The organism is Shewanella sp. 30m-14 (genome assembly GCF_052977125.1).
The window spans coordinates 1-115,343 of record NZ_JBRILW010000008.1 but is presented as its reverse complement, the minus strand read 5'-3'; the positions used below and the strand labels follow the sequence as shown (position 1 = coordinate 115,343).

The 115,343-nt window shown below is 45.7% G+C and carries 102 protein-coding genes (1 of these 102 running past the window's edge); 50 read left to right on the top strand and 52 right to left on the bottom strand.

Annotation, left to right across the window (positions count from 1 at the left end; all coding sequences use genetic code 11):
• Together ACVBIU_RS08270 and ACVBIU_RS08265 are read right to left on the bottom strand one after the other, a co-directional pair.
• Positions 1–290: the beginning of a TetR/AcrR family transcriptional regulator gene (locus ACVBIU_RS08270; RefSeq protein WP_447159132.1), read on the bottom strand. 313 nt of this gene lie to the left of the window's left edge; 290 of the gene's 603 nt are visible here — the first part of the coding sequence; the start codon lies at positions 288–290; its stop codon lies off the left edge, out of view.
• Between the two features lie 87 nt (positions 291–377).
• A complete protein-coding gene (locus ACVBIU_RS08265) occupies positions 378–830 on the bottom strand; it encodes an Lrp/AsnC family transcriptional regulator (protein ID WP_447158906.1) in 453 nt (150 codons plus the stop codon).
• 183 nt (positions 831–1,013) lie between these two features.
• On the opposite strand from ACVBIU_RS08265, the gene ACVBIU_RS08260 reads away from it, so the two are divergent.
• Positions 1,014–2,189: a PrnB family protein gene (locus ACVBIU_RS08260; RefSeq protein WP_447163497.1), complete on the top strand. Its 1,176-nt coding sequence runs from the start codon at positions 1,014–1,016 to the stop codon at positions 2,187–2,189.
• Between the two features lies 1 nt (position 2,190).
• On the top strand, positions 2,191–3,306 hold the full coding sequence (locus ACVBIU_RS08255; RefSeq protein WP_447163496.1) for an aminotransferase class V-fold PLP-dependent enzyme: 1,116 nt from the start codon (positions 2,191–2,193) through the stop codon (positions 3,304–3,306).
• Between the two features lie 47 nt (positions 3,307–3,353).
• Here the strand turns inward: ACVBIU_RS08255 and ACVBIU_RS08250 are convergent, their stop codons facing one another.
• The gene (locus ACVBIU_RS08250; protein WP_447158903.1) at positions 3,354–3,659 is read right to left on the bottom strand and encodes a hypothetical protein; all 306 of its coding nucleotides are present in this window, start codon (positions 3,657–3,659) and stop codon (positions 3,354–3,356) included.
• Between the two features lie 243 nt (positions 3,660–3,902).
• On the opposite strand from ACVBIU_RS08250, the gene ACVBIU_RS08245 reads away from it, so the two are divergent.
• On the top strand, positions 3,903–4,910 hold the full coding sequence (locus ACVBIU_RS08245) for a WD40/YVTN/BNR-like repeat-containing protein (protein ID WP_447163495.1): 1,008 nt from the start codon (positions 3,903–3,905) through the stop codon (positions 4,908–4,910).
• 100 nt (positions 4,911–5,010) lie between these two features.
• On the opposite strand, the gene glnA is transcribed toward ACVBIU_RS08245, so the two are convergent.
• The gene (gene glnA / locus ACVBIU_RS08240) at positions 5,011–6,420 is read right to left on the bottom strand and encodes a glutamate--ammonia ligase (protein WP_447158901.1); all 1,410 of its coding nucleotides are present in this window, start codon (positions 6,418–6,420) and stop codon (positions 5,011–5,013) included.
• Between the two features lie 713 nt (positions 6,421–7,133).
• Between glnA and typA the strand changes: the two genes are divergently transcribed.
• From typA to pdxY, 3 genes are all read left to right on the top strand, one after another.
• Positions 7,134–8,945 (top strand): translational GTPase TypA, encoded by a 1,812-nt coding sequence (typA, locus tag ACVBIU_RS08235; protein ID WP_447158900.1) that lies wholly within the window; start codon positions 7,134–7,136, stop codon positions 8,943–8,945.
• A 651-nt stretch (positions 8,946–9,596) separates the two neighbouring features.
• Positions 9,597–11,051: a disulfide bond formation protein B gene (locus ACVBIU_RS08230; protein ID WP_447163494.1), complete on the top strand. Its 1,455-nt coding sequence runs from the start codon at positions 9,597–9,599 to the stop codon at positions 11,049–11,051.
• A gap of 288 nt (positions 11,052–11,339) precedes the next feature.
• Positions 11,340–12,203, top strand: coding sequence for a pyridoxal kinase PdxY (gene pdxY / locus ACVBIU_RS08225; protein ID WP_447158898.1), 864 nt, complete (start codon positions 11,340–11,342; stop codon positions 12,201–12,203).
• 257 nt (positions 12,204–12,460) lie between these two features.
• Here the strand turns inward: pdxY and ACVBIU_RS08220 are convergent, their stop codons facing one another.
• The 4 genes from ACVBIU_RS08220 to ACVBIU_RS08205 form a co-directional block, all read right to left on the bottom strand.
• The gene (locus ACVBIU_RS08220; RefSeq protein ID WP_447163493.1) at positions 12,461–13,657 is read right to left on the bottom strand and encodes a DUF418 domain-containing protein; all 1,197 of its coding nucleotides are present in this window, start codon (positions 13,655–13,657) and stop codon (positions 12,461–12,463) included.
• A 636-nt stretch (positions 13,658–14,293) separates the two neighbouring features.
• On the bottom strand, positions 14,294–15,508 hold the full coding sequence (locus ACVBIU_RS08215; protein ID WP_447158896.1) for a 4Fe-4S binding protein: 1,215 nt from the start codon (positions 15,506–15,508) through the stop codon (positions 14,294–14,296).
• Between the two features lie 183 nt (positions 15,509–15,691).
• Complete coding sequence (locus ACVBIU_RS08210; protein WP_447158895.1) at positions 15,692–16,339, bottom strand: DUF2959 domain-containing protein; 648 nt, start codon at positions 16,337–16,339, stop codon at positions 15,692–15,694.
• 26 nt (positions 16,340–16,365) lie between these two features.
• Complete coding sequence (locus tag ACVBIU_RS08205; protein ID WP_447158894.1) at positions 16,366–16,587, bottom strand: hypothetical protein; 222 nt, start codon at positions 16,585–16,587, stop codon at positions 16,366–16,368.
• Positions 16,588–16,708: 121 nt separating this feature from the next.
• Between ACVBIU_RS08205 and ACVBIU_RS08200 the strand changes: the two genes are divergently transcribed.
• The 4 genes from ACVBIU_RS08200 (at position 16,709) to dtd (ending at position 20,163) form a co-directional block, all read left to right on the top strand.
• On the top strand, positions 16,709–17,686 hold the full coding sequence (locus ACVBIU_RS08200; protein WP_447163492.1) for a virulence factor BrkB family protein: 978 nt from the start codon (positions 16,709–16,711) through the stop codon (positions 17,684–17,686).
• Entirely contained in the window at positions 17,686–18,621 is a 936-nt protein-coding gene (locus ACVBIU_RS08195) for an alpha/beta fold hydrolase (RefSeq protein ID WP_447163491.1), read from the top strand. Before ACVBIU_RS08200 ends, ACVBIU_RS08195 begins: the two co-directional genes overlap by 1 nt.
• Before the next feature lie 18 nt (positions 18,622–18,639).
• Positions 18,640–19,221 (top strand): hypothetical protein, encoded by a 582-nt coding sequence (locus ACVBIU_RS08190; RefSeq protein ID WP_447163490.1) that lies wholly within the window; start codon positions 18,640–18,642, stop codon positions 19,219–19,221.
• Positions 19,222–19,725: 504 nt separating this feature from the next.
• Positions 19,726–20,163, top strand: a complete 438-nt coding sequence (gene dtd / locus ACVBIU_RS08185; RefSeq protein WP_447161796.1) for a D-aminoacyl-tRNA deacylase — start codon at positions 19,726–19,728, stop codon at positions 20,161–20,163.
• On the opposite strand, the gene ACVBIU_RS08180 is transcribed toward dtd, so the two are convergent.
• The 28 genes from ACVBIU_RS08180 to gmk all read right to left on the bottom strand — a co-directional run bounded on the left by ACVBIU_RS08180 (position 20,160) and on the right by gmk (position 48,999).
• On the bottom strand, positions 20,160–20,486 hold the full coding sequence (locus ACVBIU_RS08180; protein ID WP_447161795.1) for a rhodanese-like domain-containing protein: 327 nt from the start codon (positions 20,484–20,486) through the stop codon (positions 20,160–20,162). The two genes, dtd and ACVBIU_RS08180, sit on opposite strands and share 4 nt — an antisense overlap.
• Positions 20,487–20,950: 464 nt before the next feature.
• Positions 20,951–22,198, bottom strand: a complete 1,248-nt coding sequence (locus ACVBIU_RS08175) for a beta-ketoacyl-ACP synthase (protein ID WP_447163489.1) — start codon at positions 22,196–22,198, stop codon at positions 20,951–20,953.
• Positions 22,195–22,920 carry a 3-ketoacyl-ACP reductase FabG2 gene (locus ACVBIU_RS08170; protein WP_447163488.1) on the bottom strand — a complete coding sequence of 242 codons (726 nt, stop codon included), beginning with the start codon at positions 22,918–22,920 and terminating at the stop codon, positions 22,195–22,197. Before ACVBIU_RS08170 ends, ACVBIU_RS08175 begins: the two co-directional genes overlap by 4 nt.
• 138 nt (positions 22,921–23,058) lie before the next feature.
• On the bottom strand, positions 23,059–23,535 hold the full coding sequence (locus ACVBIU_RS08165; protein WP_447161792.1) for an ApeP family dehydratase: 477 nt from the start codon (positions 23,533–23,535) through the stop codon (positions 23,059–23,061).
• Positions 23,528–24,820, bottom strand: a complete 1,293-nt coding sequence (locus ACVBIU_RS08160; protein ID WP_447163524.1) for a beta-ketoacyl-[acyl-carrier-protein] synthase family protein — start codon at positions 24,818–24,820, stop codon at positions 23,528–23,530. The genes ACVBIU_RS08165 and ACVBIU_RS08160 overlap by 8 nt, the downstream gene beginning before the upstream one ends.
• 34 nt (positions 24,821–24,854) lie before the next feature.
• Entirely contained in the window at positions 24,855–25,517 is a 663-nt protein-coding gene (locus ACVBIU_RS08155; RefSeq protein WP_447163487.1) for a DUF3261 domain-containing protein, read from the bottom strand.
• Positions 25,505–26,815 carry an NAD(P)/FAD-dependent oxidoreductase gene (locus ACVBIU_RS08150; RefSeq protein ID WP_447163486.1) on the bottom strand — a complete coding sequence of 437 codons (1,311 nt, stop codon included), beginning with the start codon at positions 26,813–26,815 and terminating at the stop codon, positions 25,505–25,507. The genes ACVBIU_RS08155 and ACVBIU_RS08150 overlap by 13 nt, the downstream gene beginning before the upstream one ends.
• Entirely contained in the window at positions 26,805–29,228 is a 2,424-nt protein-coding gene (locus ACVBIU_RS08145; RefSeq protein WP_447163485.1) for an MMPL family transporter, read from the bottom strand. Before ACVBIU_RS08145 ends, ACVBIU_RS08150 begins: the two co-directional genes overlap by 11 nt.
• Entirely contained in the window at positions 29,228–29,962 is a 735-nt protein-coding gene (locus tag ACVBIU_RS08140; RefSeq protein ID WP_447163484.1) for an outer membrane lipoprotein carrier protein LolA, read from the bottom strand. Before ACVBIU_RS08140 ends, ACVBIU_RS08145 begins: the two co-directional genes overlap by 1 nt.
• Positions 29,959–30,411, bottom strand: coding sequence for an acyl-CoA thioesterase (locus ACVBIU_RS08135; RefSeq protein ID WP_447163483.1), 453 nt, complete (start codon positions 30,409–30,411; stop codon positions 29,959–29,961). Before ACVBIU_RS08135 ends, ACVBIU_RS08140 begins: the two co-directional genes overlap by 4 nt.
• A 14-nt stretch (positions 30,412–30,425) precedes the next feature.
• The gene (locus tag ACVBIU_RS08130) at positions 30,426–31,985 is read right to left on the bottom strand and encodes an HAL/PAL/TAL family ammonia-lyase (RefSeq protein WP_447163482.1); all 1,560 of its coding nucleotides are present in this window, start codon (positions 31,983–31,985) and stop codon (positions 30,426–30,428) included.
• Complete coding sequence (locus ACVBIU_RS08125; protein ID WP_447163481.1) at positions 31,982–33,742, bottom strand: glycosyltransferase family 2 protein; 1,761 nt, start codon at positions 33,740–33,742, stop codon at positions 31,982–31,984. Before ACVBIU_RS08125 ends, ACVBIU_RS08130 begins: the two co-directional genes overlap by 4 nt.
• Positions 33,742–34,128, bottom strand: a complete 387-nt coding sequence (locus tag ACVBIU_RS08120; protein WP_447161784.1) for an ApeI family dehydratase — start codon at positions 34,126–34,128, stop codon at positions 33,742–33,744. The genes ACVBIU_RS08125 and ACVBIU_RS08120 overlap by 1 nt, the downstream gene beginning before the upstream one ends.
• A complete protein-coding gene (locus tag ACVBIU_RS08115; RefSeq protein WP_447163480.1) occupies positions 34,125–35,504 on the bottom strand; it encodes an AMP-binding protein in 1,380 nt (459 codons plus the stop codon). Before ACVBIU_RS08115 ends, ACVBIU_RS08120 begins: the two co-directional genes overlap by 4 nt.
• Positions 35,501–36,049, bottom strand: coding sequence for a hypothetical protein (locus ACVBIU_RS08110; protein WP_447163479.1), 549 nt, complete (start codon positions 36,047–36,049; stop codon positions 35,501–35,503). The genes ACVBIU_RS08115 and ACVBIU_RS08110 overlap by 4 nt, the downstream gene beginning before the upstream one ends.
• Positions 36,049–36,297: an acyl carrier protein gene (locus tag ACVBIU_RS08105; protein ID WP_447161781.1), complete on the bottom strand. Its 249-nt coding sequence runs from the start codon at positions 36,295–36,297 to the stop codon at positions 36,049–36,051. Before ACVBIU_RS08105 ends, ACVBIU_RS08110 begins: the two co-directional genes overlap by 1 nt.
• 8 nt (positions 36,298–36,305) lie before the next feature.
• A complete protein-coding gene (locus tag ACVBIU_RS08100) occupies positions 36,306–36,560 on the bottom strand; it encodes a phosphopantetheine-binding protein (RefSeq protein ID WP_447161780.1) in 255 nt (84 codons plus the stop codon).
• Positions 36,557–37,330 carry a lysophospholipid acyltransferase family protein gene (locus ACVBIU_RS08095; protein WP_447163523.1) on the bottom strand — a complete coding sequence of 258 codons (774 nt, stop codon included), beginning with the start codon at positions 37,328–37,330 and terminating at the stop codon, positions 36,557–36,559. Before ACVBIU_RS08095 ends, ACVBIU_RS08100 begins: the two co-directional genes overlap by 4 nt.
• A 67-nt stretch (positions 37,331–37,397) precedes the next feature.
• The gene (locus ACVBIU_RS08090) at positions 37,398–38,129 is read right to left on the bottom strand and encodes a beta-ketoacyl synthase chain length factor (RefSeq protein WP_447163478.1); all 732 of its coding nucleotides are present in this window, start codon (positions 38,127–38,129) and stop codon (positions 37,398–37,400) included.
• A gap of 260 nt (positions 38,130–38,389) precedes the next feature.
• On the bottom strand, positions 38,390–39,253 hold the full coding sequence (locus ACVBIU_RS08085; RefSeq protein ID WP_447163477.1) for a DUF3014 domain-containing protein: 864 nt from the start codon (positions 39,251–39,253) through the stop codon (positions 38,390–38,392).
• Positions 39,254–39,394: 141 nt separating this feature from the next.
• Positions 39,395–41,470, bottom strand: coding sequence for an ATP-dependent DNA helicase RecG (gene recG / locus ACVBIU_RS08080; protein ID WP_447163476.1), 2,076 nt, complete (start codon positions 41,468–41,470; stop codon positions 39,395–39,397).
• A 170-nt stretch (positions 41,471–41,640) separates the two neighbouring features.
• On the bottom strand, positions 41,641–42,567 hold the full coding sequence (locus ACVBIU_RS08075) for a calcium/sodium antiporter (RefSeq protein ID WP_447161776.1): 927 nt from the start codon (positions 42,565–42,567) through the stop codon (positions 41,641–41,643).
• Positions 42,568–42,748: 181 nt separating this feature from the next.
• Positions 42,749–44,404: an AMP-binding protein gene (locus ACVBIU_RS08070; protein ID WP_447163475.1), complete on the bottom strand. Its 1,656-nt coding sequence runs from the start codon at positions 44,402–44,404 to the stop codon at positions 42,749–42,751.
• A gap of 305 nt (positions 44,405–44,709) precedes the next feature.
• Complete coding sequence (trmH, locus tag ACVBIU_RS08065; protein WP_447161774.1) at positions 44,710–45,396, bottom strand: tRNA (guanosine(18)-2'-O)-methyltransferase TrmH; 687 nt, start codon at positions 45,394–45,396, stop codon at positions 44,710–44,712.
• Between the two features lie 91 nt (positions 45,397–45,487).
• Entirely contained in the window at positions 45,488–45,871 is a 384-nt protein-coding gene (locus tag ACVBIU_RS08060) for a RidA family protein (protein WP_447161773.1), read from the bottom strand.
• A 39-nt stretch (positions 45,872–45,910) separates the two neighbouring features.
• On the bottom strand, positions 45,911–48,016 hold the full coding sequence (spoT, locus tag ACVBIU_RS08055; protein ID WP_447161772.1) for a bifunctional GTP diphosphokinase/guanosine-3',5'-bis pyrophosphate 3'-pyrophosphohydrolase: 2,106 nt from the start codon (positions 48,014–48,016) through the stop codon (positions 45,911–45,913).
• Between the two features lie 13 nt (positions 48,017–48,029).
• Entirely contained in the window at positions 48,030–48,314 is a 285-nt protein-coding gene (gene rpoZ / locus ACVBIU_RS08050; RefSeq protein WP_447161771.1) for a DNA-directed RNA polymerase subunit omega, read from the bottom strand.
• 61 nt (positions 48,315–48,375) lie between these two features.
• Positions 48,376–48,999, bottom strand: a complete 624-nt coding sequence (gmk, locus tag ACVBIU_RS08045) for a guanylate kinase (protein ID WP_447161770.1) — start codon at positions 48,997–48,999, stop codon at positions 48,376–48,378.
• A 338-nt stretch (positions 49,000–49,337) separates the two neighbouring features.
• On the opposite strand from gmk, the gene ACVBIU_RS08040 reads away from it, so the two are divergent.
• The 3 genes from ACVBIU_RS08040 to ACVBIU_RS08030 all read left to right on the top strand — a co-directional run bounded on the left by ACVBIU_RS08040 (position 49,338) and on the right by ACVBIU_RS08030 (position 52,730).
• Positions 49,338–50,474: a DUF805 domain-containing protein gene (locus ACVBIU_RS08040; protein WP_447163474.1), complete on the top strand. Its 1,137-nt coding sequence runs from the start codon at positions 49,338–49,340 to the stop codon at positions 50,472–50,474.
• A 190-nt stretch (positions 50,475–50,664) separates the two neighbouring features.
• On the top strand, positions 50,665–51,570 hold the full coding sequence (locus tag ACVBIU_RS08035; RefSeq protein WP_447163473.1) for an NTP transferase domain-containing protein: 906 nt from the start codon (positions 50,665–50,667) through the stop codon (positions 51,568–51,570).
• A 92-nt stretch (positions 51,571–51,662) separates the two neighbouring features.
• A complete protein-coding gene (locus ACVBIU_RS08030) occupies positions 51,663–52,730 on the top strand; it encodes a phosphotransferase enzyme family protein (protein WP_447163472.1) in 1,068 nt (355 codons plus the stop codon).
• 56 nt (positions 52,731–52,786) lie between these two features.
• Here ACVBIU_RS08030 and ACVBIU_RS08025 read toward each other — a convergent pair whose 3' ends face one another.
• The 3 genes from ACVBIU_RS08025 to ACVBIU_RS08015 all read right to left on the bottom strand — a co-directional run bounded on the left by ACVBIU_RS08025 (position 52,787) and on the right by ACVBIU_RS08015 (position 56,428).
• A complete protein-coding gene (locus tag ACVBIU_RS08025; protein WP_447163471.1) occupies positions 52,787–53,485 on the bottom strand; it encodes an SOS response-associated peptidase family protein in 699 nt (232 codons plus the stop codon).
• A 225-nt stretch (positions 53,486–53,710) separates the two neighbouring features.
• Positions 53,711–54,832 (bottom strand): mandelate racemase/muconate lactonizing enzyme family protein, encoded by a 1,122-nt coding sequence (locus ACVBIU_RS08020; protein WP_447163470.1) that lies wholly within the window; start codon positions 54,830–54,832, stop codon positions 53,711–53,713.
• A 3-nt stretch (positions 54,833–54,835) separates the two neighbouring features.
• Entirely contained in the window at positions 54,836–56,428 is a 1,593-nt protein-coding gene (locus tag ACVBIU_RS08015) for a BCCT family transporter (protein ID WP_447161764.1), read from the bottom strand.
• 520 nt (positions 56,429–56,948) lie between these two features.
• On the opposite strand from ACVBIU_RS08015, the gene ACVBIU_RS08010 reads away from it, so the two are divergent.
• From ACVBIU_RS08010 to ACVBIU_RS07995, 4 genes are all read left to right on the top strand, one after another.
• On the top strand, positions 56,949–57,284 hold the full coding sequence (locus ACVBIU_RS08010) for a carbohydrate kinase (RefSeq protein WP_447163469.1): 336 nt from the start codon (positions 56,949–56,951) through the stop codon (positions 57,282–57,284).
• Positions 57,281–58,462: a UxaA family hydrolase gene (locus ACVBIU_RS08005; protein ID WP_447163468.1), complete on the top strand. Its 1,182-nt coding sequence runs from the start codon at positions 57,281–57,283 to the stop codon at positions 58,460–58,462. The genes ACVBIU_RS08010 and ACVBIU_RS08005 overlap by 4 nt, the downstream gene beginning before the upstream one ends.
• A gap of 79 nt (positions 58,463–58,541) precedes the next feature.
• Positions 58,542–59,444, top strand: a complete 903-nt coding sequence (locus tag ACVBIU_RS08000) for a LysR substrate-binding domain-containing protein (RefSeq protein WP_447163467.1) — start codon at positions 58,542–58,544, stop codon at positions 59,442–59,444.
• A gap of 63 nt (positions 59,445–59,507) precedes the next feature.
• Positions 59,508–60,158, top strand: a complete 651-nt coding sequence (locus ACVBIU_RS07995; RefSeq protein ID WP_447163466.1) for a GntR family transcriptional regulator — start codon at positions 59,508–59,510, stop codon at positions 60,156–60,158.
• A gap of 148 nt (positions 60,159–60,306) precedes the next feature.
• Here ACVBIU_RS07995 and ACVBIU_RS07990 read toward each other — a convergent pair whose 3' ends face one another.
• The 3 genes from ACVBIU_RS07990 to ACVBIU_RS07980 all read right to left on the bottom strand — a co-directional run bounded on the left by ACVBIU_RS07990 (position 60,307) and on the right by ACVBIU_RS07980 (position 66,142).
• Positions 60,307–61,575 (bottom strand): NupC/NupG family nucleoside CNT transporter, encoded by a 1,269-nt coding sequence (locus ACVBIU_RS07990; RefSeq protein ID WP_447163465.1) that lies wholly within the window; start codon positions 61,573–61,575, stop codon positions 60,307–60,309.
• A 172-nt stretch (positions 61,576–61,747) separates the two neighbouring features.
• Complete coding sequence (locus tag ACVBIU_RS07985) at positions 61,748–62,587, bottom strand: 5'-methylthioadenosine/S-adenosylhomocysteine nucleosidase (protein WP_447163464.1); 840 nt, start codon at positions 62,585–62,587, stop codon at positions 61,748–61,750.
• Between the two features lie 354 nt (positions 62,588–62,941).
• Positions 62,942–66,142, bottom strand: a complete 3,201-nt coding sequence (locus ACVBIU_RS07980; RefSeq protein WP_447163463.1) for a DUF3427 domain-containing protein — start codon at positions 66,140–66,142, stop codon at positions 62,942–62,944.
• Between the two features lie 374 nt (positions 66,143–66,516).
• On the opposite strand from ACVBIU_RS07980, the gene ACVBIU_RS07975 reads away from it, so the two are divergent.
• Both ACVBIU_RS07975 and ACVBIU_RS07970 read left to right on the top strand, forming a co-directional pair.
• A complete protein-coding gene (locus tag ACVBIU_RS07975) occupies positions 66,517–66,828 on the top strand; it encodes a helix-turn-helix domain-containing protein (protein WP_447163462.1) in 312 nt (103 codons plus the stop codon).
• Positions 66,825–68,081, top strand: a complete 1,257-nt coding sequence (locus tag ACVBIU_RS07970) for a type II toxin-antitoxin system HipA family toxin (RefSeq protein WP_447163461.1) — start codon at positions 66,825–66,827, stop codon at positions 68,079–68,081. Before ACVBIU_RS07975 ends, ACVBIU_RS07970 begins: the two co-directional genes overlap by 4 nt.
• 152 nt (positions 68,082–68,233) lie before the next feature.
• On the opposite strand, the gene ACVBIU_RS07965 is transcribed toward ACVBIU_RS07970, so the two are convergent.
• Positions 68,234–69,097 (bottom strand): YicC/YloC family endoribonuclease, encoded by an 864-nt coding sequence (locus ACVBIU_RS07965; RefSeq protein WP_447163460.1) that lies wholly within the window; start codon positions 69,095–69,097, stop codon positions 68,234–68,236.
• A gap of 273 nt (positions 69,098–69,370) precedes the next feature.
• On the opposite strand from ACVBIU_RS07965, the gene rph reads away from it, so the two are divergent.
• Together rph and pyrE are read left to right on the top strand one after the other, a co-directional pair.
• Positions 69,371–70,084, top strand: a complete 714-nt coding sequence (rph, locus tag ACVBIU_RS07960) for a ribonuclease PH (RefSeq protein WP_012157036.1) — start codon at positions 69,371–69,373, stop codon at positions 70,082–70,084.
• Positions 70,085–70,204: 120 nt separating this feature from the next.
• Positions 70,205–70,846 carry an orotate phosphoribosyltransferase gene (gene pyrE / locus ACVBIU_RS07955; protein ID WP_447161734.1) on the top strand — a complete coding sequence of 214 codons (642 nt, stop codon included), beginning with the start codon at positions 70,205–70,207 and terminating at the stop codon, positions 70,844–70,846.
• Positions 70,847–71,211: 365 nt separating this feature from the next.
• Here the strand turns inward: pyrE and folE are convergent, their stop codons facing one another.
• The 4 genes from folE to coaBC all read right to left on the bottom strand — a co-directional run bounded on the left by folE (position 71,212) and on the right by coaBC (position 74,506).
• Positions 71,212–71,871, bottom strand: a complete 660-nt coding sequence (gene folE / locus ACVBIU_RS07950; RefSeq protein ID WP_447162698.1) for a GTP cyclohydrolase I FolE — start codon at positions 71,869–71,871, stop codon at positions 71,212–71,214.
• Between the two features lie 290 nt (positions 71,872–72,161).
• The gene (gene slmA / locus ACVBIU_RS07945) at positions 72,162–72,755 is read right to left on the bottom strand and encodes a nucleoid occlusion factor SlmA (RefSeq protein WP_220760941.1); all 594 of its coding nucleotides are present in this window, start codon (positions 72,753–72,755) and stop codon (positions 72,162–72,164) included.
• Positions 72,756–72,854: 99 nt separating this feature from the next.
• Complete coding sequence (dut, locus tag ACVBIU_RS07940; protein ID WP_447162697.1) at positions 72,855–73,313, bottom strand: dUTP diphosphatase; 459 nt, start codon at positions 73,311–73,313, stop codon at positions 72,855–72,857.
• Positions 73,313–74,506, bottom strand: coding sequence for a bifunctional phosphopantothenoylcysteine decarboxylase/phosphopantothenate--cysteine ligase CoaBC (gene coaBC / locus ACVBIU_RS07935; RefSeq protein WP_447162696.1), 1,194 nt, complete (start codon positions 74,504–74,506; stop codon positions 73,313–73,315). Before coaBC ends, dut begins: the two co-directional genes overlap by 1 nt.
• Positions 74,507–74,655: 149 nt before the next feature.
• Between coaBC and radC the strand changes: the two genes are divergently transcribed.
• From radC to argA, 4 genes are all read left to right on the top strand, one after another.
• Positions 74,656–75,333, top strand: coding sequence for a RadC family protein (gene radC, locus ACVBIU_RS07930; protein WP_447163459.1), 678 nt, complete (start codon positions 74,656–74,658; stop codon positions 75,331–75,333).
• Between the two features lie 128 nt (positions 75,334–75,461).
• Positions 75,462–75,698, top strand: a complete 237-nt coding sequence (gene rpmB, locus ACVBIU_RS07925; RefSeq protein WP_012157028.1) for a 50S ribosomal protein L28 — start codon at positions 75,462–75,464, stop codon at positions 75,696–75,698.
• Positions 75,699–75,704: 6 nt separating this feature from the next.
• On the top strand, positions 75,705–75,878 hold the full coding sequence (gene rpmG / locus ACVBIU_RS07920; protein WP_012275560.1) for a 50S ribosomal protein L33: 174 nt from the start codon (positions 75,705–75,707) through the stop codon (positions 75,876–75,878).
• A 336-nt stretch (positions 75,879–76,214) separates the two neighbouring features.
• A complete protein-coding gene (gene argA, locus ACVBIU_RS07915; protein WP_447162694.1) occupies positions 76,215–77,534 on the top strand; it encodes an amino-acid N-acetyltransferase in 1,320 nt (439 codons plus the stop codon).
• Between the two features lie 134 nt (positions 77,535–77,668).
• On the opposite strand, the gene rarD is transcribed toward argA, so the two are convergent.
• Positions 77,669–78,556 (bottom strand): EamA family transporter RarD, encoded by an 888-nt coding sequence (gene rarD / locus ACVBIU_RS07910; RefSeq protein ID WP_447162384.1) that lies wholly within the window; start codon positions 78,554–78,556, stop codon positions 77,669–77,671.
• A 179-nt stretch (positions 78,557–78,735) separates the two neighbouring features.
• Positions 78,736–79,200 carry a thioesterase family protein gene (locus ACVBIU_RS07905; RefSeq protein ID WP_447162385.1) on the bottom strand — a complete coding sequence of 155 codons (465 nt, stop codon included), beginning with the start codon at positions 79,198–79,200 and terminating at the stop codon, positions 78,736–78,738.
• Between the two features lie 173 nt (positions 79,201–79,373).
• Between ACVBIU_RS07905 and recQ the strand changes: the two genes are divergently transcribed.
• A complete protein-coding gene (gene recQ, locus ACVBIU_RS07900) occupies positions 79,374–81,197 on the top strand; it encodes a DNA helicase RecQ (RefSeq protein WP_447163458.1) in 1,824 nt (607 codons plus the stop codon).
• Between the two features lie 54 nt (positions 81,198–81,251).
• Here the strand turns inward: recQ and ACVBIU_RS07895 are convergent, their stop codons facing one another.
• Positions 81,252–83,012, bottom strand: coding sequence for a tetratricopeptide repeat protein (locus ACVBIU_RS07895; protein WP_447163457.1), 1,761 nt, complete (start codon positions 83,010–83,012; stop codon positions 81,252–81,254).
• Positions 83,013–83,580: 568 nt separating this feature from the next.
• On the opposite strand from ACVBIU_RS07895, the gene leuA reads away from it, so the two are divergent.
• From leuA to glpK, 7 genes are all read left to right on the top strand, one after another.
• On the top strand, positions 83,581–85,152 hold the full coding sequence (gene leuA, locus ACVBIU_RS07890) for a 2-isopropylmalate synthase (protein ID WP_447162388.1): 1,572 nt from the start codon (positions 83,581–83,583) through the stop codon (positions 85,150–85,152).
• 86 nt (positions 85,153–85,238) lie between these two features.
• Entirely contained in the window at positions 85,239–86,333 is a 1,095-nt protein-coding gene (gene leuB / locus ACVBIU_RS07885; protein WP_447162389.1) for a 3-isopropylmalate dehydrogenase, read from the top strand.
• A 2-nt stretch (positions 86,334–86,335) separates the two neighbouring features.
• Complete coding sequence (gene leuC, locus ACVBIU_RS07880) at positions 86,336–87,736, top strand: 3-isopropylmalate dehydratase large subunit (protein ID WP_447163456.1); 1,401 nt, start codon at positions 86,336–86,338, stop codon at positions 87,734–87,736.
• A gap of 9 nt (positions 87,737–87,745) precedes the next feature.
• Positions 87,746–88,351 (top strand): 3-isopropylmalate dehydratase small subunit, encoded by a 606-nt coding sequence (leuD, locus tag ACVBIU_RS07875; protein WP_447163455.1) that lies wholly within the window; start codon positions 87,746–87,748, stop codon positions 88,349–88,351.
• Between the two features lie 514 nt (positions 88,352–88,865).
• A complete protein-coding gene (locus ACVBIU_RS07870; RefSeq protein ID WP_447162392.1) occupies positions 88,866–90,152 on the top strand; it encodes an outer membrane protein transport protein in 1,287 nt (428 codons plus the stop codon).
• A 401-nt stretch (positions 90,153–90,553) separates the two neighbouring features.
• Entirely contained in the window at positions 90,554–91,090 is a 537-nt protein-coding gene (locus ACVBIU_RS07865; RefSeq protein ID WP_447163454.1) for a nuclear transport factor 2 family protein, read from the top strand.
• Between the two features lie 11 nt (positions 91,091–91,101).
• Complete coding sequence (glpK, locus tag ACVBIU_RS07860; protein WP_447163453.1) at positions 91,102–92,583, top strand: glycerol kinase GlpK; 1,482 nt, start codon at positions 91,102–91,104, stop codon at positions 92,581–92,583.
• Positions 92,584–92,605: 22 nt separating this feature from the next.
• Here the strand turns inward: glpK and ACVBIU_RS07855 are convergent, their stop codons facing one another.
• Entirely contained in the window at positions 92,606–93,034 is a 429-nt protein-coding gene (locus tag ACVBIU_RS07855; protein ID WP_447162395.1) for a hypothetical protein, read from the bottom strand.
• Positions 93,035–93,534: 500 nt separating this feature from the next.
• Here ACVBIU_RS07855 and mraZ point away from each other — a divergent pair, with 500 nt between their 5' ends.
• The 15 genes from mraZ (at position 93,535) to lpxC (ending at position 110,556) form a co-directional block, all read left to right on the top strand.
• Positions 93,535–93,993, top strand: coding sequence for a division/cell wall cluster transcriptional repressor MraZ (mraZ, locus tag ACVBIU_RS07850; protein WP_447162396.1), 459 nt, complete (start codon positions 93,535–93,537; stop codon positions 93,991–93,993).
• Positions 93,994–94,022: 29 nt separating this feature from the next.
• Positions 94,023–94,970, top strand: a complete 948-nt coding sequence (rsmH, locus tag ACVBIU_RS07845; protein ID WP_447162397.1) for a 16S rRNA (cytosine(1402)-N(4))-methyltransferase RsmH — start codon at positions 94,023–94,025, stop codon at positions 94,968–94,970.
• A 17-nt stretch (positions 94,971–94,987) separates the two neighbouring features.
• On the top strand, positions 94,988–95,302 hold the full coding sequence (gene ftsL, locus ACVBIU_RS07840) for a cell division protein FtsL (RefSeq protein ID WP_447162398.1): 315 nt from the start codon (positions 94,988–94,990) through the stop codon (positions 95,300–95,302).
• Positions 95,299–97,035 carry a peptidoglycan D,D-transpeptidase FtsI family protein gene (locus ACVBIU_RS07835; protein WP_447162399.1) on the top strand — a complete coding sequence of 579 codons (1,737 nt, stop codon included), beginning with the start codon at positions 95,299–95,301 and terminating at the stop codon, positions 97,033–97,035. The genes ftsL and ACVBIU_RS07835 overlap by 4 nt, the downstream gene beginning before the upstream one ends.
• Positions 97,035–98,501 (top strand): UDP-N-acetylmuramoyl-L-alanyl-D-glutamate--2,6-diaminopimelate ligase, encoded by a 1,467-nt coding sequence (murE, locus tag ACVBIU_RS07830; RefSeq protein WP_447162400.1) that lies wholly within the window; start codon positions 97,035–97,037, stop codon positions 98,499–98,501. Before ACVBIU_RS07835 ends, murE begins: the two co-directional genes overlap by 1 nt.
• On the top strand, positions 98,498–99,877 hold the full coding sequence (locus ACVBIU_RS07825) for a UDP-N-acetylmuramoyl-tripeptide--D-alanyl-D-alanine ligase (protein WP_447162401.1): 1,380 nt from the start codon (positions 98,498–98,500) through the stop codon (positions 99,875–99,877). Before murE ends, ACVBIU_RS07825 begins: the two co-directional genes overlap by 4 nt.
• Entirely contained in the window at positions 99,877–100,959 is a 1,083-nt protein-coding gene (gene mraY / locus ACVBIU_RS07820) for a phospho-N-acetylmuramoyl-pentapeptide-transferase (protein WP_447162402.1), read from the top strand. The genes ACVBIU_RS07825 and mraY overlap by 1 nt, the downstream gene beginning before the upstream one ends.
• A gap of 65 nt (positions 100,960–101,024) precedes the next feature.
• On the top strand, positions 101,025–102,344 hold the full coding sequence (gene murD / locus ACVBIU_RS07815; RefSeq protein ID WP_447163452.1) for a UDP-N-acetylmuramoyl-L-alanine--D-glutamate ligase: 1,320 nt from the start codon (positions 101,025–101,027) through the stop codon (positions 102,342–102,344).
• A complete protein-coding gene (gene ftsW, locus ACVBIU_RS07810; RefSeq protein ID WP_447162404.1) occupies positions 102,334–103,554 on the top strand; it encodes a cell division protein FtsW in 1,221 nt (406 codons plus the stop codon). The genes murD and ftsW overlap by 11 nt, the downstream gene beginning before the upstream one ends.
• An 8-nt stretch (positions 103,555–103,562) precedes the next feature.
• Positions 103,563–104,660, top strand: coding sequence for an undecaprenyldiphospho-muramoylpentapeptide beta-N-acetylglucosaminyltransferase (gene murG / locus ACVBIU_RS07805; protein WP_447163522.1), 1,098 nt, complete (start codon positions 103,563–103,565; stop codon positions 104,658–104,660).
• 1 nt (position 104,661) lies between these two features.
• Positions 104,662–106,131: a UDP-N-acetylmuramate--L-alanine ligase gene (gene murC, locus ACVBIU_RS07800; protein WP_447162405.1), complete on the top strand. Its 1,470-nt coding sequence runs from the start codon at positions 104,662–104,664 to the stop codon at positions 106,129–106,131.
• Between the two features lie 104 nt (positions 106,132–106,235).
• A complete protein-coding gene (locus ACVBIU_RS07795; protein ID WP_447163451.1) occupies positions 106,236–107,000 on the top strand; it encodes a cell division protein FtsQ/DivIB in 765 nt (254 codons plus the stop codon).
• Positions 107,001–107,003: 3 nt separating this feature from the next.
• The gene (gene ftsA, locus ACVBIU_RS07790; RefSeq protein ID WP_012157000.1) at positions 107,004–108,239 is read left to right on the top strand and encodes a cell division protein FtsA; all 1,236 of its coding nucleotides are present in this window, start codon (positions 107,004–107,006) and stop codon (positions 108,237–108,239) included.
• Positions 108,240–108,270: 31 nt separating this feature from the next.
• A complete protein-coding gene (gene ftsZ, locus ACVBIU_RS07785) occupies positions 108,271–109,458 on the top strand; it encodes a cell division protein FtsZ (protein ID WP_447162407.1) in 1,188 nt (395 codons plus the stop codon).
• Between the two features lie 177 nt (positions 109,459–109,635).
• Positions 109,636–110,556 (top strand): UDP-3-O-acyl-N-acetylglucosamine deacetylase, encoded by a 921-nt coding sequence (lpxC, locus tag ACVBIU_RS07780; RefSeq protein WP_447162408.1) that lies wholly within the window; start codon positions 109,636–109,638, stop codon positions 110,554–110,556.
• 7 nt (positions 110,557–110,563) lie between these two features.
• On the opposite strand, the gene ACVBIU_RS07775 is transcribed toward lpxC, so the two are convergent.
• On the bottom strand, positions 110,564–111,016 hold the full coding sequence (locus tag ACVBIU_RS07775; RefSeq protein WP_447162409.1) for a DUF721 domain-containing protein: 453 nt from the start codon (positions 111,014–111,016) through the stop codon (positions 110,564–110,566).
• A 27-nt stretch (positions 111,017–111,043) separates the two neighbouring features.
• Here ACVBIU_RS07775 and ACVBIU_RS07770 point away from each other — a divergent pair, with 27 nt between their 5' ends.
• Positions 111,044–111,943: a M23 family metallopeptidase gene (locus tag ACVBIU_RS07770; RefSeq protein WP_447162410.1), complete on the top strand. Its 900-nt coding sequence runs from the start codon at positions 111,044–111,046 to the stop codon at positions 111,941–111,943.
• 60 nt (positions 111,944–112,003) lie between these two features.
• Positions 112,004–114,727 (top strand): preprotein translocase subunit SecA, encoded by a 2,724-nt coding sequence (gene secA, locus ACVBIU_RS07765; protein ID WP_447163450.1) that lies wholly within the window; start codon positions 112,004–112,006, stop codon positions 114,725–114,727.
• Positions 114,728–115,343: the final 616 nt, after the last annotated feature.

The window sequence follows — 115,343 nt, the reverse complement described above, 5'->3', positions numbered from 1 at the left end:
CTTTGGGTGCTTTGCCAGCGTAACCAGTAGCTCATCAATCTCTCTAAGCCTGAGCCATTCTCTGGCGCAAATAGGCTGTCGATACTGCTTAAGTAAGTTTTAAAGTAACTGTTAATCACCTCTTCACCGAACTGCTCTTTGGATTTGAAGTAGTGGTAAAAAGAACCTTTAGGCACATCGGCAAATTTTAAGATCTGCGATAGACCGACATTGGAAAAGCCTTTGCTCGAAATCAGGCTGTATCCTGAGTCGATAATATGCTGACGTGTTTGCTGAGGATCTGTTTTGATACTTGTTTTCATAGTAAACAGACTAACACAATTAGACCGGTCGTCTAGTGTTTTTTTTATCAGTTATTTTTAGGGGCGTGAATGCCGCTATAGCGGCAATGTATTGCGCGAGAAGTTTTGCTTTAACACGACGGTAGATTCGATCCCGGCGATACAGCTTAAGCTGCCAAGCGACTTTTTTACGAAGCTTTCATAACTGAGCAGGTCGCTAGCAACGATTTTTAGCAGGTAATCGTGGGCACCGGTGACCACTGAACATTCCATGACTTGCTCGAGATTTTCCATGCTTTCTTCGAACACAATTGCATGTTGATCTGAATTTTCTTTGAGGCGTACAAAAGCATACACCACTACGTTAAGCCCAACTTCTTTAGGATCGATTTGCGCCGCATAACCGCTAATCACACCCGTTTGCTCTAGCTTTCTCACGCGGCGAAGGCAGGGGGTATCCGACATATTTAATTTGGCAGCGAGCTCGCTAATCGCGATACGGCCTTGACGTTGTAATATGGCGAGTATGTTGCGGTCCTTGTTATCCATTGGAGGCCTTTTTATTTTTTGTGGTGAAAATCGGTATCAATTAACCATTTTATAGGGGATCTCGACCTTAAATGGAAGTTATTCGCGCCAGTTTATCGATTTACACCATAGGGATCCTGCTAGGCTAAGTGACTATAGATTACTGCACAGTCTCATCGAAAAAATAAAAATAAGGACTAACAGATGACGCAAAATACTCAGGCATTCGATCATTGGAGCCGCACTCGTTTTGTTGAACTCAATAGTGAGCTTGAATCGCTTTACGCTGAGCAGAGCGACAGGGCTAATGTTGAAGGTGTTGGCGAGCACTTAAAGCTGCAACTTGAATCTGAAGGGCGCCAGCTGATAGCCAGTTTGCTGGCTGAGGGAAATACTGACGAAGGCTTTGATCATGCTTTTGATCTGCTTGGTAATGTTGGCCTGTATATGGCGGCATGCCGTAGGCACGAAATTACCGAGCCTTCACGAGAAACCGTATCACCACTGACAGAGGCGTCTACCCTTGCTATGCATATTGGCGCCTCTATTGGTGTGACCCCAAGATTTGCCACGGCGCACCTTACTACCCATAACCGTGCACACCAGGGGGTGTATAAACGCTTTACTGATTTAGCTGCCGAGAAGCTGTTTGTTGATTATAACACCAAAGGCATTTTGGCTTATAAGCGTGCCGCCGATGCACTGTTAAAAATTCAGCCGTTAGGCATAGATCATCCCATTGCCTCTGATCTGCTGAACGTTGCTAAGCAAGCCTTACAAGATGTGATTGAATCAAACCGAGTCTTGTTTTTGCAGCTTGATGCCGATGACTTCTTCTATTGCGTGAGACCCTATTACAAACCTTATCGTGTAGGTAGCCAAGTTTATCGCGGCGCTAATGCGGGGGATTTTGCCGGGATCAACGTTATCGATATGCTGCTGGGCTTATGCGCTGCAAACGAGCCGGGTTACTCGCAGATGCTGGTGGATAAGTTTTTATACATGATGCCTGAAGATCAACGCATTTTACGTGACTGTATGCGCCGAACCAGCTTTATGGATGCGTTACTGGGCATGAGTCATTTACGTCACGAGCAATGGTACCAGCAAAATCTTCAGTTGTTTTTGGAGGTATGTGAATTACACGGGCAAACGGCGATTCAGCATCATAATGAGCTGGTATCTAAGTATATTGCTCAGCCTTCAAAAAATATGCAGCAGCAACATATGTCAAAAGTCACCGCCAGTGGCCCACCATTACCGGTATTACTTAATTCGCTAGAAAAATTACGCGATAGAAGAGCTGCTGCTAAACGTAGTGATATCCGAACTCGTTTTGATGATATTTGCACGCTAAAAGCGAGTTTGGAGGCAGAGTAATATGCAGTCTTTTAAAGATGATTTTAGTTTAGCGCCAGGGAGCTACCTGCTTAACCATTCGGTGGGTCGGCCATTGAAAGATGCCGAGCAAGCGTTCTCAAAACAGTTTTTTGCGCCTTGGCAAACATCGGGAAAAGAGCCCTGGCATGATTGGTTGCAGGTGATTGAACAATTTAGTCAGGGGCTGGCTAAGTTGTTTAATGCGCGCGTCGAGGAGTTTTGTCCTCAGGTTAATCTCTCTAGCGCGCTGACTAAGTTGGTGATGTCGTTAGAGCGGCTTAATCAGCAGCATGCAGTCGTTCTGATGAGTGAAATTGACTTCCCAAGTATGGGGTTTGCGCTTAAAAAAGCCCTGCCACAGGGCTGTGAGTTGCGCTTTATTCCTAAGTCTTTAGATATTACCGATGCCGAGGTCTGGCAGTCACATATTAGTGCCGATATCGATTTAGTGTTTGTCAGCCATGTGTATTCCAACACGGGGCAGCAAGCCCCTGTCGAAGAAATTGTTAATGCTGCAAAATCTAAAAATGTATTAACCCTACTCGATGTGGCGCAATCGGCAGGTATCGTGCCGTTAGACTTACAGGCTCTGCAGCCTGACTTCTTAATCGGCTCAAGTGTTAAGTGGTTATGTGGTGGTCCGGGCGCAGCTTATTTATGGATAAACGCAATGCATATTGAGCACTGCCAGCCAAAAGATGTGGGCTGGTTTAGCCATGAAAATCCGTTTGAGTTTGATATTCACGATTTTCGTTATCACCAAAGCGCACTTAAGTTTTGGGGCGGTACACCTTCGATTGCTCCCTATGCGATAGCGGCGCATAGCATAGGTTACTTTGCCAATATAGGTTCTCATAAGCTTCGTGAGCATAACCAATGGTTAATCGATGTGGTTGCAGAACAGTTTGAGCAGGAGTTTGTATCTCCAAGGCTTGAGGCAAAGCGCAGTGGTACGTTGATTTTAGATTTTGGCGCTAAGCAACAACAGGTGTTAGCAGCATTGCAACAGGCGAATGTGAGCGTGGATCTGCGGAGCCAAGGTATTCGTGTGTCACCGCATATTTATAATGATATGGCCGATATTGAGCGGCTTCTGTCTGTGATAAAAAGCGTATAAAAAGAAAAACAGGCCTTAATGTTAAGGCCTGACATGTCACTGTTAACTTATGGTTTTACCGCTCTTAAATGTACTTTGCGGTAATTGAATTCTTGATTGAGCTGACTTAGCTCACCAACTGAAAGCTTGGTCAGTAATGCGCTGCCTTGGTCATCGGTGACAAACTTTTTGGCGGTGCGATTCACAAAATCAACCACGAAAACACTGTCGCTTTGTTGTGATTCTGCGGCTTTTAGTGCTGCTTGGCTTGAGCAATCGTTACATTCTGCAATCGGGCTCATCGCGGCTAGGCTTGTGGTGGAAAGTAGTAGTCCTGCACTTAATAGTGTTACTCGAGTGGCTGTTTTTCTCATAGTAGGTTCCTTATTACTTAAACGGTGATCTTCGTCACACTTTTAATTTAGGCTATCGTGTGGCCAGTGTCCAGCAATACTTGTTATTAACTTGTTGTTTAATCATGCTTTATTTAGCTTAGGCTAATAAGCTGGTGTTTATGTGAGTGAGCAATAATGGGCTAAATGCTTGCCACCTTTAGGCTTGCCTATTACCTATGATTGGCCGATAGTATTTATGGTGCCGTTTTTTAAGGGAATTAAATGAAGATATTCATACTGTTACTTAGCTTATGTTGCTTCAGTACCTCATCCATGGATTGGAATGTGCAAACGCTTGGGGCCAATGCCGCTTTGAGAGGTAGCGCCATACTTGATGGGGTTGCTTGGGTTACGGGAACAGATAACCGTGTTTATATCTCCAAAGATCAAGGTAACACCTGGTTAGATGTGTCGGTAAAAGATCAGCCTTTGACTGACTTTCGCGATATTGAAGTATTCGATGCCAACACTGCCATTGTTATGGGCGCGGGTGAAGGGGGCTTATCTAAGCTGTATATCACCGAAAATCAGGGTTTAAGTTGGCAATTAATATTTGATAATCCAGATGAACTCGGCTTTTTTAATTCAATCGCCTTTTGGGATCGTAATAACGGCTTATTGCTGGGTGATCCGGTTGGTGGTTGCTATGTGATTTTGCGTACAACCGATGGCGGAAAATCTTGGCAGCGAGTGGCGAAAGGTGGGTTACCCAAAATGCTTGATAAAGAGGTCGCGTTTGCCGCTAGCGGTAACACCTTAGTTGTTGGCAAGAGAGGCCGCGCCTGGTTTACTACCGGAGGATATAGTAGCTCAGTCTACCTTACCGCCGATTCAGGCACGCATTGGCGTCGGCATCCAATCGCACTTTATGATGATACTCAAACTGCCGGTGGTTATGCGCTGGCATTTAATCATCTAGATGATCTATTTGTACTGGGAGGCGATTATCAGCAGCGTGATAAGCATGCTGCCAATATGGTGTATAAAAAGGGCTATGTGTGGCATAAAGCCCCCGGCACAACCCCAGGTTTGCGCAGCGCTATGGTGTGCTACGAAGAAACCTGTATTGCCACCGGTAAGCTATCAACCGATATTTCTCATGATCATGGTTATAGTTGGCAGCCACTGCTGATTAACGGTGAGTCTCAGGGATTTTTTACTTTGGCTATCGAGGGCAATACACTAGTTGCTGCAGGGCATAATGGCCGTGTTGCGGTGTATCAGTTTTAAAGATTAGTCATTTACCTGCTAAATAAAAAAGCCCCAAACATGACTGTTTAGGGCTTTAAAGACTAATCACTTACGAGTGGTTAGCGGGTCACTCAGAGGATTACAAGCTGTAGTAAAGCTCGAATTCTACTGGGTGAGTTGTTTGGTTGATGCGCTCAACATCAGCAGACTTAAGGGCGATGTAAGAGTCGATAAAGTCGTTAGTGAATACGTCGCCACGAGTTAGGAACTCACGGTCAGCGTCTAGACACTCAAGTGCGTTTTCTAGTGAAGTGGCAACTGTTGGGATTTCTGCTGCTTCTTCAGCTGGAAGATCGTATAGATCTTTATCCATTGCTTCACCTGGGTGGATCTTATTCTGGATACCGTCAAGGCCAGCCATTAGCATTGCAGAGAACGCTAAGTATGGGTTAGCCACTGGGTCACCAAAACGGATTTCGATACGACGACCTTTTGCACTTGGTACCACTGGGATACGGATAGAAGCAGAGCGGTTAGCTGCTGAGTAAGCAAGCATAACAGGCGCTTCGAAGTGTGGTACAAGACGCTTGTATGAGTTTGTCGATGGGTTAGCAAATGCGTTAATTGCACGCGCATGCTTAATCACACCACCGATGTAGAATAGAGCTGTTTCGCTCAATCCACCGTACTTGTCACCTGCGAACAAGTTAACGCCATCTTTCGCAAGAGACTGATGCACGTGCATACCGCTACCGTTGTCGCCAACGATTGGCTTAGGCATAAATGTCGCTGTCTTGTTGTAAGCGTGGGCCACGTTGTGAACAACATACTTAAGTACCTGAACTTCATCGGCCTTAAGTGTTAGTGAGTTGAAACGTGTCGCGATCTCGTTTTGGCCCGCTGTAGCAACTTCATGGTGATGCGCTTCAACAACTTGACCCATCTCTTCTAGCACTAAACACATAGCACTACGGATGTCTTGTGAAGAGTCTACTGGTGCTACTGGGAAGTAACCACCTTTCACGCCTGGACGGTGACCCTTGTTGCCACCATCGTAGCTAGTACCTGAGTTCCAAGCTGCTTCTTCAGCATCAACCTTGTAGAAACAACCAGACATGTCAGCGCCGAACTTAACATCGTCAAATAGGAAGAATTCTGGCTCAGGACCTACCAATACGGTGTCAGCAATACCTGTTGAACGTAGGTAGTCTTCTGCTTTTTTAGCAATAGAGCGTGGGTCACGGTTGTAACCGGTCATTGTGCCAGGGTTTAGGATGTCACAACGAATGTTAGCAGTAGTTTCTGCCGTGAAAGGGTCAAGTACAAAACTTGCAGGATCTGGCATCAATACCATGTCTGATTCATTAATGCCTTTCCAACCTTGGATTGAAGAACCGTCAAACATTTTACCGTCTTCAAAAAAGTCAGCATCGACTTGGTGAGTTGGAATGGTTACGTGCTGCTCTTTACCTATCGTATCGGTAAAACGTAAATCAACAAACTTAACTTCTAATTCTTTTAGTTGTTGTAAAACTGATTCTGCTGACATTCTAAAGTCTCCGAGTAGGGTAAAGGGGCGTCCCTTTGTTTTATCTTTAATATTTAGCGCTTAATGCGATTCTGGCATTCTTAAAGCGAGACTTATGCCAAATTTGTAACTCACTGATAATTAAGGGTGATAATATTTTTGTTCTCGATGCTGATATCCTTGTTGCACCGTAATGGTGCGCGGGATGGATCGAGATGGTGCACGCGCTATAACAGTGCAGCCGCTATTTTCCCTGTAATCAACTGTTGGCGTCTCGCTAAAAATCGTTACACAGAATAACTAAGCCATGAGTAATTTTATAGGGGGGAGGTCAAGCAAATAACATTAGATTTTCAATAAGTGTTATTAGGATTAAGGACAGTCATGTTTTTTGTTTTTTTGTGAAGAGAATATCCGTTGTTTTCTAGCGGAATTTGAGGCTTAAAATAGCTTTAAAAGGTGAAAATGATGAATTTAAGGAGGAGTGTTTGTCTAGGATGACCTAATAGTGTCACACAACTAAAGTATAAAAAAGTGTGTAAAAAGCAGACGTTAAGGCAAAAAAAATCAATGCGAAAGAGTTATTTTTAACGATTGGTTAAAAATAATCCTGTGAGATAACGCTGAGCTAGAGTAGAATGTCACGCTTTTTATTGCAACTACTATACTAGATTGGTTTTAGTCGTTGGCAGTAACCCCCCCTATATATTATACCGATGGTAAGAGGTTTAGCCGTGTTAGAGAATTTACGTAACATCGCCATTATTGCACACGTTGACCATGGTAAGACTACCTTGGTTGATAAGTTGCTGGCGCAGTCAGGAACCCTTGAGTCTCGAGGAGAAGCCACTGAGCGGGTGATGGATTCAAATGATCTTGAAAAGGAACGTGGTATCACGATTCTGGCCAAGAACACTGCCATCAAGTGGAACGATTACCGTATCAACATCGTTGATACCCCAGGTCACGCCGATTTCGGTGGTGAGGTAGAGCGTGTTCTATCTATGGTTGACTCAGTATTACTACTAGTTGACGCTGTGGATGGTCCAATGCCACAGACTCGCTTCGTGACTAAGAAAGCTTTTGCTCAAGGTCTTAAGCCAATCGTTGTTATTAACAAGATTGACCGTCCTGGCGCACGTCCTGATTGGGTTATTGACCAAGTATTTGACTTGTTCGACAACCTAGGCGCTACCGATGAGCAGCTAGATTTCCCAATCGTTTATGCTTCTGCACTAAACGGTTTTGCAACATTAGATCCAGACGAAACTAGCGCAGATATGACGCCACTTTTCGAAACGATCGTTGAAAAAGTTTCTTCACCAGATGCTGATGCTGAAGGTGATTTCCAGATGCAAATCTCTCAAATCGACTACAACTCATACGTGGGTGTTATCGGTATTGGTCGTATCAAGCGTGGTAGTGTTAAGACTAACCAACAAGTTACTGTACTTGGCGCTGACGGCAAGAAACGTAACGGTAAAATCGGCCAGGTATTAGGTTACATGGGTCTAGAGCGTCACGAAGTTACAGATGCTAACGCTGGTGACATCGTTGCGATTACTGGTCTTGGCCAGTTACAGATTTCTGACACAATTTGTGCCCCTACTAACGTAGAAGCATTACCTCCATTGTCTGTTGATGAACCAACACTAACAATGACATTCCAGGTAAACACTTCTCCGTTTGCGGGTAAAGAAGGTAAGTACGTAACTTCACGTAACATCCTTGAGCGTCTACAACAAGAGCTAGTACACAACGTAGCATTGCGCGTTGAAGAAACTGACAGCCCAGATCGTTTCCGCGTATCAGGCCGTGGTGAGCTTCACCTTTCAATCTTGATTGAAAACATGCGTCGTGAAGGTTACGAGCTAGCTGTTTCTCGTCCAGAAGTTATCGTTAAAGAGATCGATGGCGAGATGTGTGAGCCGTTCGAAACACTAACTGTTGACGTTGAAGAAGCGCATCAAGGTGCAGTGATCGAGAAGCTTGGTATCCGTAAGGGTGACATGAAGGACATGCAGTTAGACGGTAAGGGTCGTGTACGTATCGACTTCGTTATCCCTAGCCGTGGTCTAATTGGTTTCCAAACTGAGTTCATGACAGCGACTTCTGGTACTGGTCTTATTTACCATTCATTCGACCACTACGGTCCTTTGAAAGGCGGTGATATTGGTCAACGTGCACGTGGTGTATTGATCTCTAACGCTACTGGTAAAGCACTAACATTCGCACTATTCGGTCTACAAGAGCGTGGTCGTCTGTTTATTACTCACGCATCAGAAGTATACGAAGGTCAAGTAGTTGGTCTTCATGCACGCGCTAACGACCTAACAGTTAACTGTTTGAAAGGTAAGCAGCTAACTAACATGCGTGCATCTGGTACTGACGAAGCACAGGTACTAACTCCGCATATCGAAATGACACTAGAGCAAGCGCTTGAGTTCATCGATGATGACGAATTAGTAGAAGTAACTCCGCTGAACATCCGTGTTCGTAAGCGTTACTTGACTGAAAACGAGCGTAAGCGTCATAACCGTAAGTAATGACCGCGTTTAGCTTCAACCTGTAACCAGGTTAAGTATTGAAAGCCCCCAACATGCAAATGTTGGGGGCTTTTTTGTTATCTGCAGTAGCGTGTGTTTAGTGGCATTGCTCACCCTATATCCAGATCTTTGTTTTAAATCCCATTAATTCATACTTTTAGCCTAGGGTCACAACTCGCTTTAGAGTGTGAATCGCCGCTCTCTCATCAATTGTGTGTAAGCGCTAGCGCTCACTAATTTAGTGATAAATGAACCTGCTTAGCAAAAATCAGAACACGCTAATACTCATTTAGAGGTATGGCGGTTGGGGCACATTTTTTTCAGTAGATTTACCGTAATTTAGTCTCAGCTTGAGTAACTTGCACTACAAATTACCAAGTATTACAGCGAATGCTGTCGACATTTTTAGCCGATATTTGGCTTATTACTAAGCGCATTTTTGAATTGAGTTCGAGTGAACTCTATTGGAGAAAGTTGTGGAATTTCTACTTTTTTGCCTAATTTTTATTGCTTGTTTCTTGGTTGCCTTTAAACCTCACAAACAAAAAATGGCGCATATTTTTTTGGCTCTGAGCATTTTAATGAGCATGGGGATTTGGTTGATCGCCACTTGGGGCATGTTAGTGCCTGCCGGTAACTTGTGAGAACACTATGATGAATGAATTAACAGTAAACAGAATTATATCGTTAGCGGCATTAGCGCTAATCGCTTTACCAGTAGGTATCGCTTGTATCATCTTGGGCTTTGCCATGGGTGACACCCCTTGTATTCTTTGTTGGCAAGAGCGCACCGCTATGGTGCTGGTCTCGCTAATCGCGATTTTTATCATGCGTTACGGCTTAAAGCCAAAGTATATTGGTGCACTGATTATTACTGCGGTATACGGCTTGTGGGCAGGTTATCGTCATAGTTCAGCGCATATTCTTCGTGATATTGGCCAAGGTTTTGGCCCAGCGATTTTTGGCGTTCACACCTATGTATGGGTGATTGTGGTCTTTGCGATTATCTTATTGTTTGCTGGCGTATTAATGCTGCTACAAGGCGACAAGCTAGTAGAGAAAAGTGATAGCAGTGAATGGAGCTTACTGAACAAGGTAACGGTTAACGTGTTCCTAGTCATTATTGGCTTCAACATAGTACAAGCCTTTACGCAAACAGGCCCATTCCCGTATATCGGTCAAAGCGACCCAGTGCGCATGACCTTTGATTCAGAGAAAACCATTTGGTCTACAGCTAACTGGCCAACGCTTTCTAAGCTGTCAGCGCGTGGTGCTTACTCAATCGAGAAGCCTGATTTTGCAACCATGACTCAAAATGATGCGACTAAAGTTGCGACAAGCGACGAGCTTCAATTGCTTAAAAGCGTTGAGCTGCCAAGTGACGTCTTTGGCCTAGCAACGGGTATGAGCTACAACCCTCAAAGCAAGCTATATGCAGTAGTGACTAGCAATAATTGGGTTTATTTCTTAGATGACACGCTGACAACTATTTTAGCAAAAGTGCAGATTGATGCTGCTTTCTCTGCTGAGATCTCTAACCTTGCGGGTGTGACTTTCGACGGTGAAACCTCAGTATTAGTAACAGCAGATCACAAGAGTTTCGTACGCGTTGAGTACGACCCAAGTGTGAAGTTTGATGATACTTATGGTCGCTTTATCGAAGGCACTGATGGCGTGCGTGAGCTAAAGCGTAGCCGCTTTGCGACTGTGCGTGCTAAGTACAACTACGTTGCTAACGTGGGTTGGGACGCGAACACTCAAGAGTACTTAATGGTGACTCTGCCTGATACTAAGCGTAATAACTTTGTGGTTTCGCGTTTAAGCGGCAAAGATTACGAGCTTAACAGTGAAGCGATTATTAGCATTGACGCTGAGCAATACCCGAATGTAACCGGTATTAGCGTGGCAGACGATAAAGCTTACTTACTTAGCCATTCTGGTCAGCAAATGTTAACCATGGACTTGACTTCAAATACCGTTGTTACAGCTAGCGATATTGCGGGTCTAAATAACCCACAAGCAATGACAGTTGTTAATGGTGAGTTTGCAGTATTAGATGCGACAGAAGCTAACAACCGAGTTAACTTCTACCAAGTTCAGCACTAATAATTTAACGCAATGTAATAAATTGCTTTAATAATACAAAGCCCTTAATTAATCGTTAAGGGCTTTTTTAATGCTTTAAGCCTACTGGTGGCATGCAAAGGTGATCTATCAGGCTGGTGATTGGCCATCGAGAATACAAATCCTATGCAATAGCTCACAAGCTGATTAAGTTTGAGAATACTAATTTAGCCTAATTGGTATAATTGCTAAAAATCTCTGCTAGTTGTCAATAAACGGCAATAGAGCACCCTCAATTAACATCGCTAATAACATTAAAGGTAGTGACCAATGAAGCGGATTTTATCCATTCAATCCCATGTGGTATTTGGCTGCGCTGGAAACAGCAGTGCTGTATTCCCAATGCGTCGTCTAGGTATGGAGGTTTGGCCAATTAATACGGTGCAGTTCTCTAACCATACGCAGTACGCACAAGGATGGGCTGGAATGATTATGCCAGCGGGTCAGATCACTGAGTTGGTGCAAGGGTTAGATAATATTGGCAAGCTGCAAACCTGCGATGCCTTATTAAGTGGTTATTTGGGCAGTGCAGAGCAAGGCGCTGAAATTGCAGACGCAGTGAAAAAGATGAAAGCACTCAACCCTAATGCTATCTACTTTTGCGATCCGGTAATGGGCCATCCAGAAAAGGGCTGTATTGTGTCGCCGGGCGTGCAGGAGTTTCTTAAAAACCAAGCCTTAGCTGAAGCTGACATCATAGCGCCTAATTTATTAGAATTAGAAACACTCACCGATACAAAGCTGCATAATCTGGATGAAGTGATTGATGCTTGTGAGAGTTTGCTAGCCAAAGGCCTTAAGATGGTGGTGGTTAAGCATCTTGCAAAAGCGGCAACCTGCAAAGAGCAGTTTGAGATGTTGCTGGTGATAAAAGGCGGCAGCTACCTAGTATCGCGTCCTTTGTATGAGTTTGAAAAGCAACCGGTAGGCGTTGGCGACCTAATCAGTGGATTGATGTTGGCTAACTTGCAGGCGGGCTTTAGCCCTGTAGCTGCATTTGAGCGCACTAATGCCTCCGTTGATGCCGTGCTATTGGAGACCTTTAATCAAGGCGCTTATGAGCTGCAATTAATCGCTGCTCAAGATGCGATAGCATCACCGACAATTAAGCAGCAGGCCAAAAAAGTTAGCTAGTGGTTTTATGCTAATTTGTTGCTAAATACATTTTGCGAGTCATGCTGAAAAGCCCTGTCGCTATCATAGCTTCAGGGCTTTTGCTTTTTGATTAATGGCTTTTAGTTGATAGCTGAATGCAAACCACACCTAAGCTTGCCATGAGAGTTACCTGTGTCCAGCCTTCTGTAAGCATTGTTTAAGGATGTAGATACTTAATCAGCCTCTGCATCCTGCAGCCATTTTATACTGATTGGTTTTAAGCGTAAGTGATATTTTTATTGGTTGTTTGTAATAGGGTTGGCAGTTTGCGCAATCGTGCCGCTGCCGGAGAGCTTGCGCCATAACCATTCGAGTGGACCTTGATTAAAATACTTCAGATACACACTAGCAAGGAGCAACTGTATGGCTGAAAAACCAATGGCAATAGCCACATAGCCTGGTCTATCTAAGGTTAATAGTAGCGAAGGTGCGAAGTATCTAAATAATAGAGACATCACAATTGATTGCAGAATGTATAAGCTCAATGCTAAGCGGCCAACATTCTGCAATGGTGTGAGGATAGTTGCTCGGTTTTGGCATATCTTAACCAAAATGTGTATGTAGATTAATGCAGTGGGAAGCGCGCTGATCACGACTATCGCCGGGCTGAAACTTTGCAATAGCGCAGAGTTAGATAAGCTACAAAGACCATCTATGGCAGAAAGCAGTAGTGCAGTAATCATTAAGCGTAACAGCTGCTTGCGGCTAAAGCCTTGCTCAAACATCCCCTCTCGATACAGGTATACACCTAATAACATTAGTCCCGATGCAAACCACATTATTGTTAAAGGTGTTGTGACGGCAATGGCTAAGAATAAAATAACTTGTTCAATTAACTGGCTTAAATAAGGGCCTGTCCATAGTTGGTATTGAAACTCTGCTGCGGCGCTCTCTCGAAGCGGGAAAGGCTCTGAGAGAAATACTGTCATAAGGATTAAACTGATTAAGCCAATGGCCCAAAATAGACCGGCTCTGCGGAGTATTTTTTGCTGTGTCAGTGAAATATAGCAAAGGGTTAATAAGCCACTGACGCCGTAAGTAAACAAAATGTCGCCAAACCAAATGAAAGTGGCATGTAAAGCACCGAATAGTATCAGCCACTTAAGCCGTGACTTCATCTGGTTAGCTTGGTTTGAGTTGAGTTTTTTCTCTGACTGAATGGCTAATCCTGCGCCAAAAAGTATCGCAAATAAACTCAAAAACCGTCCTTCAATAAAAAAGCTATTGAAGATATCAATTGCCGAGTCATACCACGGAGTTATTGGGTGGTTTGAGTAACCAGAATAGCCGTTGCCGAAGGAGTAGATATTGATAAACAAAATACCAAGTACTGCTAGGCCACGAATGGCATCAAGATTGGCGTTACGGGTTGTTGAGCTTGTAGAAGGTGACGCTGACGTGGCTTGAGCGTGTTTTTGTGTCGACAGTTCCATGTTGACCCTTTGAATTTCCTATTTTGCCGAAGTTTATCAACATAAACACATAATTTGAACACAGTAGAAATGAATCTTATTCACTAGCATACTTCGTGTTAAAACAAGTTCCTAGGTCCTAGAACCTTTCTTTGCCTTTCCTACCTTTTCCGTAAGTGACGTAGTCACGTTCCCTAGGCTGTAGCCCGTTCGGCTATTACCGTCTCAGCTTTAAAAGAAGACCCTAGATCCTAGGGCGCTGCGCTTCGAGGACGGGCTGCGCCCTGCTAGGAACAGCAAAAGAAAAAACTGTACCAGCGTCTTTGTTAGCTTTTCGGCTTTCTGTAGGTCGGCATTTATGCCGACAAATTCTTTATAAAAACCAAGCTCGATGGGCTAAAGCCCAACCTACTGAAAAATATACTTTCCCATCTTAGCTTTAAAACAAGGTACGAGGTTCTAGGACGCTGAGCTTCGAGGACGGGCTGCGCCCTACTAGGAACATGTGCTCTTTCTTAGCTTCCCGCTTTCCCTGCTTTAGCCCATCTTTCCGTAAGCGCAGCGTTCCGTAAGTGACGCAGTCACGTTCCCTAGGCCGTAAGCCGTTTGTCTTAGCTCTTTCTAGGGCCTAGGCCCTTCTATTCCTAGAACCTTCTATCAATGCCCAATCCTATCCAGATGCTGAATCAAATACATCCGCGCCTCAACTGGCGTTTCGCTGTGCCAGAACCCGCCTAAATAAGCGATGAGTGGCAATAGAAACATGATGGTGAGTAGCATGATGGATAGACCACGGGCTGACAGCTTCCAGCCATTACGGGTACTAAATTGCAGCGCCTCTTTCTTAGGGCAAGCGGATACGCAGCGCATGCAGGCTTGGCATTCGTCTGAGCGAATATTGATTTGGCTATGCACCGAAATATTAGCAGGGCAAGCGCGGCTACACTTATCGCAACTCATGCCTTTGGTGTCGATTAAGCAATGCTGAGTGTTACGGCGAATTTTAAAGGGACTTAAGAAGCTTAATAGCCCTAATAGTGCGCCATAAGGGCAGATGTAGCGGCAAAAACCTTGTCTACGCCACGCTGCGAGGCCCAGAATAAAGCCGAAACAGATTAAGGTAACGAGCCCTGGTGTGATAAAAAATAGCGCCATCTTGAGATCGGCAATCTTGTGGTAGTTACTGTTTAAGTAGCTCGGAATACTCTGGCTCGGCATGCCAATAATGATATATAACAAGGCCAGCAGCAGCAGGTATTTGACCATGCGTAGTGGCCAATCTATCCAGGCTGGTGGCAATAGCTCCTGCTTAACAAAACGCTTTCTAAGTTTATAGAGGTACTCTCCAGCTAATCCAAGGGGGCAGGCCCAGCCGCAAAAGGCGCGTTTACACAGCAGGCCAGTGAGTAAAACCACTGTGAGCATAACGGCTGCGGCGGGGTGGTTTTGGTCCCAAATACCTAGGCTTAAAATTGCTTTGATTTCGATACCACCGGCAATCGGTAAGAAAGCATCACCCACATCAGGTCGCATTAGCCAAGGCGTGATCCCCGACTTTAACAATGCAGCATTAACGGCAAACTGCGCGCCAACTAGCAACATGGATAAGGCAAGCAGGTGTTGCACGCCTTCTCTTAGGTTGTTGGCCCTGATATGCCCCTTGGCGACCTCAGGCTGGAATTTTGTAACTAAGCCTGTGATAACAACGGCAATGGCCAATGCAGCGATGAGTGGCCAATACAGGCTGGAAATAATGGCTCCTGCCGCTAGCATGCCTGATGCTAGCGCGCCCCACTTCTTGCCACTCCAATAGATAAGACTGACGCTGTAGGTTAGTGCTAAGGCAAGGGTTAAGGATTCGATGAAGCTCATAAATAATATCGGCAATAATATGATTGATACTATTGTGAAACTTTTTATAAAGAGAAGTTCTTAATTGGTTTGTAGCTTGTGGGGAAGATCTAAGTTTTGTAAGTAGAGTGTCGAAAAAACCGCACTAGTTCACAAGTTTGGTTCCTAAGTCTTTAGGCTTAGGAACCACACTTTAGTCACAGCTTATTTGCTTTCTAATGAAGCAATAAACTTATTCGACTCGTCGATAGACGTATTCATCTCTTTAATTAAGCCTGAGATATCTGTCTGTAGACTGGCGAACTCACCTTTGATCGCACCAATGGCTTGTGCATTTAGGTTATGCTTTAAATACAACATGTTGTCTTTCATTGCGACCAGCACTGGCTCCATTTTACTTTCGGCGCGGCGCATGCTTTTAACCAGCTGATTATATGAGCGGCGAGTCTCTTTTAACTTTGACTCACTGTTACGTCGCAGACTGGCTTTGCTGATCTCGCCAATCTCGGTTTGCCATTCATCAAATAGCGCCTCAGCAACATCTTCTACCTTGTCGATGCGATTGGTAACATCATCAGCCGCATCTTGAGCAGACTCATATTCGTCTTTAGCCTTATTGTAAGCCCCCTCTAAGTCACCACCGTCATGATTAAGCAGCGCCTGCATCTCTTCGAGTGCAGAGCTAAATTGCTCCTGTGCCTCAACCTGAGACTCTTTGGCATCTTCTACGCGGTCAACCATGATATCGCGCTTGTGATAACCTACTTTCTCCATTGCACCATAATAGGCGCTCTGGCAGCCACCAAGTAGCAAGCTAGTGCTAATAATGGCCGTGGTGATTAGTTTTTTCATCTTGTGTGTTTCCCAAGTTAGGTTAGTTACTCTGAGCGATATCTTGCTGCGTCGATAATGCTCCATAGGTGAGCAATGCCACCAATGATGGCTGGAAAAATTAGCCACCACATGGCATAACCGACAACGGCAACAACACAAAAAATCAGTGCGGCCAAAATACGCCCTTGAACTAACTGTCCAAGACCTGGGAAAAAAAAGCTCGCAATTGCGGCAATAACATTGCCAGCAGATCCTTGTTGAGACATCAATTCAATCCTTATGCTTGTAAAGAGAAGGTTATAAGCTTTATTGTACCAAGATAATGATTCGCAGATCATTTATCCTCTAATAGATTAAGACCAACTTTAACAGAATCAAGAGTAACACGTGAAAAATAAGATAGTGATAAATCAGCTACGTTCTTTTTTACTGAGTATTTGGGCATTTTTTTTGCACCTACTTAGTCGTTTTAAAGAAGACCAGGTCAATATCAAGGCTGGCCATTTGGCCTATGTCACCCTATTGTCATTGGTGCCTATTGTGGCGGTCATGTTTTCTATGTTGTCGGCGTTTCCAGTCTTTTCTGGCATTCGAGAACAGCTAGAAGGTTTTGTTTACGACAACTTTCTGCCAGCAGCAGGCGATACGGTGCAGCTCTATATTAATGAGTTTGTCGACAATGCCTCAAAAGGCACCACAGTGGGCGTGGCCGCCTTAGTGGTAGTAGCATTGTTGTTGATATCGGCGATTGATAAGGCGCTTAATAGTATTTGGCGTACCAAAGAAAAACGCCAAGTCGCAGTGTCTTTTTCTATGTATTGGATGGTGCTGACCTTAGGTCCGGTATTAGTTGGTGCTAGCCTTGTGGCAACTTCCTACATAGTGTCATTAAAAGTATTTAATAGTTCAGAGTTGTCGGGTGTTGTGCCATTGCTGGTAGAACGGTTGCCGATGTTGTTTTCTGTTGCGGCCTTCTTACTCTTGTACATGGTCGTGCCAAACAAGAAGGTGAAGTTTTTACACGCATTACTTGGTGCGCTCGTCGCTGCAATGCTATTTGAGCTAGGCAAGAAAGGCTTCGCATACTACGTGACCCAATTTCCAAGCTATGAGGCGATTTACGGTGCCTTGGCAACGATCCCGATCTTGTTTGTTTGGGTCTACGTCTCTTGGGTGATCGTACTGGTTGGCGCCGAGATCACTGCAGGCCTACCTGAGTATTTACAGGAGTGTAAACTTAGCCGTGAAAAGCTGTTGGCAGAAGCAGAAGCAGAAGCAGAAGCAGAAGAAACAGAAATTGAAAGTCCCACTATAGCCCCAAAATCTGCCAAACATGAGACCCAAGATAAGGAAACCAGGAGTTAATGCTCAATGCGCGACCTAAAGCGCTTAGTCAAACCTGGTTAGATGTCGGTGATGGGCATCAGCTATATGTGGCGCAGTATGGAAATCCCAATGGGCTTGCTGTGTTGTATCTACATGGTGGGCCAGGAGCGGGGTGCGGCACTGAAGATTTAACCTTATTCGATTTATCGATTTACCATGTCATTTTACTCGATCAGCGCGGAGCTGGGCGTTCGCGTCCTCGTGGAGAGCTTCAGCATAATAACTTTCACAAGCTACTGGCCGATATTGAGCAAGTACGTTGTTGGCTCAATATTCAGCAATGGAGGTTGGCTGGCGGATCATTTGGTGCAACCTTAGCCCTGTTATATTCGGCTTGTTATCCCAGTCGAGTGATCTCACAAGTGCTATGGGGGCTGTTTATTCCTAACCCTGCAGGTATTGAATGGCTGTATGGTGACAGTGGTGCGGCGCGATTGTTTAAAGATGATTACCGTGCTTTTACTAAGGGCGTAGACAAGCGGCCAGACTTAAGCGAGTTATTTACTCATTTTAGATCAAGGTTAGAGGATGACTGTGTGGATATTCGCCAAGATGCTGCTCAAGGTTGGCTTAGCTGGGAGATGGCTTTAGCCTATCCCGCCTGTATGGCGAGTGAGATAAATGCCCCCTTCAGTCAGTCTCTAGCAAGCATTGAGCTTTATTATGTAGCTAATGATTACTTTGGCGCATTTGAAAAACTCATCGTTAACTTACCCCTGATCCAGTGCCAAACATATGTCTTGCAAGGTGAAATGGATTGGGTTTGTCCTTTTAAAGTGTTACAAAATTTCTTTAAAGGCAGAACAAGTCAGTTGATTAGCGTGACTGAGATTAAAGGTGGGTATCACGCTTTGGCCGATGTTAAGATGGCAAAAGCAGTCATACACGCGATAAAGGAAATGGCCGAACAATAAAAAGGAAATATAGACTCTATGAAAAAACAGATCCTTACGGGCTTAACCATGAGCTTAATGATGGGCTTAACAGCCTGTGCTTCAACTGAAAAAACTGAAGACGTTGAGGTTGCGGTTAGGGCCCCAGATAGTGTTGAGTTAGGGGGCTTATCAAATGAAGAAGCCACGACTAAATTGCTTGAAGCACTATTAAATAAAAGCTATTTAGCTTCACGAGCAGGCCCAGGTGGAGTCGCAGTTCAATTTGATAATACCCAATTTATTCTGCAGCCTAGTATCAACCCAGACGGTATCGATCGCATCATGATGAACCGTTTTTATGCTATCCACCCTAAATATGTGGGCAGTAAAGAGATGCTGTTGATGATTGGTTCGTTAAACCAAAAACTTAACTTTGCTAAGTTTGTTATTCGTGACCAAGGTGCAGTCATTCAGGTACAAGGCGCGGCAACCTTTGTCGACACCATTTCTATGGAAGAGATCCGTCGTTTCATCCTTTGGATTGATGAAGGGCTACGTCAAGTCGCCGAGTCATTACCTGAAGGGGCGGAAGATGTGATTAAGCCAATCCCTGTGATGCAAAATGTTCAGTCGATTTAAGTAAACAAGGTTCTAGGTTCTAGGAAAAGCAGGGAAAGCTAAGACGATAATAGCCGAACGGCCTGCGGCCTAGGTAACGTGACTACGTCACTTACGGAACGCTGCGCTTACAGAAAAGATGGCAAAGGTTGAGACGGGAAAGCGGAAAAGCATGCTCTCTTCTGTAGGTTGGGCTTTAGCCCATCAATTTTTGTTTTTGCTGTTCCTAGCAGGGCGCAGCCCGTCCTCGCAGCGCAGCGTCCTAGAACCTAGGTCCTTCTTTTAAAGCTAAGACGAACGGCCTGCGGCCTAGGGAACGTGACTACGTCACTTACGGAACGCTGCGCTTACAGAAAAGATGGCAAAGGCTGAGACGGAAAAGCATGTCTCTTTTGTAGGTTGGGCTTTAGCCCATCAATTTTGGTTTTTGCTGTTCCTAGCAGGGCGAAGCCCGTCCTCGCAGCGAAGCGTCCTAGAACCTAGGTCCTTCTTTTAATTTTTAATTTTTTATCGGAGATTGTGTACGTGATTGCCTTAATTCAACGTGTGAGTGAAGCAAAAGTTGTCGTTGATGGCGCGACTATCGGTGAGATAGATAGAGGCCTGTTGGTGTTACTCGGTGTTGAGCGTGAAGATAACATTGAGAAGATGCAAAAGTTGGCCACCAAGGTGATGAGTTACCGTGTGTTCGCCGATGAGAATGGCAAGATGAACCTCAATCTTGAGCAAGCGGGTGGCAGTCTGCTAGTCGTGTCGCAATTCACACTCGCTGCTGATACCGGCCGTGGCTTGCGCCCGAGTTTTTCAGGGGCTGGTACGCCAGATCAAGCCCGAGAACTGTATGAGGCATTTGTCGATTTCTGTAAATCAAAGGGCGTGAATACCCAGACCGGTCAGTTTGCCGCAGACATGAAAGTGTCATTAGTTAACGACGGCCCGGTAACCTTTAACCTGCAGGTCTAGCGCTTTGGCTCACAGCAGAGTAGATCTTTTAATGCCCCGCCGTTAATCACATTCTTTAATTCATTGGCCGTTAAAATATCGCAGCCCTTTTGGGCGCGAATGCCCGCTCCGCAATACAGCACAAACACTTGCTGACGATTTTCAAGCTTGTGCAGCCAAGTCTCTAAAGTATCCAGTGGCACGTTTATCGCCTGTGGCAGATGGCCGCCAGCAAACTCTTGCGGCGAGCGCACATCAATTACTGTTGCGCCGTCTTCAATTAATTGCCAGCATTGGCTGCCAGCGGGTTTGGTCGATAACTTTGAAATTTGAGTGTTTAACATATCCACCTCTCTTTATTATGCTTAAAACTTAAGCTGATATTTAAACCTTTAATTAGATTAATTTCAATAAGTTTTTTCTAATGCTTGATTTGTGATGGTTAACGATTTATGGCTAAAGCAGGGAAACTAACGATGAAAATCAGCTATACAAAGGACCTAGGTTCTAGGATGCTGCGCTTTAAAACAAGGACCTAGGTTCTAAACGCTGCGCTGCGAGGGCGGGCTAAAGCCCTGCTAGGAAAAGCCAAAGCCAAAAGAACCACCTTTGCCATTTCTTAGTTTTAAAACAAGGTACGAGATCCTAGGGCGCTGCGAGGACGGGCTACGCCCTACTAGGAACAGCCAAAGCAAACGTCTTTGTTAGCTTTTCCCATCTTTTTCGCAAGGCCGTAGGCCGTTCGTCTTTGCTTTAAAGACCTTAGAACCTGCTTTCCCTAGGCCCTAGTACCTTCTATTCCTAGAACCTATCCCTTAAAACGCTTAAAGATCAGCGAAGTATTGATGCCACCAAAGGCGAAGTTATTACTCATCACGTAATCTGTTTCAAGATGGCGAATGTCATCTCTAATGTAATCTAGCTCGCCGCACTCAGGGTCGATATCTGTCAGGTTTAGCGTCGGTGCAAACCAGCCCTCGTTCATCATCTCTATGCTCACCCAAGCTTCTAACGCGCCGCAAGCACCCAGTGTATGGCCGGTATAACTTTTAAGTGATGAGATAGGCTGCTTCGCGCCAAACACCGCATGAGTGGCTTGTGTTTCAGCAATATCGCCACGATCGGTAGCGGTGCCGTGAGCATTGACATAACCAATGCTCTCAGCTTCGATGGCGGCATCTTTAAGCGCTAAACGGATAGCCGTTTCCATGGTGCCAGCATTAGGCTGAGTCACGTGCAATCCATCAGAGTTGGTGCCAAAGCCCACGATTTCGGCGTAGATTTTTGCGCCGCGAGCCTTAGCATGCTCAAGCTCTTCAAGCACTAAAGTACAGGCGCCTTCGCCTATTACAAGGCCGTCTCGTCCTTTATCGAACGGTCGCGGCGTCTCGGTTGGAGTTTCATTTTTTGTACTGGTTGCAAATAGCGTGTCGAAGACGACGGCTTCTGTCGGGCAAAGCTCTTCACCGCCGCCAGCAAGCATCAGATCTTGTTGGCCATATTTAATCGCTTCATAGGCATAACCAATACCTTGGCTGCCAGAGGTACAGGCGCTGCTGGTGGTGTGCACGCGGCCTTTGAGGCCAAAGAATACGCCGACGTTTACCGCTGTTGTGTGTGCCATCATGCGGATATAGCTAGTGGCCGTTACGCCAGACATATCGCCATCTTTTAGCATATCTCCGAACGCGATGATTGGATCGGTACTGCCCGTCGATGAACCATAAGCGATGCCCATAGCGCCAGAGATAATGACAGGATCATTAAGTAAGTTTGCATCAATCAGTGCAAGTTCACTGGCGCGAGTGGCCATTATCGATACCCGTCCCATAGAGCGGATCATTTTACGCTTGTAGTGGCTTGGCACTTCAAAGTCAGTGATCGGTGCGGCCAAGCGGGTATGCAGATCTTCAAATCTGTCCCATTCGTCCATACGTACCACACAATTTTTCTGCGCTTTTAAGCTCATGGCAATACTCGGCCAGTCATGGCCTAGCGCCGAAATGCCGCCAATACCTGTGATCACGACGCGGCGTGGAAAAGCTGGCCGGCTCATATCATGCCTCCGTTGACCGAAATCACCTGGCGAGTCACGTAGGCCGCCTCATCAGACATTAAATAGTTCGCAAGCCCTGCAATCTCTGCAGGTTTTCCCATACGGCGCATCGGTACTAGGTTGTTGACCATCTCTTTTGGAATGTCGCTGACCATGTCAGTTTCGATTAAACCGGGAGCGATGCAGTTGACGGTAATTTTTCGTTTAGCGAGCTCGAGTGACAACGCTTTAGTTGCGCCGATAATGCCCGCTTTTGAGGCGCTATAGTTTACCTGGCCGCGATTGCCCGCAATGCCAGATACTGACGCTAGGGTGATGATACGTCCGCCTTGACGGCTTTGTACCATCGGCATCACCGTTGGATGAATAACATTGTAGAACCCATCGAGATTGGTATGCACTACGCTGTCCCACTCCGATTCTGTCATTGCAGGAAAAGCGGTGTCGGCATTAATGCCTGCATTGAGGATTACGCCATAATAAGCACCGTGCTGCTCGATATCTTGCTCGATAGCCTGCTTAACCGCGGCTCTGTCGGCGATATCAAACTGCAAACAGCTGACCTTAATGCCCTGTTGTTCAAGCTCAGACTTGGTGGTCTCGGCTGCTGCTTGGTTGCTGTGAAAATGCATCGCGATATCAAAGCCTGAGCGGGCAAGTCTTAGGGCGATCGCTTTACCTATTCCGCGGCTTGAACCTGTGATTAATACTCGTTTTGTCATCTTGCTACTCCCTGCGCCGTCGTCTTATTGTGTGTCACATACTTAATGTGTGGGCGAACAGCGGCTGTACTTTGTATTTAGTGTCGGTGTCGTATTTACTGTCATATTCAGTGTTGTATTGACTCAGCCACATGAGGTTCAGTGCGTCGACTCGGCAATATAAGCCTGAGTATCCTGAGGTTGAAACACGTTGACGTTGGCTTCTGCGACAACCACTTGCTTATGTAAGATTTGGCAATCAAAAACCGCTAGTCCTGACTCTTCTTGATATAGACGAGTAACACGTGTTTGGTAACTTTGCCCCGCATCAAACTGAGAGATATGCATCTTAAGCTTACGGCTACCGAGCAGGAATCCTACGCGAATGATGTCGTCACGCAGATGGGCCTCAACCCCCGCTAAAGCGGCAATACTTTGGGCCATATACTCAATGCCGACATAGTTGGGCACGCCATTCAAGTGGCTATCGAAATAGGGACTATTTGCTGAAATATCCGTTTGTGTTAACAAGCTATCATGGCTGTGATTCAGCAGCTGGTTGATTAAGATCATCGGCTGACGATGGGGGATGAACTCCGCGACATCGAGATCTGCAAGTTTTGTAGCATCAAACATCTTGATTTATCTCTGTTGAATCTTTGCCTAATGAGCCTGTATTTAATGGCTCGGGTGCCTGGCCCGCGAGTGAGTGGCTTGGTGCCACACGACTGAAGATCAGGCTGGCATTACTGCCACCAAAGGCAAATGAATTACTCATTACATGGCTTATATTGCTCTGCATACCTTTGCTTACCAGAGGTAGCGCTGGATCATTTGGATCTTGTTGCTTATCCCACACCTGTGGCGGTAAATATTGCTGCTTATTGTAATCACTGAGCAGCAGATAACAAAATGCGGCTTCAATTGCGCCCGCCGCCCCTAAGGTGTGTCCTGTAAGGGGCTTGGTAGAGCTTGCTGCAGGCAAGGCTTGGCCAAAGACCTGATGCACAGCACGGCTTTCCATGGCGTCATTTTTCGGCGTTGCGGTGCCATGTAAGTTGAGGTAATTAATCTGTTCTGGCCCAAGGCTTGCCATGATTAATGCCGCTTGCATCGCAGCTATTGCACCGCGGCCTTCAGGATGTGGCGCCGAGATATGGTGAGCATCGCTAGACTCGCCAATGCCGCTGACTATGATAGCCGTATTGTCTTGTGATATTTTTTCTAGCGTTGCCTTCTCTAGCGTAAAGAGCGCTCCGCCTTCACCGATATTAATACCATCGCGATTAGCGCTAAAAGGTTGGCAGTGTCCGCTAGAAATAGACTCCAGTGAATAAAATCCATTAAGTGTGAGCTTACAAAGGGTATCGATACCGCCGACAATGACCATGTCGCAAACATCGGCGTCGATAAGACGCTTAGCGCTGGCAAAAACCTTAGCGCTAGAAGAGCAGGCGGTAGAAACGGTAAAGCAGGGACCCGTCAACTCAAAGTAGGCTTGTAGAAATTGACTGGTATCACCTAATTCTTGCTTAGCGTAATCATAATCTTTAGGAAACTCGCCAGCACTATGGTGTTCAGCAAGGGCTGACTCGCCGGTGGCTATTCCCGATGTGCTTGTACCGATAACGATACCGATGCGCTGCCGACCATATTGTGCTTTAGCTTGGCTAACGGCTGCTTCTATCTGCCGTGCAATCAATAAGGTGAGTTGATTATTGCGAGTATCAAATCGGCGTAACTCGTCGGGGAGTTCGGGGAGCTTAATACTGACCTGGCCAACGAGCACGGGGCGCTCAAACAAGAGGTCATCTCGCCACTGCATGCCGCTGGTATTGCCAGCAACCAGGTTGTCGAGCACAGCCTGAGGTGTTTGCCCTAGAGGGGTGCATAAACCTAAATGGGTTATTGCTATTGGCATTGCTGAATTCACTTAAATTCCCACTAAATTTGGTTTATATCGGGCTGATGGCGAGCGTAAAGTTAGCCGCATCAATGCTGAGCTGAACCTGGGCCTGCCACTTGTCTTCGCTGCCCTGACTGAAATCACTATAGCGGATAGCGATTATCGGCAGTTCGGCATTAGGCGTCTGTTTAGTTTCATTTCCAGCTTCATTTTTAGCAAAAAACAGTCCACGACACAAAGCGACGTCACAGGCATAGGGGCGAATTTGGGCTCCCTGTAAATGGCGGTTTACGCTGCTGTCTGGCCAGTAAATAAGTTGCATGATGGCCAGTAGGTATTCAGCGTTAAATTGATCGCCGAGTAGCTGGCTTTGCTCACTCATAAGAGTGTAGTCATCATAGGTCAGTGTAAAAAGCGCTTGCCCTAGTGGCGCCAGACCAACCAGAGTTAATTGCTGTTGATCGAGCTCTAACTGACTTAACAGTTCATGTTGGCTAGCTTGAGTCTTGATAGTGACCTTTTGGGCAACGCTAATTGCGGGTTGAGTCGCTGTTTGCTCTGAGAGCATCCTTTGCTCAGCAACTGGCGCAAGGCAATAATTCACATCTTGCGCCAGTTCGACACAAGTTTGTCGCTGTAACGTTTGACTGCAAGCTGTGAGTAGTACAGAGCCCAGGGCGAGCAAGATGATGTGTTGGCTTAATCTCGACATAGTTCGACAACCATATTTAACCGACGTTTAGACTCGCTAACGAATGGGTTTTTTTCATCCCAAGCGTAACCAGCAAGAATAGAGCAGATCATCTGCTTGATTTTAGGATCTGGACTGTCGAAGAAGATCGCATCTTGAAAACTACAGTCATACCAAGCTTCGACATAGGTTCTAAAGGTATCGACCCCTTTCATTAACGGTTTGGCATACTCTTGCTGCCAGTCGACGTGCTCGCCATCGAGTTGTTTGCACAGGGTTGCAGCTGCCATGGAAGCTGATTGCATGGCGATCGTAACTCCAGATGAAAATACCGGATCGAGAAACTCGCCTGCATTACCGAGTAGGGCGAATTGGTCGGTAGCCAGTGTTTTCACGTTAGCCGAGTAGCCTTTGAGCAGGCCTGAATCATTGATGAGTTCGGCATTTTGTAGCAGCTTTTTCAGTCCCGGCTCTTGAGCTATCATGGTGTTAAGAACGGTATCTAAGTTGCCGCCAATACTGTTATTACTGCTGTTAATACTGTCATCAGCAAAGCCGCCAAGAGCAGCAATCAGTTGGGGCTCACCCACTACGCCCACAGAGCAACGACCATCGCTAAAAGGAATGAGCCAGTACCAGATATCCTGGTTGTCTGGATGGACACTAATAAGGATCTTATTTCGATCGAAATTCGGATCAGTAATATTGTCTCTAACATGATTAAACACAGCACTGCGGGTGGGTAAACTAGATGGTTTCTCTAAGTCCAGCAACCTGGGTAGTACTCGGCCAAAGCCGCTGGCATCGAGTACAAATTTTGCTTTGATGGTTTGTATTTGGCCTTTACCGTTGCTCACTTCAAGGCTGGGCTCAGCGCTTAAATCTATCGACTCGACCGTGTGGCCGAAACGGATAGTAACGCCCTGTTTAACCGCTTCATCAGCGAGTAACTTATCGAATGTGGCACGTTCAACCTGGAACGTGGTGCCCGGGCCTTGAGTAAACTTATCGGTAAAGTCAAACGTGGTGTATTTGTGTTGATGTCTAAAGGCGGCACCATTTTTAAATTGAAACCCTGCCTGATTAACGGCTTCGAGCATATTAGCTTGCTCGATAACCTGCATGCAGCACGGCAGTAAGCTTTCACCGATAGAGAAACGTGGAAAGTGCTGCTTCTCAAGCACGAGTACTTTTTTACCTTGGGCGTGTAATAGGCTCGCAGCAATGCTACCAGATGGCCCGGCGCCAATAATGGCGACATCGACCGTTTGGGTTTCGCATCGAACCCACTCATCCTGAACTACTTTATCAGTCGACATTAACGGTCTTCCTTGTGAAATTTTGAATAAAAGGCGAAAGCAAAAAGGTAAAACTAATCCCCAGTAACAGGGTTAAGCCAAACGCGTTTATCGCTGGTGTTTGACTAAAGGCGAGCAGACCAAAGGCCAGTAAGGTTGATACCGCTGACATTAATACGGCCATCATCACGCCGCGAGTTTGCTGTTTAGACTCAGCAAAAAATAGGCTGTAATCAACACCAATACCAAAGACTAAGATCAGAGCCAGAGCATGAAACAGGCTCAGCGGATTTTGCAGCATGCCTAAGCAGGCTAGGGTTAAAAGCGCAGACAAGGCTGGTACGGCGACCACCACAGCGGCGAGTTTTCGGCCAAACCTAAAGGTGAATATGATGCCCGCCGCGATTAAGGCGATGAGCAGTAACATTAAGGTGAGCTGACGGTAATGCCCCATCACGGTCGATATGTCGCCAACCTTATCGATCAGCTGTACATGGTGCAGCTCATTAAATAACGCGGCAAATGTATCGAGCTGCTTGATGCCACCGAGTAACACGATAGCCCCGTAGCCAGTTTCGTCTAAATGATTTTTTGGTGATAACCAAAGCGGTTTAAAGCTGGCACCCGCTTGATGGCTCAAGAAATTATCGGCGCTGATAACGTCTGTTTTGGCCGTTTGGTAGGCTTTAATCAGCGCCGGTTTAATCTGGGGTTCTAAGCCTAAGCTCGCAATAATCTCATCTAAGTGTTCAAGGTAGACTTGCCCTTGCAGACGATAGTTAAGCGCTTGTTCTGCTTGGCTTGGCAAGAATTTACTTAGGCTTAAATGGTTACCGATTAACTTATCTTTCTCGGCCTGTTTTAAGACGGGCTCAAGTTTCGCCAGCTGTTGTTTTACCTGCTCTTCGGTTTTGCCTGAGACTAATAGGAATTGGTTATCGGTACCGCCACTTAGTAAGGTACGAAGTTTATTTTCCTCTGCCTGAATATCACTCGGGGTGTGCTGTAACTGACGGATATCGTCATTGCTAGTTAGCTGCAATAGACCCACTAAGATAAAGGCTGTCGTGCCAAGCGTTAGCAGTAATTGCGACTTAAGGCTTTTAGGTGTGAATCGTGCCAGCATAAAGTGTTGATAGCGACTGGCCACATCGAGTGCTTGGCTGGCATCTTTTAATGGCTGAGCGGCGAGAGTTGGGTAGGCGAGCACTAAGGTTAAATAAGCGCCAGTCAGCCCCGCTGCGCAGAAAACGGCGACCTGTTGCATACCGGGAAAAGGTGCTAGCCCCATGGCGCCGTAGGCGATAACACTGGTTAGCAAGGCAAGCGTGATAGCCGCAAAGATTTTTTTGATGACCTTCTCGCTACTGTCATTGGGATGGTTTAAGCGCTCGCAATAATAGTGAAAGCAATAGTCGATAGAGATGCCAATTAGACTGGTGCCAAACACTAATGTGAGTAGGTGCAGTTCACCAAACATGAGTGCTGTGGTGACCACGGCAAACAGTAAGCTGGTACTCACAGTAACCACCGCAATAGAGAGTGGCATGAAAGAGCGAAATGCTAACCACACTAGGCTTACGACCCCGATAAGCGATAACAAGCCGATGCTTGAAACCTCTTGTTTAGCATTGTCGGTCGCTGCAGCAGCATGAAATAAAGCGCCAGCCTTAATGATGTCTACATCTACAAAATGCGATGTAACGGCATTAAAGGCGAGGTTAAGATCGCTAAGTTGTAGCTGTTGAGCGTTAGGATTAAAGGCGCTGTCCTTACCTTTAGCCATCACGATGGCGGCAAAACGAGGTCGTGGAACACTCGCCGATGGCGCTATAGTGGCAACCAATACCCCCTGTTTCACGGTTAACTGTTGTGAAGGAGCAAGAGCAAGCAAAGAATCTGGATACAGGAGCAAAGGATCGCGGCTAAGCAGTTCGCTATTGGCATAGCTAAACGCATTGTATAGCTTTTCTAGTGCAGCCTGGCTCAGTTGTTGCCATTGACCTTGCTGTAAGCTTTGTTGCTGCTTGTCGGTTAATAGCTGGAATCTGTGCTTAAAATAATACTGATTAAGGGCGTCAATCTGGGCCATATCGGCACTACTGATATCAATAAATGCAGCTTGGTTTGGGCTCGTTTGTTTAAGCGTTTGCATCGCTAGCTTTGCCGCTGCGATGGCGGTGTGTTCATTATCGCTGATAAGCCCCAAATAGACGCGGTTAGCCAGCTGCTGCTCAACTTGTGTCATTGCTCTTTGGGTCATCGGGCTTTCGTTGACTTTAGGCAGCATGGCCAAAATATCACTTTGTACGCGAGCGCCGCTTTGCCAAAGGGTAAAGCCAGTTACTACGGAGACTAGGATTAATGCCAGCCACAGTATAAATCGTAACTTGGCGGTCTTTTGGCTTAATAAGGCGTTAAGGCTTGGTTTCATTATGGCTGAGCACTCTTAGACTCAGGCTCGAAACGCGATTTGTCTTGCTGACTTAGTGGGCTTTCATCCAGTGATGAAAACTCGATCTGGCTGCGATCGCCATTAGCGCTATATAGCACTAACGTTTGGATCTGTTGCTTACCAGCGAGCACCATTTTAGGCATGGCTTTGGCAAGTAAAGGATCAAGCGGCTTAAGCCCTAACTGCCACTGCGGGTTTAGCTCATGACTAGTAGCAGTTGCTGTAGTTGCACGTTTTAGGCTTAATTCAAAGTGCTGCTCAAGAGCATTAATGTCACCACTTAACAGGGAATTGAGTAGTGTCGGCATGATATCACTCATACCTCCACCCGCTTGCTGCGGGTTATTAACGCTAATATTCCCTTGGCTGTCTATCTGAATCAGCTGCTTATCTTTTAAGATCAATGTGCTAGCAAAAGGACTGTTTTGCTGCCAAATCACCCCAAGGCTTTTAGAGAAAACAAATTCGCCTTGGCTTACCAAAGGTTTTTTTAGCACCTTTAAATAACGGTATTGAGTGAACTTCCCTTTAGCGTGCTCGCTAGGAGATAGTTGTTTACTCAAGCTGAGCAAATCCGCCTTGTTTGCGGGAAATTGAAATAGCTCTGTATAGCTAGATTGGCTGTTATCAGGCTCGGCGTAGCTAGTGCTACTCACTAATGATGAGAGTAGTAAGAGGAACAGAGTGCATACTAAGCGCAATAAGTACTTCATTGGCGCAGCTCTATTTTGTTACTGGTTTCTGCTGCAATTAAATGCGCTATTTTCTGCTGAAAGACTTCTGGTGTGACAAAGCATAACTCTTGGGTCTGCATATCGACGGCGGCCTGAATGGTGTAGCCCTTAGTGATGCGCTTACCTGTTATAGCATCAAGCACTTGATAGTTGATCTTAATGCGGTTTTCCCATTCAACCAGCGCAGCTTTGACGATGACCGTCTGCTCAAACGTACTCGATTGCACGTACTTTATCTGCACATCAACAATTGGCCAGCTAAACCCAGAGTCTTGCATAGCGCGGTAGCCGTAACCGATTTTATCCAGTAGCTTGCAGCGTACTAGCTCAAAGTAACGCAGGTAGTTACCATGCCAGGTGATCCCCATCGAGTCCACGTCGTGAAACGGGATTTCGACTTCCATCTCTGCGTGTAAAATGCCCTTCATTAGCGCTCTTCTCACTAGCATACTTCCCAGTAGCCACTTTGGATCTTATCGACGGTTGAACGCAGTGTCTGCTCTAGTGGTCTGTCTTCGGTCAGTAGCTCAAAATCGGCTTCGACTTGCGCTAAGGTCTTGCCCAGTGACGGGGTAATTGAGCTGGGCACCAATTCTTCCTGCGCTATTCGCAGACGAATGCCCTGAGACATGGCTAATAGCGCAGCAGCAGCTACTTGCTCGGTTAGCTGTAATATGCGCATACAGTCACGGGCTGAGATAGTGCCCATGCTGACCTTGTCTTGGTTATGACATTCGGTGGAGCGAGAGAATACACTGGCTGGCATGGTGTTTTTAAGCGCTTCAGCCGTCCAGGCCGATACGCCAATCTGTACCGCTTTAAAGCCGTGGTTAATCGCTTTACGTTTGCCTTTAGCGCCTGAAAGATTTGCAGGTAGACCATTGTTGAACTTTTGATCCATCACCAGCGCCATCTGGCGGTCGATAAGATCGGCAATGTTAGCCACTGCGTTTTTCATCGCATCCATGGCAAAGGCAATATGCCCGCCGTAGAAGTGCCCACCATGTAGAATATGCTCACCTTCACCGTCGACAATTGGGTTGTCGTTAGCGCTGTTAAGCTCGGTTTCAATAAACTGGCGCATAAACGGCAGCGCGTCTTGCAGTACTCCAATCACGTGCGGTGCACAGCGGATCGAATACCTGTCTTGCAGTCTGTCAGAGTTGCGAGGGTGAATGTGATGGTTTAAGTCTTCACGGATCCAAGCGGCAATCTGGTTTTGCCCTGGATGAGGCTTTGCGGCAAATAAAATTTCGTCGAAGTGGTTCGAGTTACCTTTAAGTGTCAGCGACGCCATAGCAGTAATACGACTGGCAAGGCGCGCCATGTACTGCGCTCGGTCGTAAGCTAAACAAGCAAGGGCGGTCATAACCGCAGTACCGTTCATCAGTGCTAAGCCCTCTTTAGGGCGTAGCGTGAGCGGCACGATATTAAGTTCTTTATATACGTCACTGGTTGGACGTCGCTCACCCTGGTAAATCACATCACGCTCACCTACAAGTACTGCCGCAAGGTAAGACAGTGGCGTTAAGTCGCCGCTCGCGCCCACTGAGCCTTCTTCAGGGATCACCGGGGTGATATTGAGGTTAAGCAGGGTTTCTATACGCTTAAGCAGCTCATAAGTGACGCCTGACTTGCCTACAGCGAGTGAGCTTAGGCGGCACGCCATTACTGCGCGAGCCTGCATAGGAGACAGAATATCGCCCATACCGCAGCCGTGAAAACGGGTCAGATGCAGTGGGAGTTCGTGGACTAAATCGAGCCCAACGGTCACGGTACAAGAGTCGCCATAGCCTGTGGTTACCCCATATACGACGCCTTCTTCTTTCAGTAGGCTATCGATAAACCGCGCGCCTTTTTGAATATAGGCCTGATACTCAGCGGTTTGGTTAAGCTTAGCTTGTGCCCCTTTGGCAATAGCAACCACATCTTCAAGTGCCAGACTATTGTAGCCAAATTCAACTGTTTGCTTGCTAGGGTTATAAGTGGTTTGTTGGGTCATTTGCTTTGCTTGTCCTTTATATCGCAACTATTGCTCTGCTTGCTCTGCTTGCATTGCACATTGGCTCGTTGGAACTCTTCGTCCTTGCGCCAAAAATCATAAAAATTAAACCATTGCAGTGGCTCTTTAAGCGCAAAATGCGCTAAGCGACGACTAAATTCGTTAACGGCTTGCTCGATTCGCTCACTTCTCCCGGCTCTAGGGCCTTTTAAGGTGTTAGCGAAATGCTCTAAATGCACATGGTAGCGGCCATTTTGCCGTAGGCAGAACATGGTATAAACCGGGCAATCAAGTAGCCCGGCCAAAATGAATGGCCCTTGAGGGAATGCAGCTGGCTCGCCTAAAAAGTCTTGGTAAATCACGCGACCAGCAGTCTGTGACGAGGTTCTATCGCCTGCAATGACAACCAATTCCCCCGCTTCAATTTTTTGTTGTAGCAAAATCGAAGTACTAGGGCCTAATTCGGTGACCTGGATGAGGTTTAGTGAGCTGTCGGGGTTGAGCTGCTTGAGCACCTTATTAAAGTTCTCGGCATTTTGCGTCAGCACCATGACGTTGACTTTGACTTGGCGCTGGTGGATTGATATTGCGCGGCACAGCTCTAAGTTACCTAAGTGCGATACCAGTAATACCGCGCCATTGCCCGCGAGTAATTGATTGGCTAGCATTTCTCGATTAGGAAAATCGACCTGTTCGAGCTTGATGCGATCGCACCAAGCGTCAATTCGGTCTAACGCGGCATTACCAAAGGCGAAAAAGTGCTTCAGGCTGTCGCGCCAGCTCAGTGGCTCACCCAGCTGTGGATGATTGGGTTGCTTAAGCTTCACATGAGTTAAAAATTGCTTAGAAGCGGTTCTTGCCGTGGTGCCGGTAATGAAAAAATAGATGATCACCGGATACATGATAGCGCGGCAAAGCCAGTGCCCCCCTAAGCGGTAGCTTTCTGCAAGTAGCTTAATTCCCCAGTAACTGCCGCGCTCACCCATGCTCGACCAATGCTTATTCTGGCCTGAACTTGTGAGCTTTTGCTGCAGCTTTCGATAAAGCTTTTTCGGTTGACGCAGCAACATGCCAAAGAAGAGTTTGCTGTGCATCAATGAGATACGCACGTTATCTTTAACCCCTTGAAAATGACTCACGCCATCTTCTGGGTAGATCACTCGGGTTGGCAAATGAATCACTGGCACGCCTTGCCAGTAAAGACGCACTAAGACTTCAATATCAAAGTCCATGCGCTCGCCTAAGGCATGGCTTAAAAACAGTTTCTCGGTTGCCTCGAGCGGATAGACACGAAAGCCGCACATGGAGTCTTGAATATCGAAACTTAACGTTTCTATCCATACCCAAAAGTGAGTGATGTAACGGCCGTATAATCGGCCTTTCGGCACGGATTCGTCATATTGCGGCAAGCCAGAAATAAGCGCCTCTGGAGTCGACTCGGCCTGGGCTATCATGGCGGGTATATCGTTTAAATCGTGTTGACCATCGGCATCTACCTGCAGGGCGTGGGTGTAACCCTCTGCATATGCGGTTCGTAGTCCGGTCATTACTGCAGCGCCTTTACCCCGGTTATATGGGTGGTGAAGCAGGGTCACCCAGTCATATTTTTCAGCCAGCTCGATCAGCAAGAAGCGCGTTTCGTCGTCGCTGCCATCGTTAACTAAATAACAAGGTAGATTAAAAGCCGCTAATTGCTCTAGGGTACGTTCAATGGCACCGCGGTGATTATAGTTGGGGATAACCAGAGCGAGCCGCATTAGTTATTGTCCGTACTGTTGATGGCCTGCACTGCTTCGTTACTGAGTGCAATACGCCCCGATGCGAAACGTTTATCGCCATCGCTATAGGTAAATACCAGTTTGGCCTTGGCGGGATTATGGCTAATGGTCAGGTCTACCTGGGAGTTAGGTAGCATCAGTTGTTGAAATTTAAGTACTTCTAGGCTGGCAACATTGACCGGGTAACCAAAATGCGCGCAGCCAAGCTTTATCGCCCAGTCGAGCTGAGTGACACCCGGCAACACGGGTTGCTCTGGAAAGTGGCCATTGAAATACACGAGGTCGGCAGCAATCTCTAGCCGCCAGGTGACAGAGTCATTCTCACTGTTATGGCTGATAATGGTGGGCAATGTAGAGGTAATCATTTGCTCTTAAACTTATCGATATCGAACAGGGCTAACATGTTTGCGTGTACCCGCTTACCTTGCGGATTAAGCGGTAAGGCTTCAGGGTAACGCCAACGCCTTGGTAGCGTGACCCGCTCAAATTGGCTGAGCAAGTGGTTTTTGAGTTGGTTATTTAGCGCGAGTTTACCCTTAGCTTCGAGTTGTTCCATGCCCAGAGGGGAAAGCGTTATAGCGGCGCCGAGTTGCACTCTAGGTTGCTCTAACATCACCAATGCCGCTTGTGCGACATAGGGATGGCTCTCTAATAGTGACTCCATCTGTACCAATGACAGGCGTTTCTCTTCAACTTTAATAATGCGGTCTAAGCGCCCCTGCAGAGAAAAAGTGCCATCGGCTTGCAGATCAATTTTGTCATCACACTTTAGCCATTCATTATCAGGTAGGTAAGGTGATTTTAGCATCAGCGCACCATCACTTTGCGCTTGTTGGATCTCAATTGGCGCGAAAGCTTGCCAGTTTGCATTAGGCTGGTGTTGACGACGGTAGGCGATGCCACCGGTTTCTGTGCTGCCAAATACCTCGATAGGCGCTTGACCGTAACAGTTAGCGACACCTTGTGATGCTTCAAAGCTCAATGGTCCGCCAGAGCTGAACACTAAGCTAGGTGAACGCAGTTGTCGCTCATTATCGAGAGCGTCGGGCAATCGAGACAGCTGGGCAGGACTGCTGATCAAACAGAGGTTTGGAAACAGGTTCGCGTAGTAGCTTAAGGTTTCAGGGTATTCAACCAGATCGCTCAAAAAGGGGCGACTGGCAGCGAGTGGCCAAAGAACTTTGAATAACAAGCCATAAATATGCTGATGAGTCACGGTCGATATTACGCTGCAATGAGGCAGGTGCTGGGCAAAAGTATGCTCAAGCACGCTGACTTCGGCGTCGAGTTGCTCAATGGTTTTGGCTACGCGTTTTGGCCTGCCGCTGCTACCTGAGGTAAAGAGTACCAGTTCGCCCCAATTTTGTGTTTGTGGCCAGTCACTCGCAGTCGGATTGAGATCTTTATCGAGACGTAAAAACGCCTTACCTTCACAAATTGGCATGTTGGCGAGCACGCCATCATACTCGTGAGTGAGTTCACTCAAGGTGCCAGCTTGAGTATTGGCAGGCAGGATTATCTGTTTACCGGCAAGTAACCCGGCGCAGAGTCCGACGGCAAAAAGGTCACTGCTTTCACAGCTAAGTAGCCAGCGTTTGGAATCGGAATCACTTAATTGTCGATGCAATTGTGCGACTTGAGCAGTAAAGGCCGCTCCCGTTACAATATCGTGATGATTGAAGCTAATTAGCTGTTGAGCAGTAGGCCCTTGGCATAGCCAAGATTTAAGTAGATTCGTCATGACTTTTTTAACCAAAATGTTCGATATAACCACTCGCCACCAAGTAGCGACCCTATGAGCAAGTAGGCGATTAGCCCGTTATAAAGCGTCCACGTTTCGATGCTGGTATACAGCGCTGTATAGAGCGCCATCGAGCCATTAAAGATAAATAAGCCGCACCAAATTAAGGTGACGCTATTGAGATAACCGATAGCCTCATCGGGCAGGTCGGGTTCTTTCAGTCTGGCTAGCCTTTCTATCATGCTAGGGCCATGTTTTAGTGAGTAACCAAAAAGACCCAGCATGGTGAGGTTAATCACCACAGGATAAAACAGTAACCAATTATTCTCTTTAGCAACAAAGCTTCCTGCTGTTAAGCCGATGCCAACAAGCAGTGGCAACATCAATGACTTTACTTTTTGCTGTTGTAATACCAGTCGTAAGACTAATATTGCGCATAAGACGAGCGCAATGGTGCCAGCGGGCAAATAGTGCAAACCAAAATAGACCGCAAGTGGATAAGCGATGACCACTAAGCTTGTCACTATTTGCAAAAAGAGTCGCATTACTCTTTGACTAAGCCTTCGATAGCCGACACGACATCGTTAACGGTTCTCACCGCTTTAAACTCTTCAGGTTTAATTTTTTTACCTGTCATTTGCTGTAGTTTGATCACCAAATCTACGGCATCGATGCTGTCTAGATCGAGCTCTTCATACAAAGAGGCTTCTAAGGTGATATCACTCGCGTCAATTTCAAACTCATCGACTAAAATTTGAGTCAGCATTTCAAGGATCTGTTCACGACTTTGCATAATTTCTCCTACGCTCGCTGTGACTCAATAAAGCTGACTAAGCTGGCAACGCTATAGAAGTGTTGTTTGGTTGCATCAGAATTAGCTTCAATTTTCACATCAAACTGCTTTTTAATTGCTAAGCCAAGTTCTAATGCGTCGATAGAATCGAGCCCTAGGCCTTCACCAAATAGTGGGGCGTCAGAGTCGATATCATCAATACTGACGTCTTCTAAATCGAGACAGTCGATGATCAGTTGTTTTATTTCGTTATCTAAGCTCATAAGTATCTATCTAATTGTTGTTTATAATAGTTTTCTAAGTCACGAGTGAGTTGTCGTGCCATCTTTGCGTCGCCACCTGCATCGGCATCATAACGTAAATAGGGCTGGGTTTCGCCTATTTCCACATGCATGCCAATTGTCCGTCTAGGCAACTGGTACCACTTTTGCTGCTTGCTTAGGCCTACAGTATTGGTTTTTAAAAATACAGGCAACAGATCGCTATGGGTACGCACAGTGATATTGGCGGCCCCACGTGCAAAATCATTAATTTTCTCACCTATTTTGGTGCGTGTGCCTTCCGGAAAGATGATGAGGTTAGTGCCGCGTTCAAGCACTGATTTACAGTCTTGCAGAAGTAACTCCGCACCGCGATTAGGAATATAGCCAGCGCAAGAGACAACGCCGCGTAAAAAGGGGTTACGCCATAGCCCCTGTTTAACGATGCAACCAGCATTAGGCATCAAGCTGATTAACACAACCACATCGACTAATGTTGGATGGTTAGCGGTGACAATGACCCCTTTAGCATTGCTGAGGCGGCTTAAGTCTCCGTGAGTAACCTTGATAACGCCGGCCCAAGTGAGCATTTTGACAAAGCCTTTAAACATGATGTGCACGGCTCTTTGTACGCGCTCAATGCGTTGCTGGCGGCTACCAGGCCAAAATCTAAGTATTGGCAATATGGTCAGTGAACTTAGCAATCCACCAAGACCAAAGGCGATGTAGCAAGCGGTGCCGCCAAGCCAGCGTGGGGCGTAAGCTATGCCCATTAGTTTGGGAGCCAGAGGCTGCTTGTCATTGATGGGCTTATTGGCAGCGGACTTATTCATAAAGGGTTCAGTCACAGCTCAGGTCCCAGTGCCAACCAGACAAATTTCCGCTGATATTGTGTTGAGCTGCCAAACTCGATAGCAATAGAGCAAAGCTGAGTTTGTTGTCGAGTTCAGCTTGTTCATCCAAAGGAGTTAACGTTAGTGTGGCCAGTGCATCTTGTGTGTCGTTAGCTGGGGCTAGCATAAAAGCCACTGCTATGGGCCATTCTGGCTCATGGGCAAATTGGCGATAAACTTCAGGCACAGGCTCGTCAGCATAGACTAATAATAATGGCTCTGGATCTGCATGTAGCTGACCATAGGATTCGATAAATGCTTGGGAAAACGTGTTGCTACCCGCAGCTATAGAGGTCGATTGAGCTTGATTGCCAGTTAAAATACTGAAAATACCGCTGGCAGTATTATGTACCGATTGGCTAAACCCTGTTGGCGATAATGGCGATTGCTCAGCGATATCGTTAAGTAAGCCAATGGTGCGATTAATTTCACCGTGTTGGGAGGCAAAAATGCTACGGCATTGCTCAGCAGGGCAGCATTGGTTTACGGCCTCAAGAATAATTTTGGTGAGTTTGCTCAGACGCCTGCGCTGCATAGCTGGCACATGGGCCAATTTGGGGGCGGCACTGAGTTGTATAGCGTCATCGATGACACCGTGTGGCCAGTTGAGCCAATCTGAAGCGTGTTGATAGTGCGGCGACCATGCGCCCCATGAAAGAATGCTGAACTTCAATTGCATCGCCTCAGATACGAATATCCTTTCGTATTGCCCTGACTAATAAAAAGATAGTTTTGACCGAACAGGATACAAGTGCCTGTTGGCGATCAAAATGTAGCGGTTAAGCTGATTATTCTACATCATAAATGGTGGGCGTAATAAGCCCTTTTATGATACAGCTGTCGCTTGGAGGTAGCTATTGGGTGATAAAATGTTGGAATTGAATAAAAGCCCTGTTAATGCAGGGCTTTTTGATAGGATATAGAAGAGAAAACTTGGCGTTAGCTTAATTGCTTCTGGAGCCGGCGCAGTGCCGACTTCACTTTACGCGCGTTTTCAGGGCCCATACGAATCATCAACTTTTGCGCATTAGGCAAGGCTTCTAGCTTGGGGGCAACAAATTGATAGTTGACGCTAACACCATCTAATTCAATCGGTTGCTCGATAATAGGAGCATCCAACATCACCTCGATAGCTTGCAGCATACGGTCATTAAACGAAGTCTTGCTATAGCCTAGCTCGCTAAATGCTTCACTCAGTAGTGGAGTCATCTCTTTATAGGTTTTAGCTAACTCTTGATCATTTAAGCTTGAAAGGAAGTCAGCGTATAGATCATACCTATGGTAACTATCAGGGTTGATATAGGTCTTATTGGCAATTTCAGATACGGTAAAGCTATTGCTTGGGGCTTGCAGTGGGCTCACTTTACGCGCCAATTCGCCTTGAGCTAAGTTATCTACAAAAACCACAAACTGGCGGACGATGTTGTCTTCAATCAATAGTGGCTCAATTGCCATACCATCAGCAATAGCGGTCACTTTCTGGTGTACATAGCCATCACTGTCAGCTAAAGCGGGTAAAGGCTCGACTTCAGCTACAGGATCAACCTCTGGTAGCTGTACCGCTTCAACTTCAACGACTTCAGGCTCTGGCACAGCTTCGGTTTCTAGTGGCTGATCTGGGATTGGGTCGGGGATCACCACAGGGGCAATAACGAGTGGTTCTTCAATTGGAGCATCACCACTGAGGTAATAGTAGCCACCTGCAGATAGCGCTACAACGACAACGATAGCCAAAATAGCCAGGCCATTGGTGCCAGAGGTCTTTTCCTGTGGCGAAATTCTATCTTCTTGACTGAGTTGCATTGTAACTCCTCTGCACTGGGCAGTGATACGACTAATGATAAAAGTATAGCTTCAATCCATTCTGCAAAAATCCAGGAGATTGTCTATAGTCTGAAGCTCTATTAAGGATATTTAATTTATAAAACTGACTGACATAGCAGCTTATGCTTGTACAAATTGCTCACGATCGCCTAACCAGCGTTCAATAATCGGGTCTACGCTAGCAGGGGCTTGTTGCATAACGTGAACAGCGAGTTTTTGTACATGAGGAATAAATGCCTGATCTCGCATTAGATCGGCAATTTTCATATCGGCGATACCCGTTTGTTTTGTGCCTAGTACCTCACCCGGGCCACGGATCTCTAAATCTTGCTGAGCAATAACAAAGCCATCATTACTCTGTCTGAGCACTCCAATCCTTTTGGTTGCAGTAGCCGATAGCGGCGCCTTATAAAGCAACACGCAGTGGCTGGCAACGGCGCCACGGCCAACACGGCCTCTAAGCTGATGCAGCTGTGCTAAACCTAATCGTTCAGGGTTTTCAATAATCATCAAGCTGGCGTTAGGTACGTCAACACCAACCTCAATCACTGTTGTAGCCACTAATAAATTTAGCTCGCCGGCTTTAAAGTCAGCCATGATCTGCTGTTTCTCGGCAGGCTTCATACGACCATGAACTAAGCCAACCTTTAACTCGGGTAGGGCACGTTTAAGTTCTTCTGCTGTGTCTTCTGCCGCTTGGCATTCGAGCACTTCAGACTCTTCGATTAAGGTGCATACCCAGTAAGTTTGACGCTTGTCGTTAATGGCGGCTTGTCTGACTCGGTCTATCACTTCCTCTCGGCGTTGCTCAGAAATTGCGACGGTTGTAACCGGCGTTCTTCCCGGCGGCAGTTCATCGATAATCGAGGTGTCGAGGTCGGCATAGGCGGTCATGGCTAAAGTTCGCGGAATCGGGGTGGCGGTCATGATCAGCTGGTGCGGATGAAAGCCCTGACTAATTCCTTTTTCGCGCAAACCCAAACGTTGATGTACACCAAATCTATGTTGCTCATCGATAATAATCAGCGCCAGCTTATTGAACACCACTTGCTCTTGGAAAATAGCATGGGTACCAATGACGATGTGGGCATCGCCAGATTCAATATCAGCTAACGATTGCGCTCTGGCCTTACCTTTTAGTTTTCCCGCAAGCCAGCCCACTTTTAGGCCTAAAGGTTCAAACCAACTGGCAAAGTTTAGCGCGTGTTGTTCGGCTAATAGCTCAGTCGGTGCCATCATGGCCACTTGGTACCCGCTTTCTATCGCTTGTAATGCCGCTAAGGCTGCCACCAAGGTTTTACCCGAACCCACATCACCTTGAACGAGGCGCATCATAGGCTCATGCTTAGCTAAGTCTTGGGTTATATCTGCAACTACCCGCTGTTGTGCTCCAGTAGGCTTGAAGGGAAGCGAGGCTAAAAAAGGGTTAAGTAACTGACCTGTGGCATGCATGCTGACCGCTTTGTCACGGTTACTACGTTGACGCAGGCGTAGCATGCTCAAGTTATGGGCCAGCAATTCTTCTTGAATGAGGCGTTGCTGCGCCGGATGGGTGCCTTGCTCCAGCTCAAATAACGACACTTGATTATTAGGTCGATGCAGGATCTGTAATGCTTGCTTTAAATCCAAATTATTTGGCTGCAGGTGAGGCGGGAGTAGTTCTTGTAAGCCGCCATTATCCAGCATGGCAAGTGCTTGCTCAGTCAGCTTAATCCAACTTGCTTGTTTTAAGCCTTCAGTTGTGGGGTAAACCGGCGTCAGTGTATCGCTCAGCTGCAGGTCTTCACCGGGAGATATCACTTTATATTCAGGGTGAATAATCTCGACGCCATGCATACTACGGCGAATTTCGCCGTAAGCACGAATGGTCATGCCGATCTGTAGGCCGTTACGCTGCGCAACTGAGAAATTAAAAAAGCGTAGGGTTAAGCTGCCAGTATCATCGCGCACCGTACAGGTCAGCATGCGCTTACGGCCTTGAATAATTTGGCTTGATTGAATGACGGCTTCGATGGTGCCGTAACTGCCCGGGTAAAGCGAGGCAATGGGGTAGACTTGAGTGCGATCCTCATAGCGCAGCGGCAGATGAAACAACAGATCTTGCACTGTTGTTATGCTCAGCTTAGCTAATCTCTCGGCCATCTTTTTAGCGACGCCCTTAAGCTCTGTGATAGGAACAAGATCGAGTCTTTGCAAACGGTTAACACTCAAACACTGTAAATTTATACATATATTATCAGAGATATCGGTTTACGCAAATCTGCGCGTATGAGTGTCGCGATAACAGTGAAAATAACGCAAAAAAAAGCCTAACTTGCAGATTGCACGTTAGGCCTATTTATTTCAGCATTTGCTGGAAGGGCGAATTATATGGCTTGTAATACTATGTAGCCGATATAGGCGAAGTAACCAGCAATTAATAAGCCTGCTTCGCGGCGCCCAATACGTAAACCTGTGTAGGCAAATGGCAGTAATAGCACGGCTAAGGCAATCATAGCAGCCCAATCCAGGTTACTAATTTCACTGCCGATAATAGGGTGAATAAGCGCTGTCACACCTAGAATACCGAGTACGTTGAAGATATTAGAGCCAACAACATTACCAATGGCGATATCACTCTGGCCTTTAAGTGCTGCCACGATTGAGGTGACAAGCTCAGGCATACTGGTACCAATAGCAACGATAGTTAAGCCGATAATCACTTCGCTGATACCAAACGACTTAGCCATAGCCACCGCGCCATCAACGAATAAAATACCGCCGCCAACAAGCATGCTGATACCGATAACAATAAACAGTACTGACAACATTGGATTTTGCTTGGTATCTTCAACGTCATCAGCAGTTTGTTTTTCAGCCGTGAAATAGCTGAAAGTTAAATAAGCGACAAGTAACGCAAATAAAATTGCGCCGTCCCAGAAGCTTAAACCGCCATCGAGTAATAGGCTCCAAAATAATAGCGAGGCGCCAATCATGATAGGAATATCACGGCGCACCATTTGAGACTCAATCTTAATGGGACGAATAAGCGCTGTAATACCTAAAATAAGACCGATGTTAGCGATGTTTGAGCCAATGACATTACCCAATGCAATGCCACTGTTGCCCGCAATAGCTGACTTTACACTTACAGCAAGTTCAGGCGCACTAGTACCAAAAGCTACAATAGTGAGACCGATAATAAGTGGTGTAAGTCCTAATCTGAGTGCAATTTGGCTTGCACCTCGAACTAAGGCTTCAGCGCCTATTGTTAGAATTAAAAAGCCGCCGAGTATCGACAATAAAATAAACATGGTTAACTCTATAATTTGGGTTTCTTTGAAAGGATGGCAAGAATAGTTTCTTTCAAAAATTGCGCAATCAAAAACTGCTTCTTACTCATTAAATTTAGTTAATTGCTGATTGTTTGTCACAAAAACAAAACGACACACCTTAAAGTGTGTCGTTATGGGTTAATTGGACACCCTGAAAGATCTAGATTTCATCTTCCCAGCAGACTTTACCACCGCGTACACCATCTACTTTTTCACTAAATTTCTTTTCAAGTACATGGCGCTTTATTTTGAGTGTCGGTGTTAATACATCATTTTCAACATCCCAAGGTTCACTCACAATTACAATCGCATCAACAGTCTCATGTGATTCAAGATGGGGGTTAACAGAGTCGACGGTGGCTTTTAATGATGCTCTGACTTCTTCTCGAGGTTGCACATTGGCACCTTCTGAAAGTTGCACTAAAGCGACAGGATGAGGTAAGCCTGAGCCGATAACACAGATCATTTCAACATGTGGGTCTTGTGCCAGTTTGCGCTCGATAGGTACAGGCGCGACATATTTACCTTTCGAGGTTTTAAAGTTGTCTTTAACACGGCCTGTAATGCTGACATTGCCTTCATCATCAATGGTGCACAAGTCACCAGTGTGGAAGAAACCATCTTCATCGAAGCAATTAGCGCTCTCTTCTTCCTGTTTATAATAGCCCTGCATTAGGCCAGGACTCTTAACTAGCAGTTCACCGACATCGGAACACTTGGCTTCACAACCTTCAACTGCGCGACCAACAGAGCCGATTTTACTGGCATCGAATGGGTAGTTAATAATGGAATAGGCGCAGTTTTCTGTCATGCCCCAGGCCTCGCTGATATTGAGGCCAATTTTGTGGTACCACTCAACAAGTGATGGTGGGATGGGGGCAGAGCCTGAGCCAAGTAAATGGCAATGCTCTAAACCTAATCCTTGATGGATTTTACGTTTAACGATGCTACTTAGGATGGGTACTTTAAGCAAAAAGTTAAGCTTACTGTAACCAATTTTGTCGATAATGTTCTTTTGAAATAAGCTCCACAGGCGCGGTACCGAGAAGAATACCGTTGGCCTGGCGCGTTGCACGTCGGCCACAAAGCTATCTAGGCTCTCGACAAAGGCAACGCTGCTGCCAGAATAAAAAGATGAGCCTTCAATGGCAACACGCTCGGTAATGTGCGCCAGTGGTAGATAAGATAGCAATCTATCTTCAACACCGGTTTTAAGATCGCGCACAACTGCGGTGCAGGTCCAGGTGTAGCTAGCGAAGTTTTGAATCGCACCTTTAGGCTTACCGGTTGAGCCAGAAGTGTAGATAATGGTCATCACTTGCTCGGCTGTAGGCAAAGGCGCATCAATTAATGGCTGACCTAAGGTAAGCATTTTATCCCAATGGTACTGCGAGGGCATGGTGTCGTACGGCATGGCTATACGCAGAATATCGCCACCAACGCCCGCTTCTTGGTCGGCCCAATAATCTAGCTTACCGATAAAAATTGCTTTGGCTTCACTGTGCTCAAGGGTGTAGCGAATAGTGTCGGCATTCGCCGTGGGGTAAATTGGTACACTGATATAGCCGCCGTGCATTAGGGCAAGATCGGTAATAAACCATTCGGCACAGTTTTTAGAGAGAACAGCGACTTTATCGCCTGGGTTTAGGCCTAAATGTCTAAGGGCACCGGCGATTTGCTGCATCTTGGTTTGCACATCGCGCCAGGTAAACGTCTTGTATTGACCGTCAATAGGCTGCTTTAGATAAACCTGGTCGCCTTGTTTTTCAACCCAATGTTCAAGCATCTCAATTGGGGTTTTCATAGAAGATTCCATCGCATTTCCATATTGATAATTGTTGATTCCAATTCAACCTGTTGCAGTGTTTTTTGTTTTAATCGTTCGTTTAACAGGCTGCTGCAATATTGAGTATGGCGAAAAATGTGATCTAAGACAAACTTTTTCAAACGGGTGTTACAATTTTGTTGTGGTGGGTTGAGAGTGTTATTTGTAGCGGGTGATTTGAACGTGCGGGTGATTGAGTTGTTAGGAAAACAAAATATCAGCACTTAATATTGATTGGTCTAAGTGCTGCTAATTTTGGTTGAGCCCGAGCTTTAACTTTAGCCTTATGCTTAGTTTTAGTCTGAAGGGGCGCGCATTTTTTGCCACCATTCCTCATCCGCGACAATCTGGCCATCTTCATCTATGGCAGGGTAAGGCAGTTTCTTACGGCGGCAGGCTTTGGCATAAATTGGGTGGCCTTCTTCAAATAGCTTTATTTGACAGTAAGCATCATCAAGTTTGCGTGTACCGTACATACCTGCAGCTGTGCGTTGACGCTGGGCTTCATACATAATAAGCGCTGCAGCTACTGACACATTGAGCGATTGCACCATGCCTATCATAGGGATAATGATATGTTGATCGGCGCTAGCGATGCCTTCAGGGCTCACGCCATCACGTTCATTACCCAAAATGATGGCGGTTGGGCGGGTATAATCAATGTCTCTAAAATCGACGGCCGTATCAGAAAAGGTGGTCGCCAGAATTTGCATCTCTTTACCACGAAAATCATCGACTGCTTGCGCCATACTTTGGTGCACTCGGGTCTTAACCCATTGTTGGCTACCCGATGCGGTATTGCCCGATACGCGCATTTCAAGTTCAGACCACACGGCATGCACTTCATGAATACCCGCAGCGTCTGCGGTACGCAAAACGGCGGCAATGTTATTGCCTTTGTGTACGGTGTCTAAGCATACGGTTAAATCAGGTTGGCGGTTATCAAGCATCTGGTTTATGCGGGCGAAACGTTCAGGACTCATGATGGGCTTCTGTAAAATGCTGTTGGCGATGATAGTTAGCGTTAAATCATAAAAGGGCGCCGTAGCGCCCATTTGGAAGAGTAATAGAAGATTAGATCTCCATGACTCCATCCATTTCAACAAGTGAATCTTTCGGTAATTGCTTAACACCGATTGCGGCACGTGCTGGGTAAGGTTGCTCAAAGTAGCGACCCATAATTTCGTTTACAGTGGCAAAGTTGCTCAAGTCTGTCATAAAGATATTTAGCTTCACGATATCATTGAGCGAACCACCGGCAGCCTCGCAAACAGCAATTAGGTTGTCAAATACTTGAACAACTTGCGCTTCAAACTCACTGCTAACAATTTGCATTGTCTCAGGATTTAGTGGGATCTGGCCTGATAAATAAACCGTGCTACCAACTTTAACTGCTTGAGAGTAAGTGCCAATTGCTTGAGGCGCTTTGTCGGTTGCTATGATGATCTTCTCTGCCATTATCTGTCCTTGTCTTTATTGAGTGCGATGCAGCGTTAATTAACGGTTTCGAGATGTACGTAATACTTCAGGAAGTACTCTAATTCTACGCATAACGTTAGCTAAATGAATACGGTCACGCACAGAAATACGTAAGTTGATGAGGAAAACACGCCCATCACGCTCTTCTGTGGTTAAGTGATGAATATTTGAGCCTTCGGCAGCGACAATCGAAGTGATCTTAGCTAACGCACCTTGGTGGTTAACGATTTCTACACGCAAGTTAGCCTGGTATTCAACACCATCGGCGCTATCCCACTGCACAGGAATGTACTTATCAGGTTCACCTTGATAACCACGAATGTTAGCGCAGCTTTCCATATGAACCACAAGGCCTTTGCCTGGGCTCACGTGGGCAATAACCGCATCACCCGGAATGGGGCGACAACAATTTGCAAACGTGACCAACATGCCATCAGCACCACGAATAGGCATGGTGTGAGCTTCTTTTTGCTCTTCGGTATCAACTCGGTCGCCGCGAAGACGCTGAGCGATAACAATGCTCATGGCATTACCTAACCCAATATCGGCTAGCAATGCATCGAGTGTGTCATGCTTGGTATCTTTAACGACTTTTTCAATTTGCTCTGCTGATAAGCTATCGAGCTTAGTTTCACCTAGCGCATGATTGAGTAAGCGCTTGCCCAGTAAAATAGCATCGTCTTCTTTTAAGCTTTTCAGTAATTGACGGATTTTAGCGCGTGCTTTACCGGTAACCACAAAGTTAAGCCAGGCCGCATTCGGGCGTGCGCCGTTAGCGGTAATTATCTCAACAGTTTGACCGGAGATAAGTGGCTGACTTAATGGGTAAGCCTGGCGGTTTACTTTAGCACCGACACAGGTATTACCTACGTCAGTGTGAACTTCGTAAGCAAAATCGACCGGTGTTGCGCCCACTGGAAGCTCTAAAATACGGCCTTCAGGGGTAAAGACATAAATCTCTTCAGGAAAGAGTTCTGTTTTAAAGTTCTCAACAAATTCAAACGAGGTGCTGGCGCTTTGCTGCAGTTCTAGCAAGCTTTGCATCCACTTACGGGCACGCACTTGAGTGGTCGTGCCTTGCTCTGCTGAACTGCCTTTCTTATACAGCCAGTGAGCCGCGACCCCTTTATCAGCCATTTGGTCCATATCTTCGGTACGAATTTGGATCTCAACTGGCACGCCGTGAGGACCAAAAAGTGAAGTATGTAGCGACTGATAGCCGTTAGCTTTAGGGATAGCGATATAATCTTTGAAGCGACCAGGATGCGGCTTATAAAGGCCGTGCATGGCACCCATCACGCGATAACACGTATCGATTGAGTCTACGATGACTCTAAAGGCATAGATATCCATGACTTCTTGGAATTGCAGCTCTTTATTGCTCATCTTGTTATAGATGGAATAAAGATTTTTTTCGCGACCTTTTACCGCACCTTCAAGACCTGTGTCTTCGAGGCGAGTTTCGATTGCAGCTTCGATACTTTGAATAAGCTCTTTACGGTTACCGCGAGCGGCTTTCACCACCTCTTTGAGTACACGATATCGCATTGGATAGTAGGCTTGGAAACCTAAATCTTCTAACTCACTCTTAATATTATGAATACCAAGACGGTTAGCGATAGGAGCGTAAATTTCGAGAGTTTCTCGGGCAATGCGACGGCGCTTATCAGGCCGTAGTGCACCTAAGGTGCGCATATTGTGGGTTCTATCGGCAAGCTTGATTAAGATGACTCGAATATCTTGGGTCATCGCCATCATCATTTTGCGGAAGTTTTCAGCCTGGGCTTCTTTCTTATCGCGAAACTTTAGCTTATCTAGCTTAGAGACGCCTTCAACCAATTCGGCAATCGACTCACTGAATAGTTCAGCCAGTTCTTCTTTGGTTACCGGGGTGTCTTCGATAGTGTCGTGCAAGAGGGCAGCCATAAGCGTCTCATGATCGAGACGCATATCGGCCAGGATGCGGGCAACCGCAACCGGGTGGGTAATATAAGGTTCGCCACTCGTGCGCATCTGACCTTCATGGGCATCACGCGCCACCTGATAGGCCTGCTTGAGTAATTCTACCTGCTCAGGTTCTAAATAACCTGACGCAGACTCCTTGAGACCTTCAAACAGATACAAGTGACTCTACTCCTTATATGACGTTGTTGCGGCCTTCAGCGATGGCAGCAACAGCAGCAATTTCAGCTGCTTCACGTTCACGAACTGTTTGGCGCTCATCGGCATCCAAAGTATCAGCTGTGACTAAACCTAGCTCGATTTCGCGCAGGGCGATAACCGTTGGCTTGTCGTTCTCTTCATCAACCATAGGGTCTTTACCCTGCACAGCGATTTGGCGAGCACGACGCGCTGCAACCAGAATCATATCAAAACGGTTGCCGATTTGGTTTACGGCATCTTCTACAGTTACGCGAGCCATGTTTGGAAACTCCAGTGTTTAATCGATTGAAAAAATGACGCAAAATTGTACATGATGACAGTTAGTCTGCCAACAGATCTTTAATCATACCATTTTGCGTATGAATTTGGCTAGCAGAGGTTAGTCTTTGACTGCGAATGATCGCTAAAAGATCGGCCAATGCTTTGTCGAAATCGTCATTGACTAAAACGAAGTCGTATTCATTGTAGTGTGACATCTCTGAAACTGCTTGTGCCATACGGCCTGCAATCACTTCTTCACTGTCTTGTCCACGGCCAGTTAGGCGACGCTCTAGCTCAGTTTTTGACGGTGGTAGAATAAAAATACCAATAGATTCAGGCATCAGTTGTTTAACTTGCTGAGCCCCCTGCCAGTCGATATCAAGAAATACATCAATACCTTGCGCGAGTGTCTGCTCAATCGTGACACGAGAGGTGCCATAATAGTTGCCGAACACTTCAGCCCACTCAAAAAAAGCGCCATCGGCAATTAAGCCCTTGAACTCATCTTGATTGACGAAATGATAGTGCTGACCGTTCTCTTCACCAGGACGAGGTTGTCTTGTGGTGTGCGAAACTGAAACTTGCATATCTACAGGCTGGTCTCGTAACAGGGCTGAAATAAGCGATGATTTACCTGCGCCGCTTGGCGCCGAGACGATAAATAGGTTTCCGCGAGCGGTCATGAGCTGCATATCCGATGTTGGCACTATTGGAGCTAGGTTAGCCCAAATAGGTCGAGTAAAAGATTAAGCGAGCCATTATACAGCCTAGGGTGATATTTACGCTAGTCGCAGATGCATGAATTAGTATGGTAATTGATATTCTGCTCATGGTGAGTTGACGGCTTTATTATTGGCACAAATTGACAATATTGCCCGAAAACACTGACATTGAGAGCTAAATTGGGTAGGCTACTTCATTACGTTTTATGCTTTCGCCTGGGCATAGAAATAGGGTGTGCTGTAACTACATAAATTGTGGAGCAGCCGAATTAAAGAATATTGTTAAGGTCGGTACCAATATGCAGCTTAAGTCGTTTTTTTGTGTCAATGGTTTAGATAATGGTCAGCGTTTTGCTGCAATTAGTGGTCTGATTTACTTCATTTTATTGCTAGCGGTTGTGGTTTTTAGTCCTTCGCTGGCTTTGTACTTTGTCGGGCTATTACTTACGCCGGTATTAGCATTTACGAGCATACGTAGATTACGAGACTGCGCTAAGCCACAACAGTTTACGCTGTTAACGTTAGTGCCGTTTTGGCTTGTGTTGCTCACCTTGGTGCATATTCACAGCATGATGCTATTGCTGTCGCTACTAGTTGCAGCAGGCCTTGCTATTGGTTATTTAGCGGTATTACCTGCCGTTTCAAGAGTCGATTATGTGCAAGGCTATTCGGGGCCTGTGGATATGACGAGCAACAAAAGCTCAGCCCGAATGGCAGGTAGCCGCGTTCGAGTTGAGCCCACTCTAGGTGGTGCTGAGACAGCAGAGGCGATAGCGGTTAGTCATACCGAGGAGGTATATCCCCGCGCTGAAGTGCAGCAAGGCCCAGAAACTGTCAGAGACGATGTGCAGCGTTCTCGCAGAAGTAAAAAGCAAGTAACGTTTAATTTGGCGCAGCTGCAAGGCCTATTGCAAACCAATAAAAAGTTAGTCTTTATTGCTGCAGGCTCTGTAGTGGGGCTGATGCTAATAGTGAGCCTAGTGTCACTCATTCCTGTATCAGAGGCTGACAGTGAAAGTGCTAGCGATAGCGATAGCAGCTCGCAAGTGGTTGATGACACGGCTGGGCTCGCGCCAGTTAATCGTATTTCGACATCGATGCCAGATGGATTTAGCTTAGCGCTCGAAGAGGATGTATTGATTATACGCTGGCTGGGTGAAACGGGGGCTGCGAGTAACTTGTGGTCTCTAGCTACTGCTAAAGGTGATAAAACATGTTCACGACTGCGTTTTAATAATGGTACCGAATATAGGCCATTAGTTGTCGATTTACTGGCAGATACTGGCACTGAAGCACGATTTTCGCCACTCGATACCGAAGCGATTATTGTTGATATGGCAAGGCGCGGTAATGTCAGCCTGTGTGGTTATAACTTTAGTTTAAAGGGCAGCCAAGCAGCATTGGGCAAGGTCGCCGCTTTCCGTACTTATTTATAACTCTTATTATAAGCTTGGATCTGCATAGGTATTTAAGGCAATAGCGCTGGAAATTAAGCTATAGACTCATTAAACTGCTCCGCCTTATCACACGGCGGCACTTTAATCGTTTGAGAGCGCGCCGTTGTTTAGAGTGCGCTGTTGTTTAAGTGTCATTGTTTAAGAGAGTGACATTGTTTGAGAGAGAGAAATGGGTAATAACAAGCAGGATTTAACCTTAGTGATCCTTGCCGCAGGGTTAGGCAGCCGCTTTGGTGGTGACAAGCAGTTAGCGCAGCTTGGACCAAAGGGTGAAACCATGTTGGAGCTATCGTTACTAAGCGCCTATAAAGCAGGCTTCACTCGTGCGGTATTGGTGATCCGTCCAGAGTTAGCCAGCATGCTAGATCAAGCCTTAGCGGGTAAGTTGAGTGATGATTTTACCTGCCAATACTGCGTTCAGTCGTTAGACGATTTACCTGCAAAGGCACGTGAGTTTGCCGATGTTGCAAAGCGCCAGAAGCCTTGGGGTACAGCGCATGCGCTCTGGAGTGCAAGGAACCATGTCCATGGACCTATGGCTGTGATCAATGCTGATGATTTTTATGGCGACAGCGCTTTTAGCCTGCTTGCAGAAGGTTTATCCACTGTTAATGATGACTGGATGATGGTCGCTTACCCAATCGGCTTAACCCTCTCTGACAATGGCGGCGTTAACCGAGGTTTATGCCAGGTTGAGGCGGGTAAGCTTGTCGATGTGGCCGAATGGCTTGATATTCGCTGTGATACAGCGGGTTTAACTGGTACGTTAGACGGGCAACGTAAGACACTTGACGATGATGCCGTGGTTTCGATGACCTGTTGGGGCTTTAAGCCAGATATCTTTGATGTTATTGAGCAGCAGTTTAGCGCCTTTATTAAAGAGAATGGCCATCAGCCAAAAACGGAATGTTATCTTCCAACAGTGGTACAAGCACGTTTAGACCAGCAGCAAAACGGTGTGTCTAATCGGGTAGTTAATGTCCGTGTCGCTAAGGAATCTTGGTACGGGGTGACTTACCCTGAAGACGTGCAATGGGTAAGGCAGAAATTACAGCAAACTCTTTGCTCAAATTAGTTCTAAGCGCATTTAAGTAATCAATTTGCACGGAAAGTCTGGAGAAAAGCCCAGATAGCAAAAGAGATCTAAAAGAATAACTGGAGTGTTGGGTGATCGATTTTATAAGACAAAATATTTTGTCCCATTTTGGCATTGATGCAGAAAGTGCCAAAGTGTCTCCATTGGGGAATGGCCATATTAACCATACTTTTTTGGTGCGTGGCGTTGATAGCGAATTTGTACTGCAAAAAATTAATACCGAAGTCTTCAAAACGCCGTCTGCATTGGTGAACAATGCGGCTAAAATTAGTCAGCACTTAAAAATGAAAGTGGCTGCGGGCGAGTACCAATTAAAAGTGGTGTCACCTGAGCTAACTGCCAGCGATGAGCTTTGTGTCGATCTCGGTGAGAAAGGTTTCTGGCGTGCTATTAATTATCTACCATTTAGCCACAGCATCGATGTGGTTGGTAGCAGTGCGGATGCAGAAATGGCGGCTAAGGCATTTGGCCATTTCTCTAGTGCATTAACAGAACTTGATGCAGAGCAGATAGAAGATGTTATTGCTAATTTTCATCACCTGCCTGGGCGAATTGAATTACTCAAGCAGGCGATTAGCGCTGACAGTCATGGCCGGGTAAGTGAGTGTCAAACCTGGATTGATTTCGTATTGTCGCAGCAAGATCTGCTACACGAACTGGCACAAGTTGAAGCAACGCTTCCTCGTCGTATTTGCCATAACGACACCAAAATCAACAATATGCTGTTTGATAAGCGTGACATGACAAGCCTTGCCATTATTGATTTAGATACCTGTATGAAAGGCTATCTGATGTATGACTTTGGCGACATGGTGCGTACTTTCTGTAGTCCTGAAGAGGAAGATTCTACCGCGCTTGATAAAGTGCAGGTGAGGGAGTCTATCTTCGGAGCTATCTGTAAAGGCTATTTGAGTGAGCTAGGTGACGTACTTTCAGATGATGAACGCAAGAGCCTATGGCTAGGCGCTAGAGTGATGTGCTTGATGATCGGCGTGAGATTCTTAACCGATCATTTAAACGGTGATGTCTATTTTCAAATTCATCATGCAGGGCATAACGTAGAACGCGCAGCCAATCAGTTTACCTTGTACCAAAGCTTATTGAGCCAGCAAGACACGTTAAGCGCTTATCTTAATTAAGCCTTTTTAGTCGCGACAGCGTGATGTTCAATGCTAGCGGTTAGACATAGTTGTCGTTAGGAATAATAGTCGTTAGGAATAAGCCGAGTAGTTTGACCGATAGGTTGATACTGACTCGGCTTATTTATTTGTTGCACAGTAAAGTCATGTCTCAATGTTGGCTTGAGCAGATCATCAAACATCTCCACCTGCTGGTTCGCAGGATTTAACCACGCATCGAGCACCTCATCATTTTGCGGCAAAATCATCGGGCTAGCCTTGCTATGAAACGGCATAAGATCAGGATGGGGCGGATTGGTAATGATGGAGCATGATGTGGTTATTTCCCCTGTTTTAGGGTGTTGCCACTCGCGAAACAAGCCACCAAATGCCATCGCCGAATTCTCGGCAATAAAGTCATGATAGTAAGTCTCTTTACCCCTTTTATCGGTTTCACCAAAACCGCTAGCGACAATCACACAGCGACTCTCTCTAAATGCGTTAAAGCCTGCGCTGTTGGGTGTATTTAACTTATCAAATCGAGTATTAAAAGAAGTGTAACGGCTGGGTTTAAAGCCCTCATAACAAGTTTCAAGCAGTAACCACCAAGTGGCGGTCTGTAAGCGGCGCTCGCCATCAATTTCACGCACGATACTAATGTCGTTGGTGGGTATCTTGAAGCGCCCAAACAGCATCTCCTCAGCGTTCTTTACCTGCAAGTCTTGCATCAGCGCTTGTACAAACATGTCATCAATAATATTTAGCCGACCACACATTAAGCTATCCAAAAATCTAATGTATCTAGGCTAGAGTATGTCTCTTGCTGATAAAAAACACTAGCAAAGCTACCAGATTTGCTAGCAACAAAGTGTGTAGTGGTAAGTGAGGTTATTAATGACTAAGGGGCATAAAAAAATGCCAGTAAGCTGTCACTTACTGGCATTGTTGTTTAGCGGATAAAGTTAACGCTATTAGTTCGCGCGATACTAATTTACGCGATGCTAATTTACGCGGTACTTGGCAATCAACTCTTCATCTAGCTCGATACCTAAACCTGGCTTATCACATACAGCTACATAGCCGTTGTCGAACTGCAGTTGGTTTTTCACTAAGCTGGTGAATAACGGGCTGCTGCTTTGAGAGAACTCCATCAAGGTGCCTTGCTCACAAGCGGCTAAGAAGTGCACTGAAGCATGCAACAAAATGCCGGTGCTGAAGCCATGCGGGATCAGCTGAGTACCGTTCATCTGCGCGATGTCGTAAATCTTCTTCATTTCAGTGATACCACCACAACGGGTGATGTCTGGCTGAACGATATCGGCGTTAGACTTAGTGATGAACTCTTGGAACTCATAACGCGTCGTTAAAGACTCACCGCCAGCAATCTTTTGTGACACTTGGCGAGACAGCTTTTCATAGCTGATAAGACTATCTGCCAAAACCGGCTCTTCAATCCAGTTCAGGTTAAACTCTTCAAGACGTTTCGCCATCATGGCTGAATGACCACAAGTGTGCCACTTAGACGCTAAGTCAATCTGCACTTCCATCTCTGGACCTGCTGCTTCGCGCACTGCTTTAACAATCGCGTAGTCAGTGTCTGGGTCATCGCCCATCACGCCGCCGCCAAACTTAATGCTAGTAAAGCCCTGGTCTTTCAAGCCCTGCACAATCGCCACGTTGTCTTCAGGCTTATCAGCCGGAATAAAGGTACCGTAACAACGGATCTTCTCGCGGTATTTACCACCTAGAAGCGTGTGTACTGGTACGCCGTAGAACTGACCGGCGATATCCCACAGAGCAATATCGATGGCGCTAATAGCGTGGATGCCGGCACCGCGACGACCCATGTAGTTAGAACCCCAGTACATCTTGTTCCACAGACGCTCAATTTCTAGCGCGTTTTCACCGATCAACAGACGCTTTAGGCCGTTACAGTAGAAGTTAGTTTGTGGCGCTTCGATACAAGCTTGAACCACTAGTGGACTAGAGTCAGCTTCACCAATACCCACGATACCTTTATCTGTGTGCACTTTAACAATGACGGCGTCTTCGCCCCATTCACACTCGGCATCCATCGAAGGTACGCGTAGGTGGATGACTTCAATATCGGTAATTTTCAACATGATTTATTTCTCTGCAACGTCATCAAACTTGTGGTTTGACAGGAATTTCTTTAGGCCAAACATACACAGCATCAGTACGATTACAAATGGTGCCGCAGTTAGGGTTACCGCTGTTTTCAATGTATCCAGTGAAGCATTGATATACAGCATTGCTAGTGGTAATAGACTTAGCATCACACACCAGAACACGCGTAGACCACGAGTTGGATCTTGACCTTGCTTTAGGTTCTTGGTGCTTACTGCAGCTACGGTGAACGCGGTAGCATCTAAGTGAGAAGCTAGGAACAACATCATTAGCACGAAGTAGAATACCGACAAGATGGTACCAAATGGCAGGTTAGCAATTAGCTGAGCCACTGCGATGTCGCCATTAGCGCTGTTTAGTAGAGCGGGTGCATTCACTATGCCATCTACCATTGCATCAACTGAGTAGCCAGTTAGCGCGCCGAAGAAGAACCAACAACCACCACAACCACCCGCCATTAGACCTAAAACAACCTGGCGAATCGTACGACCTTTAGAGATACGGGTAACGAAAATTGCTACCGCTGGCGTGTAAGTGAACCAGTATAACCAGTAGAACACAGTCCAATCTTTGTTGAAGGTGCCGCCATTTGTCGCATCAGTAAATAGGCTCATCTCAACAAAGTTAGTTAGTGTCAGACCTAGCGAGTTAACAAAGAAATCAACGATAAAGCCTGTGTCGCCCAGTACTAGTACTATCACAGCAAACACAAAGCACATACCACAAGCAGCATGAGCGATTTTTTGTAGACCTTCAGCAATACCGATGTAAGAGCTTAGGGTAAAGGTCAGGGTGATCAGTGCCAGTAAAATAGCCTTGATCGCAAAGGTATTTTCCATGCCAAACAGTTCAGAGAAGCCGGTTGAAACCGTATTTACCGTTACTGTTGTCGTTAAGATTAGGCCGCCAAACGTCGCGAATAAGAAGATCAGATCCAGAGAACGTCCCATTACACGGCTAGCTGTGCTGTCTTCTTTCATACCTAGAATAGACACCATAAGCGATGACAGGTTTAGGCCTTTAGCGCGGTTAACGTGGAAATGGTACGCCATAGTGATAGACGCTAGGCCATAGATAGCCCAAGGCGTAATACCCCAGTGGAACATCACGTAAGACAAGCTAGTACGCAGCGCTTCGTTGCTCTGGCCTTCAATGTTCAGACCAATACCGTTGTAGTAGTAAGCCCATTCCATGAACGCCCAGTACATGGTCGCTGAACCTAAACCGGCACAGATAAACATGAATAACCAGCTCATGTTGCTGTATTCAGGCTCGCCTTCGCCCAGTTTAATGGTGCCGTAGCGGCTTACCGCGATGTACAGCATGGTACACACAGCAGCAAAGGCAAACAGCTGGATGAAAGAACCAAAGGTATTGGTTAATGCAGCAAAAGCCGATTTACCAGCAGCTTGTACTTGATCTGGGTTAAAGATCAGCATCATGACGACAGCAAATACAACAGCCAAACTCACTGAGATCAGTAGTTTGTCGTTTTGAACTTTATCATTTTGAACGGGGGATTGCTGAGTAACAGTTTCATCTGTCACTGGTGCCGTTGTTAAATCAGTCACGACTACATCCTTACAAAAGTAATAGTGCGATTTACGTTATAGGGTAAACCGCACAGGGAATTTTTATTCGGGCGGATTTTGAGCGAAGAAGGCGCTGAGTGACAACAATAAAAGCTTATTCAGTCATTACAAAATGTAATAGTGGGAGATGGCTCACCAAGGGCGTTTTAATACTGTGATTGCTGAATCATTCGATAAATGTAGTTATATTTGGGGTGAGGTTGAGCTTGTGTGAGTACTGTTACTATCTTGTGTTGCTTAGCGTCCCTTAGTGTCGGCGGTATCGCCTTTTTAAAGCAGATAACCACATTTGCGGGTGGCGACATACACTGACTACTTGTAGGTAAAATGACTAATTACGTTTTGTTATTAGCAAAAGAGATATCTCTTAAAGTGGATGTTGCATCACATTTCATATAACTGGCCGCTATTTTAGGGCTCAATATCGATATTTGTGGATTGATAAATAGCAAAAAACAATTAAATTGTAGGATTGTCTGACAATCTAGCGCTAAACAGAATGAAAAAAGCCATTCAGCTCGACCCAAGCGACAACGTCGCCACGCTACTCGTAGATGCCACTAAAGGCGATGAGATAGCCATTATCTCAACCAATAACCAAGTCATAGATGTTGTGACCTGCCTGCAAGCCATTACCTTTGGTAATAAAGTGGCGTTAACCGATATTGCCAACCTGCAGCTTATTACTAAAGCGAGTTACCCCGTTGGCGTAGCCATTATGGCCATACCTCGTGGTCAATTGGCACATGTGCAAAATGTGCGTAGCCAACGTCTAGACATTCCCGACAACATTATTCAAGAAATCATTAAACAGATGGGGATTGAGCAAGCATGATGAGCACATTTATGGGTTTTGGCCGCAGCGATGGCAGCGTGGGTATTCGTAATCATGTACTGATTATGGCAGTTGATGAATGTTGTGACGGCATCGCTCGCGCTATTGCCGACAGTATCGATAACGGTATTGTGGTCACTAACTACAACACCTGTATGTATGGTGGTAACGAAGAGATGATCAACACCATGATACATACGGGCAATAATCCGAATGTGGCTGGTGTACTGGTACTCGCGATGGGCTGTGGCAGTATTGATCCTGAAATCGTGGCTGCGCCAATTCGCGCTAGCGGCCGCCCTGCTTTTTCATTGGTGTGCATCAAGCAGCAAGGCACGCGCTCAACCATTACTCAAGGTAAGACGTTAGCACAAGAGTTACAGCAAGCTGCTAATGCAGCGCCGCGAGTCGAAACGCCGATATCAGAGCTAGTTATCGGGGTTAAATGTGGTGGTTCAGATACCAGTTCAGGTATTGCCTCTAATCCAAGTGTTGGCCGTGCGGTAGACACCTTAGTTGATATCGGTGCAACCGCCATTGCCGGTGAATTGATTGAACTCGTTGGTTGTGAAGCGATTCTACGTCAGCGCGCAGTATCGCCAGAGGTCGCCGATAAACTAGAGCGCCTTATTCAGCAAGAAGAAGCGCGTTGGCATGTAGATGGCGCAGAAGTGGAAACCATGAGTATTGGTAACAGTGTGGGCGGCTTAACCACACTAGAAGAAAAGTCTTTTGGTGCGCTGAGTAAAACCGGTACACGCCCAATCCAAGATGTATTGCAGATTAATCACCTCGTACATGAAAAACCCACCACGCGAGGTTTTTATCTATCGGAAGCCACGCACCTATGTGGCAGCGCGGGAATGCACTTTGCGGCACTGGGCGCGCATCTGATTTTATGGACAACCGGCGGCGCAGGCTTTAATAATCCTATCGTGCCAGTGATCCGTGTGAGCGGTAACCAATATTTGCTAAATGAAGATATAGATATTGACGCATCTGGTATCATGCGCGCCGAAGAAGGTGTAGAAAGTGTTGCTGAGCGCATCGTTGCCAAAGTTGGCACTGTCGCTCAAGGCCAGCAGACCAATATTGAAGAGATTGGTTATAGCTATTGTAGCCTGTACCAGAAAGACCAACGTTTAGAGACGGTGTTGCGCTTTAAGCCAGGCTGCTAAGCTTTTTCAAAGTAAAGCCGCTAATCAAGCAACGCCCTTATACTCATGTTTGTATAGGGGCTTACTATCGCAGGATGTTATGAATACAACTCAAGCTAGTTCAAGTGCCCGTTTACCGCAGTTATCTTGGTTTATGGCATTTAAAGCGGTGGCAGATAAACAAAGCTTTACCGAGGCTAGCCGTGAGCTATGCCTGACTCAGTCAGCCATTAGCCAGCAAGTTGCCAAGCTTGAAGCGGTGCTGCGTACAAAGCTGTTTTATCGCGGCGGCAGACAAGTGCAGTTAACCGAAGATGGTCAGCGATTACTGTTACAGGTCAATCAGCCGATCCAGGAGTTAATGGGCGTAGTTGATGGCTTTCATAATAATGCTGAGCATTACACTTTACATATTGAGATGGAACCGGTTTTTAGTCGACAGGTTGTCAGCAAATTATTACCTAAGTTTTTAGCTCAGTACCCTACGTTATTGGTCGGGCAGATGCTGACGACTAATCATTTTGATTTTTTACCGCAAACTGAATTGGCGATAAAGTGGGGCGATGGTGACTGGGAAGGCTTTGATTCGCAGTTTTTGTGTAGTCTTGATTATGTACCCGTTTGCTCGCCTGAATACCTCAAGCGTAAACCTTTGACGGTGCCTGCAGACTTAGCTGATGCCAACATTATTCATGACCGCGATAACTTCGATTGGAAGTACTGGCTAAATTATTATCCAGTCGCTCGACTAGAGCTACAAAAGTGCCATTATGCCAGTGAAAGCCAGGTAGTAATGTCGCTAGCAATGAGTGGCTTAGGCGTAGCCGTTTGTGCCTATCAGCAGATCCAAGAGGAGTTAGCTGATGGTCGCTTAGTGATGCCATTTCCAGAGCTAAAAGTGCGTCATCAGCGCGCTTACTATATTTTAACCCGCAAGAATAAGTCGTTATCGCCACAAGCTCATAGTTTTATGCAGTTTGTCCGAGAAGCCATGCTGAGCTAAAAAGTTGAGCTAAAAAGTTGAGCTATAAAGTTAACCTAAATAGTTGAGTCATCAGTAAACGATATGAAAATCACGAAAGAAAGTTTGGAGTCTCAAGCCATCCGTTATCTGCGAACGCATATATTGGAGGGTCACATCAAGTTAGGCGAAAAGCTGGTGGAGAGCGCGCTAGCCAAGCAGTTAGAGCTATCGCGTAGCACAGTGCGTATGGCGCTGAACTCGTTAGTGAATGAGGGCTTAGTGATCCAAAAGCCCTATTCAGGCTGGCAAGTGGTTGAGATTAACGAGCAAGATTTGTGGGAGCTATACCATTTGCGTGTTGCGCTAGAAGGCGAAGCGGCTGCAATGGCTGCCAAGTGGGCCAGCAGTGATGATAAAGCGCGCTTAGCCGATTTTTTCCAAGAATACCAACTGCTTTGCTTGCAACACAGCACTGATACTCGCCGTATTAGCGAAATGGATTGGCAATTACACCAGCTGATTATTGAGATCTGCGGCAGTGAACGCATGAAGAATCAATATAAGCAGATCTTATATCCACTGCAGGCGTACATTGCGCTGACGCACCAAGATTATGACCTGTCAGACAGTGCGTCTAGCCATCAGGCATTGGTACAAGCGATTTGCGCCGGCGACGCCGAAACCGCAGTCCAGCAAGCCAGAGCCAATATCACCCCAATGACGCGTGGTGATGATTTAGTGAAAAGCGATTGATTATCAAAAGATTTTGTTAACGTCCAGACTCTTTCACTCTATAGCGTGTCAATCAGGTTTTAACGGTTGTCGCGTGTAAAGCAAACAGGCCCATATGACATTACGCCATATGGGCCTGTTGGCTAATTAGCGGATGAAAATGGGCTGATTAAACAAAGCTCATAAATAAACCGGCAATCGTTGCTGCCATTAGGTTAGACAAGATACCAGCAAACAACGCTTTTAAGCCTAGTGATGCAATTTCAGAGCGACGCTCTGGCACTAAGCCACCAATACCGGCAATTGCAATCGCAACAGTACCAAGGTTAGCAAAGCCACACAGTGCAAACGATAGAATCACTTGGGTGCGCTCAGACATAGGCATGCCTGTTGCTGCAACAATCGCATCACCGCTTAGGTATGGGGCTAAGTTGATATAAGCAAAGAACTCGTTAATCACAATCTTCTGGCCGATAAAAGAACCTGCTAATAGCGCTTCATCCCACGCCACACCCATCAACCAAGCAACAGGGGCAAACAGGTAGCCTAAAATTAGCTGCAAGCTTAGGCCGTCAAAGCCAAACCAATTACCAATGCCACCTAGCATGCCATTCATTAGCGCCACTAAGCTGACAAAGGCAAACAGCATTGCGCCCACAGCCATGGCTAACGACAGGCCGTTCATGGTGCCAGTGGTGGCTGCATCAATAATGTTAGCAGGTGGATTTTCTTCAACAACGGTTAGGTCTTGATCGTTTACTTTCTCAGTTTGCGGGATTAATAACTTAGCAAACAGTAAGCCACCCGGAGCCGCCATAAACGAAGCCGCTAACAGATATTCCATCTTAATCCCAAGCTGGGCATAACCCGCTAGCATGGTGCCGGCAATCGAGGCTAAACCACCACACATTACCGCAAACAATTCTGCACGGCTCATCTTAGGAATATAAGGCTTAATCAGCAGTGGCGCCTCAGTGACACCTAAGAAGATATTGGCACTGGCAGACATAGATTCTGCCTTGCTGGTATTAAGGATTTTTTGCAGTGCGCCACCCACAATGCGAACCACCCATTGCATGATTCCGAGATAGTACAGCACCGCCGAAATTGCCGAGAAAAACACGATAATCGGTAGCACTTTAAAGGCGATAACAAAACCACCCGGGCCAAACAGTTCATACATCTTATCGCTAACAAGGCCGCCAAACATAAATGACATGCCTTCACTGCTGTAGCCAATCACGGTTGAAACCACTTCTGCCATATTAAAAATCACCGCCTGACCGAACGATGAGTAGATGACAAACGCACCCATGATTAACTGCAGTAAAAATGCCAAACCAACCGTGCGGTAGTTAATGGCTTTACGATTTTCAGACGCCAGAAAAGCCACTGAAAGTAGGGCAATGATGCCAACAATACTGATTAAAATTTGCATTTGTTTTGTCTATTACTCTCTAAGTTAAAGAAAGGGATTAGCTAACGCTCAGGCTCATATTTGCGCGATTGAGCGTTAAATTACCGTTTTAAAAGCGAGCGAAAGCAGGCGGGAATACCATTGTTATTCCCGTCACTCATCTTGTTGATTAGATGCTTTTTTTAAACTGGCTTTAAAAGGTCTTAATTAATGCCTTGATGACATCAAGCACATACACCTGACAATCAATCGCCGTTTGCGGCTCAAAGTCTTGCTTATGTTGGTCGGTATTAGACAGCACACGAATACTCACAAAAGGTAGCTTGTAAGCTTCGGCAACTTGCGCAGCCGCTGAGGTTTCCATCTCTTCAACTGAGGTACCCATGGTCTCGTGGAACCAGTTAATACGGTCAACTTCACGGTTCCATTCGTCACAGCTACCAATTCTACCCAGTACCACTTTACCTTGGGTGTAGCTGCTTGCTTGCGAAAGGGCGATTTCAACTAGCGCTGGGTCGGCTTTAAAATGATTGTGCTCAACTACAACACCGTTTTCACGTAGGTACATTGGCATATCGAAGTTCTGCCAAGTGGTTGGGTGTATGCCTTGGCCTTTTTCAACGAACTCAATTTTGTAAGCGCCCATATTAAAGCTGGTTGCACCAATCACGATGTCAGAGCGAAATAGCTTTGGATCGTGGCCACCAGAGGTGCCCTGATTGATGATAACTTTTGGCTGGTAGTGCGCAATGCCCAAAGTGGTAGATGCGGCAGCGTTAGCCAAACCAATCTCGGTACGCGACACCACAACTGGGTAGCCATCTAATAGACCTTGCCAGAACGTCCACGCACCATATGTCTTTTGTTTTACATCGTTTAGAGCGGCAACAAGCGTCTCGACTTCAACGTCCATCGCGCCTTGAACTAAGATAGGATTTAGCATTTTTGAGGGTAACTTTTCATTGTGTGGCTGTTCAGAGTTTACGTGTTCAGGGTCTAACTTTTCAGCTTTTGGCTGCTCGCAAGTTGGCATGACAAATAACTTCAAATGGAAAGTGCGCGGATGGTAGCAATGGGATTTAGCCTAAACAACGAAATGAAAAGTAAAATACTTGTTGCGGTTTAGCTGGCCTATAAAACGCACAATTTCTGGCTTGAGCAGCTAATTTCTTGGTGTTGTAACCACTTATTTTGTAAGGATATTTCAAAAGGTGTTTATTTGTTGAACGCGTCGCGTTTGGCAATGACTTTAAATTAGAAAACAGTGTTTAAGAAAACAGGCTAGTTAGTGGGGGCGGTTGAGGTTGCTTAAATGAGCGAGTGGCGTAAAGCCACTCGTTTTGTGATGTCGAAATAGGCTGGTGGATCGGTTTAGCAAAGTAATCTATTAGCCAACAGCTAGCTTAGCTGTGTCATGCCACATATATGCAGGCATAGCTTGTTTTAGCTTCCACGTAATATTCATTGGTTGAGAGCCTTCATGCTTAACAAAGTCTACTGGACCAAAATTGACAAATCCCATGGTTTTTCCGTATTCATCTTTAGCTTGTTCTCTAACAAATAAGATGAATGTCTTGTTGTTTTCTTGCTGCTTTATATAGCTTAATCCTCTACCTGAGGTTGGCTTGGCGCTGTTCTGGGTTTGCCAATGAAATAGCGTAGGGCTGATCGCGTAGTCATGGTACATGGTCGTTGCTGAAAACTGCTTTTCGCATTTATCTAAGGTAACAAACAGAAGTTCGGTATTGGCATCTGCAATATTGAGTACACCTTCTCTACTCGATGATTTCTTATCAAATGTACTATCGCCAAACGCGACTAATATATGTTCCTTGGGATAACGTACATGCATCTTCAATGGCGAGTTATCCACTACTGTATTGCCTACGGCAGACATCTTAAATTCTTGTGTCGCTAAGCGTTCAATGAGCTGCGAAATCACGTCACTAAGCTCGTCTTGCAGTTTCTTATGTTTGAGTGCAAACAAACTATGCTCAATAGTATCAAATCCAGCTTGCTTGCCTGTTTTATCCCAAAAGTCATAATGGCACATGGTTGAGAAAAGCTGATTGTGTTGCTCATCTTTCGGCTCAACACCAGCTTGGGTTGGTAGTGAAAAATCACTTTCACACAAGGCTTTGATGAACAGTAAATAAGAGATCGAAGTACAACTTAATAAACGATTGTTGATTGCACGATAGTAAGCGGCATAAATGTCTAGTTCGTTCTGCTGTATCTCTTCTCCACTGCTTGTTTCTACAAGTGCTCGCCAACCACCAAACTTACCCACTTTTACTTTATAGATATCCTCTAATGACAAGTCAGGATAGATATGTAGAAAGTTTGCTAGCGTGAGGGGTAAATCTGTCGCGTTAGCGTAGTTTGAAATTAAGCTAAGCAGTCTATTTTTGTTTAAGGTTGCTAGCGATATGTTCTTTAAGATCATTTGCTGTGTTTTTTCTTGCAGCTCTATTCGACATCCTAAAGGTAAATGTGGAAACCCTTGTTTGATCTCTTTTGAAATAGATTGGTTTGTTTTGCCGATAAGCGCTCTAAACTTATGGGAAAAATCATACTCAGGGCGAGAGTTACCAACAAAATCAATGACAGTGCAGCACTCTTTATCTTTAGTTAGTCTTAACCCACGTCCTAGCTGCTGAAGAAATATGGTTAAGCTTTCTGTAGGTCTTAAAAACAGTAATGTATCCAGCTCTGGAATATCGACACCTTCGTTGAATATATCAACCACAAACAAAACGTTAATGTCTTTCGATTTTAAACGTTGCAGCTGAATGTCTCGTTCTTTTGAATTGTCACTTGTTAGTACGCCGCAAGGAATATTGCTTAAAGTGAACTTTTGCGCCATGAAGTTAGCGTGATCTTTGCTTACGCAAAACGCCAATGCGCGCATCTGCGATATGTCTGTGACAATTTCTTCTAAGCTTTGCAGTATTCGAAAGACCCTTTGGTCATTGTAAGTGTAGAGCTTGGTCAGTTCAGCGACATCATAGCGGCCTTTAGCCCATGAAATATTTGTGAGATCGGTATTATCATCAACAGCGAAGTATTGGAACGGTGATAAATGACGTTGATTAATGGCTTCTGGTAATCTGATTTCAGCAGCAATGACATTGCAGAAATCTTTAAGAATATCGGCGCCATCATGGCGCTCTGGTGTGGCTGTTAAACCGAGTAATATTTGTGGCTTAAAGTGTTCCAGAATCGCACGGTAACTGTTTGCAGCTATGTGATGGACTTCATCGATAACAATGTAATCAAAGTAATCTTCGGTTAATTGAATGGTCGCGAGTTGATTGTTTAAGCTTTGGATTGATGCGAATAACTGATTAAACTTTTGTGGTTTATTTTGCCCAACGAGTAGCTCACCAAATTGGCTACTTTTTAAAACGCCGCGATATGCACTTCTCGCTTGCTTTAAAATTTCCTCTCTATGAGCTAGAAATAGAAACTTAGCTTGAGGATTAGCCTCATAAAATTCAGCGAAATCAAATGCTGAAATGATGGTTTTTCCTGTTCCAGTAGCCGCGACAACGAGGTTTCGATACCTACCGTGTAATTCCCGTTCAACTTTTAGTTTGTCTAAGATGGCTCGCTGATGGGAATGGGGTTTGATATCAAAATAAAAGCTTTGTGAGGATGTATCGTAGGTGCCTCTGGCTTCTTGCAACGCGTTAACTAAGCGCTCTTTGCTTTGGGTCTTACCATCAAAATATTCGAAATCAGGTGATTCCCAGTAGGTTTCAAATGTACTGAGAGACTTTTCAATAATATGCGGGATCTCTTGCGAGGTGATCTTTAAGTTCCACTCTAATCCACTGGTTAAAGCTGAGTGTGACAGGTTGGATGAACCGATATAACCAGTATGAAAGCTCGAGTTACGCATAAATAGATAGGACTTTGCGTGTAAGCGTTCTCTGTTGGTGTTGTAGCTCAGCTTTACTTCCGTATTTGGCAAAGATGCTAAAAATTCAACGGCCTTAGCGTCAGTCGCTCCCATATAGGAGGTAGTGATAACTTTTAACTGCTTACCATAGCGAGTAAATTCTTCTAGTTCCTTTTTAAAGATCCTGATCCCAGCCCATTTAATAAATGAGACTAACCAATAGATTTTATCGGATGACTGAATTTCACGCTTTATTTCTGTTTCAAGAGATACGCCAGCATTACTTCCGCAAAACAGTTCGCTTTGAGTGAGTCCTGTTAGCGGCATGATACCTTCAATGTACTTTGGAAAATCTGATGATATTGGGTTTTGCTTATCGAGCAATGCTGTCAGAATTTTGCCTTGGCTATCAATGAGATTTTCGGTAATCAGCTCACTATCGGCAATATTAGAACTAAGCCATTCGATGACTTTATTGGCTAAACTGATTTGCTCAAAAACGCGATCATTGCCATTAGGTACAGAGTCTATTGCTATTTCGATAATTCGAGTCAAAAAGCGTGATAACCAAGAAGCTGCTTCGCCATTTTCTAATGAACGTTCGCCAACATAGAAAGCTTTGCGATCTAATTTCTGTTCGACCAATTGAGTTATCAGTTGCTCGTATATGCCGGTTTGGTTCATGAAAAATGCTTTTATCATTTGAAGTTAGCTAAGAGTAACCGAATTGATTAATAGAAATAAGTAGTGGTGCTCAAACTTATCAACGGAATTAGTAATACTGATTTTCCGGCAACAAAAAGCCCAGCATTTAGCTGGGCTCTACTCATATTTTACTGCTTGTCTTTTATAACGATTTTCACAAGCTCAGAAGCAGTTACTCTACGTTCTGGATCTGTTTGTAGAGCTCTGACTATCGATCCTTTAAAGTATATTTACAACTATTAAGTTGTATTGATGGCTTAATACATCAGATAAGTTGTTTATAGCTAGCTTTACAACTAATATGTTGTTTATATGTTTGTGTACAACTTTTCTATTGTTTGAGGTTGGGTGTGATGACGATTGAGCAAATTTCCAAACTACTTTCATCTCGACGTAAACAGCTCCAGATGGAACAAAAAGATATGTATATGCGTATCGGTATGAAGCAGCAGCAATATCAGCGTATCGAAGCGGGTAGCGATATGAAGTTGTCTACTCTATTACGTGTTCTAGATGGCTTAAATATGGAATTATCTATTACCCCTAAGGGAAGCAATATTGATCAACCTAGATTAGAAGTCGCTTCAAGTGATGCCAGTGTTGAATCGCTAGAAGATGATTCGGATGATTTAGGGTTTTGGTTTGGATCTGAGGATCAGAAATGAGCAAACAAACAGAGCAAGTAGAAGGATTGAATATTCAGCTACACGGTGTCGATATTGGCGTTGTTGCTCATTATGCTGGCGGAAAGAACATACTTAGTTTTAACCCTGAATATATTGCAATGCCCAAGCATGAAAGACCCGTGCTTACACTTAGACAGCTTCAAGATCCTAGTTATTTTTCTAAGCCTCAAATCCGCAGTGAAAAAATACCACCTGTATTATCTAATTTATTACCAGAAGGGATCTTAAGAGATATAGTGGCGAAAGCGCTTCAATGTCACGTAAATAACGAGTTCTCGATTTTGGCCTATTTGGGGACTAATTTGCCTGGTGCATTGGTGGCGACGCCTATCAGGGCAGGTAAAATGCCAATTTGGGCATTAGAACAACGTTTAGTGACCGAACCACAGCAGATTAACGTTAAACATGCAGATACTAAATTCTCGCTTGCTGGTGTACAGATGAAATTCTCATCTTCTCATGTAGATGGTCGCTATCACATTGATCAGGAAATCTCTGAAGATATGTGGATTATTAAAACGCCTTCAACGGTGCATAAAGGTGTGTCTGTCAATGAATATACCTGTATGAAGTTAGCCGAAGCTGCAGGCGCAAAAATCCCAGATATACGCTTAATCAAACTCAATGAGTTAGAGGGATTACCAAATATCAGACTCCCCGATGAAACATACGCTTATGGTATAAAACGTTTTGATCGTACTGATGAAGGGCGAGTGCATACAGAAGACTTTGCTCAAATTTTTGGCCTATATCCTACAGATAAATATCAGAAAGTTAACTATGAACAATTAGGGCAGGTACTATTCCGTACAAGTAATGATCGCTTGGGTGATATACAGCAAATGGCGAGAAGATTACTGATTAATATACTGTTAGGTAATGGTGATGCTCACCTTAAGAATTGGACCATCATCTACCAAGATCAACGTTCTCCTCGTTTGTCACCGCTCTATGATGTGGTATTCACAGCTCCTTACATACAAGATGACAGCCTAGCTTTGAATATGGCCAAGTCAAAACAGTGGTATGAAATGACGTTGCAGCATTTTGAGAAATGGTCAAATACGGTAGGTGTTCCATGGGTTGCAATTAAACCACATCTTCTCGATACGATAGAGAAGGCTCGCTCTATGTGGCCAGAGATGCTCGAAGCACTGCCTATGCTAGATGAGCATAAAGACGCTTTGCAAGCTCATTGGCAAACGTTATCAGCAGACTTTAAGGTTCGTTAGTTTTATGTCGTTAAAATCAGGTTTTATCGACATATGCTGAGCTGACATCCCATAACGACAGACTAAAGGCAAACAAAAGCCCAGCGGTAAACTGGGCTCTACTTATATTTTGCTGCTTGGCTTTTTAAGCGACTTCTATAAACGCAAAAAGCTTACTCTACGTTCTGGATCTGCTCACGCATCTGCTCGATAAGCACTTTAAGCTCTACTGCTGCTGCAGTCACATCTGCGCTGATTGACTTAGACGCTAGGGTGTTTGACTCACGGTTGAACTCTTGCATCATAAAGTCTAGACGGCGACCTTGTGCGCCACCTTTCTTAAGAATACGGCGAGTTTCTGCTACGTGGGCGTCAAGACGGTCCATCTCTTCGGCAACATCCATCTTTTGCGCGAGTAGTACCATCTCTTGCTCTAAACGAGCAGGGTCTAGTTCACCGGTGATTTCGGCTAAACGGTTAGTTAGCTTGTCACGCTGCCATTGCATAACTGTTGGCATGTGACCGCGGACAACGGCGACTTGCTCAACGATTTGGTCAAGACGGGTTTGCAGCATGGTGTTGATGGCATCACCTTCACGGCCACGGGCTTCGATAAATTGATCGATTGCCGAATCAAAAGCCACTAACAACTCTTTAGCTAAGGCATCCATGTCTTGCTCAGAGCCTGACATCACACCTGGCCAGCGCAGTACATCAACCACGTTAAGCTCGCCTTGGCCAGCTTCGTTTTTAACCCAGTTAGCGGCGTTGATAATTTGCTTGGCTAGATCTTGGTTAAGTTGTAGTTCGCTGTCGCTCTTTTCGTTTAGGTCATAGCGAAGGTTGACTTCGACTTTACCGCGGTTAAGGCGTTTACGTAGACGATCTCTAAGAACAGGCTCCAAGCTGCGGAAATGTTCTGGTAGGCGTAAATAGGTTTCTAAGTAACGCTGATTAACTGAACGGATTTCCCAAGAGGCGGTGCCCCAATCTGCTTTGTGCTCAATGCGAGCGTAGGCTGTCATGCTTTGGATCATGGATGATTTCCAGTGTAGTTCGTCTAAGTGAGTAGTGATTATATACTCAAATAAATTGCAGGTGCAGGTATTAGTGTTAATTTTACGCGTGCAAACTCGATGAGATTGGGTGTTCGCGAGCATTTTAGGCCGCGGTAAGTAATAGGCTTAGGCAATGTGATTGAGCTTAGGTTTTTTGGGTCTCTGTTTTATGATTCAGATAGCATAGTGGCTAACATGTCCCTATAATATGCAGCCAAATTACCCCAATGCCCTTATATACAGGAATTCATCATGCGCCCAAGCAACAGAACTCCAGCACAGTCTCGCCCTGTGACTATTACTCGTCAGTTTACTGCTCACGCCGAAGGTTCGGTTTTAGTTGAGTTCGGTGATACTAAAGTGCTGTGTACCGCTAGTTTTGAAGAAGGCGTACCGCGTTTCCTTAAAGGCCAAGGTCAAGGTTGGGTAACGGCTGAATATGGCATGTTGCCACGTTCAACGCATAGCCGTATGCAGCGCGAAGCCGCTCGCGGTAAGCAGTCTGGTCGTACTCAAGAAATTCAACGTCTAATTGGTCGTTCACTACGCGCTGCGGTAGACATGAAGCTACTAGGCGAAAACACCATTGTTATCGATTGTGATGTGATTCAAGCTGACGGTGGTACACGTACCGCTGCGATAACTGGCGCATGTGTTGCACTAGTTGACGCGCTTAACTGGGCTCGTGGTAAAGGTATCTTAAAGACTAACCCGCTTAAGTTCCTTATTGCTGCGGTCAGTGTTGGTATTTATAAAGGCGAGCCAATCTGCGATTTAGAATATATCGAAGATAGCGCTGCTGAAACTGACATGAACGTGGTAATGACTGAAACTGGTAAGATCATCGAGATCCAGGGAACAGCTGAAGGTGAGCCATTTAGCCATGAAGAGCTATTAAGTTTACTTGATTTGGCTAAGCACGGTATTCGCGAAATCGTTGATATCCAGAAAGCGTCATTGAGCTAATCATCGTTTTTGTTATTAGGGCCCTTCGGGGTCCTTTTTGTAAGTAAAAAAAATCAACTAATACTAAATACTACTAAATAATACATAGAGTATTACCCCCTACATTTTTAAGGAGAGATTGTGAAAGCCTATCAACGTGAGTTTATTGAATTTGCCCTAGAGCGTCAGGTACTTCGATTTGGCGAATTTACGTTAAAGTCAGGCCGCACTAGCCCTTATTTCTTTAACGCTGGCCTGTTTAACACTGGCCGTGATTTAGCGCGTCTAGGTCGTTTCTACGCGGCGGCATTGGTTGATTCGGGTATTGAGTATGACTTGCTATTTGGCCCTGCCTACAAAGGTATTCCAATCGCAACCACGACTGCGGTAGCGCTGTGTGATCATCACGATATCGATATGCCTTACTGCTTTAACCGTAAAGAGAAGAAAGAGCACGGCGAAGGTGGCAGCTTGGTGGGTAGCGAGCTTCAAGGACGCGTAATGTTGGTTGATGACGTGATTACTGCTGGTACGGCTATTCGTGAGTCTATGGAGATCATCCAGGCGCATAAGGCATCACTTGCGGGCGTACTGATTGCCCTTGACCGCCAAGAGAAGGGTAAGGGCGAGCTTTCTGCGATTCAAGAAGTTGAGCGCGACTTTGGCTGTGACATCGTGTCTATCATTAAGCTCGAAGACTTGATTAACTACCTGTCAGAAAACACGGGTATGGAAGCGCAGCTTGCATCAGTAAGCGCTTACCGCGACCAGTATGGGATTTAAAGCGTAGAACGCCTTCGGCTACAGAACGCTGCGCTTACGGATAACGGAACGCTGCGCTTACGGAAAAGATAAATGCCGCGACTACAGTTAAATGTAATCGCGGCATTTTTTATGCTGTTTTACCGTAAGCTAGGAGCGTTCTGTAAGTGAGTCTACGAACGTTCCGCCTACTGTAGCGAAGCGTTCGTATCTGCTTTTAATTTCGGTAAGGCCGAAGGCCGTTCTGTTATCCGTGAACGAGTCTACGAGTGTTCCGTTTTCGGCTTTGCTTTTCCTAGCAGGCCGAAGGCCGTCCTCGAAGCGAAGCGTCCTAGAACCTAGAACCTTCTTTTACCTTAATTACTTAGCTCTTAGTTGCTAAACTCTTAGTTACTTAAGAATTCAGCCCTTGTCGCTGGGTTTGACTTAAATTTGCCGCCTAGCGCTGTGGTGGTGGTTGAGCTGGTTGAGTCCATCACGCCACGAGATTTGACGCAGTAATGCACCGCATCCATCTTAACCGCTACATCTTGAGTGCCTAATAACGCCTGTAGCGCCACTAGAACCTGTTGTGTCAGACGCTCTTGCACCTGAGGGCGCTGAGCAAAGAAACGCACGATACGGTTAATTTTAGACAGACCGATAATGTTCTCACGTGGTAGGTAAGCCACGGTTGCCACACCGTCGATGGTGACTAAGTGATGTTCACAAGTACTGGTTAAGCTGATGTCGTTAACCTTAACCATTTCATCAAAGCCCATCTTGTTTTCGATGACGGTGATCTTTGGAAAGTTGGCGTAGTCTAGGCCTGAGAATATTTCATCGACATACATTTTGGCGATACGACGTGGTGTATCCGCTAAGCTGTCATCGCTTAAATCCAGTGACATTAAGGTCAAGATCTCACGCATATGATGCTCAATCTTGTCTTTGCGTACTTCAGCGGTTAGCTCGCTAGGTAGCATCGGCGTTTCTAAGCCGCGCTCCATTAATGCAGCTTTTACTATTTGAGCAGATTCACTGAGGATTGCTTCTCTTGATGTCATAAGTTCCTCCTTCACCATAAACAATGAGTGGTGATTTTCGTATCCAGTGTACTAGGGCCGTCAGTCTTATTGAGACTAAGTTATCTCAAAAAAATAAGTTATCTCATGAAAAAATGAATAGTTTGAGTGGCAACTATTTGCATTGTATTTAGAGAGGACGGGAGAATAGCGCTATTTGCTGTAAATATACACCGAAAACCGCATTGGAGATAAGAAAAACCGACTAATTTAGTCGGTTTTTCTATTTGAGACATTGTAATGCTAGATCCGCAGTGGCTTTTTAAGCTGCGTTAGCTTTGAAGCAGTTGCTGTTGGATGAAAGTCCACTGTTCATTAAAGTGCTTGGTCGGCTTGAGCTTAAACTCACTACGCACAAACTGAGCGATGCGGCCTTCGGCTACAGCAAGCAGTAAGTTAGCTAACACGGCTTCATCGAGCTCAAAGCCTTTACCTTCACGTAGACTCTTCTCGCGTAAAATTTGCTTTAAATGCGTTTCAATCTTCGAGAATAACTGGCTAATACGGCTACGCAGGCGTTCGTTTTCACCCAGTAGTGCATCACCGTTTAATACTCGCGAGATCCCTGGGTTGCGCTCGGCAAACACCAACAATAGTTGCAAGAGTTGCTGGCAACGTTTCATGGTGTCTTTTTCTTCGTCCATGATCAGGTTGATACGAGAGAGTAGCGATTCTTCGATAAACTCAATGAGTCCTTCAAACATACGCGCCTTGCTAGGAAAGTGACGGTAGAGCGCCGCTTCTGATACGCCAACTTCTGCGGCTAATTTAGCTGTGGTGATCCGTTGTCCTGGGCTCGTTTCTAGCATTGTCGCTAAGCATTGGAGGATATGCTCACGACGATTTATCTTAGGGCTTGCAGCCATTTATCTGTCCTTCACTCGATTACTACTGAGCGAGACGGCAAGGAAACTTTGCTCCATGCTATCCATTTAAATTGATTACGCGAGGTTCGCTGAAATCTGTTATTTGGTTCCTGAGTGGCCAAATCCACCTGCGCCGCGATCAGACTGATCAAACTCATCGACAAGTTTAAATTCAGCCTGTACAACCGGTACAAATACCAGCTGCGCGAGTCTATCACCAATTTCGATTGTAAAAGGCTCACTGCCACGATTCCAGCAAGAGACCATTAATGGTCCTTGGTAGTCAGAATCGATAAGTCCAACAAGATTACCCAATACGATACCGTGCTTATGGCCAAGGCCTGAGCGAGGTAAAATCACCGCAGCTAAACTAGGGTCTGCCACGTGAATAGCAATGCCTGTCGGGATAAGTACGGTTTCACCCGGCTGTATTGTTAGCTGGGTGTCGGTGATGGCGCGAAGATCCATGCCTGCACTGCCTGGTGTGGCGTAAGCGGGTAGCGGAAATTCTGTGCCGATCCGTGAATCGAGGATTTTTAATTCGATTGGTGTCTTCATTAGTTTTTTATTTTATTCGCTATTAGGGTGAGCAATTGCTTGGCTAGCGTGTCTTTATCAACAGCGGGTAGCTCTTGACTACCATCGCTCCAAAACACGCTCAATGCATTCGCGTCGCTATTAAAACCAATGTCGCTATTAGATACATCGTTAGCGGCAATCATATCGAGCTTTTTACGGCTTAACTTACCACGAGCATATTGCTCTACATCATTGGTTTCAGCTGCAAATCCGACGGTAAATGGTCGGTTAGCATGGCTGGCAACGCTGGCTAAGATATCAGGATTTCGCACTAGCGCAAGCTGCATCTGCTCAGCTGATTTTTTAATTTTATTTTCTGCGACTTCAGCGATTCGGTAATCGGCAACGGCTGCGCAGCCGATAAAGATTTGATGCTGTTCAACCTGCGGCATCACCGCGTCTAACATCTCTTGAGCCGACTCAACATTAATGCGAGTCACGCCTGCTGGCGTCGCTAAATTGACAGGGCCTGCGACCAGAGTCACCTCTGCGCCCATCTGCGCTGCCGCTTTAGCCAGTGCAAAGCCCATCTTGCCTGAGCTATGGTTGGAAATATAACGCACAGGATCAATCGCTTCACGGGTAGGACCCGCTGTGAGTAGCAGTGACATACCTTGCAGTAATTTAGGGCCAAAAAAATCAACGGCCTTGTCGGCAATAGCGACAGGTTCAAGCATTCTGCCAGGACCGACTTCACCGCAAGCTTGTGAGCCTGAATCTGGCCCCCAAATCTGTAAACCTCGCTGCGCCACTTGCGTTAAGTTGGCTTGGGTTGCGCTGTTGCGGTACATCTGTTGGTTCATTGCCGGGCAAAGTACCACAGGTGCCTCGGTGGCTAAGCAGGTCGTTGTAATTAACTCGTCTGCCATGCCAGCGTTTATGCGTGCGATAAGGTTTGCTGTCGCTGGGGCAATAATGACTAAGTCGGCCCAGCGTGCTAATTCGATATGCCCCATGGACGCTTCGGCCGTGGGATCAAGCAGATCGGTTGCTACCGGATAGCCTGAAAGTGCCTGCAAAGTGAGCGGAGTAATAAATTCCTGCGCACTTTGACTCATAACCACGCGGACGTCTGCGCCGCGCTCTTTTAATTTCCGTACTAGGTCAGCAGATTTGTATGCGGCTATGCCGCCGCCGATGCCCAGCAGTACTTTTTTGTTATTGAGACCCATACTTAACTCTTTCCATAATCACTTTGGCGATAAATGTTTCATCACGCTGCAGATGTTGCGGCCTAAGATATCACAAACCGCTAAATGGTGATGAACAACTTCCAAAAATCTAGACCATACTCATAGAAGAAAACAACAGGGAGGTTGTGATGGCGATTAAGGATTGGCCCGAAGGGGAAGCACCGCGAGAAAAATTATTAAATAACGGGGTGAAGCAGTTATCGGATGCTGAATTATTGGCGGTATTGCTTAGGATTGGCGTAAAAGGCTTAAGTGCTGTTGAGCTGGCAAGAACTATGCTAAATGAGTTTGGGGGGCTTAGAGGCCTGCTTAGCGCGTCTCAAATGCAAGTTTGTAGGCAAGATGGAATAGGTCCGGTAAAATTTGCGCAAATACAGGCTGCAGTGGAATTAGGTACGCGAATTTCGCAAGAAAAACTACAAAGAGGAAATTTTTTATCTGATCCTGATTTAACTCGGGACTATTTAATGAGACAATTGTCTGATCGTGCTTACGAAGTGTTCGCTATTTTATTGTTAGATAGTCAACATAGGGTGATTCAATTCGTTGAATTATTTAGGGGCACAATCAATTCAGCATCGGTTTATCCACGTGAAGTGGTGAGCCTAGTGCTTGAAAAAAACGCTGCGGCTGTAATCGTGTGTCACAATCACCCCTCAGGGATTGCAGAACTAAGTTCAGCCGATAGACGAATTACTGAGCGATTGAAACAAGCCTTACAAACCATCGATGTTTCCTTGTTGGACCATATGGTTGTGGGCGATCGAGAGATAGTTTCTTTCGCTGAACGGGGATGGATAGATTAATCTATCCCTTGATCTTTGATTTTAGATCCTGTATAAAATGCGCCCTCTGTTGTGTGCCTCAGGCGACGGCCGTGTTCGAGGTGCATTAATGCTCGAGCGTTAAATATATTGTTTTGGAGAAGATTGACATGTCAAGAGTATGCCAAGTAACTGGCAAGCGACCAATGGTTGGTAACAACCGTTCGCACGCGAAGAATTCAACGCGTCGTCGTTTTTTACCTAACCTACAGAACCACCGTTTCTGGTTAGAAAACGAAAAGCGTTTCGTACAGCTACGTATATCTACTAAAGGTATGCGTATCATCGATAAAAAAGGTATTGAAGTTGTTATTGCTGAACTTCGTGCCCGCGGCGAGAAGGTGTAATAAACCATGGCTAAAGCTAAAGGTAATCGTGAGAAGATCAAGCTAGTTTCTAGCGCTAACACTGGTCACTTCTACACGACTGAAAAAAACAAACGTAACATGCCTGAAAAAATGGAAATCAAGAAATTTGATCCAGTTGTTCGTCAGCACGTTATGTACAAAGAAGCTAAAATCAAGTAATTACTTGTTTAAGCATCTTGGAAAAAGCCTCTATTTATAGGGGCTTTTTTTTGCCTAAAATTTGGCATTACTCTGCAATATCATTGTTTTCTATCCCGCTCATTCGTCATTGGTGACTTCATTTTTCACCTAAATCCTCGCGCGGCTTTACTTAATAGCCTTAGCACAAATAACACCAATTTATGCCTGCCAGACGTACTTTACCCTAATGTAAAAATAAACAGTTAAATTGAAAATAAATGCTTTTTAAATGAATATAAATGCAATACTATCTCTTGAAGTTACTAAATTCTGTTATTCAGATGAATGTATATTTACTCTTGAGGTGATTCTAGCGTGCGTACCACTGAACTTGTTGATGGATTTCGTCATTCCGCTTCCTATGTTAATGCCCATAGGGGCAAAACCTTTGTTGTGATGCTGGGCGGTGAAGCCTTAGCTCAGAAACAGTTTCGCGCCATTATCAACGATATTGCATTGCTGCATAGCCTAGGGATCAAAATCGTCTTGGTGCATGGTGCTAGGCCTCAAATTGATGAAGCCCTCGCGCAATACAGTCTGCCTGCCGAATATTACAATGGTGTAAGAGTTACGGAAGAAGATGCTCTTAAGGTGATTAAGCAGGTTGTTGGTGGCTTACATCTCGACATTACCGCGCGCTTGTCGATGAGTTTAAGTAACACGCCTATGCAAGGTGCGCAGATCAATGTTGTTAGTGGCAACTTTGTTATTGCACAACCGCTAGGAGTTGAAGATGGCGTCGATTATTGCCTCAGCGGTAAAGTGCGCCGAATTGACAGTCAAGGCTTGAAACGTCAGCTTGATAATGGCGGTATCGTATTGCTTGGGCCTGTCGCCGCCTCTGTGACGGGGGAGAGTTTTAATCTTACAGCTGAAGAGGTTGCTACCCAGATAGCCATCAAGCTTCAAGCGGATAAGATGATAGGTTTTAGCTCGCAGAAAGGTATCTTAGATGAGACCGGTCAGGTCATCGCCGAATTGATGCCGACAGATGCGCAAACTATTTTAAATAACCTGTCACAAGTCACGCCACTGTGCGTGGGAACAAAAGCTTTTTTGCAGGCAAGCATTGATGCGTGTCGTAATGGCGTGAGCCGCTGCCACTTTGTTAGCTACCTCGATGACGGAGCCTTGCTACAAGAGCTTTTCTCTCGCGATGGCATTGGTACTCAGATTGTGACTGAAAGTGCCGAACGCTTGCGTAGAGCGTCGATTAGCGATATCGGTGGTGTGTTAGATCTCATTCGTCCATTAGAGCAAAAAGGAGTTTTGGTCAGACGTTCACGTGAGCAGCTTGAAATGGAGATAGAGCAATTTATGCTGATTGAGCGCGATAGCTTAGTGATCGGTTGCGCTGCGTTTTATCCATTCGAGGAGGATAATGCGGGGGAGTTTGCTTGTTTGGTGGTGCACCCTGATTACCGTGATGCCGATAGAGGCAGCTTGTTGCTACAAAATATTATTGGTCAGGCAAGAGTGAGAGGCTATTCGCGCTTGTTTGCCTTAACGACTCGCAGTATTCATTGGTTCTTAGAGCATGGCTTTAATATCGTTGAGGTTGATGAGTTACCTGAGAAGAAAAAGCAGCTGTATAACTACCAACGAAAATCGAAAATCCTGGCTTTGGAGTTGTGAGTCCACTCTTAGAACGTGACCCTTTGATTTTGAGCTTAAAAGAGCCTGATATGTTGCTTTATCGATAATCAATGGCCCCACTAAACAAAAAAGCGAACCTCAGGTTCGCTTTTTTGTTTAAGATTCAAGACGGCTTATTTCTTAGCTTTTCTTTTATAAAACATATCAGTAGTAAACAATATCAATGCTGCCCAAATGAACGCGAAAGTAATGCCTTTTTCGGCATCGAATGGTTCATTGAATAAGCTGATTGCTAGCACAAACATGATACTTGGACCTATGTATTGAAAAAATCCTAGCATTGAAAAGGGGATCCTCACCGCCGCGGAGGCAAAGCACAATAGAGGAATCGTGGTGACGATACCGGCTGCCACTAGCAGTAGATTCAAATGCCAGTCGTTAGTGAGCAGATGAGTTAATGAATCGCCCATATTGGTAAACAGGAAAATTAGCGCGATTGGCATCAAAATAGCGGTTTCTACCAATAAGCCAGTCTTGGCGTCGACATTCACTTTTTTACGCAGTAAACCGTAAAATGCAAACGAGCAAGCTAAACCAAGTGATACCAATGGAATTGAGCCAAATGAGATCAGCTGGATCATCACGCCAGTTGCCGCAAGAGCAACAGCGGCCCACTGGAGTTTACGTAGGCGCTCACCGAGAAATATCATCGCTAAGCTAACGTTCACTAACGGGTTAATGAAGTAACCTAGGCTGGCATCGAGCATATGGTCGTTATTGACCGCCCAAATAAACAGTAACCAGTTACCGGCAATCAGTACTGATGTGACACAAAGTACCGCGAGTTGCTTTGGCTGTTTAAGTAAGTGACGCAGGCGGGCAAAACCACCGAACAGTGCAATTAATATTGTCACAAAGAAAAATGACCAGATCACTCGGTGCAGCAAGATCTCAGATGCAGGAACATCGCCGAGTAACTTAAAATAGATCGGGGCAAACCCCCAAAGGGTATAGGCGCAAATGGCGTACAGTATGCCTTTACGGTATTCAGTTTCTTGCATTGGAATGTACTAAATAGGAAAGTAGCCGCTGATTGTAGTCTTGCTAAGCAATAGACTCAAGCGGGTGGGCGGCTTTATTGGAGTGGCTTGCTGTTGTGTGAATTTGACAGCTAGGAAACTTTAGCTGCCACTTAAAGCTAAGCGAGTGATTTGTTTTTATTTAATGTCTGGTTTAACGTCTAGCCAACCATATAAGTGCCTGTGCCAAAAGCAATATGGTCGCCTTTTTCGTTATGCAGTTCCATTCTTGAAACTGATACACGATTACCTGCGCGGATCACTGTGCCTGTCCCTGTAAATATTTCACCACGGCCAGGTCGAAGGTAGTCAATTCTAAGATCGATTGTGCCTAACGTTTTAATACGATGTGCTAACTCTTCAATGCTCCAGTCGTCACGGCTTGCTACTAACCCTGAAAACGCTGTGAGGCCGCCGACGACATCAAGGACTGTAGCCGTAACCCCGCCATGAAGGATCTGCTGATGAATATTGCCAATCAGCTCAGGTTTCATGGTCACCTGGATCTCTACACCGTCCATATCATATCGCTTGATATCCATACCAAGCAGGTTATGAAAGGGCACGTGCTTGTCAAAAATCTCAGCGACTCTTCGTAGTGTCTCTTGTTGAATAAGCTGACTCATCTTGCATCCTTGTTTGCTGATTGGAAATCTTATTGGCCACTTTAGAGTATTTAATCTATCGCTAATGGATGGGGTGATGCAAGCTCAAATTTTATTCATTAGCGAGAATCGAGAGAGACAATGTCGCTCGCCTCAATTAGAATAGTCGACCCTATTTTTAATACAGGTTTACTATGGATCCGGTTGCGCTCGATAATTCGGTCGATCAATTATCTTCCACCCTTCAGTCGGTATTTGGTTACCGTACTTTTAGAGAGGGGCAGCGAGAGGTTATTGAACAGATCTGCGCGGGACAAGATTGCTTAGTTATCATGCCTACTGGCGGTGGTAAAAGCCTGTGTTATCAATTACCAGCATTAATCATGCCTGGTCTGACAGTTGTTGTCTCCCCCCTGATCTCCTTAATGAAAGATCAGGTTGATAGCCTTATTCAAACGGGTGTATCTGCAGCTTACTTAAACTCCTCTCAACCAAGAGAAGAGAGTCTGCAAGTTTTGCAGAAGATGCGTTATGGCGAGCTGAAGTTATTGTACGTATCGCCAGAGCGTTTACTGCAGGCAAGTTTTATCGACAGATTGCATGAGCTTAATGTATCGCTATTTGCTATCGATGAAGCGCACTGTATCTCGCAGTGGGGCCATGACTTTAGACCTGAATATGCCGCGTTAGGCCGATTACGTCAGCAGTTTCCGCAAGTCCCCATCATGGCGCTGACTGCGACAGCCGATAAAGCGACTCGAGCCGATATTTGTGAGCGGTTAACCATAACGCCACATTCACTGTTAACCAGTTTTGATCGACCTAACATTCGCTATACCGTGGCTGAAAAGCTCAATGCAGCAAATCAGTTGCGTCAGTTTGTTGATGCACAAAACGGCACCAGTGGCATTGTGTACTGTAGTAGCCGTCGCCGGGTTGATGAGGTCGCTGAGCGCTTGCGTCTGCAAGGGCATCAAGCCGAAGCTTACCATGCGGGTAAAACGCAAGAAGAGCGAGCAGATGTACAAGATAGATTTCTAAAAGATCAGTTAGACATAGTGGTTGCAACTGTGGCATTTGGCATGGGGATCAACAAATCTAACGTGCGCTATGTGGTGCATTACGATATTCCCAAGAGTGTAGAAGCTTATTATCAAGAAACCGGACGAGCAGGGCGTGATGGGCTGGACTCTGAAGCATTAATGCTGTTTGACCCTGCCGATATTGGCCGGGTGCGGCACTTAATCGAGCAGTCAGAGCCTGGTCCGCAGCAGCAAGTCGAGTTTCATAAGCTTAATACCATGGCAGCCTTTGCCGAGGCGCAGACTTGTCGTCGCCAGGTGCTACTGCATTACTTCGATGAAAGTGCGCAAAAGGCCTGTGGTAACTGCGATATCTGCTTAGATCCGCCCAAAAAATACAATGGCATTCAAGATGCTCAAAAAGTGTTGTCTTGTATCTACCGTATTGGGCAACGCTTTGGTATTAATCATCTTATTGACGTGCTGCGTGGTTCAAAGTCGGCGAATGTGATTGAACGTGGACATGACAAGTTATCTACGTGGGGCATTGGTAAAGAGAAAAGCCACGAGCATTGGCTCAGTGTGATAAGGCAGCTGATCCATTTAGGGCTGGCGAATCAAGATATCACCCGAGGCTCTTCTGTTACCCTAAACCCATCTGCACGCGCAGTGCTTAAAGGTGAAGTGGAGCTATTACTTGCTGAGCCTAGAATTGTTATTCAAACCACTAAGCGCCGCAGTAATAACTCCCGTGCGCCGCTGAATTACGACCGCAAGTTATTTGCAAGGTTGAAACTACTGCGCCGTACCCTAGCCGAAGAGTTAGATGTACCGCCCTATTTGGTGTTTAACGATGCAACTCTGGCTGAGATGGCGGCGATATTACCAACCAGTCCTGGAGAAATGTTGGCGGTAAACGGTGTTGGTGAGCGTAAACTTGAACGGTTTGGTGGCGAGTTCTTAGATGAAATAGCGGATTATCTTGCCGAAGGCTAATCAGCCTTTGAGCTTATCTAGGACAATTTATTGCAATGTTTGAAGGGTTGAAGTCTAGCGGCTGTTAGTGACAGGAATGAGTCGTCTAAGTTGGCTAACATTGGCGCGCTTTATCATAGATTGTAAGTTATCAAACTGCTGCATGCTGGCAAGACCAATGTTGACCTTGCTGTTGTTTTGCCATACCGCCATGGTGCCGGAGAGCTGCTCGATGACGTTAATCGCGGCAGCCTCTGAAGTATGGGGTAACATGATTAACAGCTGCTGCTCAGATTGTAAAAACAGCTGATCTTGCTCTCTTAACTTCGTCTTTAGTTGTTCAATCATAATCGGCATATCACTGTTTAACACGCCACTAGGGTCGAGCACTAACAATGACAGTGGATAATGTGCGTGTTTACTGACACTCAGTAAATCTTCCATTTTTTGCTTGCCGGTCGCATTAGGCTTTATCGGCGTCGGCTCTTTAGAGGTTGGCGATGTTTTTGGTGTTTGTTTGTGATACCAGGCGATAAAGATGATTAAGCTGAAAAGAATAAATACAATTGGTAAGAATTGACCTGAAATTAATTGGCTGGGTACGACTGCTGCGTTGATACTTTGCTGATGTTCGGAGGCCTGTTGTTGGCGGCTTAAGTCTGATTTTAAATGAGATAACCAAACATTTTGGATAAATAGAGTTTCATTCTCGGTAGCTTGGAACTGCTTAAGCTGGTAATCGTAGGCTAAAGCAAAATCTTTCTTCTCGGCAAAGTATTTAGCTAACACGGCATAACAAAATTTTAGATCAGTATATAGATTTTTTTGTTGAGCAATCGCTATGGCTTCATTCATCTGCTCTAAGCCTAACTCCTCTTGACCTTGAGCCAAATTAACCTGAGCTAATAGGTGTAAAGCGCTAATGGTTGCGCTCGCGTTAGACTCTTTCTTAAACGTGTTAATGCTTAATTGAAGCAGTTGTTCGGCACTACTATATTTACCGCTACTAAAATCAATAAAGGCAATTTGCATATAGGCCTTGGCTAGTTCAAAAGGGCTACCAAGTTCTGCGAGCTTGCTGCGTGCTACCTGAACGTAATGATCCCTTAACTTAGCTTGATGATTAGATTGGGCTAGGTTAGCGGCATCAATTGCCAGGTTAAGCGCTATTTTTCCTGCTGAATTAACATCTTTGAGCGCCTTGTCTAAAAAGGCCTTTGCTTCTTTGGGTTCATTTTCTTCTATCAGTAACTTAGCCATGGATGCATTTAAGTAGGCGATAGGCGTGAGTAGCCACTGCTGATCTTGCTGTTTAACTTGTGGATAAAGGTCTAACGCTAGACGTAAGTCTTCAATAGCGGTGTCGTTATGCTGAACCTTAGCGTCAAGCTGACTTCTGAGCCATAAGCCATTAATCAAGGCCTGGGGTTGTTTTAGGCGACGAGACATGGTGATAGATGAATGAATTAACGGCAGGGCTTGTTGGTAATTACCATAGTGAACGTATGCTTGGGCCATACAGTTGAGAAAGTAAGGTCTTGCTTCATCTAGCTTCAGGCGTTTTGCTTTGGCTTCGTTAAATCGCGCTAAGTTAATTGCGGCTGCATTTTCCCCTAACTGCAGATAGGTTTCACACTTAAATGCGCTCATTCGCAGCTGTAAAACTTGGGGGTCTAAATAGGCGTGGAGTTGTTGTTCGATGTCGTGGATGGTATTTAATGCTTTGCTGGGATACTGATAGACAGTGGTATTAAGCTGATCTAGCTGCTCTAGGGTTAATGAATACGCAGGTGAAAGCCACAGCGTAAAGCTGAGGATCATAATACGAAAATCCATTTTAAAACGCTCCAAGGGTAACCCTTACCCACTTTCCATCGAATAAGGCCGCATTATAGCGAATCTAAATGAAATATGCATAAAAAAGCTTGTGACGCGAGAATATTGCGACAGGTTAATTATATGTCTGCTTTTTTGCGATAAAAACGTGTTCTTGCATGTTATTACGCCGATTACTGTCTTTTATTTCGCTTTTAAGAGCGATAATTAGCCTGAAAATAACTGAAGTAAGCTAATTTATGGTTGACACTGATGCGTATGCACGTTAAAAATTAACCGAACCCGCTATGGTGTTGGGAATATTTATCTAGTTATGGTGAATATAAAATCGTAACAAATAGAAAGTAGGTTAATAACGTGATGATATATACCCGTGTATTACTAGGACTCCTTTTTCTCATTCTCGCAGGATCTGCGCGGAGGACTTAGTGCTATACGCTTAAAAATAAGCCTGCATTAATAAACCCCGCCAAGACGCGGGGTTTTTTGTATTTAAAGCAATCGCTATTAAACGCCAAATAGCAACGTGAACGCATAACTGAACAATGATGTTCAATGGAGAAGATAGATGTCTAACCGAGTGATTATATTTGACACCACCTTACGTGATGGTGAACAAGCATTAGCAGCAAGTTTAACGGTTAAAGAAAAGCTTCAAATTGCATTAGCGTTAGAGCGTTTAGGCGTTGACGTGATGGAGGTGGGGTTTCCCGTTTCTTCACCGGGTGATTTTGAGTCGGTGCAAACAATTGCAAGAACGATTAAGAATAGTCGCGTATGTGCTTTGTCCAGAGCATTAGAAAAAGATATCGATGCGGCGGCCCAGGCTTTGTCAGTAGCGGATCAGTTTCGCATCCACACCTTTATATCGACATCGACCATTCACGTCGAAAGTAAGTTAAAGCGCTCGTTTGACCAGGTGTTAGAGATGGCAGTTGGGGCGGTTAAATACGCGCGCCGATTTACCGATGATGTTGAGTTCTCCTGTGAAGATGCCGGGCGCACACCTATCGATAACTTGTGCCGTATGGTGGAAGAGGCGATTAAGGCTGGCGCACGCACGATTAATATTCCTGACACGGTTGGTTACACGGTGCCAAGCGAATTTGGCGGCATTATTCAAACGCTGTTTAACCGCGTCCCCAATATTGATCAGGCGGTGATCTCAGTGCATTGCCATGACGACTTAGGGTTGTCGGTAGCCAATTCTATTACTGCCGTGCAGCACGGTGCACGACAAATTGAATGTACCGTAAATGGTATTGGTGAACGCGCGGGTAACTGTTCATTAGAAGAGATCGCCATGATCCTATCAACTCGTAAGGGCGAGTTAGGCTTGGAAACGGGCATTAATGCCAAAGAGATCCACCGTACATCTAGCTTAGTGAGCCAACTTTGTAATATGCCGGTGCAGGCGAATAAGGCCATTGTTGGCGCGAATGCATTCACTCACTCATCAGGCATTCACCAAGATGGCATGCTAAAAGCGCAAAACACGTATGAGATCATGACACCTGAGAGTATTGGTCTTAATCGTAATAACTTAAATATGACCTCACGCTCTGGCCGCCACGTTATTAAGCACCGCATGAGCGAGCTTGGTTATGGTGAGCAAGATTACGATATGGACGTATTGTATGAAGACTTCCTGGCGTTAGCAGATAAAAAGGGGCAGGTGTTTGATTATGACTTAGAAGCGTTAGCCTTTATGGAGGCGCAAGCTGAAGCCGATGATCATTTTAAGCTGCAGCAATTAGTGGTGCATTCAGACTCAACCGAAGGCAGTGCCACTGCGACGGTAAAAGTGGCTGTTAATGGTGAAATAATTACCGAGGCGGCGACAGGTAACGGTCCGGTTGATGCTGCTTATAAAGCGGTTGCCCGTGCCAGTGGCTGTGAAACCAATATCACTAGTTACCAGCTAAGTGCAAAAGGCGAAGGGCAAAATGCATTAGGCCAGGTGGATATTACCGCTAAATACCGTGAGCAAAATTTCCATGGTGTGGGTCTGGCAACCGACGTTGTTGAAGCTTCTGCCAAGGCCTTGATTCATGTGATGAACCTGACATGGCGCGCCGATAAAGTGGCTGATTGCAAACAGCGTATTCAACAGAACAAGAGAGAGCTCGGTGGCGTGTAAGCCATCGAATCGACACTAAGGTGTTTGAGCGTAAGAATAAGTTTAACGAACAAATTGAAGAATAAACCACAGGAGTGAGCCGAAGTATGAGTTATCAGATTGCAGTACTGGCCGGAGATGGCATTGGACCAGAGGTGATGGCTGAAGCACGTAAGGTGTTAAAAGCAGTTGAACAACGTTTTACACTTTCTATTGAGTATTCTGAGTACGATGTTGGCGGCGCTGCTATTGATAATCATGGCTGCCCACTTCCTGCAGAAACCCTAAAAGGCTGTGAAGCTGCTGATGCGATACTATTTGGTTCAGTAGGCGGTCCTAAATGGGAACACTTAGCACCAAACGATCAACCTGAGCGTGGTGCCTTATTACCACTTCGCGGCCACTTTGAGCTGTTCTGTAATATGCGCCCAGCCAAATTACACGCAGGCCTTGAGCATATGTCACCGCTGCGTAGTGATATCTCTTCTCGTGGTTTCGATGTGGTTTGTGTTCGCGAGTTAACAAGCGGGATCTATTTTGGTAAGCCTAAGGGGCGCCAAGGTGAAGGCGAAAACGAAGAAGCGTTTGATACTATGCGCTATAGCCGCAAAGAGATCCGACGCATTGCAAAAATCGCCTTTGAAACCGCGCAAGGGCGTCGTAAGAAAGTCACCTCTGTCGATAAAGCCAATGTACTTGCTTGTTCAGTGTTATGGCGAGAAGTGGTTGAAGAGGTTGCTAAAGACTTTCCAGATGTAGAGCTAGAACATATCTATATCGATAACGCGACCATGCAACTACTCCGTCGTCCCGATGAATTTGACGTCATGCTGTGCTCTAACCTTTTTGGCGACATCATCTCTGATGAAATTGCCATGTTAACAGGCTCGATGGGCTTACTTTCCTCTATTAGCATGAATAGCTCAGGCTTTGGTTTGTATGAACCTGCTGGTGGTAGTGCACCTGACATTGCTGGTCAAGGCATTGCTAACCCAGTAGCGCAAATTCTTTCGGCTGCATTATTACTGCGTCATAGCCTAAAGCAAGAAGAGGCGGCAACAACGATTGAAAATGCAGTCGGTCAGGCATTGAGTGACGGTTACCTAACTGGTGAGCTACTTGCTACTGAAGATCGCCACAACGCTAAATCAACCAGCGAGATGGGTGATTATATTGCCAAGCTTGTGCGAGAAGGAGTGTAGTCATGGCTAAGACATTATATGAAAAGGTATGGGATAACCATATTGTGTTTACAGCCGAAGGTGAGGCGCCAATTATCTATGTAGATCGGCATTTAGTGCATGAAGTGACGTCTCCTCAAGCCTTTAGTGGGCTAAAAGTGGCTGGGCGTAAATTACGTGCACCAGAAAAAACCTTCGCGACGATGGATCACAATACCTCCACCACGAGTGCCAGTTTAGATGCGTTAAGCCCAATGGCGCGCACGCAGGTTGAAACCCTAGAGCGTAACTGTAAAGAGTTCGGTGTACGTCTTTATGATATTCACCATAAAAACCAGGGTATTGTACATGTGATGGGCCCAGAGCTAGGTATCACCTTGCCGGGTACCGTAATTGTATGTGGCGACTCACATACTGCAACCCATGGCGCTTTTGGTGCGCTGGCCTTTGGCATTGGAACCTCTGAAGTCGAGCATGTGATGGCAACGCAAACTTTGCGCCAGCTTAAAGCTAAGACGATGAAGATTGAAGTGCGCGGTCATGTTGCTGATGGCATTACGGCTAAAGATATCGTGCTGGCCATTATTGGCAAAATTGGTATGGATGGCGGTACAGGCTATGTGGTCGAATTCTGCGGTGAAGCGATTGAAGCCTTAACGATGGAAGGCCGCATGACAGTTTGTAATATGGCCATCGAAATGGGCGCCAAAGCAGGCATGATAGCACCCGATGCCACAACAGCTGAGTACTTAGAGGGTCGTGAGTTTGCACCTAAGGGCACAAGCTGGAAGCAAGCAGTTAATGCATGGAGTCAGCTAAAAACTGATGCCGATGCCGTATTTGACGCGACCGTAGTGATTGAAGCTAAAGATATTGCACCACAATTAACCTGGGGCACTAACCCTGGACAAGTCGTGGCGATCGATCAACTGGTTCCTAATCCCGCTCAAGAAAGCAACCCTACGGTCAAAACCAGCATTGAGAAAGCGCTAGAGTACGTAGATTTATCCGCGGGCACCTTAATGACCGATGTCAGCATTAATAAGGTATTTATCGGTTCGTGTACCAACTCTCGCATTGAAGATCTACGCGCAGCAGCGGTGCATGCTAAAGGTCGCAAGGTGGCTGACGGTGTTAAAGCCATCGTCGTGCCGGGTTCGGGTCTAGTGAAAGAGCAAGCAGAAGCAGAAGGCTTAGATAAGATCTTCTTAGATGCAGGCTTTGAGTGGCGCTTACCAGGCTGCTCTATGTGTTTAGCAATGAACGATGACAAGTTAGAAGCAGGCGATCGCTGCGCTTCGACCAGTAATCGTAATTTTGAAGGTCGACAAGGACGAGGTAGTCGTACTCACTTAGTGAGTCCAGCTATGGCAGCCGCCGCAGCGGTTGCGGGTCATTTTGTTGATATTCGTAAACCATACTAGGAGAGCAGCATGCAACCATTTATCTCACATACGGGGCTTGCGGTTATCTTAGATAGTGCAAACGTCGATACCGACCAGATCATCCCTAAGCAATTTTTGTCTAAGGTGACCCGAGACGGCTTTGGTGTTCATTTATTTCATGATTGGCGTTATCTAGATGATGCAGGCGATAAGCCAAATCCTGATTTTACTTTGAATAAGCCTCGCTATAAGGGGGCGTCAGTTTTGGTGTCGCAGGAAAACTTTGGCTGTGGTTCAAGCCGAGAGCATGCACCATGGGCATTGGCTGATTTTGGTTTTAAAGTGATTATTGCGCCAAGCTTTGCCGATATCTTTTATGGTAACTCTATTAATAATGGTTTGTTGCCGGTAAAGCTCGCTGACGCAGAAGTTAAACAGCTAATGGCTGAGGTTGAAGCTGAAGAAGGGGCGGAGATCGGTATTGATCTTCAGGCTTTAACCGTGACCAGTCCTTCAGGCGCGGTATTCCATTTTGATATTGCTCAGTCGGCAAGACACAATTTATTAAATGGATTAGATGCGATTGGGCTAACCCTGTCACATGCCGATACGATTGCTAATTATGAAGCTAACATTCCATCTTGGAGAGTCTAAACACATTAAAATAGCGTCTAAAAATTAGCGTACAGCTGTACCATTATTGAGTTTTGCTGAAGCCATTTAGATTTTTTTCTAAATGGCTTTGTTTAATTTAGCCTTTGCTATATAAGTTAAGTTGCTGTTTTTGTTTTATTTGCTTGTGCATCCCCGTCTGAATGAATCTGATCTTATAAATGTGCCAGTTATTATCACTACTATTTGGCTTAATTTGTAGAGTACATTCGTACGCGCCATATCTTGGTTCTATCCTTATGATTAATAAGTTTATTTCCTCGGCGTGTAACCAATCATTAATATCATTCAGCGACGGTAACCCCTGATGCTGGCACAGTTCTTATGTTTTAAAGTGTGATCTCTTCTATATTTATTCTGCCTGACGTTATTTTTGCCAGTGTTTTGTGCTGTTTTTTATAAAGTACTTGAAAAGATATTCTGCAGTTGTAAAATCGCCGACATTAAAAAGTGGAGTTAATACTCTACTTCTTGTTAACATAATTAGAGATAACAAATGAATAAGCGTTTAATAACTCTTGCTGTGAGTACAGCACTTTTGGGGACGGTTACACAGGTTCAAGCTGCTGGTTTTCAATTAGCTGAATACTCTGCAACTGGGTTGGGTCGTGCGTATGCTGGTGAAGCAGCCATGGCCGATAACGCTGCTGCGCAATTTCGTAACCCTGCGATGCTTACCTATTTAGAAGGCACTCAACTTAGCACGGGTGCGATATTGGTTATGCCAGATATTGATGTCGATGGTTACGTCACATCAAATGGTGTTACAACACCATCATCAGCAAAAGATATCGCTGGCGATGCCGTAGTTCCTAACTTCTACGTATCTCATCAGTTAAATGACCAATGGTTCCTTGGTTTAGCCGTTGGCAGTAACTTCGGTATGGCGACTGAACTAGATGATGACTTCCTTGCGACTCAGTTTGGTAATGAAGCTTCGATTATGGCAATCGAAATCAACCCGAACGTTGCATATCGCATAAACGAGCAATTCAGTGTTGGTGCGGGTGTGCGTTTGGTTCTTGGTGAAGGAAGTTTCGGCGCTCAGGCTCCAACAGGAACAATCGTGCCTGCAGGCTCGACGCTTAAGTATATGGAAGGCGATGACATCTCTTGGGGTTGGCAGTTAGGTGGTGCATGGCAGATTAACGCCGATAACCGTATCGGTTTTAACTACCGCTCTGAAGTAGAGCAAAACCTTGAAGGCGACGCTAAAGGTCTAGGTTTTGACGTTGCAATGCTAATGCAAGGTAAAGCACCTTCTAGTCATTATGATGGATCAATGGAGCTTGCACTTCCAGCTACAGCAGAAATTGCTAGCTTCCATCAGTTGACTGAGAAACTTGCTATCCACGCAAGTGTTAACTGGACTGATTGGAGTTCGTTTGAAAAGCTAGAAGCAATGATCCCAGAGATCTCTGCCAATCCTATTCTAGTTAAGCAAGAGAACTGGGAAGACAACTACCGTTTTGCCGTTGGTGCAACTTACCAGTTGTCACAAAAATCAACGCTAAGAACAGGTGTTGCTTACGACCAAGCTGCAGTGTCTGATGCTAATCGTACAACCACAATTCCTGAAGTTGACCGTTTATGGTTGAGCGTGGGTTATGGTTACCAGTATAGCGACAACCTAGATTTCGATTTTGGTGCAACTTACATCTTTGCTGATGAGTCTCCAATTCATGAACATGAAGCTGACTCTGCTATGTTTGGCGGTACTTTCGAAGGTCAGGTTAGCGGCAACATCATTCTAGTTGGTGTTCAGGCGACTTACCGCTTCTAATGTAGCCTCTAGTACGGGACTTACCTTAGCCACAATTAAGGTGTTTAGCCCTGACAGTTTTAATTTAAAGCCTCGCCTATGCGAGGCTTTTTGTTAGAACATTTCGCTGCCGACTTTTACGTTAAATGACTTCTAGTTAAATGACTTTGCCGGGGAGCACTTGCATGTAGAGCGCGGTCAACAATAGCATCATTTATTGGCCTTTAATTCGTTTGTCAACAACATACTGAGTCGAGCACTTTCTTATACTGATGGGTATAACTACTGCTGAGTTGGATGAGCGGTCAGTTTCGTGGTAAAAAAGAATGAAGCACATTTAGATGATGATAACTACAAGGTCTCCTTGTAGTGCGTTATTCAACCCACTGCCCAAAAGCATAAAAATAAATAAGAGGTTCACCATGAAACCCAAGATTTGGTTACTGGCTATCGGTTCAGCATTGATGAGCGTATCGCCACTGGCTAGCGCTAGTAATACTTTAGCGATTGAAGCTCAACAGCCCGATTCTGTGACAGTCGTAAAACAGTTTATTCAAGGCTTTAATAATCATAGTGTCGAGCAGTTACTGCAACATACTACGCCTAATGTGCATTGGTTTAATTTATCGGGCACTAAAATGGATGTTGAAACAGCGACTCAGCATGAGCTGGGGGCGGCTATGACGGACTATTTTTCCAGTCTAACTGACGCCCATGCCACATTGAGGCAGATAGTCGTGTCGGCAAATTATGTCAGTACCGTTGAAGAGGTGACCTGGAGCCATGAAGGTGAGCAAAGTAGTCAGTGTAGCCTTGGTGTTTATCAGTTATCGGGCGATAAAATTAGTGCGGTTTGGTATTACCCTGCCCATGCTTGTGATCAAACCACATGGGTAGAGAACAGCGAGCCAGGCATTGTTCAGCCAGAGATCGGCCTATTAAAAGAAACGCGTCAATAAGGAAAGCATACGTGTCAAAGAAATACATCATTGCACTGGATCAAGGTACTACCAGTTCTCGAGCCATCGTGTTTGATCACAATACCAATATGGTCGCTAGCTGCCAGCGTGAGTTTAGTCAGATGTACCCAAAACCGGGTTGGGTTGAACATGACGCGATGGAGATCTGGGCTTCGCAAAGTTCGACACTCATTGAGGCATTAGCGCGAGCTGACATTCATAGTGAAGATGTTGCCGCTATCGGCATTACCAACCAGCGCGAAACCACTGTGATATGGGATAAAGCGACAGGCAAGCCGGTTTACAATGCAATTGTATGGCAATGCCGTCGTAGTAAAGCTATCTGTGATGACTTAAAAGCACAGGGGCTGGAAGATTATGTTAAGCAAGCAACAGGTTTACTGCTTGATCCTTATTTCTCTGGCACAAAAATTAAGTGGATTCTGGATAATGTAGCAGGAGTGAGGGAGCGCGCGGAAAAAGGTGAGTTGCTATTCGGCACGATTGATACCTGGCTGGTGTGGAAGCTCACCGAGGGACAAGCCCATGTCACCGATCCAACGAATGCATCGCGCACCCTGTTATTTAATATTCACACCCAAGAGTGGGATGAGACTCTGCTTAAGGCGCTCAATATTCCGCGTTCAATTTTACCAGAGGTCAAACCTTCTTCGGCTGTTTACGGTCATACTCGTATCGTGGGTGAAGGTAGCCATATTGCTATAGCAGGTATGGCTGGCGATCAGCAGGCGGCATTGTTTGGTCAGCTTTGTATTGAAGAGGGGATGGTAAAAAATACTTATGGCACCGGGTGTTTCTTATTAATGAATACCGGTCTTGAGGCCGTTCAGTCACAGCATGGGCTATTAACCACTATAGCCATTGGTGCTAATGGTGAGGTGAATTACGCGCTAGAGGGCTCGGTTTTCATGGGCGGCGCCACAGTGCAATGGCTTAGAGATGAGCTGGGGCTTATTCGTGATGCACAAGATACCGAATACTTTGCCTCTAAAGTTGAAGATACCCATGGGGTATATTTAATTCCTGCGTTTGTCGGTTTGGGCGCGCCATACTGGGATCCAGACGCGAGGGGCGCCTTAGTGGGGTTAACTCGGGGCGCTAATCGTAACCATATCATTAGGGCCGCACTTGAAGCGATAGCTTATCAAAGTCGTGATTTGCTTGATGCCATGGCTAAAGATAGTCATGTTGAGCTTAAGCAGATTAAAGTCGATGGCGGTGCGGTAGCGAACGATTTCTTAATGCAGTTTCAGTCAGATATTACCAATGTTGAAGTTCAGCGGCCTGATTTAACTGAAACCACGGCCATGGGGGCCGCATTTCTAGCGGGATTGGCGGTCGGGTTTTGGGAGTCAACTGATGAGCTAAAGCTGAAAGCAGGAGTGGAGCGTAGCTTTACGCCACAGATCACGGCACAAAAACGCGATAGCTTATATCAAGGCTGGCAAGATGCTGTGGCTCGGATCCGCTAAGCGATAACCACTAACCACAAAGCTATACATTGATGTCGATCTTAGTGTGGATCGACTCACTCTGTTTTGTTGCGGGTTCAGACTCTGTTGAGCTAGCAGGCTCGTTAAAATGAGTTGGCTGGTTAGAATGAGTCGCCTCAGCTGATTGAGCTATTTGCGGCAGAGTCAGTTCTTCTGGATTATCTTGTGCTTCTTTAGCTCGGCGGTCTTTGCTTGCGCCTTTTCTTCTCTCTAGGCTGGGGTCGAGTTGGTAAGCAATTTGTTGATCTTTGCGCCTATCATCGCTTGAAGAGCGCCTTTCTAGGTGAGGCGGTAGTTGAGACTGTGGCGGCTCATGGCTATCGGCACTGATTGCAGCACTATTATCGATACGCTTTACTTTTTCCTTAGTCTTTAGCTTCGATAAGACCGGCTTAGCAAGCATGGCATATACACTATCTAGACTAATCATTTGGCACCCCAGCATTAAATGTGATTATCCATTTATCGGCATGAGCTGGTTAAAATTTAGCCTTTATTTTGAGGTGAGCAAATTTATCCTGTATTGGAGGCGTAATTTGCAACCAATTTGGTTAATTATGATTAATTTAAAGCTAAGTCATCTCGATGCTACTGTGCTTTTATCTGGCAATTTTGAATAAGGTCATCTGCGTTAACGTCAATTTTATGGGGGAAATATCCACAATGGGCTTTAAATGCGGTCAATGCCCCCCTGTCTTCTGTCTGTTTTTCCTACTTTTTAGCCCAGAAGTCACATAGCATCCCCACTTAAATCCCTAGTAGGCTTATTCATTTTATTTTAATCAAAATGCGCTGCTAACCCGCTTGGTTGCTGGATCTTAAATAAGCGGCTTTCCTTGACAAGTCTTGCGTTCTATCCCTAAACTTAGCTGTTGTGGGGAAATGTGGATATTTGTGGGTAATTTATAGAATAACAGGGATGACAATAAGGTGTTTTCTGGAGCCAGCGCTATAAACCTTGATACAAAAGGACGGATCGCAATACCAAAGCGATACCGTGAGCCGCTGCACGCCTGCCATAATAGTCAACTTGTGATCACTGTAGATATTCAATCCTCTTGTTTATTGCTGTATCCCATTCAAGAGTGGGACAAAGTTGCAGCTAAACTCGCGTTACTTTCCGACACACAGCCTACCGAAAGAGCAATTAAACGCATGTTGCTCGGATACGCCCACGAATGTGAATTAGATGGTAACGGTCGCATGCTGTTACCAACGCCTTTACGTCAATATGCCAACTTAGATAAGCGGGCGATGTTAGTCGGTCAGCTCAACAAGTTTGAGCTGTGGGACGAAGCGGCATGGCAACAACAGATTGAGCAGAGTCGATTAGCGATTCTTAATGAAGATTTGGCTGCTAACGAACGTTTGGCAGATTTTTCACTTTAGCGAGTGATACTTAAAAGTAGAAGAAACCCATGACACAAGAATTTGAACACCTATCAGTCCTGTTAACGGAAACAGTTGCTGGCTTAAACATAAAACCTGATGGCATCTATATCGATGGCACATTTGGTCGTGGTGGTCATTCTAGAAAAGTTCTTGAAGAACTTGGACCGAATGGAAGATTGATTGCTATCGATCGTGATCCGCAGGCGATCGCAGCGGCGCAGCAGTTTAAAGATGATAGCCGTTTTCAAATTGTGCATGGTGGTTTTGGCCAGTTGGCAGACTATGTAGAAGAGTTAGGCCTGAAAGGCAAAATTGATGGCGTGTTGTTGGACTTTGGCGTTTCATCGCCTCAGCTCGATGATGCGGAACGTGGTTTTAGTTTCTTAAGAGACGGCCCATTAGATATGCGTATGGACAACTCTCAGGGACAAACTGCAGCCCAGTGGATTGCTCGCGCCGAAATCGAAGATATGGCGTGGGTGTTTAAAACCTATGGCGAAGAGAAAAATGCGCGCCATATTGCTCGCTGTATCGCAGCCGATCGTGAGAAAGCCCCTTTTTTGCGCACCAAAGAGCTTGCGGACTTAATCGCTCGAATCACTAAGAACAAAGAGCGTAATAAGCATCCAGCTACTCGCGTATTCCAAGCTATCCGTATTTATATCAACAGTGAACTAGAGCAAATTGACCAGGCTCTAGAAGGCGCATTAACCGTGTTAGCGCCAGAAGGTCGCTTGTCAGTGATCAGCTTCCATTCGCTTGAAGACCGTATGGTAAAACGCTTCATTCGTCGTAATAGCCAAGGCGAAAGCGTACCTCATGGCCTGCCTATTACTGAAGAAGAGATTAATAAGTCACGTAAGCTCAAGGGCGTTGGTAAAGCGATTAAGCCTTCAGCAGAAGAGATTGAGCGTAACGCAAGAGCACGTAGCTCGGTGCTGCGTATTGCCCAACGCTTACCTTACGAAGTGTAAGAGAGCTAGAGGTTAGCGTGAGTAAATCGCAATTGAATTTAACTCGAATCGTGTTGCTAGATCTTTGGCATCACAAATGGGTCATGATCTTAGCATTGTTGGTGATGCTAAATGCGATTGCGGTGGTGTACACCAGTCATGAAGGACGAAAGTACACCAGCCAGTGGGATCAGTTATTACAAGAAAGAGACAGGCTAGATATTGAATGGCGTAACTTGCTTTTAGAAGAGCAGTCACGGTCTGAGCATAGCCGTATAACCCGCATAGCGACTAAAGAGCTTAATATGAATCGTCCGCTACCAAAAGATGAGGTTGTCGTAAGAGTGCCATGAGCAAACAGGCAAAGCGTAAACAAAAACCACAGTTAATCCAATGGCGTTTATACGTCGTGGTGGCTTTTGTTTGCCTGCTGTTTACCAGTTTGGTTGGCCGAGCTGCTTATATTCAAATCATCGAGCCTGAAATGCTACGTCACCAAAGTGACATGCGTACACTGCGCACCACGAGTCGTGAAGTGCAGCGTGGCCTCATCACCGACCGTAATGGTGAGATGCTCGCGGTGAGTGTGCCGGTCAAAGCGGTATATGCCGATCCTAAAGTGGTTCATGACAAGAATGGTTTTGCTGATATGCGCCGCTGGCAAGCATTAGCGGATGTTTTGCATGAGCCAAAAGAAGATATTCTTAAACGTGTTCAGTCTAATCCTCGTAAACGCTTTACCTACCTTAAACGCCAAGTGACTCCAGCGGTTGCCGACTATATCAAACAGTTAAAGCTACCGGGTGTTTACCTTAAGCCTGAATCACGTCGTTATTACCCAACCGGTGAGATCTCGGCGCAGTTAGTAGGTATCACCAATATCGATGATAAAGGCATTGAAGGGCTTGAGAATAGCTATAACGACTGGCTAACTGGCACGCCGAGCAAGCAAAAAGTACGAAAGTCACGTGACGGTCATGTCGTCGAGCGTCTTGATATGGTGCAGGAGGGCGAGAGCCCTAATGACTTAGTGCTAAGTATTGACCAACGCATTCAACAGCTTGCCTATCGCGAGCTTAAAAAAGCCACTGAGATTAACCAAGCAACATCAGGTTCTATCGTGGTGTTAGATGTGCATACCGGTGAAGTATTGGCAATGGCTAACACGCCATCGTACAACCCTAATTCACGCGAAAACCTGCAAAGTTATCGTATGCGTAACCGCGCCCTAACTGACTCCTATGAGCCTGGTTCTACTATCAAGCCATTTGTGGTCGCAGCGGCACTCGAAGCTGGCACCATTAAGGCTGATCAGATTATTAAGACCAATCCTGGTCGTATGCGCATCGGCGGTAAAATCGTCCGTGACGGTCGAAACTATGGCGATCTTTCCCTGAGTGGCATTTTGGTGCATTCCAGTAACGTGGGTATGACAAAGATTGCGTTATCTATGCCTGTGCAGGAACTATTAGGCGCCTACCAAACCATGGGGCTGGGTAATTATTCTGGAATAAATTTAGAAGGTGAAAGTGCCGGGCTTATTCACGACCGTCGTCGTTGGTCTGAGTTTGAACGTGCGACCTTGTCTTTTGGTTACGGCTTAATGGCCACACCACTACAGCTTGCAAGAATGTACTCAATTTTGGGCAACAAGGGCGTACTGTACCCAGTTTCGATTTTAAAACTAAAACAAAAGCCTGAAGGTACCCAAGTGCTTTCTCCTGAAGTGGCACAAGGTGTCATGGAGATGTTGGTTGGAGTGACAGAAAAAGGTGGCACCGCGCGTAAGGCCCATATTGAAGGTTATCCAGTAGCGGGGAAAACCGGTACTGCACGTAAGGCGGTAGCCGGTGGTTATGGCGAAGACTACGTAGCGTTATTTGCCGGCGTTGCTCCTGTGCACAATCCTAAACTCGCCATTGCCGTTGTAGTGAATGAGCCAAAAGGCGATCGCTATTATGGCGGCGATGTTGCGGCGCCCGTTTTTGCCGCGGTCATGTCAGGTGCTTTACAAATGCTAAATGTTGAGCCTATTTCAAATCGTGAAAAGGTCCGTTTAGCTGCTAATTCTAGGAGTGTTGAATAATGCTAATACGCGATCTATTAGCGCCATGGTTCCATTATTCGGGAGCCGAAGACTTCTTGGAGCTCACACTAGATAGCCGTGCTGTACAAGCTGGCTACCTGTTCGTTGCTATTCCAGGCTATCAAGTCGATGGTCGCAAATATATTACTGCAGCCTTTGAGCGCGGTGCAGTCGCAGCCTTAGTGCATACCGACTCACCCGATGAGCACGGTAAGGTTATCAATGAGGCTGGGCTCCAGATCCTATTTTTCCAGCTGAATAGACAAATTTCAGCCTTGGCTGCGCAAGCTTATCCACTGTCGCAATCGCGCCCACAAATTATTGGCGTGACAGGGACTAATGGCAAAACCTCTGTGACTCAGCTAGTGGCACAGTTGCAATTATTGCAGGGTAAAACAACTGCGGTGATGGGGACCTTAGGTAATGGTTTGTGGGGCGAACTTGTTGATAGTGGCAACACCACCGCCGATCCCATCACGCTTATTAAACAGTTGCAAGATTTTGAACAACGCGGCGCCGATACCTGCGCAATGGAAGTCTCTAGCCATGGTCTAGTGCAAGGGCGGGTCGAGGCGGTTCCATTTGATGTGGCGGTATTTACCAACTTAAGTCGTGATCACTTAGATTATCATCACACCATGGATGCCTATGGTGCAGCCAAAAAGCGCTTGTTCCAATTTGCCAGCCTACGCGCGGGCTTAATTAATTGTGATGATGCCTTAGGTCGAGACTGGCTTGCAGAGCTAGCGTCAGACAAGCTTATCGGCTTTAGTATCAAAGCGGATGCCAAGGCTGCCATTTATAGCAAAGATTGTCATTTTCATGATGGTGGCGTGTCATGCACCTTGGTTTGGCCAACGGGTGAGGCCAAGCTTAACTCTCCGTTACTCGGCGACTTTAACCTCTCAAACCTATTAGCAGCCCTAGGCGCGCTTTACCTACTCGGTGAAGATATGCATGCGCTGGTGGCACTAGCAGAAAAGCTGGAGCCGGTAGCAGGTCGTATGGAGCGTTTTACCACTAAAAATGGCGTCACATTGGTGGTTGATTATGCCCACACTCCAGATGCTATTGAGCAGGCGCTAAAAGCGCTCAGAGTGCATTGTAAAGGCCTGCTTTGGTGTGTGTTCGGTTGTGGTGGCGACAGAGATAAGGGCAAGCGCCCTATGATGGCCGCCAGTGCAGAGCAGTTTGCCGATAAGGTGATGGTGACTAACGATAACTCGCGCAGTGAAGATCCGAATGCAATTATTGCCGATATTTTAGCGGGGCTACAGCGGCCTGAAGACGCGTTAACACAAGTTGATCGTCAAGCGGCTATTAAAGAAGTTGTGGCTCAGGCAGTTGCGGGCGATATGGTATTGCTAGCAGGTAAAGGTCATGAAACCTATCAAGAGATTAATGGTGCAAGATTGAATTACGATGAAAGAGCATTTACAAGAGCCATTGCAGAAGGTGAAGCATGATTAGCGTTTCTTTGGCCGAGCTAGCGAGCCGCTTAAATGGTCAACTTGTTGGCAGCGACGTGCTGATAGATAGCGTTTCAAGCGACAGTCGTGCAGTAAACAGCCAAACCCTGTTTGTGGCACTGAAAGGCGAGAATTTTGATGGCCACGTTTTTGCACAAGCTGCAGTCGACGCGGGTGCTAATGCGTTGCTGGTTGAGCGTGAGTTGCCGATAAATGCCAGCCAGCTTATCGTCAGTAATAGTCAAAAGGCGATGGGTGAGATTGGTGCATATGTGCGTGAAAAGCTTGCCCCAGTTTGTGTGGCATTAACCGGTTCAAACGGTAAAACCAGCGTAAAAGAGATGATTGCGACAATTTTGACGCAGAAACATCAAGTGCTTTATACCGCAGGCAATTTCAATAACGAAATTGGTGTGCCCTTGACCCTATTAAGGTTACAAGCGGGTGATGAATTTGGCGTATTTGAACTCGGAGCAAACCATGCTGGTGAGATTGATTATACCTCTAGCTTAGTTAAGCCAAGTGTTGCCATGGTCAATAACGTGGCGTCGGCTCACCTTGAGGGCTTTGGTTCTTTAGAGGGCGTGGCTAAGGCCAAATCTGAGATCTTTAACCATATTGGCACTGGTGGCACCGCGGTGATTAATGCCGATGATGCATTTGCTGATGTCATGCTTCAGGCGTCTAGCCATGTTAAGCAGTTATGTTTTGGCGTTAAAAATGAAACGTCGAGAGATCTTGATGTTTTTGCAACAGATTTGATGGCTGACGCCTATGGACGTTATGCCTTTAGCCTTTGCTACGGTGCAGAAGTACATAGAGTTAAATTGCCGTTAGCGGGACGTCATCAGGTGTCAAATGCATTGGCCGCTACAAGCATGTGCCTTGCACTGGATCTGTCTTTAGCTGAGATCTGCCAAGGACTTAGTCAGCTACAACCTGTAAAAGGACGTATGCTGCCAAGTCAACTTGGACGAGTGACAGTGATTGATGACAGTTACAATGCAAATCCGGCTTCAGTGGGGGCTGCAATTGACTGGCTTCAAGAAATTAAAGGAAATCGCTGTTTAGTGCTGGGCGATTTGGGTGAATTAGGCGACAATGCCGCCCTTTTGCATTGTGAGCTTGGGGAATTAGCCAAGGCCAAAGGCGTTAACGCGCTGTTTTGTGTCGGTACGCTAAGCGAAGGTGCAAGTCATGCTTTTGGTTCCACTCACTATCACGATATCGATGATTTAGTTGCAGGATTAATTCAATACATTAATGAGTTACCGGCTGAAATCACAGTGCTAGTGAAAGGTTCTCGCAGTGCGAGAATGGAACGTGTAGTAGAAGCTTTAACAATGGCCTATGGTCGCGGGGAGTTTGTTTAATGCTGGTTTACCTGGCTGAGTATTTAACCCAGTTTTACAGTGGGTTTAACGTATTTTCTTATGTCACCTTTCGAGCAATCTTAGGCTTGATGACGGCAATGGTATTTAGTCTTTGGTGGGGACCGAAGATGATTGCTCGGCTGCAGCTAATGCAAATTGGCCAAGTCGTGCGCAATGATGGTCCTGAATCGCACTTTAGCAAACGCGGCACGCCAACGATGGGGGGATTATTGATCCTTGCCGGTGTGTTTATTAGTGTGTTGTTGTGGGGCGATCTTGGTAGCCGTTACGTATGGGTAGTGCTGTTTGTATTAGGTAGCTTTGGCTTAATCGGCTTTATTGATGATTACCGTAAAGTGGTGCGTAAAGACACTAAAGGCTTAATTGCTCGGTGGAAGTACTTACTGCAATCTTTGGCTGCACTAGTTATAGCAGTGTATTTATATGCATCAGCACAAAGCCCGGGTGAAACCCAGTTAGTCGTGCCTTTCTTTAAAGATATTATGCCTCAGCTTGGCGGCTTCTTTATCGTGCTGGTTTATTTCACTATTGTGGGCTCAAGCAATGCAGTGAATTTAACTGACGGTCTCGACGGTTTGGCGATTATGCCGACGGTTATGGTCGCGGCAGCATTTGCCTTGATTGCTTACCTGTCTGGTCACGTTCAGTTTGCTAGCTACTTACATCTTCCTTACTTGCCTGGTGCGGGTGAGCTTGTGATTGTTTGTACCGCAATTGTTGGTGCAGGCCTAGGCTTCTTGTGGTTTAACACTTATCCAGCGCAAGTCTTTATGGGTGATGTTGGATCTTTAGCGCTAGGTGCAGCTTTAGGCGCAATTGCGGTGTTGGTTCGTCAAGAAATCTTATTGGTGATTATGGGTGGCGTCTTTGTGATGGAGACGGTATCGGTGATCCTACAAGTTGGCTCTTATAAGCTGCGTGGACAGCGCATCTTCCGCATGGCACCTATTCATCATCATTATGAGTTGAAGGGCTGGCCGGAGCCGAGAGTGATTGTACGTTTTTGGATTATTTCTTTGTTCCTCGTCCTACTTGGATTGGCGACATTAAAGCTTAGATAAGCTAAATAACAGCTTGAAATTAGATAGCACAGTTAATTTAAACAACAGGATTACATAGGTCTGATATGGCGCAGCAATATTCACACATCGTTTTAGGTTTAGGTGCAACAGGCTTATCTGTTGTGCGTTACCTGTGTGCGCAAGGCATTGTCCCTTTAGTGATGGATAGCCGAACTCAGCCTCCTGGTGCTGACACCTTAGCGGCAGACTTTCCTCAAGTAGAGTTAGTCGCGGGTGGATTTGATTGTCGCTATTTAGTGCAAGCGCAGCAGATCATCATCAGTCCTGGTATAGCATGCGAAACCCCAGAAGTTAGGGTCGCATTCGATATGGGGATTGAGGTGATTGGTGATGTGGAACTTTTCGCGAGAGAAGTGAGCAAAACCTCTGCTAAAGTGATTGGTATTACCGGTTCTAACGGTAAAACCACGGTCACAACCTTAGTGGGCGAGATGGCTAAAGCCAGCGCTTGTTCATACGCTGTTGGTGGCAATATCGGTATACCAGCCTTGGACCTACTACTGGAGCCTAAAGATTTATATATTTTAGAGTTATCGAGTTTTCAGCTTGAAACTACCCTGAGTTTGCAGTGCACAGCAGCAACTTGCCTCAACATTAGCGAAGACCATATGGATCGTTACAGCGATCTAGAGTCATATCGCCAGGCAAAACTTAAGCTGTATGAACAAACCAAAATGGTGCTGTTTAATCGCGAAGACCCATTAACCATTCCGAATAATCCGACTAATCAGCAAAGTTTTGGTTTAAATGCGCCAGAAGTTGATGACTGGGGAATTTCAGGTGGAATGGTCGTGCAAGGTAACAGCCAGATTATGTCTGTTAGCGATGTGGTGCTTGTGGGAAGTCATAACCATGCAAATGTCATAGCGGCAATGGCGTTAGCAACTGCAGCAGGTATTGGGCGAGATTTTCAAATCGAGGTCGCTAAGACATTCAGTGGATTAGCTCATCGCTGTGAAGTGATTGCTGATATTGCTGGCGTGACTTATGTCAATGACTCTAAGGCGACCAATGTTGGCGCGACTGTCGCAGCAATCGAGGGCTTAAGTGATCACTTAGGTGAACTGATCTTGATCGCTGGCGGCGACGGCAAAGGTGCAGACTTTTCTCCGTTAGTACCAGTACTAGGCAAAGTCAGCCAGCTAATCACGTTGGGTAAAGATGGCGATAAAGTCGCGGCGTTAAAAGCGGACTCAATAAAAGTAAAGACAATGGCAGAGGCTGTTGCCAAGGCGCATGAGATAGCGACAGCAGGTGATATCGTGATTTTGTCACCAGCATGCGCCAGCTTAGATATGTACCCCAACTTTATGGCTCGCGGGGATGAATTTCGCAGCTTAGTAGAAGCGCTTCATGGCGAGTAGCGAGAAGCAGTTAAGCTTATTTGGCAACCGCTTTAAGTGGTCGTTGCCGAATTTGTTTAATGACACCTCGGCACCAGGAATGCAGCTATATGATCGGCCGTTAATGTTTGCGGTGTTGTCACTTATCTGCTTTGGCTTTGTGATGGTGATGTCAGCTTCTATGCCAGAGGCGCAAACCTTGACCGGCAATCCGTTTCATTTTGTTTGGCGTCACGGCGCTTACTTAGTCGGTTGCGTTATTATTGCGGCGGTGGTGCTGCAAATAGAGATGCGCCATTGGCAACACTTTAGTCCGTGGTTGTTGGTCGTCGTTGGTGTCATGCTGGTCGCGGTGCTGTTTGTGGGCACAACCGTTAATGGAGCAACCCGCTGGTTATCGATAGGGCCAATCCGTATTCAGGTAGCCGAGATAGCTAAGTTTGCCTTTGCCATCTACATGGCTGGCTACTTGGTACGACGCCACCAAGAGATTAGAGAAAACGCTAAAGGCTTTTATAAGCCCATTGCTGTTTTTGCTGTATATGCGTTTTTGATTTTGATGCAACCAGACTTAGGTACTGTGGTCGTACTGTTTGTGGGTACCGTCGGGTTACTGTTTTTAGCGGGCGCGCGATTACTGGACTTCTTCGCATTGATCTTAACTGGGATATTAGCATTCGTGGCCTTGGTATTACTTGAGCCCTACCGAATGCGCCGAGTAACGTCGTTCCTCGACCCGTGGCAAGATCCGTTCGGTAGCGGTTATCAGCTGACTCAATCTCTTATGGCGTATGGACGCGGTGATTGGTTTGGCCAAGGCTTAGGCAACAGTATTCAAAAGTTAGAGTATCTGCCTGAGGCGCACACTGACTTTATCTTTGCGGTTATTGGCGAAGAGTTAGGGTTTATCGGCATTATCGCCGTATTAGCAGTGCTGCTATTTGTTGCACTGCGAGCGATTAAACTCGGCAGTATGTGTCTAGCACTAGAAAGAGCATTCGAAGGTTATCTTGCTTATGGCATCGGGATCTGGATCTGCTTTCAAACCGTGGTAAACGTTGGTGCCAGTATTGGTATGTTACCAACCAAAGGATTAACTCTGCCATTTATTAGCTATGGCGGTAGTAGTTTGTGGGTCATGACGGCGGCAGCCATGTTGCTTATCCGAATAGACCATGAAAGACGATTAAGTGTTATTCAGGCCGTTGAAGGCCGGACAAGTAAACAATGAGTGAATTAATGACTAACCAAGCTGAAGAAAAACGCATTTTAATCATGGCTGGCGGAACTGGCGGCCATGTATTTCCTGCGCTAGCGGTGGCTAAATATTTGAGTCAGCAAGGCTGGAAAGTGCGTTGGTTAGGCACTGCAGAGCGAATGGAAGCGAGATTAGTGCCACAACATGGCTTTGATATCGACTTTATCGATATTAAAGGTGTGCGTGGTAATGGCTTGATGCGAAAGCTCGCTGCGCCATTTAAGATCCTACGTTCGGTGATGCAAGCGCGTGCTGTTATTAAAAAGTTTAAGCCCGATGTAGTGATGGGCATGGGCGGCTTTGCTAGCGGTCCTGGCGGCGTTGCAGCCAAGATGTGTGGCATACCTTTGGTGTTGCATGAACAGAATGCGATTCCGGGCATGACCAATAGATTGTTGTCGCGTATCGCCTCTGAGGTGCTATGTGCCTTTGACGGTACCTTTACCGACATTAAAGCTGAAACTGTCGGTAATCCTATCCGCAAAGAGCTTATCGCCCTTGGCGAAAAGCAAAAGCCTGCCTGTGACGATGATTCGCTAAAAGTGCTCGTTGTAGGCGGTAGTTTGGGAGCAAAGATTTTTAATGATGTCATGCCAAGTGTACTCGAAGGGGTGAGTAAAACCCATTCAATGACGGTTTGGCATCAAGTTGGGCGTGATAATTTAGCGAGCGTTAAAGCCGAATATCAACGATTAGGCCAAGATGGCAGCGTAAGCGTTGCTGAGTTTATTGATGATATGGAAGCGGCTTATCGCTGGGCTGATGTGGTGGTGTGTCGCTCTGGTGCGTTAACCGTATCTGAATTAGCTGCAGTCGGTTTACCGAGCTTGCTAGTGCCATACCCACATGCGGTAGATGATCATCAGACTAAAAATGCCCAAGTATTAGTTAACGCTGGGGCAGCATTTTTACTGCCACAGCCTATAGTCGATACCAGCAAGTTAATGACTAAATTGTCGATGCTGGCATCTGATAAACAAGAATTATGCAATATGGGCCAGCGTGCTCGAGACGTTGCCATTTTAGATGCAACTCAAAGAGTCGCCAACGTCTGTATTCGATTAGCACAGAAGGGTTGAGATGAGTAACAAAGCAGAGAAGTATTCGCAGCTAAGATCCATGATCCCTGAAATGCGCAGGGTTAAGCACATCTATTTTGTTGGAATAGGTGGTGCGGGTATGGGCGGCATAGCGGAAGTGCTTGTTAATGAAGGTTACCAGTTAAGTGGTTCAGATATCGCTGAAAGTGCGGTCACTCAGCGATTAGCTCAACTTGGTGCGACCATCTATATTGGCCACGATGCAAGCCAAGTTAAAGGTGTAGACGTGGTTGTTGTTTCAACCGCGATTAGCGCTGACAACCCTGAGTTGGTTGCAGCAAAAGCGCTTAGGATCCCCGTGGTGCGTCGGGCTGAAATGCTAGCTGAGCTGATGCGCTACCGTCATGGTGTCGCTGTTGCCGGAACTCACGGTAAGACGACTACGACGAGTTTGATCGCAAGTGTTTATGGTCAAGCAGAGCGCGATCCCACTTTTGTGATTGGCGGCTTGTTAAATAGCGCAGGTACTAACGCTCGATTAGGTCATAGCCGTTACTTAATTGCTGAAGCTGATGAGAGTGACGCGAGCTTTTTACATCTGCAGCCGATGGTCAGTGTCGTGACTAACATCGAAGCTGACCATATGGATACCTATGAAGGTGATCTAGAAAAGCTTAAAACAACCTTCGTTGATTTCCTGCATAACCTGCCTTTTTATGGGGTTGCAGTAGTCTGTATCGATGACCCTATTGTACGAGAGCTTATTCCACGTATTGGTCGTCGTGTAGTGACTTACGGTTTTAGCGATGACGCTGATGTGCAGGCGCTAGATTTCGAGCAAACAGGCTATTGCAGCGCATTCACGGTTAGACGTGCAGGGTTAGCAGATGTGCGCTTAACAGTTAACTTGCCAGGCGAGCACAACGTGTTAAACGCGCTGGCAGCGATTGCCGTAGCTACTGAAGATGACATCGAAGATGAAGCAATTATTGCTGCTTTAGGTGAGTTTCAAGGCATTGGTCGTCGTTTTCAGCAAATTGGCGAGTTTAGTACCGCGAAAGGTGAGATTAAATTGGTTGATGACTATGGTCACCACCCAAGTGAAGTTGCCGCCACGATTAAGGCAGCCAGACTCGGTTGGCCTGAACGCCGCTTGGTGATGATCTATCAGCCGCACCGTTACAGTCGTACCCGCGACTTGTATGAGGACTTTGTAGAAGTACTATCACAAGTCGACTGCCTGTTGATGTTAGATGTATACGCCGCAGGTGAAGCACCTATTCCGGGGGCTGACAGTCGGGCATTGTGTCGCTCTATTCGTGTTCGTGGTCAGGTTGAGCCTGTATTTGTTGCGAGCACTGAGCAGCTAGAAACCGTTTTACCAGAGATATTGCAAGACGGTGATTTACTGCTGACCCAAGGGGCTGGCAGTATTGGGTTGTTATCACGTAGCCTTGCCGAATCGAATTTGGGTTTTGGTACTGAGACTACTGATGAAAAAAATGCGTAATTTAGAGTTATATACCTTAAGTTACACATCTAATTTTGACGCTTGGAATAAGGGCTATATAATGGCCGATTTTCTGAGTTCCCGGTTGCAAAAGGAAGCCTAAGGTGTCTTGGCGCGAGAAAGGTCAGCGTATTCGAGTTTTGCTTTCGCAAGCTGATTGGTATCTGTGTTTTGGTTTGGCGTTCTTACTGTGCGTATTGATTGGTTTATCGATGGCAGTGATGAAACTCAATACCGTGCTAAATGATGCTGATGCGCTACCTATTGAAGCGGTAGCGATTAAAGGGGAGCGCTTATATACAGACGATAAAGAGATCCAACTAGCATTGCAGGATTTGATGCAGAGGAGTTTCTTTTCGGCTGATGTGACCCAAGTGCAAGAAGCCCTCGAAGCATTACCTTGGGTTTACCAAGCCTCCGTTAGGCGCGAGTGGCCAGCCAAGTTAAAGGTATATTTGGTTGAACAAAAACCAGTTGCGCATTGGAATGGTGATGCTTGGCTCAATATTTACGGCGAAGTGTTTGATGCACCGGCGAAAGAAGGTATACCTAATTTACCTATATTGACGGGTCCTGAAGAGCAAGGTAAGTCGGTACTAACTACTTACCAGCAGGTAGGCGAGTTATTAAGAATTAATGGCTTTAACTTACAAAGTTTAAGCTTAAGTCCAAGGCATGCTTGGCACGCTGAGCTAAATAATGGCATTAAGCTGGAGCTCGGTCGAGAAGATAAGATGGCAAGGATACAAAGATTTATCCACGTCTACCCAAAACTTGCAAAGCAAGATAAACAGGTAGCTATTGTGGATTTGCGCTACGACACAGGTTTGGCCGTAGGTTGGGATGATGCACAAAAAGAGAGCCGTTAATTAATGACCAAGAATCTAGATAGAAATCTGATTGTGGGATTGGACATAGGGACATCAAAAGTCGCTGTGATCATTGGTGAAGTATTGCCTGACGGTGAGATCAGTATTGTCGGTCTGGGAAACCATCCTTCAAGGGGGATGGATAAAGGCGGCGTAAACGATCTCGACTCTATCGTCCGCAGCGTACAAAGAGCACTGGATCAAGCCGAGTTAATGGCAGATTGCCAGGTCTCATCGGTGTATTTAAGTATTTCTGGCAAACATATCGAATGTCAGAATGAAAACGGCATGGTGTCGATTAACGACGAAGAAGTGACTCAAGAAGATGTCGACAATGTGATCCATACGGCTCGCTCTGTCAAAATTCCAACTGAGCGTCGTATCTTGCATGTATTGCCTCAAGAATACGCTATTGATATACAGGACGGCATTAAGAGCCCAATTGGCATGTCAGGTATGCGTATGGAAGCCAAGGTCCATATCGTGACTTGTGCCAATGACATGGCTAAGAACATCACTAAGAGTGTCGAGCGCTGTGGTTTAAAAGTTGACGACTTAGTGTTTTCAGCCATCGCTTCAGCTGATTCAGTACTGACTGATGATGAGAAAGACTTAGGCGTTTGCTTGGTCGATATTGGTGGTGGTACAACCGATATTGCGGTTTATACCAATGGTGCACTGCGTCACTGTGCTGTCGTGCCCGTTGCGGGTAATCAGGTGACTAACGATATCGCTAAGATATTCCGTACACCTTTGTCACACGCAGAACAGATTAAGGTGCAGCACGCTAGCGCTCGTAGCGCGATGGTGAGCCGTGAAGACAGTATCGAGGTGCCTTCAGTAGGTGGTCGTCCTTCACGTAGCATGTCACGTCACACGTTAGCGGAAGTGGTTGAACCTAGATACCAAGAATTATTTGAATTGATCTTAAAGCAGCTACGCGATAGCGGCTTAGAAGATCAGGTTGCAGCAGGCATTGTCATTACTGGTGGTACCGCATCGATTGAAGGTGCCGTTGATATCGCTGAAGCGACATTTGGTATGCCAGTGAGAATGGCACAGCCGCTGCCAGTTAAAGGTTTACACGAATATGTGGATCAGCCTATTTACTCTACCGGAGTCGGGTTGCTTCACTATGGTGCGCGCAGAGTGATCGAACGACAGTTCGAACGTCCTGAACGACAAGGGGTTACCAGTCTTTGGAATCGGGTTCAGAGCTGGTTTAAAGGCGAGTTTTAGTTAATAACGCAGGCATAACGGAGAAAAGACCATGTTTGAGATCATGGATAGTCATTCAGACGAAGCGGTGATTAAGGTCATCGGTGTCGGTGGTGGCGGCGGTAACGCTGTTGAGCATATGGTTAAACACAACATCGAAGGTGTTGAGTTTGTAGCAACAAATACTGACGCACAAGCTTTGCGTAAGTCTGCTGCAACGACCACAATTCAATTGGGTCGCGATGTGACCAAAGGTTTAGGCGCTGGCGCCAACCCTGAAATCGGTCGTTTAGCGGCAGAAGAAGACAGAGAAAACATTCGTAATGCGATTAAAGGTTCAGACATGATCTTTATCGCTGCGGGTATGGGCGGTGGTACCGGTACTGGTGCTGCACCAGTAGTTGCAGAAATTGCACGTGAAGAAGGTATTCTTACTGTTGCTGTTGTAACCAAGCCTTTCCCATTCGAAGGCAAGAAGCGTATGACCTACGCGGATCAAGGTATTGAGCAGCTTGCTAAGCATGTTGACTCGCTAATTACCATTCCAAATGAAAAGTTACTTAAAGTGTTAGGTCGTGGTACGTCTTTATTAGATGCATTCGCTGCAGCTAACAACGTGTTACTTGGCGCGGTTCAAGGTATTGCCGAGCTAATTACTCGCCCAGGTCTAATCAACGTCGATTTCGCCGACGTAAAAACGGTTATGTCTGAAATGGGTAATGCCATGATGGGTACCGGTGTAGCAAGCGGTGAAGATCGTGCTGAAGAAGCTGCAGAAGCGGCTGTTGCAAGTCCATTACTTGAAGATATTGATCTAGCTGGTGCGCGTGGCGTATTAGTTAACATCACTGCGGGTATGGATATGAGCATTGAAGAGTTCGAGACTGTGGGTAACCACGTTAAGGCTTATGCTTCTGATAACGCAACTGTTGTTGTGGGCGCGGTAATCGACCCTGAAATGTCTGATGAGCTACGTGTAACGGTTGTTGCTACGGGTATTGGCGCAGAAAAGAAGCCGGATATCCAGCTAGTATCTAAGCCTGCTCCACGTCCAGAGCCGATTGTTCCAGCTGAGCCTCGTGTAGAGAGCTTTGCAGCAGAAGACGCTATCGCTCCAACGATGTCACACGGTAATACTGCAGCTGCAACTCAGCCTCAAGTAGCAACACCAGTGGCTGAAAAAAAGAGCGATCTTGACTACTTAGATATCCCAGCATTTTTGCGTAAGCAAGCTGATTAATCTTAGTGTTAATAAATAGTTAAGAAGTATGAGGCAATACTAAACTATTGTCCTAAAGCTGAGTGAGTTTTGGTGAATTTGCAAAGATATGCTAAGATATCCGACCAGCATAGCCTGCACACGACTGAAAAGTGTGCGGTTAGCGCTTTTTTGTTGAGATAATGAACGGGTAAATACATGATTTTTCAAAGAACTGTAAAAGAAATGGTTAAAACGACTGGTGTTGGATTGCATTCCGGCAACAAGGTTACGTTGATCATTAAACCCGCGCCCATCAATACCGGTATTAAGCTAGTTCGTACCGACTTGTCGCCTGCAGTTGAAATACCAGCTGTTGCCGATCAAGTTCGTGAAACGACTATGTGTACTGCCTTGGTAAATGATGATGGTGTTCGTATCTCAACAATTGAGCATCTATTTGCAGCGCTAGCCGGACTAGGTATTGATAACGCAGTTATCGAAGTTGACGCGCCTGAAATTCCAATTATGGATGGCAGTGCGAGTCCTTTTGTTTTCCTACTTCAGTCTGTAGGTATTCAAGAGCAAAACGCCGCTAAAAAATACATCAAAATCACTAAACCTATCCGTGTTGAAGACGGTGATAAGTGGGCAGAGTTGAAACCTTTTAAAGGCTTCAGAGTCGATTTCGCAATTGACTTTAACCACCCAGAGATCGCGCGTAGTCAGCAGCATATGGTTATGGATTTTTCATCGTCTGCTTTTGTGAAAGATATCAGCCGTGCAAGAACCTTTGGTTTTATGCGCGATATTGAGTACCTAAGAGCGAATAATCTTGCACTAGGTGGCAGCATGGAAAATGCTGTTGTTCTTGACGAATATCGCGTCCTCAACCCCGATGGCCTGCGTTATGAGGACGAGTTCGTTAAGCATAAGATTCTTGACGCTTTTGGTGATCTATATGTAGCGGGTCACGCTATTGTTGGTGAGTTCTGTGCATACAAAACTGGCCACGCACTTAACAATCAGTTAGTACGTGCCATGCTTGCACAGCAGGACGCTTGGGAAATTGTCAGTTTTGAAAAAGAAGCCGACGCACCAGTCAGCTTCTCGGTACCCGCGGGTGCTGTATTCGCTTAATCGCGAATTAAGATTGCCTTGAACGGCTGGCTAATGCAGCCAGCCGTTTTAGTTTTACCGCTAATGTCCCCTCAGTATGTTCAGCTAACGCTTCAATATGAGCGGCGGCATTTTCACTAATTAGGTTGTGAGCGACCTTGGGTTTTGTTTCATACATTAACAAGCTTGGGTTGACTTTAACCTCGATTGCGGTAAGCATGGGTAGCGTTTCGGCTTGCAGCTGTTGTAATATTTTGGGTTTTTGGAAGTTAATTCTTGCCGCCCAAGCAGCCGTAGTTGTTTCAATAACCAAGATCCCTTGGCGTAAATTGGCAACCTTTAGTTGCTCTGTCACTGGACCAGTTAGCACTTGTTTCACGTAGCGATCTAAGTGTAATAACAGTTCTGCCTTTTCAGCTAAGTTAGGCATTGTGCCTTGCTGATGTAGTAACTGACTGAGATCCTGTGGGGGCTTTTTCATATGATAATAAAATGGCTTAATTAGGCTATGAGTGTAACAGTTTTTATTCAAGGTCGAAATGGTGCCACACGCTGGCAACCAGGAAAGCGTTGGCTGCTATTGCCTATTTTGCTCATCGCAGCAGGTACGGGTCTTTATCAGCACAATGCCAAGCAACTTACACAGCAACAAGCTAATGTCGACGGCGAGCGTATGGCTCGTGAAGAACAAAAAGATGAGTTAGTCGCGCTAAAGAGTGCGACAGAGACTCAACTTTCGATGTTGGTTGCCCACGTTGCTCGTATGCAAGCTAAACTCACGCGCTTAGAAGCACTGGGTCAGCAAGTTGCTCTCAATAATCAATTAGAAGATCAATTTGATTTCTCTTCAGAAGTCGGTGTTGGTGGTATCAGTGAGTTGGGTACTAACATCGAACTCGATCAGCTTATCGCAGATATGGATAAGTTGGTGTCTCGAATAGATAATAATAATGTTCAGTTATCACTACTTGAAACAGTAGCATCTAATCTCCATATAGATGAAGAGCGTTATATATCTGGGCGACCAATCCAGAAAGGTTGGTTATCCTCGCCCTATGGTTTACGTAATGATCCTTTTAACGGTAAAAGAACGATGCATAAAGGTATCGACTTTGCTGGAAAAGAGGGCGTCGATGTAATCGCGACAGCAGGTGGCGTAGTTACATGGGCGGACAAGATGTTTGGTTATGGTGAGTTAGTCGAAATTGATCATGGAAATGGTCTAAGCACTCGTTATGGTCACAATAAAGCTTTGTCAGTAACTGTGGGCGATGTGGTCGCTAAAGGCGATAAAATCGCTGTGATGGGAAGTACTGGGCGCTCAACTGGGCCTCATGTACACTATGAAGTGTTGCGTGGTGGACAGCAGATCGATCCGCAAAAGTATGTCTACCGCAAGGCAGGTTAATCATAAAATAGGCTTTCAGGCTCTCAAAGGGACTTGGCCAACAACATAGAAGTGGTTCAGATGTTTGGTAAATTACTGACAAAAGTATTTGGTAGTCGCAACGATCGTACACTTAAAGCATTTGGTAAAGTCGTTAATAAAATTAACGCACTAGAGGCTGAGTACGAAAAGCTATCTGATGAAGATTTAAAAGCAAAAACGGCCCACTTCCGCGAGCGTTTAGACGGCGGTGAAACATTAGAAGGCGTATTACCTGAAGCATTCGCGACAGTACGTGAAGCCTCGAAGCGTGTATTTGATATGCGTCACTTCGATGTGCAGCTTATTGGTGGCATGATCCTGGATAGTAACCGTATTGCAGAAATGCGTACCGGTGAAGGTAAAACACTGACGGCAACTCTGCCAGCCTACCTTAATGGTCTAACGGGCAAAGGTGTACACGTCATCACGGTGAACGATTACCTTGCGGGTCGAGACGCTGAAAACAACCGTCCTCTTTTCGAATTCCTTGGTTTAACCGTTGGTATTAACGTTGCGGGTCTTGGGCAAGTAGAAAAGAAAGCTGCCTATGATGCAGATATTACTTACGGTACTAACAACGAATTCGGTTTTGATTACCTACGTGACAACATGGCGTTCTCGCCAAGTGAGCGCGTTCAACGTCCACTTCACTATGCACTAATCGATGAAGTCGACTCGATTCTTATTGATGAAGCACGTACGCCGCTAATTATTTCTGGTGCGGCTGAAGATAGCTCTGAGCTATACATCAAGATCAATACACTGATCCCAAATCTTATCGCGCAAGATAAAGAAGATACTGAAGAGTATGTGGGTGAAGGTGATTACTCAGTTGATGAGAAGTCAAAGCAAGTGCACATGACCGAACGTGGTCAAGAGAAAGTTGAAGTACTGCTAACTGAGCGTGGCATGCTAGCCGAAGGCGACTCGCTTTATTCTGCTGCTAATATCTCTTTATTACATCATGTAAATGCAGCACTACGTGCCCATACCTTATTTGAAAAAGACGTAGACTATATTGTTCAAGATAACGAAGTCGTTATTGTTGATGAACATACTGGCCGTACTATGCCTGGTCGTCGTTGGTCTGAAGGTTTGCATCAAGCGGTAGAAGCTAAAGAAGGGGTTCATATTCAAAATGAAAACCAAACATTAGCCTCAATCACTTTCCAGAACTTCTTCCGCCAGTACGAAAAGTTAGCGGGTATGACGGGTACTGCCGATACTGAAGCATTCGAATTCCAACACATCTACGGACTTGATACAGTGGTTGTTCCGACTAACCGTCCAATGGTTCGTCAAGATAACCCTGATTTGGTTTATCTGACAGCTGACGAAAAGTATGCTGCAATCGTAAAAGATATCGTTGGCTGCCGTGAGCGTGGACAACCAGTATTGGTCGGTACAGTATCGATTGAACAATCAGAACTGTTACACAGCTTACTTAAGAAACAAAAGATCCCGCATGAGATTTTGAATGCTAAGTTCCACGAGCGTGAAGCTGATATTGTTGCTCAAGCTGGTCGAATTGGTGCGGTAACAGTGGCAACTAACATGGCCGGTCGTGGTACCGATATCGTGTTGGGCGGCAACTGGAACATGGAAATTGATGCGCTAGCTAACGCAACTGACGAGCAGAAAGCTAAGATTAAAGCTGACTGGAAAGTTCGTCATGATGAAGTTGTTGAAGCCGGTGGTCTACATATTCTAGGTACTGAACGTCACGAATCTCGCCGTATCGATAACCAGCTACGTGGTCGTTCTGGTCGTCAGGGTGATGCTGGTTCATCTCGTTTCTATCTATCTATGGAAGATAGCTTAATGCGTATCTTTGCTTCTGACCGCGTATCTTCAATGATGAAGAAACTTGGAATGGAAGAGGGTGAAGCGATTGAGCATCCATGGGTGTCACGCGCTATCGAAAATGCACAACGTAAAGTAGAAGCACGTAACTTTGATATCCGTAAGCAGTTACTTGAATTTGATGATGTTGCTAATGACCAGCGTCAGGTTGTTTATGCTCAACGAAATGAGTTGATGGATGCTGAAAGTATTCAGGAAACGATCACAAATATCCAAGCAGATGTGGTTAACGGCCTCATCGATCAATATATTCCGCGTCAGTCTGTTGAAGAGCTTTGGGATGTTGAAGGGTTAGAGAAACGCCTACAGCAAGAATACGCAATGAGTCTGCCAATTCAAGAATGGTTGGATAAAGAAGATGACTTGCATGAAGAAACCTTGCGTGAGCGTATTGTTGATACTTGGGTTAATGCATATAAAGCAAAAGAAGAGATGGTAGGCGAGCAAGTTCTACGTCAATTCGAAAAGGCGGTCATGCTGCAAACGCTTGATGGTTTGTGGAAAGAGCACCTTTCTGCAATGGATCACCTGCGTCAAGGTATTCACTTGCGTGGTTATGCACAAAAGAATCCAAAGCAAGAATATAAGCGTGAATCGTTTGAGTTGTTCCAGCAGATGCTTGAATCACTAAAGCACGATGTGATTAGCATCCTGTCTAAAGTACAAGTACAGGCACAATCAGATGTTGAAGAGATGGAAGAGCGTCGTCGCCAAGAAGATGCCAAGATCCGTCGTGATTATCAACATGCACAAGCTGAAGCTATAGTGGGCGCAGAAGAAAGTGCTGCATTGGCTGCTACCCAACCAACAGTTCGCGATGGCGAGAAAGTTGGTCGCAATGATCCTTGCCCATGTGGTTCTGGTAAGAAGTACAAGCAATGCCACGGCAAGCTTAGCTAGAATAGCAAAACAATGCTAAAGAAAAGGGTGACTCATTGAGTCGCCCTTTTTTATTACCAATGAAAAAGGATAGTGGGTTAATTTATTAGTTTCCTAAGTCTGGCTCTTAACCCAAATAGCGCCTTGCTACATAAGTTATGTATATATGAAGATAGGCTAGTAAGAAGCGAGTAAGAAGACAGTAAGAAGATAAACGAGTGGTGCAATCCAACCACAGTAACATTGATACCGTGTAGAAATAGCTTAACTTTAATTTGGTGCTGGCGATAAAAGCGTCGCTGAAAGCAAGTTTTGTGGATAAGTCTGAGGGTAACTAGTGGCTAAGTTGTGCTTAAATTAAAACATTAAAAAAAGGCGTTTATTTTCGAAAAAAGCACTTGCGCTCTTTTCGAATCTCCCTATAATGCGACCCCACTGACACGGTGAAGCAGGCAACTAGCCAAGCACACAGCGTTAGAGAGATTAACTTCTACGGAAATTAATCTTAGGTGACAAACGCTTTAAGAGCTTCGGGTTTTGCTTCTTTTCACGAGAGTGATTAAGAAATCATCGCTTGAAAAACTTCTTAAAATAAGCGCTTGACGCCGCCACTGGAGAGTGTAGAATACGCCTCCTC

Excerpts from the sequence above, each read along its gene's own strand:
- ACVBIU_RS08265 (WP_447158906.1), bottom strand. The coding sequence starts at position 830 with ATGGATAACAAGGACCGCAACATACTCGCCATATTACAACGTCAAGGC.
- ACVBIU_RS08260 (WP_447163497.1), top strand. The coding sequence starts at position 1,014 with ATGACGCAAAATACTCAGGCATTCGATCATTGGAGCCGCACTCGTTTT.
- ACVBIU_RS08255 (WP_447163496.1), top strand. The coding sequence starts at position 2,191 with ATGCAGTCTTTTAAAGATGATTTTAGTTTAGCGCCAGGGAGCTACCTG.
- ACVBIU_RS08250 (WP_447158903.1), bottom strand. The coding sequence starts at position 3,659 with ATGAGAAAAACAGCCACTCGAGTAACACTATTAAGTGCAGGACTACTA.
- ACVBIU_RS08245 (WP_447163495.1), top strand. The coding sequence starts at position 3,903 with ATGAAGATATTCATACTGTTACTTAGCTTATGTTGCTTCAGTACCTCA.
- glnA (WP_447158901.1), bottom strand. The coding sequence starts at position 6,420 with ATGTCAGCAGAATCAGTTTTACAACAACTAAAAGAATTAGAAGTTAAG.
- ACVBIU_RS08230 (WP_447163494.1), top strand. The coding sequence starts at position 9,597 with ATGATGAATGAATTAACAGTAAACAGAATTATATCGTTAGCGGCATTA.
- pdxY (WP_447158898.1), top strand. The coding sequence starts at position 11,340 with ATGAAGCGGATTTTATCCATTCAATCCCATGTGGTATTTGGCTGCGCT.
- ACVBIU_RS08220 (WP_447163493.1), bottom strand. The coding sequence starts at position 13,657 with ATGGAACTGTCGACACAAAAACACGCTCAAGCCACGTCAGCGTCACCT.
- ACVBIU_RS08215 (WP_447158896.1), bottom strand. The coding sequence starts at position 15,508 with ATGAGCTTCATCGAATCCTTAACCCTTGCCTTAGCACTAACCTACAGC.
- ACVBIU_RS08210 (WP_447158895.1), bottom strand. The coding sequence starts at position 16,339 with ATGAAAAAACTAATCACCACGGCCATTATTAGCACTAGCTTGCTACTT.
- ACVBIU_RS08205 (WP_447158894.1), bottom strand. The coding sequence starts at position 16,587 with ATGTCTCAACAAGGATCTGCTGGCAATGTTATTGCCGCAATTGCGAGC.
- ACVBIU_RS08195 (WP_447163491.1), top strand. The coding sequence starts at position 17,686 with ATGCTCAATGCGCGACCTAAAGCGCTTAGTCAAACCTGGTTAGATGTC.
- ACVBIU_RS08190 (WP_447163490.1), top strand. The coding sequence starts at position 18,640 with ATGAAAAAACAGATCCTTACGGGCTTAACCATGAGCTTAATGATGGGC.
- ACVBIU_RS08180 (WP_447161795.1), bottom strand. The coding sequence starts at position 20,486 with ATGTTAAACACTCAAATTTCAAAGTTATCGACCAAACCCGCTGGCAGC.
- ACVBIU_RS08175 (WP_447163489.1), bottom strand. The coding sequence starts at position 22,198 with ATGAGCCGGCCAGCTTTTCCACGCCGCGTCGTGATCACAGGTATTGGC.
- ACVBIU_RS08170 (WP_447163488.1), bottom strand. The coding sequence starts at position 22,920 with ATGACAAAACGAGTATTAATCACAGGTTCAAGCCGCGGAATAGGTAAA.
- ACVBIU_RS08165 (WP_447161792.1), bottom strand. The coding sequence starts at position 23,535 with ATGTTTGATGCTACAAAACTTGCAGATCTCGATGTCGCGGAGTTCATC.
- ACVBIU_RS08160 (WP_447163524.1), bottom strand. The coding sequence starts at position 24,820 with ATGCCAATAGCAATAACCCATTTAGGTTTATGCACCCCTCTAGGGCAA.
- ACVBIU_RS08155 (WP_447163487.1), bottom strand. The coding sequence starts at position 25,517 with ATGTCGAGATTAAGCCAACACATCATCTTGCTCGCCCTGGGCTCTGTA.
- ACVBIU_RS08150 (WP_447163486.1), bottom strand. The coding sequence starts at position 26,815 with ATGTCGACTGATAAAGTAGTTCAGGATGAGTGGGTTCGATGCGAAACC.
- ACVBIU_RS08145 (WP_447163485.1), bottom strand. The coding sequence starts at position 29,228 with ATGAAACCAAGCCTTAACGCCTTATTAAGCCAAAAGACCGCCAAGTTA.
- ACVBIU_RS08140 (WP_447163484.1), bottom strand. The coding sequence starts at position 29,962 with ATGAAGTACTTATTGCGCTTAGTATGCACTCTGTTCCTCTTACTACTC.
- ACVBIU_RS08135 (WP_447163483.1), bottom strand. The coding sequence starts at position 30,411 with ATGAAGGGCATTTTACACGCAGAGATGGAAGTCGAAATCCCGTTTCAC.
- ACVBIU_RS08130 (WP_447163482.1), bottom strand. The coding sequence starts at position 31,985 with ATGACCCAACAAACCACTTATAACCCTAGCAAGCAAACAGTTGAATTT.
- ACVBIU_RS08125 (WP_447163481.1), bottom strand. The coding sequence starts at position 33,742 with ATGCGGCTCGCTCTGGTTATCCCCAACTATAATCACCGCGGTGCCATT.
- ACVBIU_RS08120 (WP_447161784.1), bottom strand. The coding sequence starts at position 34,128 with ATGATTACCTCTACATTGCCCACCATTATCAGCCATAACAGTGAGAAT.
- ACVBIU_RS08115 (WP_447163480.1), bottom strand. The coding sequence starts at position 35,504 with ATGACGAATCTACTTAAATCTTGGCTATGCCAAGGGCCTACTGCTCAA.
- ACVBIU_RS08110 (WP_447163479.1), bottom strand. The coding sequence starts at position 36,049 with ATGCGACTCTTTTTGCAAATAGTGACAAGCTTAGTGGTCATCGCTTAT.
- ACVBIU_RS08105 (WP_447161781.1), bottom strand. The coding sequence starts at position 36,297 with ATGCAAAGTCGTGAACAGATCCTTGAAATGCTGACTCAAATTTTAGTC.
- ACVBIU_RS08100 (WP_447161780.1), bottom strand. The coding sequence starts at position 36,560 with ATGAGCTTAGATAACGAAATAAAACAACTGATCATCGACTGTCTCGAT.
- ACVBIU_RS08095 (WP_447163523.1), bottom strand. The coding sequence starts at position 37,330 with ATGGGCATAGCTTACGCCCCACGCTGGCTTGGCGGCACCGCTTGCTAC.
- ACVBIU_RS08090 (WP_447163478.1), bottom strand. The coding sequence starts at position 38,129 with ATGCAATTGAAGTTCAGCATTCTTTCATGGGGCGCATGGTCGCCGCAC.
- ACVBIU_RS08085 (WP_447163477.1), bottom strand. The coding sequence starts at position 39,253 with ATGCAACTCAGTCAAGAAGATAGAATTTCGCCACAGGAAAAGACCTCT.
- ACVBIU_RS08075 (WP_447161776.1), bottom strand. The coding sequence starts at position 42,567 with ATGTTTATTTTATTGTCGATACTCGGCGGCTTTTTAATTCTAACAATA.
- ACVBIU_RS08070 (WP_447163475.1), bottom strand. The coding sequence starts at position 44,404 with ATGGAATCTTCTATGAAAACCCCAATTGAGATGCTTGAACATTGGGTT.
- trmH (WP_447161774.1), bottom strand. The coding sequence starts at position 45,396 with ATGAGTCCTGAACGTTTCGCCCGCATAAACCAGATGCTTGATAACCGC.
- ACVBIU_RS08060 (WP_447161773.1), bottom strand. The coding sequence starts at position 45,871 with ATGGCAGAGAAGATCATCATAGCAACCGACAAAGCGCCTCAAGCAATT.
- rpoZ (WP_447161771.1), bottom strand. The coding sequence starts at position 48,314 with ATGGCTCGCGTAACTGTAGAAGATGCCGTAAACCAAATCGGCAACCGT.
- gmk (WP_447161770.1), bottom strand. The coding sequence starts at position 48,999 with ATGACCGCTCGCGGAAACCTATTTATCGTCTCGGCGCCAAGCGGCGCA.
- ACVBIU_RS08040 (WP_447163474.1), top strand. The coding sequence starts at position 49,338 with ATGCAGCTTAAGTCGTTTTTTTGTGTCAATGGTTTAGATAATGGTCAG.
- ACVBIU_RS08035 (WP_447163473.1), top strand. The coding sequence starts at position 50,665 with ATGGGTAATAACAAGCAGGATTTAACCTTAGTGATCCTTGCCGCAGGG.
- ACVBIU_RS08025 (WP_447163471.1), bottom strand. The coding sequence starts at position 53,485 with ATGTGTGGTCGGCTAAATATTATTGATGACATGTTTGTACAAGCGCTG.
- ACVBIU_RS08020 (WP_447163470.1), bottom strand. The coding sequence starts at position 54,832 with ATGTTGAAAATTACCGATATTGAAGTCATCCACCTACGCGTACCTTCG.
- ACVBIU_RS08010 (WP_447163469.1), top strand. The coding sequence starts at position 56,949 with ATGAAAAAAGCCATTCAGCTCGACCCAAGCGACAACGTCGCCACGCTA.
- ACVBIU_RS08005 (WP_447163468.1), top strand. The coding sequence starts at position 57,281 with ATGATGAGCACATTTATGGGTTTTGGCCGCAGCGATGGCAGCGTGGGT.
- ACVBIU_RS08000 (WP_447163467.1), top strand. The coding sequence starts at position 58,542 with ATGAATACAACTCAAGCTAGTTCAAGTGCCCGTTTACCGCAGTTATCT.
- ACVBIU_RS07995 (WP_447163466.1), top strand. The coding sequence starts at position 59,508 with ATGAAAATCACGAAAGAAAGTTTGGAGTCTCAAGCCATCCGTTATCTG.
- ACVBIU_RS07990 (WP_447163465.1), bottom strand. The coding sequence starts at position 61,575 with ATGCAAATTTTAATCAGTATTGTTGGCATCATTGCCCTACTTTCAGTG.
- ACVBIU_RS07985 (WP_447163464.1), bottom strand. The coding sequence starts at position 62,587 with ATGCCAACTTGCGAGCAGCCAAAAGCTGAAAAGTTAGACCCTGAACAC.
- ACVBIU_RS07980 (WP_447163463.1), bottom strand. The coding sequence starts at position 66,142 with ATGAACCAAACCGGCATATACGAGCAACTGATAACTCAATTGGTCGAA.
- ACVBIU_RS07975 (WP_447163462.1), top strand. The coding sequence starts at position 66,517 with ATGACGATTGAGCAAATTTCCAAACTACTTTCATCTCGACGTAAACAG.
- ACVBIU_RS07970 (WP_447163461.1), top strand. The coding sequence starts at position 66,825 with ATGAGCAAACAAACAGAGCAAGTAGAAGGATTGAATATTCAGCTACAC.
- ACVBIU_RS07965 (WP_447163460.1), bottom strand. The coding sequence starts at position 69,097 with ATGATCCAAAGCATGACAGCCTACGCTCGCATTGAGCACAAAGCAGAT.
- rph (WP_012157036.1), top strand. The coding sequence starts at position 69,371 with ATGCGCCCAAGCAACAGAACTCCAGCACAGTCTCGCCCTGTGACTATT.
- folE (WP_447162698.1), bottom strand. The coding sequence starts at position 71,871 with ATGACATCAAGAGAAGCAATCCTCAGTGAATCTGCTCAAATAGTAAAA.
- slmA (WP_220760941.1), bottom strand. The coding sequence starts at position 72,755 with ATGGCTGCAAGCCCTAAGATAAATCGTCGTGAGCATATCCTCCAATGC.
- dut (WP_447162697.1), bottom strand. The coding sequence starts at position 73,313 with ATGAAGACACCAATCGAATTAAAAATCCTCGATTCACGGATCGGCACA.
- coaBC (WP_447162696.1), bottom strand. The coding sequence starts at position 74,506 with ATGGGTCTCAATAACAAAAAAGTACTGCTGGGCATCGGCGGCGGCATA.
- radC (WP_447163459.1), top strand. The coding sequence starts at position 74,656 with ATGGCGATTAAGGATTGGCCCGAAGGGGAAGCACCGCGAGAAAAATTA.
- rpmB (WP_012157028.1), top strand. The coding sequence starts at position 75,462 with ATGTCAAGAGTATGCCAAGTAACTGGCAAGCGACCAATGGTTGGTAAC.
- rpmG (WP_012275560.1), top strand. The coding sequence starts at position 75,705 with ATGGCTAAAGCTAAAGGTAATCGTGAGAAGATCAAGCTAGTTTCTAGC.
- rarD (WP_447162384.1), bottom strand. The coding sequence starts at position 78,556 with ATGCAAGAAACTGAATACCGTAAAGGCATACTGTACGCCATTTGCGCC.
- ACVBIU_RS07905 (WP_447162385.1), bottom strand. The coding sequence starts at position 79,200 with ATGAGTCAGCTTATTCAACAAGAGACACTACGAAGAGTCGCTGAGATT.
- recQ (WP_447163458.1), top strand. The coding sequence starts at position 79,374 with ATGGATCCGGTTGCGCTCGATAATTCGGTCGATCAATTATCTTCCACC.
- ACVBIU_RS07895 (WP_447163457.1), bottom strand. The coding sequence starts at position 83,012 with ATGGATTTTCGTATTATGATCCTCAGCTTTACGCTGTGGCTTTCACCT.
- leuA (WP_447162388.1), top strand. The coding sequence starts at position 83,581 with ATGTCTAACCGAGTGATTATATTTGACACCACCTTACGTGATGGTGAA.
- leuB (WP_447162389.1), top strand. The coding sequence starts at position 85,239 with ATGAGTTATCAGATTGCAGTACTGGCCGGAGATGGCATTGGACCAGAG.
- leuC (WP_447163456.1), top strand. The coding sequence starts at position 86,336 with ATGGCTAAGACATTATATGAAAAGGTATGGGATAACCATATTGTGTTT.
- leuD (WP_447163455.1), top strand. The coding sequence starts at position 87,746 with ATGCAACCATTTATCTCACATACGGGGCTTGCGGTTATCTTAGATAGT.
- ACVBIU_RS07870 (WP_447162392.1), top strand. The coding sequence starts at position 88,866 with ATGAATAAGCGTTTAATAACTCTTGCTGTGAGTACAGCACTTTTGGGG.
- ACVBIU_RS07865 (WP_447163454.1), top strand. The coding sequence starts at position 90,554 with ATGAAACCCAAGATTTGGTTACTGGCTATCGGTTCAGCATTGATGAGC.
- ACVBIU_RS07855 (WP_447162395.1), bottom strand. The coding sequence starts at position 93,034 with ATGATTAGTCTAGATAGTGTATATGCCATGCTTGCTAAGCCGGTCTTA.
- rsmH (WP_447162397.1), top strand. The coding sequence starts at position 94,023 with ATGACACAAGAATTTGAACACCTATCAGTCCTGTTAACGGAAACAGTT.
- ACVBIU_RS07835 (WP_447162399.1), top strand. The coding sequence starts at position 95,299 with ATGAGCAAACAGGCAAAGCGTAAACAAAAACCACAGTTAATCCAATGG.
- murE (WP_447162400.1), top strand. The coding sequence starts at position 97,035 with ATGCTAATACGCGATCTATTAGCGCCATGGTTCCATTATTCGGGAGCC.
- ACVBIU_RS07825 (WP_447162401.1), top strand. The coding sequence starts at position 98,498 with ATGATTAGCGTTTCTTTGGCCGAGCTAGCGAGCCGCTTAAATGGTCAA.
- mraY (WP_447162402.1), top strand. The coding sequence starts at position 99,877 with ATGCTGGTTTACCTGGCTGAGTATTTAACCCAGTTTTACAGTGGGTTT.
- murD (WP_447163452.1), top strand. The coding sequence starts at position 101,025 with ATGGCGCAGCAATATTCACACATCGTTTTAGGTTTAGGTGCAACAGGC.
- ftsW (WP_447162404.1), top strand. The coding sequence starts at position 102,334 with ATGGCGAGTAGCGAGAAGCAGTTAAGCTTATTTGGCAACCGCTTTAAG.
- murG (WP_447163522.1), top strand. The coding sequence starts at position 103,563 with ATGACTAACCAAGCTGAAGAAAAACGCATTTTAATCATGGCTGGCGGA.
- murC (WP_447162405.1), top strand. The coding sequence starts at position 104,662 with ATGAGTAACAAAGCAGAGAAGTATTCGCAGCTAAGATCCATGATCCCT.
- ftsA (WP_012157000.1), top strand. The coding sequence starts at position 107,004 with ATGACCAAGAATCTAGATAGAAATCTGATTGTGGGATTGGACATAGGG.
- ftsZ (WP_447162407.1), top strand. The coding sequence starts at position 108,271 with ATGTTTGAGATCATGGATAGTCATTCAGACGAAGCGGTGATTAAGGTC.
- lpxC (WP_447162408.1), top strand. The coding sequence starts at position 109,636 with ATGATTTTTCAAAGAACTGTAAAAGAAATGGTTAAAACGACTGGTGTT.
- ACVBIU_RS07775 (WP_447162409.1), bottom strand. The coding sequence starts at position 111,016 with ATGAAAAAGCCCCCACAGGATCTCAGTCAGTTACTACATCAGCAAGGC.
- ACVBIU_RS07770 (WP_447162410.1), top strand. The coding sequence starts at position 111,044 with ATGAGTGTAACAGTTTTTATTCAAGGTCGAAATGGTGCCACACGCTGG.
- secA (WP_447163450.1), top strand. The coding sequence starts at position 112,004 with ATGTTTGGTAAATTACTGACAAAAGTATTTGGTAGTCGCAACGATCGT.